Below are 113410 nucleotides of genomic sequence, written 5' to 3' on the forward strand. Positions count from 1 at the left end.
CGGCCCGGTCCCCGGGGTCAACGACCTCGACCAGGCCCTCACCGTCGCCGAGCAGCTCCGCGAGGGGGCCATGCTCCAGCGGCGCTACGAAGCCCCGCTCCGGGCCCTGCTGCGCCCGCGCGGCGACCGCCGCGCCACCGCCCGGACCCGGATCGACGAGGCCCTGGCCGCCGTCGGACTGGACCTCGCCGCCCTGCCCAAGGGGGAGCGGACCTCCGTACGCGACCTGGAGCGGCTGGAGGCCGTACGGCTGTCCCTCGCCATCGCCCTGATGGGCGGCCCCCGGCTGCTGGCCCTCGACGACCTCGACCTCAAGCTGTCGGACGCCGAACGCGCCGAGGCCTGGGCCCTGCTCCGCTCGCTCGCCGACCGCGGGACGACCGTCCTCGCGGTGTGCAGCGAGGCCCCGGAGGGCGTGACGGTGCTCCGCACCGGTGCGGAGCCCGGCCCCGCCGCGGCCGCGCCCGCGGAGCGGCGGACCGGGAAGCACACGGGCGGAACCGCGCCCGCGCGGCCCGCCGCGGCGGGCACCGGCGGCCCGAAGATCACCTGGGGCCTACCCCCGGGCAACGACACGGACCCCGCCGCCCCCGCCACCGCCGACGCCGCGCAGCCCGAGCCGGAGGAGCGGGACCCGCAGGAGCCCGCCGCGCGGGCGCAGGAGCCCGCACCGCCGGCCGAGCCCGCCACCGGCACCGAAGACGACGTAGCCGATGAAGACACGAAGGGGGCGGACGATGCGCTCGCCGAAACTGGCCGCGCTTGAGCTGAAGCGGTTCGGGCGGGGGAAGCTGCCCCGGGCCGCCCTCGTCGCGCTGCTCCTGCTGCCCCTGCTCTACGGGGCCCTCTACCTCTGGTCGTTCTGGGACCCGTACAGCCGCCTCGACAAGGTGCCCGTCGCCCTCGTCAACGCCGACAAGGGCGCCGACGTCGGCGGCGAGCACCTCGACGTCGGCGGCGAGATCACCCGGAACCTGCGCGACCGCAAGACCTTCGACTGGCGCGAGGTCAGCGCGGAGGAGGCGGCGAAGGGCCTGGAGGACGGGACGTACTTCCTCTCCCTGACCATGCCCGCCGACTTCAGCGAGAAGATCGCCTCCAGCGGCGGCGCCGACCCCACCACCGGGGCCCTCCAGGTCCGCACGAACGACGCCAACAACTACATCGTCGGGTCGATCTCGCGCACCGTCTTCTCCGAGGTCCGCTCGGCCGCCTCCACCAAGGCCTCCCGCAAGTTCCTCGACAAGATCTTCGTCAACTTCTCCGACCTGCACGACAAGACCGCCGAGGCCGCCGACGGCGCCGACAAGCTCAAGGACGGCGCGGGCAAGGCCCAGCAGGGCGCCAAGGACCTCGCCGACGGCCTCGACACGGCCCGGGAGAAGTCCGGGGAGCTCACCGGCGGACTGAAGAAGCTCAACGAGGCCGCCGGAAAGCTGGAGACCGGCTCCCGGCAGGTCGCGGACGGCACCCAGAAGGTCGCCGACAAGGTCAACGGCATCACCGACAAGGCCCGCCCCTTCGTCAAGGACCCCAAGAACCTCGCGGACACCGCCAAGCTCGTCGGGGACACCGCCGCCGTCGTCAGGAACCACCTCGACAAGGCCGTGGAGAAGGCCCCCGCCGCCGCCTCCATCTCCAAGCGGGCGGCCACCCGCGCCGACACCTTCTACACGAAGTACTGCACGGCCGCCGCCCAGCCCGCCCCGGCCTACTGCGCCGACGCGAAGGTGGTCAGGGACGACACGGCCGAGGCCGCCCTGCTCGCCGGCGACGCGAGCACCGTCCTCGGCAACTCCAACGGCGACATCACCAAGCTGAAGAACCAGCTGACCGACCTGGAGAACAAGGCCCGCGAACTCGCCCTCAAGGCCCCCGCCCTGGCGGGCGACCTCGACGCGGCCGTCACCCAGGCCAACGCCCTCAACGACGGCGCCCACAAGGTCGCCGCGGGCATGACCGAGCTGCACAAGGGCATCGGCACCGCCGCGGGCGGCTCCGGCAAGCTGGGCGAGGGCGTCGGCAAGCTCGGCGACGGCGCCCAGGAGCTGGGCGGCGGCATGGTCAAGCTCGTCGACGGCAGCGGGCAGCTCGCCGGCGGCCTGCACGACGGCGCCGGCAAGATCCCGGACTACGACCAGCAGCAGCGCGACGCCCGTACGCAGGTCATGGCCGACCCGGTGCAGCTCGCCAACCAGGCCCTGCACAAGGCGCCCAACTACGGCACCGGCTTCGCCCCGTACTTCATCCCGCTGTCCCTGTGGGTCGGCGCGATGGTCGCCTACATGCTGATCGCCCCCATGAACAAGCGGGCCCTGGCCGCCGGCGCCTCGCCCTGGCGCATCGCCCTCGCGGGCTGGCTGCCCGTGGTCGGCCTCGGCGCCGCGCAGGTGGGCGCGCTGATGTCCGTACTGCACTGGGCCCCGGGCCTCGGCCTGAAGATGGCCCATCCGGCCCTGACCATCGCCTTCCTGGTCCTGGTCACCGCCTGCTTCGCGGCGATCATCCAGTGGCTGAACGCCAAGTTCGGCGCGGCCGGACGCATCCTGGTCCTCGCGGTCCTGATGCTCCAGCTGACCTCGGCCGGCGGCACCTACCCGGTGCAGACCAGCCCCGACTTCTTCAACGGCATCCACCCGTACCTGCCGATGTCGTACATCGTCGAGAGCCTGCGCCGCCTCATCACCGGCGGCGACCTCACCCCGGTGTGGCAGGGCTGCGCGGTCCTGCTCGCCTTCACGGCCGGGGCCCTGGCCCTCACCGCGCTCGCCGCCCGCGGCAAGCAGGTGTGGACGATGGACCGGCTGCACCCCGAACTGAGCCTGTAAGGGGCTGTTGACCTGTGAGAATCAGCGCCATGGAAAGCAGCAGCACCACCGCCGGCGGGGCCCGCCGGCAGGCCACGCGGCAGAAGCTGTACGAGGCGGCCGTCACCCTCATCGCCGAACAGGGCTTCTCCGCGACCACGGTCGACGAGATCGCCGAGCGGGCCGGCGTGGCCAAGGGCACCGTCTACTACAACTTCGCCAGCAAGACCGAGCTGTTCGAGGAGCTGCTGCGGCACGGGGTCGGTCTGCTGACCGCCTCGCTGCGGGCCGCCGCGGACGAGACCGAGGCGCGCGGCGGCAGCCGGATCGAGGCCCTGGACGCGATGATCCGCGCGGGCCTGGTCTTCATCGACCGGTACCCGGCCTTCACGCAGCTGTACGTCGCCGAGCTCTGGCGGACCAACCGGGCCTGGCAGTCCACCCTGATGGTGGTGCGGGGCGAGGCGGTGGCGGTCGTCGAGTCGGTGCTGCGGGAGGGCGTGGAGCGCGGGGAGCTCAGCGCCGAGATCGACGTGCCGCTGACGGCGGCCGCGCTGGTCGGGATGGTGCTCGTGGCGGCACTGGACTGGCAGGCCTTCCAGCGCGAGCGGTCCCTGGACGACGTGCACTCCGCGCTGTCGCTGCTGCTGCGGGGACGGGTGAGCGGAAGCCGCTGATCCCCCCGGTCGGCGGTGCCGCTGACGCCGGTCGGCGGCGTAGAACTGAGTATCCGTACCTAGAAGTACAGATGAGTACGTGTACGGATGGGCTCCGACCTGCGAAGACAGCAGACTGGAGGTCATGGACAGGGCCGCTCGGCCCGCACCGCGGACACGGGGCCGCGGAGCGGACCGGGTCCCTGCACGGGGAAACGGAACGCCGGTGCGGCGGGCTCGGGGGGAACGAGCCCATGCCGCACCGGCGTTTTCCTTTGGCTGGTGCCGGTCGCTCCGGTGCCGGTCGCTCCGGTGCCGGTCGCTCCGGTGCCGGTGGGCCGTCCGCGGGTGGGTTGCCGCTGCGCGGGGCTGGTCCCCTACCCGCCCTTCAACCGTTCTCGCCCTCAATCGCCGGGCGCGGCTCAATACACGGCGCTACCGCGCCCGCGCCTCAAACGCCGGCGGGGCTGGATTTTCCAGCCCCGCCGGCGTTTGAGGCGAGAACGTGTGAAGGGCGGGTAGGGGACTGCCCCGCGCAGCGGTCGGCACCGTCGGCCGGCCAGGTCAGCCGCGGCCCCGGAGGGGGAGGCGGGCCGTCAGGGACGACAGGCGGGCCGAGCCGGCGGCGACGCGGAGCGAGAGCGCGGCGGTGACGCGCGCCCCCGAGCGGGGCAGGAACAGGGCGCGCGCCCGGGACCAGCGGTCCGCGGCGGCCAGCAGGGCCGCCCCCGCCGCCCGGACGTCGGCCGCCAGCTCCGGGTACGAGAGGTCCGTGCCGGGCGGGGCGTACAGCGCCCGCTCCACCGCGCCCGCGACCCGGTGGACCGCCTGCGCGGGCTCACCGTCCAGCTTGCCCAGGACCACGATCCGGCCCGCCGCCCGCCGCGGCGAGAGCGCCTCGTCGGGCGGGATGCCCACGTCCCAGGCACTGTCGCCGAGCTCCCGCCAGGCGGCCAGCACGTCCGGGGAGGACAGCCGCCGCTCGCGGACCCGGCGGCGCCACAGCAGCGGCAGCAGCAGGAGCGCGACGAGGACCAGCACCCCGCCGGTCCAGCCGAGGACCGCGCCCAGCGGGAAGCCGCCGGCGCCGCCGCCGGTGTTCTGCTGGGCGGCCGGCACCCCGCACTCGCCGAGCTTCTTCAGCTCCGGCGGGCACGCCTCGGCCTGCGAGGGCATGGGCGCCGGGGCCGAAGCCGACTGCGAGGGCAGTGCGGACGGCGCGGACGGCTGCGGGGCCGGGGCCTCGGTGCGGCTGTATTCGGGCAGCGAGATGCCCGAGCGGGGCGTCGGCTCGAAGCGGGTCCAGCCCACGCCCTCGAAGTACAGCTCGGGCCAGGCGTGGGCGTCGCGCATCGAGACGTTCACGCTGCCGTCGGCCTGCTTCTCGCCCGGGGTGAAACCGACCGCGACCCGTGCCGGGATGCCCAGGGAGCGGGACATGGCCGCCATCGAGAAGGCGAAGTGGACGCAGAAGCCCTCCTTGTCCGCCAGGAAGCGGGCGATGGCCTGCGAGCCGGTCCCCGAGGACACCTTGGTGTCGTAGCGGAAGCCGCCGTTCACCGCGAAGAAGTCCTGGAGCCGCACGGCCCGCGTGTAGTCGTCCTGCGCGCCCTGGGTGACCTTCCGCGCCGTCTCCGCCACCACCGGCGGCAGGTTGTCCGGGAGCTTCGTGTACTCGTCCCGCACCAGCGGGTTCGGGGCCGGCGCGGCCTGGAGCTGCGCGGCCGTGGGCCGCAGCAGCAGGCTCCGTACGGTGTACTGCGCGCCCTGCACGTTCTGGAAGCGGTCCTTGCCCAGCTGGTCGCCGACCAGGGTCCGGCCGGCCGGCTCGTACCGCCACTTGCCGGCGATGTCGATCTGCGTGGCCGGGTACGGCATCGGCAGGTAGCGCTGGGCGTACGTCTCCGCCGCCGAGACGGAGGTCCGCACCTCGGTGGCGCCCTCGCGCACCCGGTCGCCGAGCCCGGTCGGGTTCGGCAGCCGCTCGGGCACGTCCGTCAGCGGACGCCCGGAGGCCTCCCACTTGACGCCGTTGAACTCGTCCAGCGCCAGGATCCGCAGGTACTGCTCGCCGAGCTGGGGGCTGTCCGTGCGGTACTTCAGCACCACCCGGTTGTCCTGCGCGTTCAGGCTGCTCTGCAGCGAGACCAGCGGGTTCACCGCCGAGATGGTGCCGCCGCCGCGGCCCGACGCGGCCGTCTCGTCGCCCGGGTTGCCGAGCAGCCCGCCGCCGAGCGAGGGCAGCACGGCGGGCACCGCCACGGCCACGCCCAGGGCGACCACGCCGATCCGGCGTCCGAAGCGCACGGGCGCCACGGCCCGGCCGCCGCCGGCGCCGCCCCCGTACCCGGAGGCGGCCGACACCCGGCTGCTCGGGGCTCCGCCGAAGACCCGGCCCCACTGGGCCAGCCGGTCGCGGCCCTCCGACAGCAGCAGCATCAGGTAGCCCGCGCCGGCCAGCAGGAAGGCGAACCAGGAGCCGCCCTGGCCGGTGGAGAGCCCGGCGGCCACCGAGTACAGCGCCAGCAGCGGCAGCCCGGCCGCCGCGGCGGTCCGCAGCGTCACCGCGAGCACGTCCACCAGCAGCCCGATCAGCAGCACCCCGGCCAGCAGCAGCAGCCGGATGCCGTCGGTCAGCGGGGCCGGTATGGCGAACTCGCCCACGTCCCGCACGCCCTGCTGGAACAGCGCCCCGAAATCGGTGACCAGGAAGGACAGCGGCCCGCTCCCGGTGGACTCGGCCTTCCCCGCGAAGAGGAACGCGAGCAGCAGCAGCGACACCAGCAGCTGTGCCGCCACGGTCAGCGACCGGGCCAGCGGCACCCGCCGCCCGCCCGCGCCGACCGCGGCCTGTACGCCGAGCAGCGCGGCGGCCTGGAGCAGCCAGCCGGAGGACTCCACCAGCGGAGCCAGCGACCAGGAGGTCAGCAGCGTCGCCAGCATTCCGAAGAGCGTCACCCGCGTGCGCCCGCTCATCCCCGTCCTCCCAGGGTCTCCGGGCCGAGGGGAGCGTTCCCGGCCTGCCGCCACAGTTCGGCGAAGGCGGCGCCGGGCGGGACGGCCAGTGCCGTCCAGCCCGCGTCGCGCAGCCTGCGCAGTCGCTCCTCCGCCCGCGAGGGGGTCGCGGTCCAGGTCGCGGAGTCCAGTACGAACGCCACCGCGGCCGCGCTGCGCTGCCGCATCCGGGCCGCCAGTTCGGTCTGTTCGTCGTCGAGGTCGCCGAAGAAGGCGATGAGCAGGCCGTCGCCGGCGGAGGCGGCCGGGTTCGTCCCGCCGCCGCGGACGGCGTCGTAGGCGCGGCCGAGCCCGCTGCCGTCGGAGTGGCCGACGACCGCGAGGGTGTCCATCATCAGTCCGGCCGCCTCGGCGGTCTCGGTCCCGCCGGAGGAGAAGCCGCCGCCCTCGCCGGGCACCGAGTCGCCGGTGTCGGTCAGCAGCCGTACCGAGAAGCCCTGCTCCAGGACGTGCAGCAGGGTGGAGGCGGCGGCGGACACGGCCCATTCGAAGGCGGAGTCGGGGCCCGCGCCCTCGTAGGCCAGGCCGCGGGTGTCCAGCAGGACGGTGGCCCTGGTGCGCTGGGGCTGTTCCTCGCGGCGCACCATCAGTTCGCCGTAGCGGGCGGTGGAGCGCCAGTGCACCCGGCGCAGGTCGTCGCCGCGCCGGTAGGTGCGCGGGATGACGTCGTCCTCGCCGGACAGGGCGAGCGAGCGGCGGCTGCCGTCGCCGTAGCCGCCGGCCTCGCCGGTCATCCGGACGGCGGGCAGGGGCTGGGTGCGCGGGACGACGGTGAGGGTGTCGTAGGCGGTGAAGGAGCGGGTCAGCTCGACCAGACCGAAGGGGTCGGTCAGGCGCAGCTGGAGGGGGCCGAGGGGGTAGCGGCCGCGCAGGTCGGAGCGGACCCGGTACGACACCTCGCGGCGGCCGCCGGATTCGACGCGGTCCAGTACGAAGCGGGGCCGCGGGCCGAGCACGTAGGGCACCCGGTCCTGGAGCATCAGCAGTCCGGTGGGGACGCGGGAGACGTTCTCCAGCCGCAGCTGTACCCGGGCCTCCCCGCCGGCGGGCACCCGGGGCGGGGTCAGGCGCCGGACGGCGGTGACCCGGTGGCGGGTGCGGTGGAGGGCGATGACGCAGATCAGGGGCAGGACGACGAGCAGCAGTCCGACCCGCAGCAGCTGGCCCTGGCCCAGTACGTACGCGCAGACGGCGGCGGCGGCCCCGGCGGCCAGGAACGAGCGGCCCCGGGTGGTCAGCCCGGCCAGCGAGGCGCGCAGCCCGCCGGGGTCCCTGACCTGCCCGCCGGCGCCGTGCGGGGCACCGGCCGCCATCAGAAGCTCCGGGCGGCCGCGCCGGGCGGCATCTCGCCGCGGTGGTGGGCGGCGGGGACGGGGGTGCGCTGGAGGATGTCGTGGACGACCTGTTCGGCGGTGCGCCGGTTCAGCTGGGCCTGGGCGGTGGGCAGCAGCCGGTGCGCGAGGACGGGGGCGGCCAGCTGCTGGACGTCGTCGGGCAGGACGTAGTCGCGGCCGGACAGGGCGGCGGAGGCCTTGACGGCGCGCAGCAGGTGCAGGGTGGCGCGGGGCGAGGCGCCCAGGCGCAGTTCCGGGTGGCTGCGGGTCGCGGAGACCAGGTCGACCACGTAGCGGCGTACGGGTGCGGCGACGTACACCTCGCGGACGGCTTCGATCAGCTTGACCACGTCGTGGGCGTGCGCGACGGCGGTGAGGTCGTCGAGCGGGGAGGGCCCGCCGTGCACGTCGAGCATCTGGAGCTCGGCCTCGGGGCTGGGGTAGCCGACGGAGACGCGGGCCATGAAGCGGTCGCGCTGGGCCTCGGGGAGGGGGTAGGTGCCCTCCATCTCGACCGGGTTCTGGGTGGCGACGACCATGAAGGGGCTGGGCAGGGCGTAGGTGGTGCCGTCGATGGTGACCTGGCGCTCCTCCATCGACTCCAGCAGCGCCGACTGGGTCTTGGGGGAGGCGCGGTTGATCTCGTCGCCGATGACGATCTGCGCGAAGATCGCGCCGGGCTTGAACTCGAACTCGCGGCGCTGCTGGTCGTAGATGCTGACGCCGGTGATGTCGGACGGCAGCAGGTCGGGCGTGAACTGGATGCGCTGGACCGAGCAGTCGATGGACTTGGCGAGGGTCTTCGCCAGCATCGTCTTGCCGACGCCGGGGACGTCCTCGATGAGGAGGTGTCCCTCGGCGAGCAGCACGGTCAGCGCGATCCGTACGACCTCGGGCTTGCCCTCGATCACGCTCTCGACCGACCGGCGGACCCTCTCGGCCGTGCTGGTCAGATCAGCGAGGCTCGCTCGGTCGTCGTACGTGGTCACCTGGTTCTCCTCGGCCCTTTCTACGGGCCGGCGCCCTTGGCGCATGAACCGGCCCACCCCGAAACACGGACACCGTCCCGGAGGGGTTCCGGGTGACGTCTCCCCGCATTCTTGACGGCGTCCGCCGGGTCTGTCACTCAGGTGGCCGGATCGATCTCCCGCAGGAGCCCGGTGTGCACGTCGAAGACGAAGCCTCGCACATCGTCCTTGTGGAGCAGGAAGGGGTTCGTCCGGACCCGCTGCATGGACTGGCGGACGTCCTGGTCGACGTCGCGGAAGGCCTCCACGGCCCAGGCGGGGCGCTGGCCGACCTCGTCCTCCAGCTCGTGCCGGAAGTCCTCGGTCAGGCTTTCGAGGCCGCAGCCGGTGTGGTGGATGAGTATGACCGAGCGGGTGCCGAGGGCGCGCTGGCTGATGGTGAGCGAGCGGATGGTGTCGTCGGTGACCACGCCGCCGGCGTTGCGGATGGTGTGGCAGTCGCCGAGTTCCAGGCCGAGGGCCTTGTGCAGGTCGAGGCGGGCGTCCATGCAGGCCACGACGGCCACGTGCAGGACGGGGCGGGCGTCCATGCCGGGGTCGGTGAACTTGGCGGCGTAGCGCTCGTTCGCCGCGACCAGGCGGTCGGTGACGGAGGCGCCGCTCGATGCCTGGGGCGTGGGGCTGGCGGGCAGGGATGCGGAAGTCGTCATGGTTATGACGTTAGTGGTCACAGCCCGGAGAGGCATTGAGTGAGGGTGGACAAAGAAGGTCAACGAGCCTTGTTGTGAGCTAACCCACAGGAGTGAGACGGGGGCCGCTGTTCGGGTGATTCGCGGCTTTTGGGCTTTGCCCGGGGGAAGGGCGCACCGGGCGCGGGGCGGTTCGTTGACCGCGGCGACCGTTGCACTAAAGTGACGCGAACCGGCCGGAGCCCGGCCCTCACCGGCCGCCCGGCCCCCTGGTAACACTCCGCGTGCGCGGCGCGGCGTATGCCTGCCGCGCCGTTATCTGAGAGGGCGCTTTGACTAGCGAGTCCCGACATGTCCCGGTGATGCTCCAGCGGTGCCTGGACCTGTTGGCCCCGGCGCTGGAGAGGCCGGGGGCCGTCGTCGTCGACTGCACCCTCGGCCTCGGCGGCCACAGCGAGGCCCTGCTGACCCGGTTCCCCGAGGCGCGACTGATCGGCCTCGACCGCGACAAGGAGGCCCTGCGGCTCTCCGGGGAGCGGCTCGCGCCCTTCGGCGACCGGGCCACCCTCGTCCACGCGATCTACGCCGACCTCGCCGAGGTCCTCGACAGCCTGGGGCTCCCGTCCGTCCAGGGCGTCCTCTTCGACCTCGGCGTCTCCTCCATGCAGCTCGACGAGGCCGACCGCGGGTTCGCGTACGCCCAGGACGCGCCGCTGGACATGCGCATGGACCAGACGACCGGCATCAGCGCCGCCGAGGTCCTCAACACCTACGCCCCCGGCGAGCTGGTGCGGATCCTGCGCCAGTACGGCGAGGAGAAGCAGGCCAAGCGGATCGTGTCGGCGATCGTGCGGGAGCGGGAGAAGGAGCCCTTCTCCAACAGCTCGCGCCTGGTGGAGCTGATCCGCGACGCCCTGCCGCAGGCGGCCAAGCGCACCGGCGGCAACCCCGCCAAGCGGACCTTCCAGGCCCTGCGCATCGAGGTCAACGGAGAGCTCTCCGGGCTGGAGCGGGCCATCCCGGCGGCGGTCGACCGGATCGCGGTCGGCGGCCGGATCGCGGTGCTCTCGTACCACTCCCTGGAGGACCGGCTCGTGAAGCAGGTCTTCGCCGCCGGCGCCACCTCCACGGCCCCGCCGGGGCTGCCGGTCGTCCCGGAGAAGTACCAGCCGAAGCTGAAGCTGCTGACGCGCGGCGCCGAGCTGCCGACCGAGGAGGAGATCGCCGAGAACCGGCGGGCCGCCCCGGCCCGGTTCCGGGGCGTCGAGCGCATCCGCGAGGCGCGGCTGTGACCAAGGCCCGGGCGGGCGGCGCCGCCCGGCCGAGGCCGCAGGGCGGCGGCGGGGCGGCGCGGATGCCGTTCGTCCTGCTGGTGGTGGCGCTGCTCGCGGGCGGGCTGATCAGCCTGCTGCTGCTGAACTCGGCGCTGAACGAGGGCTCCTTCCAGCTGAGCCGGCTGAAGAAGGAGACCACCGCTCTGACGGACGAGCAGCAGGCGCTCCAGCGGGACGTGGACTCCTACTCGGCGCCGGACGCGCTCCAGCGGCGGGCGCGCGAGCTGGGGCTGGTGGCGGGGGGCAGCCCCGTCTTCCTGGGCCCCGACGGCAGGACGGCGGGCACGCCGGTGCCGGCGGAGGCCCCGCCGGTGGCTCCGCCGGTTCCGCAGGGTCCCGCCCCGGCCTCGCCCGCCCCCTCGGCCCCGGCCGCCGCCCCGGCCCAGCCCCCGGCCGCCGCCCCGGCCCAGCCCCCGGCCGCCGCCCCCGGCCAGACCCCGGCCCAGACCCCGGCTCCCAGCGGTACCCCGCAGCCCACCCCTACGCCAGGCAGGTGACGTCGTGACGCGGACCCCTGCGGGGCAACTCCCCGCCCCGCCCTTCCACCGTTCCCCGGGCGCCGCCCGGCCCCGCGCCTCAATCGCCGGCGGGGCTGGTCGCCCGGGCTCCGCCCGGGCCCGTGCCGCGGATGCCGGCGGGGCTGGTTGGTCGGGCTCCGCCCGGGCCTGTGCCGCGGATGCCGGCGGGGCTGGTTGGTCGGGCTCCGCCCGGGCCCGTGCCGCGTGCGCCCGCGGGGCTGCGTTCGGCTCCGCCCGGACCCGCGCCGCGCGCGTCGGCGGCTCCGGCCCCGTCCGGCCCGGCGGGGCACGCGACGGGTTCCCGGTGGGGCAGGGGATCGCGGAACGCGTGACGGGCCTGCTGGGCCACGCCGCTTCCGGTTCTCGCCCGGTCAGGGCAGGGGTCGCGGGGTGTGTGGCGGGCCCGCTCGGCCTCGCCGTCCCCGGTTCCCGCCGGGTCAGGGCAAGGGCCGTCCTCGGTTCCCGCGCGGCCCGGGCGATGGGCCCGCTCGGGCACGGCGTTCCCGGTTCCCGCCCGGCCAGGGTGAGGGGGGCGCGGTGAGCCCCAAGGCGGCGGTGCCGCGGGCCAGGGGGAACGGGCGGCCGGGGCAGCCGCACACCATCCGGCTCGGGAACCCGAAGCCCCGGCTGCGGCTGGTCGGCGTCGGGCTGACCCTGGTCATGCTCGCCTTCGTCGTACGGCTCCTCCAGGTACAGGCCGTCGACGCCTCCGCGTACTCCGCCAAGGCCAGCGAGAACCGCTTCGCCAGCCACACCCTGGCCGCCGAGCGCGGGGAGATCACCGACCGCAAGGGCGTGGCCCTGGCCACCAGCGTCGACGCGTACGACATCACCGCCGACCCGAAGATGTTCACCCCGCAGGAGAGCAAGGCCCCCGACGCCCCCCAGCAGGCCGCGGCCCTCCTCGCGCCCATCCTCGGAGCGGACGCCGGAGAGCTCGCCAAGCGCCTCCAGACCAAGAACAGCCGCTACGTGATCCTGGCCCGCCGCCAGACCCCCCAGGTCTGGAACCAGATCAAGGACCTCAAGAAGCTCTTCGCCGACAAGGCGGCCGCCGACAAGAAGAAGAACGGCCCCGGAGCCAACGTCATCGCCGGCGTCTTCAACGAGGTCAGCAGCAAGCGCGTGTACCCGGGCGGTGACCTCGCCGCCGGGATACTGGGTTACGTCAACGCCGACGGCAAGGGCGGCGGCGGCCTGGAGTCCGCCCTCGACAAGAAGCTCGCCGGCAAGGACGGCGAACTGACCTACGCCCAGTCCGGCGGCCGCCGCGTCCCCACCGCGGGATCCAGCGAGAAGCCCGCCGTACCCGGCGACGACATCGAGCTGACCATCGACCGCGACATCCAGTGGGCCGCGCAGAGCGCCATCGCCGAACAGGTCGAGAAGTCCGGCGCCGACCGCGGCTACGTCATCGTCCAGGACACCCGCACCGGCGAGGTGCTGGCCATGGCCAACGCCCCCGGCTTCGACCCCAACGACCTCACCCGGGCCCGCTCCGCCGCGATGGGCAACGCCGCGCTCCAGGACGTGTACGAGCCCGGCTCCACCGCCAAGGTGATGTCGATGGCCGCCGTCCTGGAGGAGAAGAAGGCCCGCCCCGACACCCACGTCGAGGTCCCCAACCGGCTCCACCGCGGCGACCGGCTCTTCAAGGACGACATCGACCACCCGACCTGGTACCTCACCCTCAACGGGGTCCTCGCCAAGTCCTCCAACATCGGCACCATCCTGGCCACCGGCCAGCTCGGCGCCACCCAGTCCGAGGCCAACAGGGTCCTCTACTCCTACCTGGACAAGTTCGGCATCGGACGCCCCACCGGCCTGAACTACCCCGGCGAATCCCGCGGGATCCTCGCCAAGCCCGAGGCCTGGTCCACGTCCCAGCAGTACACGATCCCCTTCGGCCAGGGCCTGTCCCTCAACGCCATGCAGGCCGCCTCCGTGTACTCCACCATCGCCAACGGCGGCGTCCGCATCACCCCGACCCTGGTGCGCGGCACCAAGGGCCCCGACGGCCGCTTCACCCCGGCCCCGGCCCCCGAACAGACCAAGGTGATCAGCGCCGAGACCGCCAAGACCCTCGCCGAGATGCTCGAATCCGTGGTCGACGACCAGGAGGGCACCGGCACCAAGGCGAAGATCCCCGGCTACCGGGTCGGCGGGAAGACCGGCACCTCCAACCGGGTGGATCCGGCCACCGGCCGGTACAAGGGCTACACCGCCTCCTTCGCCGGCTTCGCCCCCGCCGACAACCCCCGCATCACCGTCTACTGCGCCATCCAGAACCCCACCAAGGGCAGCTACTTCGGCGGCCAGATCTGCGGCCCGATCTACAAGACGGTCATGGAGTTCGCCCTGAAGACCCTCCAGGTCGCGCCCACCGGAACGGCCCCCGCCGGCCTCCCCGTGACCTACGAGGCGGCCCCGCCGCCCGCCGCCCCGAGCAGCGCCCCCACCGGTCCCCAGCCCGGACCGTGAACCGACCGTCCAGCCACCAGAGCGCGAGGCACGACCAGTGACAACGATCACCCCGGAACCGGGGAACCAGACGGCCGCCGGCGCCGAAGCGGGGCCCTCGCTTCGCGAGCGGCCCGCCGCGCCCGGTACGCTCACCGCCGTGCCCCACGCTGATCAGCCCAGAACCGCCCAGAAAGACGCCCCGGCAGCGCCGCCGGGAGCGCCCCGGCCCATGTCCGTGCGATCGGTCCCGCTGCGCGAGCTCGCCCACCTGGTCGACCTCGAAGCACCGGGCGACCCGGCCGGCCCGTCGATCACCGGCATCACGCACGACTCCCGTGCCGTGCGCCCCGGCGACCTGTACGCGGCCCTGCCGGGCGCCAAGACGCACGGCGCGGACTTCGCGGCCCAGGCGCTCGCGAACGGCGCCGCCGCCGTGCTGACCGACATCGCCGGGATGAAGCGCGCGGAGGCGACCGGCCTGCCGGTCCTGGCCGTCGCCGACCCGCGCGGCCGGATGGGCGAGCTCGCCGCCGAGATCTACGGCCGGCCCGGCGAGGCCCTGCTCCAGCTCGGCATCACCGGCACCTCCGGCAAGACCACCACCGCGTACCTCGTCGAAGGCGGACTGCGCGCGGCGGGCCGCACCACCGGACTCGTCGGCACCGTCGAGATGCGCATCGGCGACGAGCGCATCAAGTCCGAGCGGACCACCCCCGAGGCCACCGACCTCCAGGCCCTGTTCGCCGTCATGCGCGAACGCGGCGTCGAGGCCGTGGCCATGGAGGTCTCCAGCCACGCCCTGGTGCTGGGCCGGGTCGACGGCTGCGTCTTCGACGTCGCCGTCTTCAACAACCTGAGCCCGGAACACATGGAGTTCCACACCGGCATGGAGGACTACTTCCAGGCCAAGGCGCAGCTCTTCACGGAGCGCCGGGCCCGGATCGGCGTGGTCAACTTCGACGACGAGTACGGCCGCCGCCTCGCCAAGGAGGCGCCGATCCCGGTCGTCACCTTCTCCGCCGCCGGCGACCCGGCCGCCGACTGGCGCGCCGAGGACGTGGTCAGCGGCCACATGGACTCCACCCTGACCCTGGTCGGGCCCGAGGGACAGCGCGTACGGGCCAAGGCCCCGCTGCCCGGCCCGTTCAACGTCGCCAACACCGTCGCCGCGATCGTCACGCTCGCCGCCGCCGGACTCGACCCGCAGACCGCCGCCGACGGCGTCGCCGCGGTCCCCGGGGTCCCCGGCCGCCTGGAGCGGGTCGACGCGGGACAGCCGTACCTGGCCGTCGTCGACTACGCCCACAAGACGGACGCCGTCGAGTCGGTGCTGCGCGCCCTGCGCGAGGTCACCACCGGCAAGCTGCACATCGTCCTCGGCTGCGGCGGCGACCGCGACACCACCAAGCGCTCCCCGATGGGCGCCGCGGCGGCCCGGTACGCCGACACCGCCGTCCTGACCTCCGACAACCCGCGCTCCGAGGACCCCCTGAGGATCCTCGCCGCGATGTTCGAGGGCGCCGTCTCCGTGCCCGCCGAGGAGCGCGGCACCGTCCTCGTCGACGCCGACCGGGCCGCGGCCATCGCCGCCGCCGTCGCGCGCGCCGAGGCCGGCGACACCGTCCTCGTCGCGGGCAAGGGCCACGAGCAGGGCCAGGACACCGCCGGCGTCGTACGCCCCTTCGACGACCGCGCCGTGCTCCGCGCGGCCATCGAGAACCAGCAGCTCAGCGTCCGACAGGCCGAGGTGGACCAGTGATCGCCCTTTCCCTCGCCGAGATCGCCGACATCACCGGCGGGCGGCCCCACGACATACCGGATCCGTCGGTGCGGGTGGACGGACCCGTCGTCATCGACTCCCGCCAGGTGGAGCCCGGCAGCCTGTTCGCCGCCTTCGAGGGCGAGCACGTCGACGGCCACGACTACGCCGAGCGCGCCGTCGCCGCCGGCGCCGCCGCCGTCCTCGCCGCCCGGCCCGTCGGCGTACCGGCGATCGTGGTGCCCGACGTGGAGAAGGCGCTCGGCGCCCTCGCCCGCACCGTCGTCGAACGTCTCGGCACCGACGTGGTGGCCCTGACCGGCTCCGCCGGCAAGACCTCCACCAAGGACCTCATCGCCCAGGTGCTCCAGCACCACGCGCCCACGGTGTGGACGCCCGGCTCCCTCAACAACGAGATCGGCCTGCCGCTCACCGCCCTGAAGGCCACCGCGGAGACCCGCCACCTGGTCCTGGAGATGGGCGCCCGCGGCATCGGCCACATCGCCTACCTGACCGGCCTGACCCCGCCGCGCATCGGCCTCGTCCTGAACGTCGGCACCGCCCACATCGGCGAGTTCGGCGGCCGCGAGGCCATCGCCCAGGCCAAGGGGGAGCTGGTCGAGGCCCTGCCGTCCGAGGCCGAGGGCGGCGTCGCCGTACTCAACGCCGACGACCTGCTCGTGCGCGCCATGTCCGCCCGCACGAAGGCCCGTACGGTCCTCTTCGGCGAGGCCGAGGACGCCGACGTGCGCGCCACCGAGGTCCGGATGACGCCCGCGGGACAGCCCTCCTTCACACTCCACACACCGACCGGGTGCAGTGATGTGACCTTGCGGCTGTACGGTGAGCACCACGTGTCGAACGCGCTCGCCGCGGCCGCCGTCGCCCATGTCCTGGGCATGCCGGTCGAGGAGATCGCCACAGCGCTCTCCGGAGCGGGCACGCTGTCCCGGTGGCGGATGGAGGTCACCGAGCGCGAGGACGGCGTGACGATCGTCAACGACGCCTACAACGCGAACCCGGAGTCCATGCGGGCCGCCCTGCGCGCACTCGTCGCGATGGGGGAGGCCGGCAAGGCGGACGGGGGACGTACGTGGGCGGTGCTCGGCCCCATGGCCGAGCTCGGCGACGAATCGCTGGCCGAGCACGACGCGGTGGGGCGGCTTGCCGTCCGGCTCAACGTGAGCAGGCTCGTGGCAGTCGGGGGCAGGGAAGCGTCCTGGCTGCAACTGGGCGCATATAACGAGGGTTCGTGGGGTGAGGAGTCGGTGCTCGTGTCCGACGCGCAGGCGGCGGTCGACCTGTTGCGCAGTGAACTGCGCCCGGGGGACGTCGTGCTGGTGAAGGCTTCCAGGTCGATCGGCCTGGAGCGGGTCGCGCTGGCGTTGCTGGAGCGCGAGGGCGGGGTCGCCGACCGATGAGGCAGATCCTGTTCGCCGGTGTCATCGGCATGTTCCTGACCGTGATCGGCACGCCGCTGCTGATCAAGCTGCTGGCCCGCAAGGGCTACGGCCAGTTCATCCGCGACGACGGCCCCCGCGGCCACGCCGGGAAGAAGGGCACGCCCACCATGGGCGGTATCTCCTTCATCCTGGCCACGCTCATCGCGTACGCCCTGACGAAGGTCATCACCGGCGAGTCGCCGTCCTTCTCGGGCCTGCTGGTCCTGTTCCTGATGGCGGGAATGGGCCTGGTCGGCTATCTCGACGACTACATCAAGATCGTCAAGCGGCGTTCGCTCGGTCTGCGGGCCAAGGCCAAGATGGCCGGCCAGCTGATCGTCGGCATCGCCTTCGCGGTGCTCGCGCTCCAGTTCAAGGACTCGCGCGGGCTGACCCCGGCCTCCGACAAGCTGTCGTTCGTCACGGACTTCGGCTGGTCGATCGGCCCGGTGCTGTTCGTGGTCTGGGCGCTGTTCATGATCCTGGCCATGTCCAACGGCGTGAACCTCACCGACGGTCTGGACGGTCTGGCGACCGGTGCCGCCGTGATGGTCTTCGGCGCCTACACCTTCATCGGCGTCTGGCAGTTCCAGGAGTCCTGCGCCAACGCGGCCGACCTCACCAACCCGAACGCCTGCTTCGAGGTGCGCGACCCGCTGGACCTCGCGGTCGTCGCCTCCGCCCTCATGGGCGCCTGCTTCGGCTTCCTGTGGTGGAACACCTCGCCCGCCAAGATCTTCATGGGCGACACCGGTTCGCTCGCGCTGGGCGGTGCCCTCGCGGGTCTGGCCATCTGCTCCCGCACGGAGTTCCTGATGGCCCTCCTCGGCGGCCTCTTCGTGCTCATCACGATGTCGGTCGTCATCCAGGTCGGCTCCTTCAAGCTGACCGGGAAGCGCGTCTTCCGGATGGCTCCTCTCCAGCACCACTTCGAACTCAAGGGCTGGTCCGAAGTCCTTGTCGTGGTCCGCTTCTGGATCATCCAGGGCATGTGCGTGATCGTCGGTCTCGGTCTCTTCTACGCGGGATGGGCAGCAGACAAGTGACCTCCTGGCAGGACAGGAACATCACCGTCGCCGGCCTCGGCGTGAGCGGCATCAGCGCCGCCCGCGCCCTGGCCGGCCTCGGCGCCGTCGTGACGGTCGTCGACGGCGGCGACAGCGAGGGCCACCGGGCCCGGGCCGCGGAGCTGGAGGCGGAGGCGGAGGGCGTCTCCGTACGCCTCGGCGACGCCGAGACCCTCCCCGAGGGCACCGAGCTGGTCGTGACCTCCCCGGGCTGGAAGCCCGACAGCCCGCTCTTCCTGGAGGCCGCCGAGGCCGGTGTGGACGTCGTCGGCGACGTCGAGATCGCCTGGCAGCTGCGCGGCGAGGACGCGGCCCCCTGGCTCGCCATCACGGGCACCAACGGCAAGACCACCACCACCCAGATGCTGGCCTCGATCCTGCGGGCGGCCGGTCTGAAGACCGCCGCCGTCGGCAACATCGGCACCCCCATCATCGACGTGGTGACCGGCGACGAGCAGTACGACGTGCTCGCCGTCGAGCTCTCCAGCTACCAGCTGCACTGGGCCCCCTCGGTGCGCGCCCACTCCGCGGCCGTGCTCAACCTGGCCCCGGACCACCTTGACTGGCACGGCTCCATGGAGGCGTACGCCGCCGACAAGGGCCGCATCTACGAGGGCAACACCATCGCCTGCGTCTACAACGTCGCCGACCCGGCCACCGAGCACCTGGTCGAGGAGGCCGACGTCGAGGAGGGCTGCCGGGCCATCGGCTTCACCCTCGGCGCCCCCGGCCCGTCCATGCTCGGCGTGGTCGACGGGATCCTCGTCGACCGGGCGTTCGTGGAGAACCGGCAGAAGAACGCCCAGGAACTGGCGCACGTCGACGACGTCAACCCGCCCGCCCCGCACAACATCGCCAACGCCCTCGCCGCCGCCGCCCTCGCCCGCGCCTTCGGCGTCGAGCCGCGCGCGGTCCGCGACGGGCTGCGCGACTTCCGTCCCGACGCGCACCGCGTCGCGTTCGTGGACGAGGTCCACGGGGTCCGGTACGTCGACGACTCCAAGGCCACCAACACCCACGCCGCGGAGGCCTCCCTCGCGGCCTTCGAACCGGTCGTCTGGATCGCCGGGGGCCTCGCCAAGGGCGCGACCTTCGACGAGCTCGTCCAGAAGTCCGCGAAGCGGCTGCGCGGCGTCGTGCTGATGGGCGCCGACCGGGCGCTGATCGCCGAGGCGCTGGCGCGACACGCGCCCGAGGTCCCGGTGACCGACCTCGAACGGACCGACACTGGGGCGATGCTCGCAGCGGTCCGGGAAGCGGCCCGGCTCGCGGAGCCCGGGGACACGGTCCTGCTGGCGCCCGCGTGTGCGTCGATGGACATGTTCGCGAACTACAACAAGCGTGGGGACGCGTTCGCCGACGCGGTGCGCGAACTGGCCTCCGGGAGTGCCGCGGACACGGCCTAGGCCGGGGCGCCGGTACAGGTTCCCTCCGGCCGGCCGCTCGCCTCGTACGAGTGGAGGGGAAGAACACAGATGCCGGCCAAGCAGATGCTGCCGGGGCGGCGGCCCGCCGCCGTCAAGGCGCAGGGCCGCAAACGCCCGGGGGGCGGTGCCAGACGGCCCGCCGGGCGCGGGCCGCTGTCCGGGCTGCGGCGCACGCAGCGGCAGTTGAGCAAGGCCTGGGACCGCCCGCTCACGGCGTACTACCTGATCTTCGGCAGCTCGCTGCTCATCACCGTGCTCGGGCTGGTGATGGTCTACTCGGCCTCCATGATCAAGGCGCTCCAGCTGGGCCTGGGCGACGCCTACTTCTTCAAGAAGCAGTTCCTGGCCGCCCTGATCGGCGGCGTCCTGCTCTTCGCCGCCTCCCGGATGCCGGTCAAACTGCACCGGGCGCTGTCCTATCCGGTGCTCGCCGGCACCCTGTTCCTGATGGTCCTGGTCCAGGTCCCCGGGATAGGGGTCTCGATCAACGGCAACCAGAACTGGATCTCCCTGGGCGGCCCGTTCATGCTCCAGCCCAGCGAGTTCGGCAAGCTCGCGCTCATCCTGTGGGGCGCCGACCTGCTGGCCCGCAAGGGCGACAAGGGCCTGCTGACCCAGTGGAAGCACCTGCTGGTGCCGCTCGTCCCGGTGGCCTTCCTGCTGCTCGGACTCATCATGCTCGGCGGGGACATGGGCACCGCGATGATCCTCGGGGCCGTCCTCTTCGGCCTGTTGTGGCTGGCCGGGGCGCCGACCAGGCTGTTCGTGGGCGTGCTCGCCTTCGCGGGTGTGATCGTCGCACTGCTCATCAAGACCAGCCCGCACCGCATGGACCGGCTCGCCTGCCTCGGGGCGACGGAACCGGGCAAGAACGACCTCTGCTGGCAAGCCGTACACGGGATCTACGCCCTCGCATCGGGCGGATGGTTCGGTTCCGGTCTCGGGGCGAGTGTGGAAAAATGGGGCCAACTGCCGGAAGCCCACACCGACTTCATCTTTGCCATCACAGGTGAGGAACTGGGCCTGGCCGGGACGCTGTCGGTGCTCGCCCTGTTCGCGGCTCTAGGCTATGCGGGTATCCGCGTGGCCGGACGCACGGAGGACTCCTTCGTACGGTATGCCGCGGGAGGCGTGACCACCTGGATCACGGCCCAGGCCGTGATCAACATCGGTGCGGTGCTCGGCCTGCTGCCGATCGCCGGGGTCCCCCTCCCGCTGTTCTCCTACGGGGGGTCGGCCCTGCTGCCGACCATGTTCGCGGTCGGACTGCTCATCGCGTTCGCGCGGGAGGAACCGGCGGCGCGGGCGGCGCTCGCGATGCGACAGCCGAGAGCCGGCTGGAAGCGGAGCGGGCCCATATGGAAGTCGATGAGACGGCGCGTCAAGAGGCGTCCGTCCGGAGAGCGGTGAATTTCGGTGCATGTCGTACTCGCCGGTGGGGGGACCGCCGGCCACATCGAGCCGGCGCTGGCCCTCGCGGACGCACTGCGCAGGCAGGACCCGACCGTGGGCATCACCGCCCTCGGCACGGAACGGGGCCTTGAGACCCGCCTGGTACCGGAGCGCGGCTACGAGCTGGGCCTGATCCCCGCCGTGCCGCTGCCCCGCAAGCCCACCCCGGAGCTGATCACCGTCCCCGGGCGGCTGCGCGGCACCATCAAGGCCGCCGAGGAGATCCTCGTACGCACCAAGGCCGACGTGGTCGTCGGCTTCGGCGGCTACGTGGCCCTCCCCGGCTACCTGGCCGCCAAGCGCCTCGGGGTCCCGATCATCGTCCACGAGGCCAACGCCCGCCCCGGACTGGCCAACAAGATCGGCTCCCGCTACGCCCACGCCGTCGCCGTCTCCACCCCCGACAGCAAGTTGCGCGGGGCCCGCTACGTGGGCATCCCGCTGCGCCGCTCGATCTCCACCCTCGACCGGGCCGCCGTCCGCCCCGAAGCGCGCGCCGCCTTCGGCCTGGACCCCAACCTGCCGACGCTGCTGGTCTCCGGCGGCTCCCAGGGCGCCCGCCGCCTCAACGAGGTGATCCAGCAGGCCGCGCCGACCCTCCAGCGCTCCGGGATCCAGATCCTGCACGCGGTCGGCCCGAAGAACGAACTGCCGCGTGTCGACAACATGCCCGGGATGCCACCGTATGTGCCGGTACCGTACGTGGACCGGATGGATCTCGCGTACGCCGCCGCCGACATGATGCTGTGTCGCGCGGGTGCGATGACCGTCGCCGAACTCTCCGCCGTCGGACTGCCGGCCGTGTACGTACCGCTGCCCATCGGCAACGGCGAACAGCGGCTCAACGCCCAGCCGGTGGTCAAGGCCGGCGGCGGCCTGCTCGTGGACGACGCGGAACTGACGCCCGACTGGGTGCTCGGCCAGGTCCTCCCGGTGCTGTCCGATCCGCACCGCCTGTACGAGATGTCCCGCGCCGCCTCCGAGTTCGGCCGCCGGGACGCCGACGACCTGCTCGTCGGTCTGGTCTACGAGGCGATTGCGGCTGCACGCAAGTAACCGCAGACCCAGGAGGCACAGGAGTGGCCGGAGCGACGACGGCACAGCGCGGCCCTTCCGGCCGGGGCGGCAAGGGCGGCAAGGGTGCGGACGCAGCCAAAGCACCCAAAGCCCCCAAGCGTCCCAAGTCGTCGAAACCGCCCGCGAGATCCGGCCCGCGCAGGCCCGGCCGCGCACTGCCGCGCCGGGTCCGCGTGCTGGCCACCCTCGCCGCCGCCGTGCTCCTCGCGGCGGGCGTCACCTGGGCGCTGTACGGCTCCTCCTGGCTCCGCGTCGAGACGGTCACGGCCTCCGGCACCGAGGTGCTCACCCCCGAGCAGGTCCTCGGAGCCGCGGCCGTGCCCGTCGGCGCACCCCTCGTGAGCGTCGACACCGACGAGATCGCGGCCCGGGTGCGGGGCAGGCTGCCCCGCATCGATTCGGTCGACGTGGTGCGGTCCTGGCCGCACGGAATCGCCCTGAAGGTGACGGAACGCAAACCGGTCCTGCTCATCAAGAAGGACGGACAGTTCGTCGAAGTGGACGCTTCCGGTGTGCGATTCGACACGGTTCGGCAAGCACCCGCGCACGTTCCGGTCCTCGAACTGGCGGCGGAGGGCTCCCCGAGCGCCCGCCGCTTCGACGCCGAGCGGCTCCTGCGCGAGGCCGTCGCCATCGCCGGGAGCCTCCCCGAGGCCGTCTCCAAGGAGACGCTGCAGGTCACGGTGCGGTCGTACGATTCGGTAGTACTGCAACTCACCCGGGGCCGCACGGTCGTCTGGGGGAGCGGCGAACTGGGTGAGGCCAAAGCCCGGGCTCTTGCGGCCCTGCTGAAGGCCTCGCCCAAGGCTGACCACTTCGACGTGAGCGTCCCCACGGCACCTGCGGTGTCCGGGAGTTGACGTCGAGTCGAACGCCGACGCACCCTGGTTGGCCACCGATACGGGTGATCACATAGGGTGAAAAGAAAAACGGGAGGTTCGGCGTGTTCGTTGAACACGCGCTACTTGTCGACTTAGTGTCCTGTTCGGAAGTCCATGGGGATCCAGCAACATGACACACCCCTAACCCTAAACTTAAGGGTGAGGGTTCGGGTCGGCGCGTACGGACCGTCCCACTTTTCGGCATCAGTCGTCGCTACGCAGGCCCGCGAGGCGGCGACACGTAACTCGAGGCGAGAGGCCTTCGACGTGGCAGCACCGCAGAACTACCTCGCAGTCATCAAGGTCATCGGTGTCGGCGGCGGTGGTGTCAATGCCATCAACCGAATGATCGAGGTCGGTCTCAAGGGCGTCGAGTTCATCGCCATCAACACCGACGCCCAGGCGCTGTTGATGAGCGACGCCGACGTCAAGCTCGACGTCGGCCGTGAACTCACCCGGGGCCTCGGCGCCGGAGCCAACCCGGCCGTCGGCCGCAAGGCGGCAGAGGACCACCGCGAGGAGATCGAGGAGGTCCTCAAGGGGGCCGACATGGTCTTCGTCACCGCCGGCGAGGGCGGCGGCACCGGCACCGGCGGCGCACCCGTCGTCGCCAACATCGCGCGCTCGCTCGGCGCCCTGACGATCGGTGTGGTCACCCGCCCGTTCACCTTCGAGGGCCGGCGCCGCGCGAACCAGGCGGAGGACGGCATCGCCGAGCTCCGCGAAGAGGTCGACACCCTCATCGTCATCCCCAACGACCGGCTGCTGTCCATCTCGGACCGCCAGGTCAGCGTGCTCGACGCCTTCAAGTCGGCCGACCAGGTCCTGCTCTCCGGCGTCCAGGGCATCACCGACCTCATCACCACCCCCGGCCTGATCAACCTCGACTTCGCCGACGTCAAGTCCGTGATGTCCGAGGCCGGCTCGGCCCTGATGGGCATCGGCTCGGCCCGCGGCGACGACCGCGCGGTGGCCGCCGCCGAGATGGCCATCTCCTCGCCGCTGCTGGAGGCGTCCATCGACGGCGCCCGCGGCGTGCTGCTCTCCATCTCCGGTGGCTCGGACCTCGGTCTCTTCGAGATCAACGAGGCCGCGCAGCTGGTGAGCGAGGCCGCGCACCCGGAAGCGAACATCATCTTCGGCGCCGTCATCGACGACGCGCTCGGCGACGAGGTCCGGGTCACCGTCATCGCGGCCGGCTTCGACGGGGGACAGCCCCCGGCCCGCCGGGACAACGTCATCGGCGCCGCGTCCACCAAGCGCGAGGAGCCGGCCCCCGCGCCGGTCCGCGCGCCCGAGCCGGTCCGCCCGGCCTTCGGCGGACTCGGCACGGTCACCCCCCGCGAGGAGCCCCCGGCGCCGGTGGAGATCCCGGTCGAGCCCGTGGCCCCCGCGCCGCAGGTCCCGACGGCCCGGCCCTACCAGGACAGCCCGGCCGAAGAGCTGGACGTACCGGACTTCTTGAAGTGACCCTGGGGCAGCACAGCGAGAACGGCGCCCACTTCGCCTTCACCGACCGGTGGGGCGGGGTGAGCGCCGTTCCGTACGAGGAGCTCAATCTCGGCGGCGCGGTCGGAGACGACGCGGCCGCCGTTCGCGCGAACCGGGCGATCGCGGCCCAGGCCATGGGCATCGAGCCGGACCTGGTGGTCTGGATGAACCAGGTGCACGGCCGGGACGTGGCGGTGGTCGACGGCCCCTGGGCCGCCGGCGCCGACGTCCCCTCCGTGGACGCGGTGGTGACCGCACGCCGGGGGCTCGCCCTCGCGGTGCTCACGGCCGACTGCACGCCGGTCCTGCTGGCCGACCCCGTCGCCGGGGTCGCCGGCGCCGCCCACGCCGGGCGGCCCGGACTGGTCGCGGGGGTGGTGCCCGCCGCCGTCGAGGCGATGACCGCCCTCGGCGCCGACCCGGCGCGGATCGTCGCCCGTACCGGACCGGCCGTCTGCGGCCGCTGCTACGAGGTGCCGGCCGAGATGCGGGAGGCCGTCGCCGAGGTGGTGCCGGCCGCGTGGGCCGAGACCAGCTGGGGGACACCGGCCGTCGACGTGGTCGCCGGGGTGCACGCCCAGCTGGCGGAGGCGGGGGTGGCGCACGCGCACCGCTCCCCGGTCTGCACACTGGAGTCGCGGGACCACTTCTCGTACCGCCGCGACCGGGTGACCGGGCGGCTTGCCGGATATGTCTGGTTGGACTGACGAATGACGGATCGTAAGGCCGAGCTCGCGGAGAACCTCGCGCGGGTCGAGGAGCGCATCGCGACCGCCTGCGCGGCGGCCGGACGCGGGCGGGAGGAGGTGACCCTCATCGTGGTCACCAAGACCTACCCGGCGAGCGACGTACGACTGCTGGCGGACCTGGGTGTCCGTCATGTTGCGGAAAATCGGGACCAGGACGCCGCCCCCAAGGCGGCCGCCTGTGCGGATCTGCCGCTGAGCTGGCACTTCGTGGGCCAGTTGCAGACGAACAAAGTCCGTTCCGTGGCGGGATACGCGCACGTGGTGCAGTCGGTCGACCGGCCGAAGCTCGTCACCGCCCTGTCGGCGGCGGCGGAGGCGCAGGGGCGCGAGCTCGGCTGCCTCGTTCAGATCGCGCTCGACGCGGAGTCGGGCGAGCGGGGGGTCCGCGGCGGCGCGGCACCGGACCTGATGGCGGAGTTGGCGGACCTCGTCGCCGGCGCGCCGGGGCTGCGGATCGACGGCCTCATGACCGTCGCCCCCCTGGCGGGCCCCTACGCGGGACGCGAACGGGCCGCCTTCGAGCGGATGATGGAATTGTCATCCGGCCTGCGCGCGGCCCATCCGGCTGCCACGATGGTGTCGGCCGGGATGAGCGCCGACCTGGAGCAGGCCGTGCTGGCGGGTGCGACACATGTACGCGTCGGCACTGCGGTACTCGGCGCGAGACCCCGCCTCGGGTAACGTCGCGAAGAAAGTCGGACCACAGCAGAAAATATGGTCATTTCCGCAGATGAGCGGACAGACCACGTGGATCGCGGGCAGTTGGTGACTTTGGTGACACAGCTACTTTGCTGACGGACACTCGACACCTGCGACAGGGCGATCCACCACAGAGCGGAGGACTCGGAGAATGGCCGGCGCGATGCGCAAGATGGCGGTCTACCTCGGCCTCGTGGAGGACGACCGGTACGACAACCCGGGGTACGACCCCGACGACGAGTTCGAGCCCGAACCGGAACCGGAGCGGGCCCGAGACCGGGATCGTAGACAGCAGCCGGTGCACCAATCGCCCGTAACGGACGAACCGGTACGAGCTGTACAGCCGCCGGCTCCGCGCGAACCCCTCCCAATTCCGTCAGAAAACGGACGTCCCGCGCGAATTGCCCCCGTGGCATCCATCACACCTGACCGCACCAACCTGGAGAAGAACGCCCCCGTGATCATGCCCAAGGTCGTCTCCGAGCGGGAGCCGTACCGCATCACGACGCTGCACCCCCGGACCTACAACGAGGCCCGTACCATCGGGGAACACTTCCGTGAGGGCACCCCGGTGATCATGAATCTGACGGAGATGGACGACACGGACGCGAAGCGTCTCGTCGACTTCGCCGCCGGTCTCGTCTTCGGCCTGCACGGCAGTATTGAACGCGTGACACAGAAGGTGTTCCTGCTGTCTCCTGCTAACGTCGATGTCACGGCGGAGGACAAGGCCCGCATCGCGGAGGGCGGGTTCTTCAACCAAAGCTAGACCGATCCGTCAGAAACGGGACCGGGAACAGAGCGGAAGCAGGGGAGAGGGAAGCACGGGATGGGCGTCGCACTGCAGGTGGTCTACATCGCGCTGATGTGCTTCCTCATCGTGCTGATCTTCCGACTGGTCATGGACTACGTGTTCCAGTTCGCACGTTCATGGGCACCCGGCAAGGCGATGGTGGTCGTTCTGGAGGCCACCTACACTGTCACCGATCCACCGCTCAAGCTTCTTCGGCGCTTCATCCCGCCGTTGCGTCTCGGGGGCGTGGCACTCGACCTGTCCTTCTTCGTTCTGATGATCATCGTTTACATCCTCATCAGCTTCGTGAGCACCGCTGCGAGAAGCGTGTGAACGATGAGCTCCCCCGCAGGCGCGGGGACAGTCCCGATACGGTCCTGCCGACTGCCGACGACTACGTAGAGGTGAAGAAGACATGCCGCTGACTCCCGAGGACGTGCGGAACAAGCAGTTCACGACCGTCCGCCTGCGAGAAGGCTATGACGAGGACGAGGTCGACGCCTTCCTCGACGAGGTCGAGTCCGAGCTGACCCGTCTGCTGCGCGAGAACGAGGACCTGCGCGCCAAGCTGGCCGCCGCCACGCGCGCCGCCGCGCAGAACCAGCAGCAGCAGAACATGCGCAAGCCCGAGCCCCAGGACCAGCGCCCCGGCGCCCCCGTGCCGGCGGCCATATCCGGCCCGCCGCAGCAGCAGCAGCAGCAGCCGCAGATGGGCCCGCCGCAGCTCCCGCCGGGCCCCGGCGGGAACGGACCGCAGGGTCCGGGCCCGATGGGCGGCCCCATGCAGCAGCAGTCCATGGGTGGCCAGCACCCGATGGCGCCGCAGCAGCAGCAGATGGGCCAGCCCCCCATGCAGCAGCAGATGCAGCAGCAGTCCATGGGCGGCCAGAACCAGCTCGGCCAGCAGATCCAGCCGATGGGCCAGCAGATGCAGCCGATGGGGCAGCAGATGCAGCCCATGGGCCAGCAGATGCAGCCCATGCAGCAGATGCAGCAGCCGCAGCTCCCGCAGCAGGGCCCCGGCGGCGACAGCGCCGCCCGCGTCCTGTCGCTCGCGCAGCAGACCGCCGACCAGGCGATCGCGGAGGCCCGCTCCGAGGCCAACAAGATCGTCGGCGAGGCGCGCAGCCGCGCCGAGGGCCTGGAGCGGGACGCCCGCGCCAAGGCCGACGCGCTGGAGCGGGACGCCCAGGAGAAGCACCGCGTCGCGATGGGCTCCCTGGAGTCCGCCCGCGCCACGCTGGAGCGCAAGGTCGAGGACCTGCGGGGCTTCGAGCGCGAGTACCGTACGCGTCTGAAGTCCTACCTGGAGTCGCAGCTGCGCCAGCTGGAGACCCAGGCCGACGACTCCCTCGCGCCGCCGCGCACCCCGGCCGGCCCGGCCCTGCCGCCGTCGCCGTCCCCGTCGATGGCTCCGGCCGGTGCCATGGGCATGGGTGGCCCGTCCCCGATGGGCGGTCCGTCGCCCATGGGCGGCCCCTCCCCGATGGCCGGCGGCCCGTCCTACGGCGGCCAGCAGCAGATGTCCCCGGCGATGACGCAGCCGATGGCTCCGGTGCGGCCGGCTGCGCCGCAGCCGATGCAGGCGCCGTCTCCCATGCGGGGCTTCCTGATCGACGAGGACGACAACTGACGTAGCCGTCGGCAGTCACCACGGGCCGGGCCCGGTTCCCCCACGGGGGCACCGGGCCCGGCCCGTTTTGCCGTTCGGGTGGCCGGGGCCGGTGGGTCGGGTGCGGGTTGTGTGCCGCTGCGCGGGGCGAGGTCCCCTACCCTCCCCCAGACTCCGTCCGGGGGAGGGTAGGGGACCGGCCCCGCGCAGCGGCTACCAGCGGCGGGAACGGCGAAGCGGCCCGCACCCCCGGCGGGGGTGCGGGCCGCTTCGGCCTGGGGCTACGCCTTGCGGAGGCGGAACGTCAGGGAGAGGGACTCGTCCGTGAACGGGGCTCCGAAGGAGCCGTCGGCTTCGCCGGACGCGTAGTCCGTGGCGAGGACCTCGTCCGAGATCAGGGCCGCGTGGTCCGTCAGGGCCGTCACGACCTCCGGGTCCGACGAGGACCACCGCAGGGCGATGCGGTCCGCCACGTCCAGGCCGGAGTTCTTCCGGGCCTCCTGGATCAGCCGGATCGCGTCACGGGCCAGGCCCGCCAGCCGCAGCTCCGGGGTGATCTCCAGGTCGAGGGCGACCGTCGCACCGGAGTCCGAGGCCACCGACCAGCCCTCGCGCGGGGTCTCGGTGATGATGACCTCCTCCGGGGAGAGGGAGATCTCCTCGCCGTTCAGCGTGATGGTCGCCGAGCCGGACCGCAGGGCCAGCGACAGCGCGGCCGCGTCCGCCGCGGCCACGGCCTTCGCGACGTCCTGGACGCCCTTGCCGAAGCGCTTGCCCAGCGCCCGGAAGTTGGCCTTGGCCGTGGTGTCCACCAGCGAGCCGCCGACCTCGGACAGGGAGGCCAGGGAGGAGACGTTCAGCTCCTCCGTGATCTGCGCCTGGAGCTCCGGGGACAGGGCGTCGAAGCCCACCGCCCCGACCAGCGCGCGCGACAGCGGCTGGCGGGTCTTGACTCCGGACTCGGCGCGGGTGGCGCGGCCCAGCTCCACGAGCCGGCGCACCAGCAGCATCTGCTGCGAGAGGACCGGGTCGATCGCCGAGGCGTCGGCCACCGGCCAGGTGGACAGGTGCACCGACTCCGGCGCGTCCGGGGTGACCGGAACGATCATGTCCTGCCAGACCCGCTCCGTGATGAAGGGGGTCAGCGGGGCCATCAGGCGGGTCACCGTCTCGACCACGTCGTGCAGCGTGCGCAGCGCGGCCGCATCGCCCTGCCAGAACCGGCGGCGCGAGCGGCGCACGTACCAGTTGGACAGGTCGTCCACGAAGGCGGAGAGCAGCTTGCCCGCGCGCTGGGTGTCGTAGGCCTCCATCGCGTCCGTGACCTCGGAGACGAGGGTGTGGAGCTCGGAGAGCAGCCAGCGGTCCAGGACCGTGCGGTCGGCCGGCGCCGGGTCGGCGGCGGAGGGCGCCCAGTTCGACGTACGGGCGTACAGGGCCTGGAAGGCCACCGTGTTCCAGTACGTGAGGAGCGTCTTGCGGACGACCTCCTGGATCGTGCCGTGGCCGACGCGGCGCGCCGCCCACGGGGAGCCGCCGGCCGCCATGAACCAGCGCACCGCGTCGGCGCCGTGCTGGTCCATGAGCGGGATCGGCTGGAGGATGTTGCCCAGGTGCTTGGACATCTTGCGGCCGTCCTCGGCGAGGATGTGGCCCAGGCAGACCACGTTCTCGTAGGACGACTTGTCGAAGACGAGGGTGCCGACCGCCATCAGCGTGTAGAACCAGCCGCGCGTCTGGTCGATGGCCTCCGAGATGAACTGCGCCGGGTAGCGCTTCTCGAAGATCTCCTTGTTCTTGTACGGGTAGCCCCACTGCGCGAACGGCATCGAGCCCGAGTCGTACCAGGCGTCGATGACCTCCGGGACGCGGACGGCGGTCAGGGAGCAGCCCTCGGCCGTGCAGGGGAAGGTCACGTCGTCGATGTACGGGCGGTGCGGGTCCAGGGCCGAGTGGTCCTGCCCGGACAGCTCGCTCAGCTCCGCGCGGGAGCCGACGCAGGTGAGGTGGTCCTCCTCGCAGCGCCAGATCGGCAGCGGGGTGCCCCAGTAGCGGTTGCGGGAGAGAGCCCAGTCGATGTTGTTGTTCAGCCAGTCGCCGAAGCGGCCCTGCTTGACCGAGTCCGGGAACCAGTTCGTCTTCTCGTTCTCCCGCAGCATCGCGTCCTTGACGGCGGTGGTGCGGACGTACCAGGACGGCTGCGCGTAGTAGAGCAGCGCGGTGTGGCAGCGCCAGCAGTGCGGGTAGCTGTGCTCGTAGGCGATGTGCTTGAAGAGCAGGCCGCGCGCGTCCAGGTCGGCGGTCAGGCGCTCGTCGGCCTTCTTGAAGAAGACGCCGCCGACCAGCGGGACCTCCTCCTCGAAGGTGCCGTCGGCGCGGACCGGGTTCACGACCGGCATGCCGTACGCGCGGCAGACCGCGAGGTCGTCGGCGCCGAAGGCCGGAGCCTGGTGCACCAGACCGGTGCCGTCCTCGGTGGTGACGTACTCGGCGTTGACCACGTAGTGGGCCGGCTCGGGGAACTCGACCAGCTCGAAGGGGCGCTGGTAGGCCCAGCGCTCCATCTCCTTGCCGGTGAAGGACTGGCCGGTGGCCTCCCAGCCCTCGCCGAGAGCCTTCTCCAGCAGCGGCTGGGCGACGACCAGCTTCTCGTTGCCGTCCGTGGCGACCACGTACGTGACCTCGGGGTGGGCCGCGACGGCGGTGTTGGAGACCAGGGTCCAGGGGGTGGTGGTCCACACGACCAGCGCCGCCTCGCCGGCCAGCGGGCCGGAGGTCAGCGGGAAGCGGACGTAGACGGAGGGGTCGACGACCGTCTCGTAGCCCTGGGCGAGCTCGTGGTCCGACAGGCCGGTGCCGCAGCGCGGGCACCAGGGGGCCACGCGGTGGTCCTGGGTGAGCAGGCCCTTGTTGAAGATCTCCTTCAGCGACCACCAGACGGACTCGACGTACTCGGGGTCCATGGTCCGGTAGGCGTCGTCCAGGTCGACCCAGTAGCCCATGCGGGTCGTGAGCTCGGTGAACGCGTCGGTGTGGCGGGTCACGGACTCGCGGCACTTGGCGTTGAACTCGGCGATGCCGTACGCCTCGATGTCCTGCTTGCCGTTGAAGCCCAGTTCCTTCTCGACGGCCAGCTCCACGGGCAGGCCGTGGCAGTCCCAGCCGGCCTTGCGGGCCACGTGGTAGCCGCGCATGGTACGGAAGCGGGGGAAGACGTCCTTGAAGACGCGGGCCTCGATGTGGTGCGCGCCGGGCATGCCGTTCGCGGTCGGCGGGCCCTCGTAGAAGACCCACTCGGGGCGGCCCTCGGACTGCTCAAGCGTCTTGGCGAAGGTCTTGCTCTCGCGCCAGAAGTCGAGGACGGCGTGTTCCAGGGCGGGCAGGTCGACCTGGGCGGGTACCGGACGGTACTGGGGCGGTGTGGTCATGAGGCTGAACTCTTCCTCCGGCGGGGTGTCACTTCCGTCCGGAGGGACGAGAGCGTCTGCTGCTCCCGCGGTACCACCCTCCTTGGCCTCCGGACGGGTCCGGCGGCCCCCTCATTGGGGTGCGAAGCCGGTTCTACTCGCCGTACGGGGATCCGTGCGGGCTTTCTTCCGGCGGCTCCGGGGTGATCCTTCACGTCGCGCTCGCCCCCGGGCTCTCACCGTCCCCGGGTCGCTCCTGGCTGCGTCCGACGCTACTCGTCCCCATCCATGCCTTTCGCTGCGCCCAGTGTACGGGCCGGGGCGCGGGTCGGCAGACCGCTTTTGCGGGGCCCGGCGGCGCGTCGCGGGGCGGGTGGCGGCGTGACCCGGATGGGCTGACGGGCGGCTTGGGGATCCACCGGGGCGGGTGGGGCGGATTACGGGGCTCCCCGCTGGGCACAACGGATGCAGGTTGACCTCGACGGACGCGTGCCCCGTTGCCGTGGGGTCGGAGGCGATTTATCGTTCCGGCACGATCTGCGAACAAGATCACAGTATGTGAAAAGGGGCCGCGGGCATGGTGGCGAAGAAGACGGGGACACGGGAGGTGGCCGAGCCCGCGGTCGAGGAAGCGGCGGCCGAGGCGGCCCCGGCCGGGAAGACGGCTGCCAAGAAGGCCCCGGCCAAGACGGCAGCGGCCAAGAAGGCGCCGGCCAAGAAGGCGCCGGCCAAGAAGACCCCGGCCAAGAAGGCGGCGGCTGCGGAGGCTCCGGCCAAGAAGGCGGCGGCCAAGAAGGCTCCGGCCAAGAAGGCGGCGGCTGCGGAGGCTCCGGCCAAGAAGGCGGCGGCCAAGAAGGCTCCGGCCAAGAAGGCGGCGGCCGCGGCGGCTCCGGCAGAGAAGACGGCGGTGGCCGGGAAGACGGCGGCCGGGCGTACCACGAGCAAGGCCGCGGCCAAGACGGTCGCGTCCGAGGGGGCGGCCCCGGCCGCGCGGAAGACGGGAGCTCGGAAAGTGGTTGCCAAGAAGACTGCGGGTACGGCCAGGAAGACGGCCGGAACCGCCACCAGCGGGCTCCCCAGGGTGAAGGCCGCCACGGCCCCCGGCGAACTCGCCGTCCGCCAGGGGGAGGACCCCTGGACCCCCGAGGAGGTCGCGGAGGCGCGGGCCGAGCTGGAGAGCGAGGTGCTGCGGCTGCGGGCCGAGCTGGACGCCTCCGAGGTCGCCATCTCCGGCCTGATGCGGGACTCCGGCGACGGCGCGGGCGACGACCAGGCCGACACCGGCACCAAGAACATCACCCGGGAGTCCGAGCTGGCCCTCGCCGCGAACGCCACCTCGATGCTGGAACAGACCGAGCGGGCCCTGGAGCGGCTGGAGGCGGGCACGTACGGCCTCTGCGAGAACTGCGGCCGGCCCATCGGCAAGGCGCGCATGCAGGCCTTCCCTAGGGCGACGCTGTGCGTGGACTGCAAGCAGAAGCAGGAGCGCAGGCACTAGCCAGGACCTACGCGTACTGACGTACTCTCGTGTCTCGTCGGGATGAAGGTTCCCGTACCTGGTTCGAGCTAGTTCGAGGGACTCACGTGGCAGAGGCGGAGCGCATCATCGGTATGCCGGAGGTCGGGGACGACGCCGAGCCGCAGTCGGAGCCCGCCGCGCCCCGGGGGCGCAGGCGGATCGCGGCGCTGCTGGTCGTCGCGGTGCTCGCGTACCTGCTCGACCTCGGCAGCAAGATGGTCGTCGTGGCCAAGCTGGAGCACCAGCCGCCGATCGAGATCATCGGCGAGTGGCTGAAGTTCTCCGCCATCCGCAACCCCGGCGCCGCCTTCGGCTTCGGCGAGGCCTTCACGATCATCTTCACCGTGATCGCGGCGACCGTGATCGTGGTGATCGTCCGGCTGGCCCGCAAGCTGTACAGCCTGCCGTGGGCGATCGCCCTGGGCCTGTTGCTGGGCGGTGCGCTGGGCAACCTCACCGACCGGATCTTCCGTTCGCCGGGCGTTTTCCGGGGCGCGGTCGTCGACTTCATCGCGCCGGCCCACTTCGCCGTGTTCAACCTGGCGGACTCGGCGATCGTGTGCGGCGGGATCCTGATCGTCCTGCTGTCCTTCAAGGGCCTGGACCCGGACGGCACCGTCCACAAGGACTGATCGCGGAGCCCGGGCGGGCGTGCTCCTCTGCCGAGTCCTGCATACTCGACAGGTGAGTACGATTCCCGAGATCCGCACCCTGCCCGTTCCCGATGGCCTCGAAGGCGAGCGCGTCGACGCCGCCATCGCCCGTATGTTCGGTTTCTCCCGGACGAAGGCGGCCGAGCTGGCGGCGGAGGGGAAGGTCTCGGTCGACGGCAGCGTCGTCGGCAAGTCCGAGCGCGTCCACGGCGGCGCCTGGCTGGAAGTCGAGATGCCCGCCCCGCCGCGGCCCGTCGAGCTCGTGGCCGAGCCCGTGCCCGGCATGGAGATCATCCACGACGACGACGACATCGTCGTCATCATGAAGCCGGTCGGCGTCGCCGCCCACCCGAGCCCCGGCTGGACCGGCACCACCGTCATCGGCGGCCTCGCCGCCGCCGGCTACCGGATCTCCACCTCCGGCGCCTCCGAGCGCCAGGGCATCGTGCACCGCCTCGACGTCGGCACCTCCGGCCTGATGGCCGTGGCCAAGTCCGAGCGCGCCTACACCTCGCTGAAGAACCAGTTCCGCGAGCGGGTCGTCGACAAGCGCTACCACGCGCTGGTGCAGGGCCACCCGGACCCGATGAGCGGCACCATCGACGCGCCGATCGGGCGCCACCCCAGCGCCGACTACAAGTGGGCGGTGACCCAGGACGGCAAGGCGTCGGTCACCCACTACGACCTCATCGAGGCGTTCCGGGCCGCGTCGCTGCTGGACATCAAGCTGGAGACGGGCCGCACGCACCAGATCCGCGTGCACATGTCCGCGCACCGCCACCCCTGCGTCGGCGACCTGACCTACGGGGCCGACCCGACCGTCGCGAAGCGGCTGGGCCTGACCCGGCAGTGGCTGCACGCGGTGCGGCTCGGCTTCGAGCACCCCGCCGACGGGCAGTGGGTGGAGTTCGAGAGCGGCTACCCGGCGGACCTGCAGCACGCGCTGGACGTCATCCGGGCCGAGAGCCAGTGATCTCCGTCCGGCTGGCCTCCTCGGAGGCCGACCTGGCGGCCTGCTACTCCGTGCGGACCGAGGTGTTCGTGGTGGAGCAGTCCGTGCCGGAATCGATCGAGTACGACGCGTACGACGCGGTCGCGGTGCACGTGCTGGCCACCGGCCCGGACGGGGAGCCGCTGGGTACCGGCCGGCTGCTGTACGGGCCCGAGGCCCTGTCCAAGACAGGCTCCCCGGAGGTCGGCTCCCTGGGCCGGCTGGCCGTACGCAAGTCCGCGCGCGGGCTCGGCGTCGGGGTGGCGCTGGTCCGTGCGATCGAGGCGGAGGCCGGGCGGCGGGGGCTGGCGGTGGTCTCGCTGGGGGCGCAGACGCATGCGCTGGGCTTCTACGAGCGGCTGGGGTACGAGGCGTACGGGGCGGAGTTCGAGGACGCGGGTATTCCGCACCGGGCGATGCGCAAGGCTCTGCCGTAGCGGGGTAGGCCGGCCGCTGCGCGGGGCCGGTGCGGTGGCTGCGCGCGTACCGCTGCGCGCGGCCGTCCCCTACCCGCCCTTCCACCGTTCCCAGGGGATCCGCCCCTGACCCCGTTGCGCTCAAACGCCGCGCGGGCTGGATTCGCGCAGCGAATATCCAGCCCCGCAGCGGTACGCGCGCAGCCACCGCGCCTCAGGGCCGCGCAGCCGCGGATGCGGCAGGGTGGGGCCGTGGATCAGCTCGCTCTGCTCTTCGTGCTGCTGCTCGGCGCCGTCGTGACCGTACCGCTCGGGGACCGGCTCGGGCTGCCCGCGCCCGTGCTGATGACCCTCGCGGGGGTCGGCCTGGCGCTGGTGCCGGCCGTGCCCAACGTGGACGTTCCGCCCGAGTTCATCCTGCCGCTGGTGCTGCCGCCGCTGCTGTACGCCTCCGTGCAGCGCACGTCCTGGCGGCAGTTCGCCGCCAACGTGCGGCCGATCCTGCTGCTGGCCGTGGCCCTGGTGTTCGTGACCACCGCCGCCGTCGCCGGGGTCGCGCACGCCGTCGTGCCGGGACTGCCGCTGGCCGCCGCCGTCGCCCTCGGCGCGCTCGTCGCCCCGCCCGACCCCGTCGCCGCCACCGCCGTGGCCGGGGCGCTCGGGCTGCCGCGCCGGATGGTGTCGATCCTTGAGGGCGAGGGCCTGTTCAACGACGTCACCGCCATCGTGCTCTACCACGTGGCCGTCGCCGCCGCCGTGAGCGGCAGCTTCTCCTGGCCCGACGCGCTCGGGGAGTTCGTGCTGTCCGCCGTGGTGGCGGTGGCCGTCGGGCTGGGGCTCGGCTGGGCCGCGAACCGGCTGATGGGCCGGCTCGGCGACGCCACCCTCCAGATCGGGCTGACGCTGCTCGTGCCGTTCGTGGCGTACGTGGTCGCGGAGGAGCTCCAGGGCTCGGGGGTGCTGGCCGTGCTGACCACGGCCCTGTTCCTCGCCGAGTACGCGGGCGACGCCGACGACGTGCTGGGGCGGCTCGCCGGGCACACCTTCTGGGAGATCGTCGACATGCTGGTCACCGGGGTGGCGTTCGGGCTGATCGGGCTGGAGCTGCACAACGTGTTCGGGGTGGCCCGGGGCCGCGAGTGGGCCATGGCAGGCTGGGCGGCGGCGGTGATCGCGGTGGTGGTCGGCGTACGGCTGGTCTGGCTGCTGCCGGCCGCCTGGCTGGCGAAGAAGCTGCACCGGCGCCGCGACTACGACGAGGAGATCCCGCTGAGCTGGAGGGAGAGCCTCGTGATGTGGTGGGCCGGCATGCGCGGGGTGGCCTCGGTGGCACTGGCGCTGGCCCTGCCCTTCCGTACGGACTCGGGGGAGCCCTTCCCGGCGCGGGACGAGATCGTCTTCATCGCCTTCGCGGTGATCATGGCCACGCTGGTGATCCAGGGGCTGACCCTGCCGTGGCTGGTGCGCCGGCTGGGCGTGGAAGCGGACGCGGACGTGGAACGGGAGACCGAGCGTCGGCTGGCGCTGCGCGCGGCGAAGGCGGCGAAGCGGCGGCTCAAGGAGATCGAGGCGGTCGAGGACCTCCCCGAGGACCTGGTGGAGGTCCTGTACCGGCGCGCGTACGACGTCGGGGCCCGGATCAGCCCGGACCTGGTCGACGAGGAGCGGCGGGAGGCGTACGCGAAGCGGGTGGAGCGGATCCGCGACGTGCAGCGCATCCAGCGGGAGATGATGTCCGCCGCCCGGCACGAGGTCCTCGCGGCCCGCAGCGAACCGGGCTCCGACCCGGAGATCGTCGACCGGGTGCTGCGGCACCTGGACGTGAGAAGCCTGCGCAGCCCGTAGGCGGGGCGGCGGGCTAGGCGGGGTCCGGGCGGGCCGCTTCCGTCGTGGTGACGCGGGGGAGGGCGTACGGGTGCTGGGCGGCGAGCCAGGCGATCATCCGCTCGCGGACGGCGCAGCGTACGGTCCACACGTCGTCGCCGTCCTTCGCCGTGACCACCGCGCGGACCACGATGGTGTTCGGGGTGGTGTCGGTGACGGCCAGGCTGCCGGTGCGGCCGTCCCACTCGGGGACGTCCTTGAGGATCTCGGCGAGCTCGTCCCGCATGAGGGGGAGCGGGGCCGAGTGGTCCAGGTGCCAGAAGACCGTGCCGGTCATCTGCGCGCCGCCGCGCGACCAGTTCTCGTACGGCTTGCCCGTGAAGTACGAGACCGGCATCGTGATCCGGCGCTCGTCCCAGGTGCGGACCACCAGGAAGGTCAGGGTGATCTCCTCGACCCGGCCCCACTCCTTGTCCACGACCACCGTGTCCCCGATGCGCACGGTGTCCCCGAAGGCGATCTGCAGCCCGGCGAAGAGGTTGCCGAGGGAAGCCTGCGCGGCGATGCCCGCGACGATGCCGAGCACCCCGGCGGAGGCCAGCACCGAGGCGCCGACCGTGCGCATCGGCGGGAAGGTCAGCAGCATCGCGGCGGCGGCTACCACCACCGCCACGGCGGTGAGCACCCGCTGGATCAGGGTGACCTGGGTGCGGACCCGGCGGACCCGGGCGTCGTCGGGGGAGGCGGCGGCGTAGCGGGCGTACGTGGCCTCGACGACGGCCGCCGCGATGCCCACGAGCAGCCAGGCGGTCGAGGCGATCTGGACCAGGGTCAGGGCGTGCCCGACCCCGGCCGCGTGGGCGGGGAGGATGCCCGCCGGGCGGTACGCGGCCTGGAGCGCCGCGGTGCCGAGGACGAGCCGGAAGGGCGGGCCGCAGCGGCGCAGCAGGCCCCACAGCGGGGTTTCGGTGTGCCGGGCGTCGGCCTTGCGCAGCAGCAGGTCGAGCACCCAGCCGGCGACGAGGGTGAGGACCAGGGCGGCGCCGACGAACAGGGCGGGTCGCAGGACGTTCTGCATCTCCATGCCGGAGAACGTATCCACGGGGCGCCCCGGGACTCCCGCTTTTGCGGGAATGGCACGATGGGGGACATGAACATCATGCTCTTCCATTCGACGTACGGGCTGCGGCCCGCGGTCCACGCCGCGGCCGACCGGCTGCGCGAGGCCGGGCACGAGGTCCAGGTGCCGGACCTCTTCGAGGGCCGTACGTTCGCCACGTTCGAGGAGGGCGCGGCCTACCAGGAGGAGGTGGGCCGCGACGAGCTGCTCAAGCGGGCGGTGCTGGCGTCGGCCCCCTTCTCGGACCGGGGTCTGGTCTACGCGGGCTTCTCCTTCGGCGGCTCCGTCGCGCAGCACCTGGCGCTGGCCGACGACAAGGCGCGCGGGCTGCTGCTCCTGCACGGCACGGCGGACCTGGACGAGGACGCCTCGGCCGACGAGCTGCCGGTGCAGCTGCACATCGCGGACCCGGACCCGTACGAGACGCACGACTGGCTGACGGCCTGGTACCTGCGGATGCGGCGGGCCGGGGCGGACGTGGAGGTGCACGGCTACGCGGGTGCGGGGCACCTGTTCACGGACCCGGACCTGGAGGACTACGACGCGCGGGCGGCGGAGGAGACCTGGAAGGCCGCGCTGGCGTTCCTCGACACGCTGTAGGGCGCGCGGTCCGCGGCACGCAGGGCGATGCCCCCCGGCGCAGGGCGCCGGGGGGCATCGTCGTGGGTGCGGTGGAGCCTGCGGGTCAGCCGCGGTAGGCGGTCCACATGCTCTTCATGCGCGAGACCTGGCCCGCGGTGAACTGGTACATGCAGGAGTCGTACGTGTAGTCCATGAAGTTGTGGATCGGGTCGACGCCGGCCTTGCTGGTGCAGGAGTCGCGGCCGGTCGGGCACTCGAAGGCGGCGCTCTTCTCGGCCGGGGTGTCGGAGACGGAGTCGCCGCTGCCCGTGCAGCCGCCCTGGAAGGTGTGGTACAGGCCCATCCAGTGGCCGACCTCGTGGGTGGCGGTGTCGCCCTCGTTGTAGTTGGCGGCGGAGCCGCCGGGCAGCGAGGTGTTGAGCAGGACGACGCCGTCCATCTTGGGCGCGGAGCTGTAGGAGCTCGGGAAGGTCGCCCAGCCGAGCAGGCCGCCGCCGAGGTTGGCGGTGTAGATGTTGAGCGCGTTCTTGTCGCCCTTGCGCAGGGCGTTCTTCATGTCCTTCTCGGCCTGGGTGCCGTCGGAGACGTTGTACCAGGCGGCGTTGTCGGTGTAGTCGGTGCCGGCCAGGGTGAACTGGAAGCCGGAGTCGACGTTGCCGGTGCCCTTGCCGCTGTAGGCGGCGTTGAGGACGGCGATCTGGTTGCTGATGTCCGTGGCGGTCAGCTTTCCGGCGGTGCCGGAGGTGATGACGTGGACGTACACCGGGATGTTGGTGGCGGCGGCGGCGAGGGAGGTGCCGGCGCCGGAGCCGAAGACCTGCTGCGGGGACAGCTGGAGGCCCTTGAGCTTCTTCTGCAGGTCGGCGTCCATGGCCTTGACCTGGGCCTCGGTGACCTCGTTGGGCTCGGCCGCGTGGTCGTCCTTGGGCTTGGCGACGCGGGCGTTGGCAGGGGCGGAGCCCTGCTCGGCACAGGCCTCGGCACCGGTCTTGGGGGCTGCGGCGGCGACCGTGGTGGGGGCGGTCAGCGGGGCGAACGCCAGGGTGGAGGCCAGGACGGCCGTACCCATGATGCGGCGGCGGAGAAGGGGGGATATGCGGGCAACGGCGCGCACGGTGGCTCCTCGGCAAGCGTGGTGGGGGGTGAGGGATTTCCTCACGCTGGCCGGAAGTTTATGTGTGCATGTCATCAAGATGGCAAGTACCCGAAGGTTAAAGATTTGTTGCCGATGTTGCGGATGGGGCTCCTGGTCTGCACCAGAAGCCCCCTTCCGCAGCAGATTTGACGGTGGGTCAGTTAACCGGACGGTCGGCCCGTTCCACCTTCTGGCTGCCGTTCAGCGTGCGGTACGAGCGGGCCCAGGAGGAGCTCGCGTCCTGCCTCCGCTTGTCGGATACGACGTAGTAGTCCATCTGCGAGCGCTCGGCCGTCACGTCCAGCACGCCGTAGCCGTGCGAGTCCATGTCCAGCCACTTAACGTGCCAGTTCGCCGCCTTGACGGCGCCCTCGGCCACGACCGAGAGGGTGTGCGGGGCCACGTGCAGCATGTCGTCGATGTTGTCGGAGGTCACCGAGGTCACCACGAACTCGGTGGCCGCCGTGCCCGAACCCGGGTACGTCGCCATGTTCACCGGGACGTCGTTCGCCCACGCCATGTGGATGTCGCCGGTCAGGAACACCGTGTTCTTGATGTTCCGGTCCTTCAAGTGGCCCAGGAGTTCCTTGCGGTCGTCCGTGTAGCCGTCCCACTGGTCCGTGTTGACCGCGATCCCGCCCTCGGGCAGGCCCAGCAGGTGCGCGAGCGGCTTCAGCAGGTGCGCGGGCAGCGAGGCGAAGGCCACCGGTGAGATCATCACCGAGGTGCCGACCAGCTTCCAGGTCGCGTTCGACGCCGCCAGCCCGGACTTGAGCCAGTCCAGCTGGGCCCGCCCGGTGATGGAGCGCTCCGGGTCGTCCACCGAGCCGCTGCCGGTCTTGGCCTGTTCCGAGCGGAAGGAGCGCAGGTCCAGCAGGTGCAGGTCGGCGAGGGTGCCGAACTGGAGCCGCCGGTAGACGGTGCCCGCGATGGAGGGGCGTACGGGCATCCACTCGAAGTACGCCTGCTTGGCGGCGGCCGCGCGGGCCGCCCAGTCGCCCTCGGCGCCCGGGGTGTGGTTCCCGGCGCCGCCGGACCAGGAGTTGTCGGCGAACTCGTGGTCGTCCCAGATGGCCACGATCGGATGGGCCGCGTGCAGGGCCTGGAGGTCGCCGTCCGTCTTGTACTTGCCGTGCCGCGTGCGGTAGTCGGTGAGCGAGACGATCTCGTTCTTCGGCTCGTGCTGGCGTACGACGTACTTCGCCTCGGGGTAGCCGCCGGTCTGGTACTCGTAGATGTAGTCGCCCAGGTGCAGCACCGCGTGCAGGTCGGTGCGGGCGGCCAGGTGGCGGTACGCGGAGAAGTAGCCGGACTCCCAGTTGGCGCAGGAGACCACGCCGAAGCGGATGCCGGGCGTGGTCGTGCCGGCCGCAGGGGCGGTCAGGGTGCGGCCGGCCGGGGAGACGGTCCCGTCGGCGGTGAACCGGTACCAGTACGGGGTCTGCGGGCGCAGGCCGCGCACGTCCGCCTTGACCGTGTGGTCGGAGGCGGCGGTCGCGGTGACCGAACCGCTCGCGACGATCCGGGAGAAGGCCTTGTCCTCGGCCACCTCCCAGCCCACCGCGGTGGCCGGGCCCAGGCCGGAGCCGGGCACCGCTTCGGGAGTCGGGGTGACGCGGGTCCAGAGCAGGACCCCGTCGGGCAGCGGGTCGCCGGAGGCGACGCCGTGGAGGAAGGCGGGCGCGGCCCCCGCCGCGTGGGCCGCCTGACCGCCGAGGGTGATCGGCGCGAGCGCGGCCGTGGCCGCGGCGGCCAGGACGACCGTACGGCGGCGCGGGTGTGGAGGGTTGAGATGACTGGTCACGGCCGATCATATTACTGATCGGTATGTGGCTGGGAACAGGTGCGAAACGGCAACGGGCGGGCGAACTCGAAGGGTTCGCCCGCCCGTTGTGGGACGGTTCCGGAGCCATGTCCGGATCTGTCAGGCCGTCAGCCCGCGCGTCATCAGCCCGCGAGCGCCTTGTCGATCGCCGCGGTGAAGGCCTCCGGCGTCGCCGGGGTCTCGATCTTCTTGCCGTCCATCTTCAGCGTCGGGGTGCCCGTCACCCCGGACTTGTTGAAGGCGGCCGACATGTCCATCGCCCACCGGTCGTACGTGCCGTCCTGGACCGCCTTCTTGAACTCGGCGTTGCCCTTCAGCGCCGGGACGGTGTCCGCGACCTTCAGCAGGTAGTCGTCCTTGGCGAACGCGTCGTTCGTCTCCTCGGGGTGCAGCGCCTTCGAGTAGAGCGCCCCCTTGTACTCCAGGAAGGCCTCGGGGCTCACGTTCAGGGCCGCGCCCAGCGCGCTCAGGGCGTTCTTCGAACCCTCGCCCTTGACGCCGTTGTCGATGAAGGTCGCGCCGAAGTAGCGGAGCTTGTACTTGCCCGCCTCCACGTCCTTCTTGACCTGGTCGCCCACCGACTGCTCGAACGAGGCGCAGGCCGGGCAGCGCGAGTCCTCGTACAGCTCCAGGGTCTTCTTCGCCTCGGACTTGCCGATCACCACCGTCAGGCCGTCCTCGCCCGCGGTGTTCTTCGGCTTGACCAGCTCGGCCTTGGCGGCCTTGTCCCAGTAGCCGGGCTCGTTGGCCTGGACGACCGCGTAGCCGACACCGCCGGCCAGCGCGAGGACGCCGACGACCGCGCCGGCCACCACCAGCTGGCGGCGGACCCTGTCCTTCTTCGCCTGGGCCTCGCGCTCGACGCGCAGCCGCTCGCGGGCTGCGGCCTTGTTCTGCTGGTTGTTGCGTGCACTCATGATGATCTCCGTGGAACGGGAAGGGAGGGGGACTACCGCGTACGTGCTCAGGCGCTCGCGAGCGCCGCGCGTACGGGAGGGCCCCGCCGGCCCACGGAATGCGCCGGGAAGCGGGTACGGGCCACCGCGCCGCGGAACACCGGCCGCAGCGCCCGCCCGGCCCGCCCGGGGGCGGCCCCGGCCGGGGCGGTGGCCAGCAGCAGCGGCCGGAACGCGAAGGCGGCGACCGCCCGCAGCAGCCGCACCAGGGCCCGCTCGCCGTGCCGCAGCCACGCGGCGGCCACCAGCCCGACGGTGACGTGCGCGCCGAGCAGCAGCCAGGGCGTCCACGGCCCGGGCGAGGCCAGCAGCTCCGCCGGATCCCCGGCCGGCCCGGCCACCCCGGTCAGCGGGCCGCCCACCGGGGTCCCGCCGCACAGCTCGTCCAGGCCCAGGGCGCGCAGCGGCCCGGCCACCGGCCCGCCGGCGGGGCCGTAGCAGAGGTGCTGGCCGGCGGTGAACACGGTGTCGGCCGCCAGCTCCAGCGGGACCAGCAGCCCGGCGATCGGGCCGAAGCCCCGCTCCCGGCCGGCCAGCGCGTAGGCGATCGCGAAGACCCCGGCGAAGGCCCCGGCGATCATCGCGGGCGGCAGCGGGACCCGGGACATGAGCACGTGGGACCCGGCCGAGAGCAGCACGACGAGCGCGCTGAACAGCGCGGCCCGCAGCCCCCGGATCCTCACCCCTGATATGTCCATCGCCGCGAGTCTGCCATGCCTTCCTGTGAGGGGGCGGAGACGGGGGGCCTTGTCGGCCAGGGCCCGGGGCCCGGCCCGGGGCCCGGGCCCCGGCCGCGGGCCCGCCCCGCCGCCACCACGCCCCCGGAGGGCTACGGCATGATCCGGCCGTTGCGGAACAGGTCCACGAAGATCTGGTGGTCGGCGCGGGCCCGGGCCCCGTAGGCGTGGGCGAAGTCGACCAGCAGCTCGGGGAAGCCCTCCTCGTCGGCGGCGATCACCGCGTCGATGGCCCGCTCCGTGGAGAACGGCACCAGGGACTGCCCGCTCTCGGCCTCGTCCGCCGAGGCGTGCATGGTGGCCGTGGCCCGTCCCAGGTCCGCGACCACCGCCGCGATCTCCTCCGGGTCGTCCAGGTCCGACCAGTCCAGGTCCACCGCGTACGGGGACACCTCCGCGACCAGCTGCCCGGCCCCGTCCAGCTCGGTCCAGCCCAGCCACGGGTCGGCGTGCGCCTGGAGGGCGCGCTGCGAGATCACCGTGCGGTGGCCCTCGTGCTGGAAGTACTCCCGGACCGCCCGGTCGGTGATGTGCCGGGACACGGCCGGGGTCTGCGCCTGCTTGAGGTAGATCACGACGTCGTTCTCCAGGGCGTCGCTGTGCCCCTCCAGCAGGATGTTGTACGAGGGCAGGCCCGCCGAGCCGATGCCCACGCCCCGGCGGCCCACCACGTCCTTGACCCGGTAGGAGTCCGGGCGCACCAGCGACTCCTCCGGCAGGGTCTCCAGGTAGCCGTCGAAGGCGGCCAGCACCTTGTACCGGGTGGCCGCGTCCAGCTCGATCGCCCCGCCGTCCGAGGTGAAGCGGCGCTCGTGGTCGCGGATCTCCGTCATCGAGTCCAGCAGGGAGAAGCGGGTGCGCGAGCGGGCCGCCCGCAGGGCCCCCAGCAGGGCGCCGTCGGCGGTGTCCAGGGTGAAGGAGGGGACCTCCTCGTTCTTGGCGCCGGTCGCCAGCTGGTGGATCCGCTCCCGGTAGGCCGCCGCGTAGGTCCGCACGAGGGAGCCGATCTGCTCGTCGCTGAGGGCCTTGGTGTAGCCGATCAGTGCGACGGAGGCGGCGAAGCGCTTGAGGTCCCAGGTGAAGGGGCCGACGTACGCCTCGTCGAAGTCGTTCACGTTGAACACCAGCCGGCCGTTGGCGTCCATGTACGTGCCGAAGTTCTCGGCGTGCAGATCGCCGTGGATCCACACCCGGCCGGTGCGCTCGTCCAGGTAGGGGCCGCCGTGCCGGTCGCGCTCCAGGTCGGCGTAGAAGAGGCAGGCCGTGCCCCGGTAGAAGGCGAAGGCCGAGGCCGCCATCTTCCGGAACTTGACCTGGAAGGCGGCGGGGTCGGCGGCGAGCAGCTCGCCGAATGCGGTGTCGAACACATCGAGTATCTGCTCGGCGCGCTGCTCGTCGGTGGTCTCGGTGACCGCCATGGCGGATGCCTCCTGGTGCAAGGGGTGGTACGGCTTCTGTCCGACTGGACGCCGGACCGGTCTTCCCGGTTCTGCAACTTCTGCAACGGACGACCGTACCCGTCAGTGCCCCGTGTCTGTCATTCCCGCGACGTAGGATTCGTAGCTGCCGCCCCTCTCTCCTCAGGAGGCCCCCACCGTGACCAAGACGCCGTTCACGCACCTGCACGTCCACACCCAGTACTCGCTGCTGGACGGTGCCGCGCGGCTGAAGGACATGTTCGCTGCCTGCAATGAAATGGGCATGACGCACATCGCCATGTCCGACCACGGCAACCTCCACGGGGCGTACGACTTCTTCCACACCGCGCAGAAGTCCGGCATCACCCCGATCATCGGCATCGAGGCGTACGTCGCCCCCGAGTCCCGGCGCAACAAGCGCCGCATCCAGTGGGGCCAGCCCCACCAGAAGCGGGACGACGTCTCCGGTTCCGGCGGTTACACCCACAAGACGATCTGGGCGGCGAACGCCACCGGCCTGCACAACCTCTTCCGGCTGTCCTCCGACGCGTACGCCGAGGGCTGGCTCACGAAGTGGCCGCGCATGGACAAGGAGACCATCAGCAAGTGGTCGGAGGGCCTGATCGCCTCCACCGGCTGCCCCTCCGGCGAGCTCCAGACCCGACTGCGCCTCGGCCAGTTCGACGAGGCCCTGAAGTCGGCCTCCGAGTACCAGGACATCTTCGGCAAGGACCGCTACTTCCTGGAGCTGATGGACCACGGCATCGAGATCGAGCGCCGGGTCCGCGACGGCCTCCTGGAGATCGGCAAGAAGCTCGGCATCCCGCCGCTGGTCACGAACGACTCGCACTACACCTACGCCAGCGAGGCCGGCGCCCACGACGCCCTGCTGTGCATCCAGACCGGCAAGAACCTCTCGGACCCCGACCGCTTCCGCTTCGACGGCTCCGGCTACTACCTGAAGTCGACCGACGAGATGTACGCCATCGACTCCTCGGACGCCTGGCAGGAGGGCTGCGCCAACACGAAGCTGGTCGCGGACCAGATCGACACCGAGGGCATGTTCAAGTTCCGGAACCTGATGCCGAAGTTCGACATCCCGGACGGCTACACCGAGGTCACCTGGTTCCGCGAGGAGACCATGCGCGGCATGCACCGCCGCTTCCCCGGCGGGATCCCCGAGGACCGCATGAAGCAGGTCGAGTACGAGATGGACACGATCATCTCGATGGGCTTCCCCGGCTACTTCCTCGTGGTCGCCGACTTCATCATGTGGGCCAAGAACCAGGGCATCGCGGTCGGCCCCGGCCGAGGCTCCGCGGCCGGCTCGATCGTCGCCTACGCCATGGGCATCACCGACCTCGACCCCATCCCGCACGGCCTGATCTTCGAGCGCTTCCTGAACCCCGAGCGCGTCTCCATGCCCGACGTCGACATCGACTTCGACGAGCGCAGGCGCGTCGAGGTGATCAGGTACGTGACCGAGAAGTACGGCGCCGACAAGGTCGCCATGATCGGCACCTACGGCACCATCAAGGCCAAGAACGCGATCAAGGACTCCGCCCGCGTCCTCGGCTACCCGTACGCCATGGGCGACCGCCTCACCAAGGCCATGCCCGCCGACGTCCTCGGCAAGGGCATCCCGCTCTCCGGCATCCTCGACCCGCAGCACCCCCGCTACGGCGAGGCCGGCGAGATCCGCGGGATGTACGAGAACGAGCCCGACGTGAAGAAGGTCATCGACACCGCCCGCGGCGTCGAGGGCCTGGTCCGCCAGATGGGCGTGCACGCCGCCGGCGTGATCATGTCCAGCGAGACGATCACCGACCACGTACCGGTCTGGGTCCGGCACACCGACGGCGTCACCATCACCCAGTGGGACTACCCGAGCTGCGAGTCGCTCGGCCTGCTGAAGATGGACTTCCTCGGCCTGCGCAACCTCACGATCATGGACGACGCCGTCAAGATGGTGAAGGCCAACAAGGGGATCGACATCGACCTCCTGGCCCTCCCGCTCGACGACGCCAAGACCTTCGAGCTCCTCGGCCGCGGCGACACGCTCGGCGTGTTCCAGTTCGACGGCGGGCCCATGCGCTCCCTGCTGCGCCTGATGAAGCCCGACAACTTCGAAGACATCTCCGCCGTGTCCGCGCTCTACCGGCCGGGCCCGATGGGCATGAACTCGCACACGAACTACGCCCTGCGCAAGAACAAGCAGCAGGAGATCACCCCGATCCACCCGGAGCTGGAGAAGCCCCTCGAAGAGGTGCTCGCGGTCACCTACGGCCTGATCGTCTACCAGGAGCAGGTGCAGAAGGCCGCGCAGATCATCGCCGGGTACTCCCTCGGCGAGGCCGACATCCTGCGCCGCGTCATGGGCAAGAAGAAGCCCGAGGAGCTGGCGAAGAACTTCGTCATCTTCGAGGAGGGCGCCCGCAAGAACGGCTTCAGCGACCAGGCGATCAAGGCCCTCTGGGACGTCCTGGTCCCCTTCGCCGGCTACGCCTTCAACAAGGCCCACTCGGCCGCGTACGGACTCGTCTCCTACTGGACCGCCTACCTCAAGGCGAACTTCCCGGCCGAGTACATGGCCGGCCTGCTCACCTCGGTCAAGGACGACAAGGACAAGTCCGCGATCTACCTCAACGAGTGCCGGCGCATGGGCATCAAGGTGCTCCCGCCGAACGTGAACGAGTCGGAGTCCAACTTCGCCGCCCAGGGCGACGACGTGATCCTCTTCGGCCTCACCGCCGTGCGCAACGTCGGACAGAACGTCGTCGACTCGATCATCAAGACCAGGAAGTCCAAGGGGAAGTACTCCTCCTTCCCCGACTTCCTCGACAAGGTCGAGGCCGTCGTCTGCAACAAGCGCACCGTCGAGTCGCTGATCAAGGCCGGCGCCTACGACGAGATGGGCCACACCCGCAAGGGCCTCGTCGCCCACCACGAATCGATGATCGACAACGTGGTCGCGGTCAAGCGCAAGGAGGCCGAGGGACAGTTCGACCTGTTCGGCGGAATGGGTGAAGAGGACGGCGGCGACGAGCCCGGCTTCGGCCTCGACGTCGAGTTCTCCGACGTCGAGTGGGAGAAGTCCTACCTGCTCGCCCAGGAGCGCGAGATGCTCGGCCTCTACGTCTCCGACCACCCGCTCTTCGGCCTGGAGCACGTCCTGTCCGACAAGACGGACGCGGGGATCTCCCAGCTCACCGGCGGGGAGCACTCCGACGGCGCCGTCGTCACCATCGGCGGCATCATCTCGGGCCTCCAGCGCAAGATGACCAAGCAGGGCAACGCCTGGGCCATCGCCACCGTCGAGGACCTGGCCGGCTCCATCGAGTGCATGTTCTTCCCCGCGACCTACCAGCTCGTCTCCACCCAGCTGGTCGAGGACACCGTCGTCTTCGTCAAGGGCCGCCTCGACAAGCGCGAGGACGTCCCCCGCCTGGTCGCCATGGAGATGATGGTCCCCGACCTCTCCTCCGCCGGCACCAACGCCCCCGTCGTCCTCACCATCCCGACCGTCAAGGTCACCCCGCCGATGGTGACCCGTCTGGGCGAGATCCTGCGCCACCACAAGGGCAACACCGAAGTGCGGATCAAGCTCCAGGGCCCCCGCACCACCACCGTGCTGCGCCTGGACCGGCACCGGGTCCAGCCCGACCCCGCCCTCTTCGGCGACCTCAAGGTGCTGCTCGGCCCCTCCTGCCTGGCCGGGTAGCCGGCCGGGGGCGTACGGACGCACCCGCGTACGGACGTACCCGCGCACCCGCGTACGGAAGGGCCCCGCCGGCGACGCTGCCGGTGGGGCCCTTCCGTCGTCCGCGCGCGGCGTCAGTTGTGGCCGAAGCGCTTCTGCTTGCTCTTGTGGGCCATGTCCAGCGGGCTCGGCGACTGCGAGGTGCGCTCCTCCGGCGTGACCTCGGCCGAACTGCGCTCCTGGCCGCCCGAACGCGGCTGCTGCTTGGCGGGCTGCTTCTGGTTCTTGTTCTTGGCCATGGAATGCCTCCGTGGGGGGTGTAGGGGCCAGGGCCGCCTTCACACTCACACACCCCCACAAAGCCCGCATTTTGGATCATTGGCATGCGCGGCGGGGGCCGCTTTCGAGGCCCCCCGGGAGATACGCCACGCCGATGATCGAGTTCCGGCCGTCAACACCCTTGCGGTCGGGCAGACTCGGGGAAAACCTGTCGAGGACCCCCACGGAAGAGGGTGGAACGCGTGGACCGATGCGTCGTCCTGGTGGACGCCGGATACCTGCTGGGGGCCGCCGCGAGCCTCCTCGCCGGGGAACCCTCCCGCTCCCGCATCACCGTCGACCACTCCGCCCTCATCCAGGGCCTGCGCGAACGCGCCGAGGCCGACACCCAGCAGCCCCTCCTGCGGATCTACTGGTTCGACGGAGCCCCCGACCGGGTCCCCCAGCCCGAGCACCGCCGGCTGCGCGTCATGAGCCGCGTCACCGTCCGGCTCGGCGCCCTGACCCGCAGCGACGGCCGCTGGGCGCAGAAGGGCGTCGACGCCGCCATGCACGCCGAACTCACCGAACTCGCCCGCAACCGGGCCTGCTCCGACGTGGTCCTCGTCACCGGCGACGGCGACCTCCTCCCCGGACTGATGTCCGCCAAGGAACACGGCGTCGCCGTCCACCTCTGGGCCGTACAGGCCGCCGACGGGGACTACAACCAGTCCGAGGACCTCGTCGCCGAGGCCGACGAACGCCGCGTGCTCGACCGCGCCTGGATCACCCGCGCCGTCCGCGCCCGCGACCTCGCCGGACTCTGCGCCCCGCCGCCCGCCCCCCGCCCCGAGATCGCCGCGATCCTCTCCGCGCCCCTGCCCGAGGCCGCCCTCGCCGAAGCCGCCCGCAACGGCGCCCCCGCCACCCCCGAGGCCCGCCCGAACGGAGCACCCGTACCGGCACCCGCCACCGAGGGGGCCAAGCCCGTCCCCACCCCCAAGGACCTCGCCGCGCTCCGCGCCCCCGCCCCGGTCCCCGCCGCCGCACCGGCCGCCCACGGCGCCGCCGGCCCGGCCGGCAGCGCCCTGCGCTGGTCCTCCGACAAGGGCTGGATCGACCGCCCCGGCCCGCTCGGCGAACCCGCCGAGACCGCCTCGCTGCCCACCCTCGCCCAGCTCACCAGCGCCGAGCAGCGCTGGGCCGACCGCGAGGAGGACATCACCACCGTCGGCGGCGACCCCTTCGAGGTCGGCCAGGTCTTCGCCCGCCGCTGGATGGAACGCCTCCCCGAAGCCGCCCACCTGCAGAAACTCGCCACCATGTACCCCCGCGTCCCGCACCGCATCGACGGGGAGCTGCTGCGCTACGCCGCCCGGTTCGGACTCCTCGCCCACAAGGACGACCAGATCGACGAGCACGACCGCTACGCCATCCGCGCCGGGTTCTGGAGGGAGATCGACGTCCGGGCCGCCGCCGAGCACGTCGGCGGTCCGGCCGCCCCCGTGGCCGGGGCCCCGATGACCCCGGCGGCCGAGTAGGGCCGGAAGCCGCGTAGGCTGCTCCCTCGTGAGTACGGGCACAGCACAGGCAGGAACGACCACGGCGGCGGCCACCGGAGCCGCCCCGGACGTGGTCTGCGCCGTGCGTGACCTGGTCAAGACGTACCCCGCCGTACGCGGCCGGCGCGGGGCCCCGGCCCTGCCCGAGACCCGCGCCAACGACGGGATCTCCCTGGACGTCCGGCGCGGCGAGGTCTTCGGCCTGCTCGGCCCCAACGGCGCCGGCAAGTCCACCCTGGTCCGCCAGCTCACCGGCCTGATGCGGCCCGACTCCGGCAGCGTCACCCTCCTCGGCCACGACCTCGTGCGCCACCCCGAGCGGGCCTCCCGGCTGCTGGCCTACCTCGGCCAGGAGTCCACCGCCCTCGACGAGCTCACCGTCGCCCTGGCCGCCGAGACCACCGGCCGGCTGCGCGGCCTCGGCGCGCGCGGGGCACGGGCCGAGCGGGACGACGTACTGGAGGAGCTCGGTCTCACCGAGATCGCCGCGCGCCCCCTCAAGAAGCTCTCCGGCGGACAGCGCCGGCTGGCCTGCTTCGCCGCCGCGCTCGTCGGGGAGCGGCCCGTCCTCGTCCTCGACGAGCCCACCACCGGCATGGACCCGGTGGCCCGGCGCGCCGTCTGGGAGGCCGTGGACCGCCGCCGGCTCGCCCGGGGCGCCACCGTCCTGCTCGTCACCCACAACGTCATCGAGGCCGAGACCGTCCTCGACCGGGTCGCCGTCGTCGACCAGGGCAAGGTCATCGCCTGCGACACCCCGGCCGGCCTCAAGACCCAGGTCTCCGACGAGGTCCGGCTGGAGCTGGTCTGGCGCACCGCCGCACCGCTGGACGTGCCCGAGGTCGCCGTGCTCGCCCCCAAGGCCGCCGAGTCCGGCCGCCGCTGGGTGCTGCGGCTGCCGCAGGACGAGGCCCGAGCGGCCGTCGCCGCCGTCACCGGAGGCCCGGCCTTCGCCGCCCTCGACGATTTCACGTTGGCCACGCCGAGCCTGGAGGACGTGTACCTCGCGCTGGGCGGCCGGATGAAGGGTCTGGTCAAGTCGTGACCACCGCTGCTGCCACTGCCGCTGCCACCGCTGCTGCCACTGCCACCGCTGCCGCCCCCGCCGCCGTCCTGGCTCCGAAGGCGCGGCTGTTCCCCGCCCTCGCCGCCGTCTACCGGGCCCAGCTGTCCCGGGCCCGCGTGGCCCGCATACCGCTGCTGTTCGTCGCCACCTTCCAGTCCGTCGGGATCATGGTCCTGATGCGGGGCGTGGTCGACGGGGGCGGCGGCTCGGAGGCCCGCGCCGTCGTCGCCGGCTCCTCCGTCCTCGTCGTCGCCTTCGTCGCGCTGAACCTGCTCGCGCAGTACTTCGGGCAGCTGCGGGCCGGCGGCGGCCTCGACCACTACGCCACCCTGCCCGTGCCGCCCGCCTCGGTGGTGCTCGGCGCGGCCGCCGCGTACGCCTCCTTCACCCTGCCCGGCACCCTGGTGACGGCCGTCTTCGGCTGCGTGCTGTTCGGCCTGCCGATGGGCGGGCTGTGGATCCTCGCCGCCGTCGTCCCCCTGGCCGGAGCAGCCCTCGCCGGACTCGGCGCCGCGCTGGGGCTGCTCGCCCCGCGCCAGGAGCTGGCCACCCTCGCCGGACAGCTCGGCATGTCGGCGGCGCTGCTGCTGGGCGTGCTCCCGGCCGAGCGGATGCCGCAGCCGATCGTGTGGGCGCGGGACCTGCTGCCGTCCACGTACGGGGTCGAGGCCTTCGCGGAGACCTTCGCCCCGCACCCCGACTGGACGGCCGTCCTCCTCGACCTCGGCGTGTGCGCGGCCGTCGGGGTGCTGTCCCTGGCCGTCGCCACCTGGGCCTACCGGCGGGCCGCGGTCCGCTGACGCCGGTCGCCGACGCCGGCCGCCGCCGCACCTGGCACGATGTGGGGGTGACCGAAGCCGTGACCCCGCAACAGCAGCCGACCGTGCCCCCGCTCCCCGAGCCGGAGGCCGCCGTCACCCCGGCGGACGTCCGCGACGCGGCCGCCGTCACCCTGGCGGTGGGCGCCTGCGGGCTGCTCCTCGGGCTGCTGTGGACGTGGCTCGCGCCGCGCGTCCAGTACGTCTCCAACGGCGAGGCCGTCTTCCTGCGCAACACCGAGAGCGAGGCGCGGATCGGCGCCGACGGGACCTTCTTCCTGCTGGCCCTCGGACTCGGCGTGCTCAGCGCGGTCGCCGTGTTCCTGTGGCGCCGGCGCGGGGGCGTCCCGCTGGTGCTCGGGCTGGCCGTCGGGGCCTGCTTCGCCGCGCTGGTCGGGTGGCGGTTCGGGCTCTGGCTGAGCCCCGGCACGGACGTCCCGGCCGCCGCCGCGAAGGCGGGCAAGGGGGTGCCGTTCGACGCGCCGCTGCAGTTGCTCGCGTACGGGGTGCTGCTGGTGTGGCCGATGGCGGCCGTCGCCGTCCACCTGGCCCTGACGGCCGTCTGGGGTCCCCGGGACCCCGCCGCGGAGGTCTGGGAGGGCACGTACCCGCCGCCGCACGTCCACGCCGAGGGCGCGCCCCCGCAGTCCTGACCCCCGGGTGGGTGAGGGGGCGGGTGCGGTGGGCTGGCGCCGCTGCGCGGGGCGAGGTCCCCTACCCTCCCTTCGCCCGTTCCCCGGGGCTACGCCCCGGACCCCGTCGCCTCGAACGCCGGCGGGGCTATGAACAGCCCCGCCGGCGTTTGAGGCGACGGGCGCGCAGCGCCCGTACCGGGTCAGGGGCGGAGCCCCTGGGAACGGTGGAAGTGGGGGTCCCCCCGGACGGAGTCTGGGGGAGGGTAGGGGACCCTCGCCCCGCGCAGCGGGGCCAGCCACCCGCACCCGACCACCGGGCCCAGCCGCGTCAGGCAGGCCGGGCGACCGGGGCGATCACGGCCCCCGTGAGGGCCGCCAGGTCGGCGGGGGCCAGTTCGACCTCCAGCCCCCGGCGGCCCGCCGAGACGCAGATCGTGGCGTGCCCGGAGGCAGAGGCGTCCAGGACCGTCCGCAGCCGCCGCCGCTGCCCCAGCGGGGAGATGCCGCCCCTCACGTAGCCCGTGGTGCGTTCCGCCAGCGCCGGGTCGGCCATCGCCGCCCGCTTCCCGCCCACCGCGCCCGCCAGGGCCTTCAGGTCCAGCGAGCCCGACACCGGGACCACCGCCACCGTCAGGGCCCCGTCCACGTCGGCGACCAGGGTCTTGAACACCTGCTCGGGGGAGACCCCCAGCGCCTCGGCGGCCTCCTCGCCGTACGAGGGGTGCGCCGGGTCGTGCTCGTACGCGTGGGTGGTGAACTCCACGCCCGCTCCGGTGAGGGCGGTGATGGCCGGGGTGCCGGCCGGCTGGGGCTTCTTCTTGGTCATGGCCTCAGTTCGGGCTCGTCGGGGTACGGGTCAGGTCCACCGCCGGCAGCGACGGGAGGTGGCGGATGACCGCCGTTTCCGTACGCAGCAGCTTCAGCTCCTCCGCCAGGCGCGTCGCGGTGTCCGGGGCCTGGAGCAGGCGCTGCTTCGACGGGGTGTCCAGCACGGCCGCGGCCGCCACCAGGTACGACACCACCGACGGCTCGTCCGGCAGGTCCGGCGCCGAGGTCAGGGACCGCTCCCGGGCCCCCGCCAGCCGCTTCTGGTAGCTGCGGAAGGCCCGCAGCACCCCCTCGGACAGGGCGCCCGCGCCCTCGCCCGCGTCCTCCGCGAGCTCCTCCAGCTCGGCGACGAGGAACGGCCCCGACGCGTCCACCGACAGCAGCCTCACCCGCGTCGTGCCGGTGGCGAGGACCTCGAAGCTGCCGTCCTCCCGCTCCCGGATCGTCGCCGCGTCCGCGACGCAGCCCACCCGGTGGAACGCCTGGATCGGGTCGGAGCCGAAGCCCGCCGCCGGGCCCTTCTCGGGCAGGGCCGTCTGGTCCGGCAGGCCGGGAGCGGTCGGGGCGACCTCCCGGCCGTCACGGATCGCGACGACCGCGAACCGGCGCGGCTCGTCCACACCGCTCTTGAGCAGCTCGCGCATCATGGCGCGATACCGCTCCTCGAAGACGTTCAGCGGCAGCACGAGGCCCGGGAACAGCACCGAGTTCAGTGGGAAGAGGGGCAGGCGAACGGTGGTCACGAGGCACAGGGTAGTGGCCGGACGCCCCGGGCCGTCACCCGTTAACCCCGCCTCAGCAGCCGCGACGCGCCCGCCGCGACCGTCGTGGCCAGGATCCAGCCCAGCAGCACCAGCGCCGCCGAACCCCACTGCCAGCCGCCCTCCAGCTTCCACTGCCCCTGCTGGCCGAGATCGATCACCGGCAGCAGCAGGTCCAGCGCGTACAGCGCCGCGTCCCACTGCGGATGCTCGTCCGCCTTGATCGGCGCCGGTTCGTGCCGCAGGAACAGCAGGGTGCCCGCCGCCCACAGCACCGCCATCCACAGCGCCGCCCGCCCCGGCCGGTACCCGTACACCACCGTCCAGTCCTGGAGGTACCCCCAGGCCCGCGCCGCCGGCGACAGCGTCGCCCGCCGGCACCGCTGCTTCGCCACCAGCACCTCGCGGGCCCCGGCGTCCTCCCCGCCCGCCCGCAGCACCGCCGCGAGCCGCTCGTACGGCTCCGGCGAGTACTCGGGGGTGGCCGCCTCCAGCCACTCCAGCCGACGGGACAGCGGGAAGTGGCCCCGGGGCGCGAGCTCCTCGTAGACGAAGCCCTCCATCGACACCCGGCCGCGCCCCGGCCAGCTCGTCGACCGGTCCACGAGCTTGACCACCTTCGCCCCCGAGACCACCACCCGGCCCAGCTCCGGGGCCTCGCCCACGAACCGCAGCTCCGGCGTCTGCACCCGCCGCAGCGACACCTCCTGGTCCGCGCGCAGCTCGAACCGGGCACCGTAGAAGTCGGCCGAGTCGCCGAACCGGCCGTCGTCCAGCCGCAGCCCGCCCCGGCACTCGAAGCGCTGCGCCGGCCCGCCCGTCGTCGGGGTCTGCCCCCAGTCGTACGGGCGCTCCGGATCGGTCGTCGGCGAGCCCAGGCCGATCGACGTCAGGTACAGGGTCCGCTCGACGGTCAGCGTCGGGGCGTTCAGCGCCCGCCTGCCGGCGCGGTTGCTCAGCCGGGCCCCGCGCAGGCTCATCGAGGCACCCACCTTCGCCCCGCGCAGGCTCACCTCGCCGTGCGTCTCCAGCATGTCCGCCTGGAGGTCCTGCGCCACCGCCAGCCCGTCCGCGGCGATGGCCCGGCCCCGGTTGTCCCGGCGCACCACCGCGTGGCTGAGCAACAGGTCGGTGCCGATCTGCGCGTCGGTCAGCCGGATCCCGCGGGCCACCCGGCAGCGCGCCAGGTGGAGGTCGCCCTCGGTGTGCAGGCGGGCCCCCTCCAGCCGGGGCAGCGCGCAGTTGTCCAGCCGCAGCGTGCCGAACCGGGTCTCGGACACCTGGACCTCGCCGTCGAAGCGGCACCCGCGGATCTCCACGTACGGGGCCACCGAGGCACCCGAAAGGTCCAGCCGGCCGGTGATCTGCGCACCGCGCAGCTTCAGCCGCCCCACCCGCCCGGGCAGCGGCGCGGGCCCGGCCAGCAGCAGGTGCGCCACCACCTCCGCCCGGACCCGGCGCCCGGGCCCCCAGGCCCGCCCCGAGTGCGGATCGTCCGGGCCCGCGTCACGGGCCCCGAGGTCGCAGACGGCGCCCGCGCGGAAGGCCTCCCACATCAGCCGTTCGGGCTCCGTGAGGTCCTCCGGACGTCCGTCCCCGTCTGCTCCGGCCATGGCAGCCCCCCGCTGTCATCCACGTGTACGAGAACGCTAAGGGGCGGCGGTGACGTCCGGGGCGTGTATCAGCCAGTGATACGGGCGGACGGCGGTGGGAGGCGGTCTGAGAGAATTGGCAGGTGATCTCTCGTATCGACCTGCGCGGTGACGCCCTCCCCGAGGGCGGCGCCCTGCGCGACCTGCTGCCCCGTGCCGAGTTCGACGTGGAAGCCGCCCTGGAGAAGGTGCGGCCCATCTGCGAGGACGTCCATCATCGTGGCACGGCGGCGCTGATCGAGTACGCGCAGAAGTTCGACGGGGTCGAACTGACCCGGGCCCGGGTGCCCGCGGAGGCCCTCACGGCCGCCCTGGAGCAGCTCGACCCCGCCGTCCGCGCCGCCCTTGAGGAGTCCATCCGGCGCGCCCGGATCGTGCACCGGGGCCAGCGCCGTTCCGAGCACACCACCCAGGTGGTCCCCGGCGGCACCGTGACCGAGAAGTGGGTTTCGGTCGAGCGCGTGGGCCTGTACGCCCCCGGCGGCCGCTCCGTGTACCCGTCCTCCGTCGTCATGAACGTGGTCCCGGCCCAGGAGGCGGGCGTAGAGTCGATCGCGCTCGCGTCCCCGCCGCAGAAGGAGTTCGGCGGGCTGCCGCACCCCACCATCCTGGCGGCGTGCGCGCTGCTCGGCGTGGACGAGGTGTACGCGGCCGGCGGCGCCGTCGCCGTCGCGATGTTCGCGTACGGCACCGAGGAATGCCTGCCGGTCAACATGGTGACCGGTCCCGGCAACATCTGGGTCGCCGCCGCCAAGCGCTACTTCACCGGGAAGATCGGCATCGACACCGAGGCCGGCCCCACCGAGATCGCGGTCCTCGCGGACTCCACGGCCGACCCGGTCCACGTCGCCGCCGACCTGATCAGCCAGGCCGAGCACGACCCGCTCGCCGCCGCCGTCCTCGTCACGGACTCCGCGGAGCTCGCGGAGGCCGTCGAGAAGGAGCTGGAGCCGCAGGTCGCCGCGACCAAGCACGTCGAGGACCGGATCAAGCCCGCCCTCGCCGGCAAGCAGTCCGCGATCGTGCTGGTCGACAGCCTGGAGGACGGCCTCAAGGTCGTCGACGCGTACGGTGCCGAGCACCTGGAGATCCAGACCGCCGACGCCGCCGCCTGGGCCGCCCGGGTCCGCAACGCCGGCGCGGTCTTCGTCGGCCCCTGGGCGCCCGTCTCCCTCGGCGACTACTGCGCCGGCTCCAACCACGTCCTGCCCACCGGCGGCTGCGCCTGCCACTCCTCGGGCCTGTCCGTGCAGTCCTTCCTGCGCGGGATCCACATCGTCGACTACACGCGCGACGCCCTCGCCGAGGTCACCCACCACGTGGTGACGCTGGCCGAGGCGGAGGACCTGCCCGCGCACGGCGCGGCCCTCAAGGCCCGCTTCGGATGGAAGGTGCCCGGACAGTGACCACCATCGGGATCGACGACCTGCCCATCCGGGACGAGCTCCGCGGCAAGACCCCGTACGGCGCCCCGCAGCTCGACGTGCCCGTCCAGCTGAACACCAACGAGAACCCGTACGAGCTGCCCGAGGCGCTCGTACGGCGCATCGCCGAGCGCGTCGCCGACGCCGCCCGCACCCTCAACCGCTACCCCGACCGGGACGCGGTGGAGCTGCGCACCCAGCTGGCCGCCTACCTCACCCGCACGGGCAAGCACCCCGTCGCCAAGGAGAACGTCTGGGCCGCCAACGGCTCCAACGAGGTCCTCCAGCAGCTGCTGCAGACCTTCGGCGGCCCCGGGCGCACGGCCATCGGCTTCGAGCCCTCGTACTCGATGCACGCCCTCATCGCGCGCGGCACCGGCACCGGCTGGATCTCCGGCCCGCGCCGCGAGGACTTCACCATCGACGTGGCGGCGGCCGAGCGGGCCATCGCCGAGCACGCCCCCGACGTCGTCTTCATCACCTCGCCGAACAACCCCACGGGCACCGCGGTCGAGGCGGAGACGGTCCTCGCCCTCTACGAGGCCGCGCAGGCCGCCAAGCCGTCTTTGGTCGTCGTCGACGAGGCCTACGTGGAGTTCTCCCACCGGGACTCCCTCCTCCCGCTGATCGAGGGCCGCCCCAACCTGGTGGTCTCCCGGACCATGTCCAAGGCGTTCGGCGCCGCGGGCCTGCGCCTGGGCTACCTGGCCGCGCACCCGGCCGTCGTCGACGCCGTGCAGCTCGTACGCCTGCCGTACCACCTGTCCGCCGTCACCCAGGCGACCGCACTGGCCGCTCTGGAGCACACCGACACCCTGCTCGGCTACGTCGAGCAGCTCAAGGCCGAGCGGGACCGCCTCGTCACCGAGCTGCGTGCCATCGGCTACGAGGTCACCGAGTCCGACGCGAACTTCATCCAGTTCGGGAAGTTCGAGGACTCCCACACCGCCTGGCAGAAGATCCTCGACCAGGGCGTCCTGGTCCGGGACAACGGCGTACCGGGTCGGCTGCGGGTCACCGCCGGCACGCCGGCCGAGAACGACGCGTTCCTGGAAGCGGTTCGCGCACTGAAGAAGGAGCAGCAGGCATGAGCCGCATCGGACGGGTCGAGCGCACCACGAAGGAGACCACGGTCCTCGTCGAGATAGACCTCGACGGCACCGGCAAGGTCGACGTCTCGACGGGTGTCGGCTTCTACGACCACATGCTCGACCAGCTCGGCCGCCACGGCCTCTTCGACCTCACGGTCAAGACGGACGGCGACCTGCACATCGACAGCCACCACACCATCGAGGACACCGCCCTCGCGCTGGGCGCCGCCTTCAAGCAGGCCCTCGGCGACAAGGTGGGCATCTACCGCTTCGGCAACTGCACCGTCCCGCTGGACGAGTCCCTCGCCCAGGTGACCGTGGACCTCTCCGGCCGCCCCTACCTCGTGCACACCGAGCCCGAGAACATGGCGCCGATGATCGGCGAGTACGACACGACGATGACCCGGCACATCTTCGAGTCCTTCGTCGCGCAGGCCCAGATCGCCCTGCACATCCACGTCCCGTACGGCCGCAACGCCCACCACATCGTGGAGTGCCAGTTCAAGGCCCTCGCCCGGGCCCTGCGCTACGCCGCCGAGTTCGACCCGCGCGCCGCCGGCATCCTGCCCTCCACGAAGGGCGCCCTCTAGCCGTGAACGGCCTGAACACCATCCTGATCGTCCTCGGCCTGTTCCTGGCCGGGGGCGTGTACTCCTTCCAGAAGCAGAAGATGCCGAAATCGGTGATCATTCTGCTCGCCCTCGGCTCCGTGATGTGTCTGGCCGCGGGAGTCCTGCGAATCCAAGGAATCTGGGAATGAGCGCCAAGAAGAACGTCGTCGTCTTCGACTACGGCTTCGGCAACATCCGTTCCGCCGAGCGCGCCCTCGCGCGCGTCGGCGCGGACGTCGAGATCACCCGCGACTACGACAAGGCCATGGACGCCGACGGGCTCCTCGTGCCCGGTGTCGGCGCCTTCTCCGCCTGCATGAAGGGGCTCAAGGACGCGCGCGGCGACTGGATCATCGGCCGCCGGCTGTCCGGCGGGCGGCCCGTCATGGGCATCTGCGTCGGCATGCAGATCCTCTTCGAGCGCGGCATCGAGCACGGGGTGGAGACCGAGGGCCTCGACGAGTGGCCCGGCACGGTCGGCCCGCTGAAGGCCCCCGTCGTCCCGCACATGGGCTGGAACACCGTCGAGGCCCCGGCCGACAGCCAGGCCTTCGCCGGGCTCGACGCCGACGCCCGCTTCTACTTCGTGCACTCCTACGCGGCCCACGACTGGACGCTGGAGGTCACCAACCCCAGGATCAAGGGCCCCAAGGTCACCTGGGCCACGCACGGCGAGCGGTTCGTCGCGGCGGTGGAGAACGGCGCCCTGTGGGCCACCCAGTTCCACCCCGAGAAGTCCGGCGACGCCGGAGCCCAGCTCCTCACCAACTGGATCGAGACCCTCTGATGCCGAACACGCTTGAACTGCTCCCCGCGGTCGACGTCCGCGACGGCCAGGCCGTGCGCCTGGTGCACGGCGTGTCGGGCAGCGAGACCTCGTACGGCTCCCCGCTGGAGGCGGCCCTCGCCTGGCAGGCCTCCGGCGCCGAGTGGCTGCACCTCGTCGACCTGGACGCCGCCTTCGGCACCGGCGACAACCGCGCCCTGGTCGCCGAGATCACCCGTGCGATGGACATCAAGGTCGAGCTGTCCGGCGGCATCCGCGACGACGCCACGCTCGCCGCGGCCCTCGCCACCGGCTGCACCCGCGTCAACCTCGGCACCGCCGCCCTGGAGACCCCCGAGTGGGCCGCCAAGGCCATCGCCGAGCACGGCGACAGGATCGCCATCGGCCTCGACGTGCGCGGCACCACCCTCAAGGGCCGCGGCTGGACCAGCGAGGGCGGCGACCTCTACGAGACCCTCGCCCGCCTGGACTCCGAGGGCTGCGCCCGCTACGTCGTCACCGACATCGGCAAGGACGGCACGCTGACCGGCCCCAACCTGGAGCTGCTGCGGAACGTCTGCGCCGCCACCGACCGGCCCGTCGTCGCCTCCGGCGGCGTGTCCTCCCTGGACGACCTGCGCGCCCTGTCCGAGCTGGTTCCGGCGGGCGTCGAGGGCGCCATCGTCGGCAAGGCCCTGTACGCCAAGGCCTTCACCCTCGAAGAGGCCCTGGAGGCGGTGCGCGCATGAGCTCCGCGGAAGTGCGCCGGATCTCCTCCGGCGGCCCCTACGAGGACGTGATCGGCTACTCGCGCGCCGTCGCGCTGCCCAACGGCCTGGTGCTGGTCTCCGGCTGCACCGCGGCCGACGCGGGCGGCCCGTACGACCAGACGGTCAAGGCCTTCGAGGTCGCCTTCAAGGCCCTCGCCGAGGCCGGCCTGGGCGCCGGGGACGTGGTCCGCACCCGGATGTACCTCACGCACGCCCGGGACGTGGAGGAGGTGGGCCGTGCGCACAAGGCCCTCTTCGACGCGGTCCGCCCCGCCGCCTCGATGATCATCGTCTCCGGCTTCGTCGACCCGGGCATGGTCGTCGAGGTGGAGGTAGAGGCGTACAAGGAGACCGAGCGATGACCCTCGCCGTACGAGTGATCCCCTGCCTGGACGTGGACAACGGCCGGGTCGTCAAGGGCGTCAACTTCCAGAACCTGCGCGACGCCGGCGACCCGGTGGAGATGGCCAAGCTGTACGACGCCGAGGGCGCCGACGAGCTGACCTTCCTCGACATCACCGCCTCCTCCGGCAACCGCGAGACCACCTACGACGTGGTGCGGCGCACCGCCGAGCAGGTGTTCATCCCGCTCACGGTCGGCGGCGGCGTCCGCACGGCCGACGATGTCGACAAGCTGCTGCGGGCCGGCGCCGACAAGGTCGGCGTCAACACCGCCGCCATCGCCCGGCCCGAGCTGATCCAGGAGATCGCCGAGCGCTTCGGCCGGCAGGTCCTCGTCCTGTCGGTCGACGCCCGCCGGACCGAGAACGGCTCCTTCGAGGTCACCACCCACGGCGGCCGCCGGGGCACCGGCATCGACGCCGTCGAGTGGGCGCACCGGGCGGCCGAACTGGGCGCCGGGGAGATCCTGCTGAACTCCATGGACGCCGACGGCACCAAGGACGGCTACGACACCGAGATGATCGCGGCCGTGCGCCGGCACGTCACCGTCCCGGTGATCGCCTCCGGCGGCGCCGGCAAGCTGGAGCACTTCGCGCCCGCCATCGGCGCGGGCGCCGACGCGGTCCTCGCCGCCTCGGTGTTCCACTTCGGCGACCTGCGGATCTCCGAGGTCAAGGGAGCCCTGCGCGAAGCCGGCCACCCGGTCCGGTGAGCCGCCACGCCTGCGGGGCCCGGCCGGGCCCCGCAGGCGGACGTGCCTCAAATGCCCAGCTGGGCCACCGTCAGCTTCGCGACGGCCTCCTTCTCGCCGTCCAGCTCCACCGCCGCCGAGTTCTGCCGGCCGAAGCAGAACAGCGTCAGCTCGCCCGGCTCCCCGGTCACCGTCACCACCGGCACGCCCTTGTGCGCCACCGCCGTACGCCCGTCCGGGCGGCGCAGCACCAGGCCCACCGGCGAGCGGCGGCCCGTCAGCCGGGCCAGCTTCTCCAGCCGGGCCCACAGCGCGTCCGAGAACACCGGGTCCAGCGTCCGCGGCGACCAGTCGGGCTGCGCGCGCCGCACGTCCTCCGCGTGGACGTAGAACTCCACCGCGTTCGCGGCCTCGTCGATCTGCTTCAGCGCGTACACGGACAGCTTCGGCGGGCCGGTGCGGATCAGCTGGATGAGCTCCTCGTACGGCTTGGCCGTGTACTCGGCCATCGCCCGGTCGAGGCGGTCCTTCAGCACGTTCAGCAGCAGTCCGCCCGCCGCGTCCGGGCGGCGCTCGCGCACCACCACGTGCGCCGCCAGGTCCCGGCAGGTCCAGCCGTCGCACAGCGTCGGCGCCTCCGGCCCCGCCGCCTCCAAGAGGTCCGCCAGCAGCAGTCGTTCACGCTTCGCATGGGTAGACATGCGGGCCAGCCTACGGCCGTGCCCCGCCGCGCGGCTGCCCATCAGGCGGACGGTGATCCGTAACGGGTCGTTCCGCCCGGCACAATGGGGCCCATGAGTACGTCCTCCCTCGACCCCGCCGTCGCCGCCCGCCTCAAGCGCTCCCCGGACGGCCTGGTCCCGGCCATCGCCCAGCAGTACGACACCGGCGAGGTGCTCATGCTCGGCTGGATGGACGACGAGGCCCTGCACCGCACCCTCACCACCGGCCGCTGCACCTACTGGTCGCGCAGCCGCCAGGAGTACTGGGTCAAGGGGGACACCTCCGGCCACTTCCAGTACGTGAAGTCCGTCGCCCTCGACTGCGACGCGGACACCGTGCTCGTCAAGGTCGACCAGGTCGGCGCCGCCTGCCACACCGGCGCGCGCACCTGCTTCGACGACGATGTCCTTTTCAGCGACGCCAGCTAGGGGGTGTCCGGCCGATCATGGCCGGGCCCGGCTTGCCCGGCACCGCGGCTTGCCGCGTTGTCGTCAGTCGCCAATGTCCCCCAGCTACCGCTGGGAGGGCCCCCACCGCAGTGGCTCCTTCCTCCGCCTTGCAATCCACGGCACCAGACAACCCGGGCTGATCCGCCCCTGATCGGCCGGACACCCCCTCGCCAGTTAGGGTCCCACCCCATGGATCTCGAGACGTTCCGCAAGCTCGCGGCCGACCGCCGCGTCATCCCCGTGAGCCGGCGGCTGCTCGCCGACGGGGACACCCCCGTCGGGCTCTACCGGAAGCTGGCCGCCGAACGCCCCGGCACCTTCCTGCTGGAATCCGCCGAGAACGGCCGCTCCTGGTCCCGGTACTCCTTCGTCGGCGTGCGCAGCGACTCCACCCTCACCGTCAAGGACGGCCAGGCGCACTGGATCGGCACCCCGCCCGTCGGCGTCCCCACGGACGGCGACCCCCTCGACGCGCTGCGCGCCACCGTCGAGGCCCTGCACACGCCCCGGGACCTGGTGGGCGGCATGCCGCCCTTCACCGGCGGCATGGTCGGCTACCTGGGCTACGACATCGTCCGCCGCCTGGAGCGGATCGGCGAGCACGCCGAGGACGACCTGGAGCTCCCCGAGCTGACCATGCTCCTCACCTCCGACCTGGCGGTCCTGGACCACTGGGACGGCACCGTGCAGCTGATCGCCAACGCGATCAACCACAACGACCTGGACTCCGGGGTCGACGAGGCCTACGCCGACGCCGTCGCCCGGCTCGACGCCATGGAGGCCGACCTCGCGCGGCCCGCGCCGTACGCCCCGGCCCCGCTGCCCGCCTCCGAGGTGCCGAGTTTTGAAGACGGCACAGTCTCCGCGCTGTGGGGCGGCGAGAAGTACCAGGCCGCCGTGGAGGACGTGAAGGAGCGGATCCGGGCCGGCGAGGCCTTCCAGGTGGTGCCCTCGCAGCGGTTCGAGACCCCCTGCGAGGCCTCCGCGCTGGACGTCTACCGGGTGCTGCGGGCCACCAACCCGTCCCCGTACATGTACCTCTTCCGCTTCGAGAACGGCTTCGACGTGGTCGGGTCCAGCCCCGAGGCGCTGGTCAAGGTCGAGGACGGGCGGGCCATGGTCCACCCGATCGCGGGCACCCGGCACCGGGGCGCGACCCCGCAGGAGGACAACGACCTCGCCGAGGAGCTGCTGGCCGACCCCAAGGAGCGCGCCGAGCACCTCATGCTCGTCGACCTGGGCCGCAACGACCTGGGCCGGGTGTGCGAGCCGGGCTCCGTCGAGGTCGTCGACTTCATGAGCATCGAGCGGTACTCGCACGTCATGCACATCGTCTCCACCGTCACCGGCCGGGTCGCCGAGGGCAGGACCGCCTTCGACGTGCTCACCGCCTGCTTCCCCGCCGGGACCCTCTCCGGCGCGCCCAAGCCGCGCGCCATGCAGATCATCGAGGAGCTGGAGCCCTCCCGGCGCGGCCTGTACGGCGGCTGCGTGGGCTACCTCGACTTCGCGGGGGACTCCGACACGGCCATCGCCATCCGCACCGCGCTGCTGCGCGACGGCACCGCGTACGTGCAGGCCGGGGCCGGCGTGGTGGCGGACTCGGTGCCCGAGCTGGAGGACCGCGAGTGCCGCAACAAGGCGGCCGCCGTGCTCCGAGCCGTCGGAGCGGCGAACCGCCTCCACCGCGCCTGAGGCCGTAAGGGATAGTGGGGTACGTGAGTGCCGTACCCCACCCCCCCACCGAGGCCGAGGCCCCCGGGAGCAGCGCCGGCCGCCGCACCGTGGCCGTCGCCCTGCTGCTCGGCGCGCTCGGCGCCACCGTCGTCCTGCTCGCCTCCGGCCGCACCTGGGCCCGGGGCAGCGCCTCCATCGGCGGCGGGACCCTGCCCCTGACCGCTGACGGGCGGGCCGTCACGGGCCTTCCGGCGGCCCTGGCGATCGTCGGCCTCGCGGCCCTGGTCGCGGTGTTCGCCGTACGGGGCCGGGGCCGGCTGCTGGTCTCCGGGCTGCTGGCGCTGAGCGGTCTGGGCGCCGCCCTGGCCGCCGTGGCCGCCGCCGACGACCGGGCCGCGCTCGACGAGCGGGCCGCCACCGCGACGGCCGACACGGCCGCCCGGGTGGTGGAGCTGACCCATACGGCGTGGCCGTACGTCACCGCCTCCGGCGCTGCCCTGATCCTGCTCGCGGGACTGCTCGCGCTGCGCTTCGGCAGCGCCTGGCCCGCGATGGGAGGCCGCTACGAGCGCGACGGGAGCCCCCGCGGGCGCACCCCGGCCCCGGTGGACCCGGACCGGCCGGAGGACCTGTGGAAGGCACTGGACCGCGGCGAGGACCCCACCCGCTAGAAGGGGCCGCCGGAGATCGCCACCCACTGGAGAAACCGGCGGCGCCGTGCGGGACAATGACAGCGAGCGTGCGGCACCGCACGCGAGACAGAGCAACGAGGAGCAACTCATGGCGGGCACGAGCCACGGACACACCCCGGCCGCCTGGACCGGTGTCGTCATCGCCTTCATCGGTTTCTGCGTATCCGGCGCCTTCATGGTGCTGGCGAACCCGCTGGGGTTCTGGGCGGGCCTGGTCGTCGTCGCGCTCGGCGGTGTGGTCGGCCTCGCGATGCGGGCCGCCGGCATGGGTGCGCCGAAGGCCACCCACCGCGACCTCGCCGAGGTCATCGCCGCGAACCGGGTCGCCGCCAAGGTCTGAGCGGGACCGCGCGGGTCTGCCGGTCCGCTGTTCGAAAGGCGCGGCCCCGTCGGGCTGCGCCTTTTGTCATGAGCGGAGAGAATCAGCGGGTGGACGCCTCTCGTACCGACGCCCCGTACGCGGGCCCCTGGGAGCCCCTGCCGTCCGGGCGGCCGCCAGTACCGGCCTCCCGGGCACGGCGGCTCGCCGCCCCCGTGCTGACGCTGGCCGGGGCCGTGGCGGCGTTCGCGTACGTGGGCGCCGTGGACCCCAACGAACCGGGGCACTATCCGGTCTGCCCGCTGTTCCGGCTGACCGGGGTGCTGTGCCCCGGCTGCGGCGGGCTGCGCAGCGCGCACGCCTTCGCCACCGGCGACCTGCCGGCGGCGCTGGGTGCCAATGCGGTGGCGGTGGCCGGCTACCTCGTCTTCGCCGCCTTCACGGCCCTGTGGCTGCTGCGGGCCTTCCGCGGGGGTCCGGTGCCCCGGATCGCCCTGCGGCCGGCCTGGTGGTGGGGCGTCGGGGGTCTGGTGCTGGCGTTCTCGATTGTCCGGAACCTCCCGTTCGGTTCCGCACTGGCTCCCTGACCCCGGCGGAGGCCTTGCGGGAACTACGGGAAGGCCATATTCCGAGTGTCCAGTCCCTGGGAAACCGAGAAGTCCGTGCGGAGGCCTCGGCGACCTGCGGATACCATTTGAGTGCCGACCTTGCAGTGGAACGTGTCTGCAAGGCGGCCGACCGTCATCAACCCGGAAGGGGGCCGCTCGCGTGAGTGTGCTCGACGAGATCATCGAAGGGGTCCGCGAAGACCTTGCCGAACGGCAGGCCCGCGTGAGCCTCGACGAGCTCAAGGAGCGTGCCGCCAAGGCGCCCCAGGCCAAGGACGGCGTCGCCGCCCTGCGTGGCGACGGCGTCAAGGTGATCTGCGAGGTCAAGCGCTCCAGCCCCTCCAAGGGCGCGCTGGCCGCGATCGCGGATCCGGCCGGGCTCGCCGCCGATTACGAGGCGGGCGGTGCGGCGGTCATCTCCGTCCTCACCGAGCAGCGCCGCTTCGGCGGCTCGCTCGCGGACCTGGAGGCCGTCCGCGCACGCGTGGACATCCCGATCCTGCGCAAGGACTTCATCGTCACGGCGTACCAGCTGTGGGAGGCCCGCGCCTACGGCGCCGACCTCGTGCTGCTGATCGTCGCGGCCCTGGAGCAGGAGGCCCTGGTCTCCCTCATCGAGCGGGCCGAGTCCATCGGCCTCACCCCGCTCGTCGAGGTGCACGACGAGGAGGAGATCGAGCGTGCCGTCGCCGCCGGCGCCAAGATCATCGGCGTCAACGCGCGCAACCTGAAGGACCTCAAGGTCGACCGCTCCACCTTCGAGCGGGTCGTCGGAGAGATCCCGCCCCACATCGTGAAGGTCGCCGAGTCCGGCATCCGCGGACCGCACGACCTGATCGCCTACGCCAACGAGGGCGCCGACGCGGTCCTCGTCGGCGAGTCCCTGGTCACCGGACGCGACCCGAAGGCGGCCGTGGCCGACCTGGTCGCCGCCGGCGCCCACCCCGCCCTGCGTCACGGGCGGAGCTGACCACTCCCGTGCCCCCCGCCTCCTCCTCCGTCCGCACCCGCCCGGGCCACGGCCCGGCCGGCGTGCCGACGGCGCACGCGCCGCTGGCGCGCGGCTGCCGCCCCCGCGGCTGCCGCGCCCCGGCCCGCCGCGTGCACGGCCGGCGGGTGCGCTACGTGATCGGGTCCGAGCCCGGACAGGTCAACGGCATGCGATGGCGCGGCACGACCGCGTCGTAACGGCGGCCCCTCCGGCCCGGTACCCCTGACGTACCGGCCGGGGCCCTCGTGCGGCCCCGCCCCCCTCGTGGGCGCGGGCCGTCCCGTCCGTACCCCTCCCACCCCCTCAGCGGGGTGCGCGGGCGGCGGACCGGCGGCGCAATACGGTGCATCCAGCCCGCGTCGAGCGAAGCCTCGCATTCCGTACCCGTAGGAGTAGTGGCACATGTCCACCAGCTCGTTCTTCATCCCGGACCCGGAGGGTCACGTCCCCAACACCGAGGGCTACTTCGGTGACTTCGGCGGCAAGTTCATCCCGGAGGCCCTCGTCGCCGCCGTGGACGAGGTCGCCGTCGAGTACGAGAAGGCCAAGGGCGACCCGGCCTTCGCCGCCGAGCTCAACGACCTCATGGTCAACTACACCGGCCGGCCCAGCGCCCTGACCGAGGTGCCCCGGTTCGCCGAGCACGCCGGCGGCGCCCGGATCTTCCTCAAGCGCGAGGACCTCAACCACACCGGCTCGCACAAGATCAACAACGTGCTGGGCCAGGCGCTGCTCACCAAGCGCATGGGCAAGACCCGCGTCATCGCCGAGACCGGCGCCGGCCAGCACGGCGTGGCCACCGCCACCGCCTGCGCCCTCTTCGGCCTCGACTGCACCATCTACATGGGCGAGATCGACACCCAGCGCCAGGCCCTCAACGTGGCCCGCATGCGCATGCTCGGCGCCGAGGTCATCGCCGTGAAGTCCGGCTCCCGGACCCTCAAGGACGCCATCAACGAGGCGTTCCGCGACTGGGTCGCCAACGTGGACCAGACCCACTACCTCTTCGGCACCGTCGCCGGCCCGCACCCCTTCCCGGCCATGGTCCGCGACTTCCACCGCGTCATCGGCGTCGAGGCCCGCCGCCAGATCATCGAGCGCGCCGGCCGGCTCCCCGACGCCGTCGCCGCCTGCGTCGGCGGCGGCTCCAACGCCATCGGCCTCTTCCACGCCTTCATCCCCGACGCGGACGTCCGCCTGGTCGGCTTCGAGCCCGCCGGACACGGCGTGGAGACCGGCGAGCACGCCGCCACCCTCACCGCGGGCGAGCCCGGCATCCTGCACGGCTCCCGCAGCTACGTCCTCCAGGACGAGGAGGGCCAGATCACCGAGCCCTACTCCATCTCCGCCGGCCTGGACTACCCCGGCATCGGCCCCGAGCACTCCTACCTCAAGGACACCGGCCGCGGCGAGTACCGCGCCGTCACCGACGACGCCGCCATGCAGGCCCTGCGCCTGCTCTCGCGCACCGAGGGCATCATCCCGGCCATCGAGTCGGCGCACGCCCTCGCGGGCGCCCTCGACCTGGGCAAGGAGCTGGGCAAGGACGGCCTGATCGTCGTCAACCTGTCCGGCCGCGGCGACAAGGACATGGACACGGCCGCCCGCTACTTCGGGCTGTACGACGGTGCGGAGACCGAGGGGGAGAACAAGTGAGCAACCAGGGCAACATCGAACTGCTGAGCGCGACCCTCGCCAAGGCCAAGTCCGAGGACCGCGCGGCCCTCGTCGCCTACCTCCCGGCCGGCTTCCCGACCGTCGACGGCGGCATCGAGGCCGTCAAGGCCGTCATCGCGGGCGGCGCCGACGTCGTCGAGATCGGGCTGCCGCACAGCGACCCGGTCCTGGACGGCGCCGTCATCCAGACCGCCGACGACATCGCCCTGCGCGGCGGCGTCAAGATCGCCGACGTGCTGCGCACCGTCCGCGAGGCCTTCGAGGCCACCGGCGTCCCGATCCTGGTCATGACGTACTGGAACCCCATCGACCGCTACGGCGTCGAGCGGTTCACCGCCGAGCTGGCCGCCGCCGGCGGCGCCGGCTGCATCCTGCCCGACCTGCCGGTCCAGGAGTCCGCGCTGTGGCGGGAGCACGCCGCCGAGCACGGTCTGGCGACCGTCTTCGTCGTGGCCCCCAGCAGCAAGGACGAGCGGCTCGCGACCATCACCGCCGCCGGCTCCGGCTTCGTCTACGCCGCCTCCCTCATGGGCGTCACCGGCACCCGCGAGTCCGTCGGCAACGAGGCCCAGGAACTGGTGCGCCGCACCCGCGCCACCACCGACCTCCCGGTCTGCGTGGGCCTGGGCGTCTCCAACGCCGTACAGGCCAAGCAGGTCGCCGGCTTCGCCGACGGTGTGATCGTCGGCTCGGCCTTCGTGAAGCTGCTCCTGGACGCCCCCGACCTGCCGGCCGGCCTCGCGGCCGTGCGGGCACTGGCGGGCGAGCTTGCGGAAGGCGTACGCAGGTCCTGACCCCGGACGGGCCCGGGACGAGGTTCTGTAGCCCGATCGGGTGGATTCGGCAGCGGGGAGGCACGCGAGTGCCTCCCCGCTTCGTTTGGCCGAACGTGAGCGAGAAGAACGACGGTGCGAACCGCGATGCGACGAAACGATCGGCCCGGGAGCGACTCCAGGAGGAGCGCGAGCGGCAGAAGAGCCGGGACAAGCGCCGGCGGACCTTCCTGGTCGCCGGGGCGGTCGTCGGCGTGCTCGGCCTGGCCGCCGTCGTCGGCGTGATCGCGGCCAACGCCGGCAAGGGCGACAAGTCCGCCAAGGCCGGCCCGGTGGCCGCGCCCTCCGGAGCCACCGGCAAGGACGCGCTCGCCATCCAGACGGGCAAGGACGGGGCCAAGTCCACCCTCACGGTGTGGGAGGACTTCCGCTGCCCCGCCTGCAAGGCCTTCGAGGACAACTACCGCACCACCATCCACGACCTGGAGGCAAAGGGGCTCCTCAAGGTCGAGTACCACCTGGTCACCCTGATCGACGGGAACATGGGCGGCACCGGCTCCCTGAAGGGGGCGAACGCCGCCGCCTGCGCCCAGGACGCCGGCAAGTTCTCCGCCTACCACGACGTCCTCTTCCAGAACCAGCCGCCGGAGACCGACGACGCCTTCGGCAAGAACGCCAAGCTGCTGGAGCTGGCGGGCAAGGTCGACGGGCTGGACACCCCCGCCTTCCGCTCCTGCGTGGAGGACGGCACCCACAACAGCTGGGTGGGCAAGTCGCACGAGGCGTTCAGCGACGGGAAGTTCCGGGGCACGCCGACGGTGCTGCTCGACGGGAAGGACATCTTCTCCGACCAGGCGAACCCGCTGACCCCGCAGAAGCTGAAGGAGAAGGTCGAGGGCACCGGCGGCAAGACCGCCCCGTCGCCGTCGGCGTCCCCCTCCGCGTCCGCCTCGGGGAACGGCGCGCCGAAGAGCGGATCCAAGGGTTCCACGGCCTCCGGATCCGGTTCCGCTTCCGGTGCCCGCGCCGGGGCCGGGACGGGGTCGGGAGGCTGACACGGGCGGCCCCGCCATGTGTGGTTTTGGTTTCAGCTTGCCGGGCGGGTTGCGGTGCGCACCGCCCGGCAGGGTAGCGTCAGGTCTGCCATGGACCTTGCTTACATCCCCAGCCCGTCGACCGGCGTGATCCATCTCGGACCGGTCCCGCTGCGCGGCTACGCGTTCTGCATCATCATCGGCGTCTTCGCCGCCGTCTGGCTCGGCAACAAGCGGTGGATCGCGCGCGGCGGAAAGCCGGGCACGGTCGCGGACATCGCCGTGTGGGCGGTGCCGTTCGGCCTGGTCGGCGGTCGCCTCTACCACGTGATCACCGACTACCAGCTCTACTTCGGCGAAGGCCGGGACTGGGTCGACGCCTTCAAGATCTGGGAGGGCGGCCTCGGCATCTGGGGCGCGATCGCGCTCGGCGCGGTCGGCGCCTGGATCGGCTGCCGCCTGCGCGGCATCCCGCTGCCCGCCTGGGCCGACGCGCTCGCGCCGGGCATCGCGATCGCCCAGGCCTTCGGCCGCTGGGGCAACTGGTTCAACCAGGAGCTGTACGGCCGCGCGACCGACCTGCCGTGGGCGCTGAAGATCAGCGAGGGCCCGAACCGGGTCGCCGGCACCTACCACCCGACCTTCCTCTACGAGTCCCTGTGGTGCCTGGGCGTCGCCGCCCTGGTCATCTGGGCCGACCGGCGCTTCAAGCTGGGACACGGGCGGGCGTTCGCGCTGTACGTGGCGGCCTACTGCTCCGGGCGCGTGTGGATCGAGTACATGCGCGTCGACGAGGCGCACCACATCCTGGGCCTGCGGCTGAACGTGTGGACCGCGATCGTGGTCTTCGTGCTCGCGGTGGTGTACTTCGTGCTCTCGGCGAAGCTGCGGCCGGGCCGGGAAGAGGTCGTCGAGCCGAACGCCTCCGGCGGTTCGGGTGAGGGCGCGGCTGCCGTGCCGGCCCCGGACGCCAAGGCCGTCCCGGCGGATGCGAAGGCCGACGCGAAGGCCGTCCCGGCCGAGCCGAAGGACGCCGAGGCCGAGGCCGTCCCGGCCGGTGCGGAGGCCAAGGCCGATGCCGAACCCGTCGGGGGCGCCGGGGCGAAGAAGCCGACCAGCCTCACGAAGGCGGCGGAGGCCGACAAGAGCTGAACGGGTCGTACCGGAGGGGGCGCCGCGCGTGCTGCGGCGCCCCCTCCGTCGTACCCGGCCGGTGCCGGGGCGTCGCCGCTGCGCGGGGCGAGGTCCCCTACCCTCCCCCAGACTCCGTCCGGGGGGACCCCCACTTCGCCCGTTCCCCGGGGCTGCGCCCCGGACCCCTTGCGGGGGCTCCGCCCCCGCCCCCCCGCCCCCCCCGCGCCTCAAACGCCGGCGGGGCTGGAGTGTGCCGGCGGGGCTGGATTTCGCGCAGCGAAATTCCAGCCCGCGCTGGGGGCACCTCCCAGCGGTAGCTGGGGGAGTTTGAGCGCACCGGGCGCGGAGCGCACGGTACCGGGGTCAGGGGCAACGCCCCTGGGAACGGTGGAAGGGCGGGTAGGGGACCTCGCCCGCGCAGCGGCCCACCACCCGCACCCGATTCACCGGCCCCGGCCATCTGCACCGGCCCCGCCCCGGGCCCGACGGCCGGAGGCCGTCGCAGCGGGCCGAAGCCCGGGAAGCGCCCCCGGCGCTGAAAGGTGCGAGGACCGCGTCAGGGAGGGGACGGCCGGAGGCCGTCGCAGCGCCGCGAAGCCGGGGGGCCCGCCAGGGCCGAGCCGTGCGAGCGGCGCGTCAAGAAGGAGCAGGGCGGCGCCGCGAGAGGGACAGGGTGCGGTGGGCGGCCGCGACGACGGCGGGGTCGACGAAGCGGCCGTCCGGGAGGGCCAGGGCTCCCGGGGTGGCGCGGGCGGCGGTGACGATCTCCTCCGCCGCGGTGACCTCCTCCGGCCCCGGGAGGAAGGCCCGCTCGATCACCGGGAGCTGCCGCGGGTGGATCGCCGCACGGCCGAGGAAGCCCAGGGCCCGGCCCCGCGCGCAGGAGGCGGCCAGCGCCTCCAGGTCCCGGATGTCCGGGAAGACGGACTGCGCCGGCGGTGCCAGTCCGGCGGCCCGGGCGGCCACGACGACCCTGGAACGCGGCCAGTCCAGCCCGCTCTCCGCGCAGACGCCGAGGTCCGCGCAGAGGTCCGCCTCGCCCAGCGTCAGCCCCTGCAGGGAAGGGTGGGCACGGGCGATCTCGTACGCCCTCTCGACCCCCAGCGCGGACTCCAGCAGCGCGTACAGCGCCACCCCTCCGGTGCGGTCCGCGACCCGGGTGATCTGTTCCGGCGCGTCGACCTTGGGCAGCCGCAGGCCCGCGAGCCCGTGCAGCTTGGCGAGAGCGGCGAGGTCGGGGCCCGACCAGGGGGAGCCGAGGGCGTTGACGCGGACGTGGACGGGGACCGGCGGGCGCTCGGTCAGCAGTTCGGCGGTGGCGGCGCGGGCGTACTCCTTGCGCGAGGCCGACACCGAGTCCTCCAGGTCGACGATGACGGCGTCGGCCCCGCTGCGCAGGGCCTTCGCCACCACCTCCGGGCGGTCCCCGGGTGCGTAGAGCCAGGTCAGGATCACAGGGCACCTTCGGTACGGAGAGCGGCGATCTCGGGCCCGGTCAGGCCGAGTTCGGTCAGGACGGATTCGGTGTCCGCGCCGTGCGGGCGGCCGGCCCAGCGGATCCCGCCGGGGGTCCCGGACAGCCGGAAGAGGACGTTCTGCATGCGGATCGGGCCGAGCTCGGGGTCCTCGACCTCGGTGACGGTGTCGAGGGCCGCGAACTGCGGATCGGCCATCACGTCCCGCACGTCGTAGACCAGGGCGACGGCGGCCTCGGCCTCCTCGAAGGCCGCGACCACCTCCTCGGCCTTGTGCCGGGCGATCCAGCCGCCGACCGCCCCGTCGAGGAGCTCCGCGTGCGCCGCCCGCCCGGAACCGGTCGCGAACCAGGGCTCGGCGGTCAGCTCCGGCCGGCCGACCAGCCGCAGCACCCGTTCCGCGATCGACTGGGCCGAGGCGGACACCGCCAGCCAGCGGCCGTCCGCGCTGCGGTAGGTGTTGCGGGGGGCGTTGTTCGCGGAACGGTTGCCTGTGCGGGGCTGGACGTAGCCGAGCTGGTCGTACCAGAGCGGGTGCGGGCCCAGCACGGTCAGGATCGGCTCGATGATCGCCAGGTCGACCACCTGGCCCCGTCCGGTCCGGTCCCGCCCGGCGAGCGCGGTCATCACCGCGTACGCACAGGTCAGCGCGGCGATGGAGTCGGCGAGGCCGAAGGGCGGCAGGGTCGGCGGGCCGTCCGGCTCCCCGGTGATCGCGGCGAAGCCGCTCATCGCCTCCGCGAGGGTGCCGAAGCCCGGCCGGTGGGCGTACGGGCCCTGCTGGCCGAAGGCCGTGACGCGGGCCAGGACCAGGCGGGGGTTGGCCGCCGAGAGCTCGGGCCAGCCCAGGCCCCACTTCTCCAGGGTGCCGGGGCGGAAGTTCTCGACGACCACGTCGGCGGTGGCGGCCAGCCGCAGCAGGGTGTCCCGGCCGCCGGGCGTGGACAGGTCCAGGGTCATCGTCCGCTTGTTCCGCCCGAGCAGCTTCCACCACAGTCCGATCCCGTCCTTGGCCGGCCCGTGCCCCCGGGAGGGGTCGGGCCGGTGCGGGTGCTCGACCTTGACCACCTCGGCGCCGAAGTCCCCGAGCAGGGTGGCGGCCAGCGGCCCGGCGAACAGGGTGGCCAGGTCGAGCACGCGCAGCCCGGACAGGGGGCCGGACGACGGCGTCATGACTCCGCCCGGCCCGTCGCCCCCGCCGCCCGGTCCACCTCGGCGCGGGTCGGCATCGAGTCCTGCGCCCCCGGCCGCTGGACGGACAGCGCCGCCGCCACCGAGGCCCAGGACAGCGCCCCGGGCATCGGGCGCCCCTCCCCGAGCGCCACCGCGAGCGCCCCGACGAAGGTGTCCCCGGCGGCGGTGGTGTCCACGGCCCGCACCCGGGGGGCCGCCACCGTCAGCGGCTCGCGCCCCCGCGCCGCGTACAGGCAGCCGGCCGCGCCCAGGGTGACCACCACCTCCGGCACCTCCCGCAGCAGCGCCTCCGCGGCCCGGTGCGGGTCGGTGAGCCCGGTGAGGGCGGCGGCCTCGTGCTCGTTCGGGACCAGCAGGTCGGTGGCGGCGAGCAGTCCGGCCGGCAGCGGCTGCGCGGGGGCCGGGGTGAGGACGGTGCGGACGCCGTGCGCGCGGGCGGCCTCCGCCCCGGCGAGGACGGCCTCCAGGGGGAGTTCCAGCTGGAGCAGCAGGCAGTCGGCGGCGCCGATCCGCGAGGCGTCGCCCGCCTCCAGGCCGGTGACGCGGGCGTTGGCGCCGGGGATGACGACGATGCTGTTGCCGCCCTCGTCGTCGACGGTGATGTGCGCGGTGCCGCTGGCGCCCTCGACGGTGCGCAGAGCGGCGGTCTCGACCCCGGCCGCCGCCAGCCCGGCCCGCAGCCGTACGCCGAACTCGTCCGCCCCGACGGCGCCGATCATCACCACCTCCCCGCCGAGGCGGGCGGCGGCCACCGCCTGGTTGGCGCCCTTGCCGCCGGGGGCCGTGCGGAACTCCCGGCCGGTGACGGTCTCCCCGAGGCGGGGGGCCTTGGGCACGTAGGCGACGAGGTCCATGTTGGTACTGCCGAGCACGGCGATGGCCGTCATGAGCGGGTTGCCTCCTGGGTGGCGGGCTTGGTGGCGGGCTGGGCGGCGAGCCGGGCGGTGAGCCGGGCGAGGGTGTCGAAGCCGGTGCCGTCGAAGCCGGCGACGGTGGTGGCGAGGCGGTTCTTCAGCGGTGCGGTCCAGCGCTCCGGGATCCGGTCGGGGGACCCGGCCAGGAGTCCGGCGACCGAGCCGGCGGTGGCGCCGTTGGAGTCGGTGTCCCAGCCGCCGGACACCGCGAGGCAGACGGAGCGGGTGAAGTCCCCGTCGGCGTGGGTGAGGGCGGCGGCGATCAGGGCCGTGTTGGGGACGGCGTGCACCCAGTGGTAGTGGCCGTAGCGGGCGTGCAGCCGGTCCACGACCCGGTCGAAGCAGGCCTCCTCGCGGGCTGCGCCGATCCCGTGCCGGACGGCCTCGGCGAGGCGCGAGCCGGGCGGTACGACGGCGAGCCCGGCCCGCAGCGCGCCGTGCACGTCGGCCGCGCCGCCGGCGGCCTCGGCGATGGCGGCGGCGGCGAACAGGGCGGCGTGGACCCCGCCCGCGGTGTGCGTCAGGGTGGCGTCCCGCCAGGCCTGTTCGGCGGCGGCGGCCGGGTCGCCGGGGTTGGTCCAGCCGTGGACGTCGGCGCGGATGAGGGCGCCGATCCACTCCCGGAAGGGGTTGTGGCGGGTGGCCGTGTGCGGGGGCTCCAGGCCCTGGAGGAGGTTGCGGTAGGCGACCCGCTCGGCGGTGAAGGCGCGGCCGGCGGGCAGCTCGTCGAGCCAGAGCCGGGCCAGGTCGGCGGTGGTGAAGCCCTTGCCGTGCCGCTGGAGCAGCAGCAGGCCGAGGAGGGGGTGGTTCAGGTCGTCGTCCTCGGGCGCGCCGTCGATGTTCTCGGCGAGGGAGGTGGGTGCGGAGCGGCGGTTCCACGGGTACGCGGCCAGCAGCCCGGCGGGGACGCCGCGTGCGGTGAACCAGTCGTCCAGCGGCCAGTTCCCGGCGGCGCGGGCGAGGGCTCGGATGCCGTCCAGGGGGAGCTTCTCGACGGGCTTGCCGAGCACGCAGCCGACGGCCCGTCCGACCCAGGCGGCCTCCAGCCTGCGGCGCAGCGCGGGGGCCGGCGGGTGCGCGGCCGGGGGCGGGGGCGGGGGCGCGGGCCAGGTGGCCCGGACGGCCCGCCAGTCGGTGGGCTCCGCGGCCGCCGTGGGGACGGGGAGCTCCGCGAGGCCGTCCAGCAGGCGGGCGGCGAGCGCGCGCAGCTCCGGGGCGGCGGGGGAGGGGGAGGCCCCGGCCCGGACGGGTGCCGGGCGGCCGCCCGCCGCGAGCCAGGCGGCGAGGGCCGGTCCGGGGTCGCGTCCGTCCTCCGCGGCCTGTCGCAGCTCGTGGCCGAGCAGGTCCTCGGGCTGGACCCAGGTCAGCCGAACCCGGTCCGGAGCGGCGGGGGGCGCTTCAGCGGGGCGCAGGGCCTGGGCGGTCGGGGCCTGGAGGTCGTCGGGGGTCGTGTATGGCTGGTCCGGGCCGGGCGGTGCCTGGGTGCCGGCGAAGGGGGCGGACGCGGGTGCCCCGCCTGTGGGGGGCTTCCCGGCGTGGTGCCGGGCCGGGGCGGTTGGTGCCTGGAGGGCGGCGGGGCCAGGGGCGGTGGAGGTGGGCGTCCCGGCTGCCGGGGGCGCCTCAGCGGGGCGCAGGGCCGGGGCGGTTGGTGCCTGGAGGGCGGCGGGGGTGGGTGCCGCGGTGGGCGGTCGGTTCGGGCCGGGGGGTGTCTGGGCGGCGGCGGGGGGCGGGGCGCCTTCGGCGCAGGGGGGAGTCACCGGGGGGCGGCGATGGCGTCGAAGGCGGCTTCGTGGGCGCGTCGGCGGGACCGGTCCCGGTCGAAGACCTCCCGGGCCACGGCCGCCAGTGCCGCCGCCGGGGCGTGCAGGTCGAGCCGGCTGGCCTCGGCGACCCGCTTGGCCCAGGCGGCCGGTACGGCGGACTCCCCGCCGAGGGCGCCGGCGAGCGCCCCGGCCATGGTGGCGATGGAGTCGCAGTCGCGGCCGTAGTTGACGGCGCCGAGCACCGCGGCCTCGTACCGGCCGTCGGCGACCAGCAGCATGCCGAGGGCGACGGGGAGTTCCTCGATGGAGTGCAGGCGCGAGGGGCGGCGGGCGCCGAGGGAGGGCGCGCGGTAGTCCGGCCCGACCGAGTCGTACGGGGCCACGGCCGCCCGCAGCGGCGCGAGAGCCGTCTCGAAGTCCCGGTGCCGCGGCGCGACTTCGCGTACCGCGGCGATGGCCTCGCGGGTGCCGTCCTTGGCCAGGGCCAGCGCGGTGTCCACCACCGTCGCGGCCGTCGCCCCCGGGGCGCAGGCGGCCGCCACCGCCGCCGCGAACACGCCCGCGGCCTCGCGCCCGTACGAGGACTGGTGCGCGCCCGCGACGTCGAGCGCCTCGGCGTAGGCGGCGGCCGGGTTGCCCGCGTTGACCAGGCCGACCGGCGCCATGTACATCGCCGCACCGCAGTTGACGATGTTGCCGGTGCCGGCCTCGCGGGGGTCCGCGTGCGCGTAGTGCAGCCGGGTCACGATCCACTTCTCGGCGAGGAAGACCCGCTGGAGGGGCAGGGCCTCGGCCTCCAGCTCGGGGATCCAGCGCGGGGTGCCCATCAGGTCGGGGACGAGGTGCTCGGCGACCGCGTAGGCGTCCAGGTGGTCGCGTACGGCCGTGTAGACGCGGACCAGCGCGTGCGTCATGAGGGTGTCGTCGGTGACGTGGCCGTCGCCCTTGTGGTACGGCGCGATGGGCCGGGCGGTGCGCCAGTCCTCGTACCAGGGGCCGACGATGCCGTGCACGCGGCCGCCGTGCCGTTCGGCGATCTGCTCCGGGGACCAGCCCTCCACCGGCCCGCCGAGTGCGTCGCCGACGGCGGCGCCGACGAGGGCGCCCGAGAACCGGTCCTCCAGTGTGAGGGTCATGCCCGAATCATCCCTTCAGAGTGGTGAGTTCCGTACGCGAGAGCAGCGCGGCGAGTTCGACGAGGTCGGTTCCGGCCAGCCGGGGCAGGGCGCAGCCGGAGAGGGTGCGGCAGGCCTCGCGCCAGGCGGCGGGGAGGGAGTCGCCGCCGCCGAGGGCGCCGGTGAGGGCGCCCGCGAGGGCGGGGGCGGAGTCGGCGACGCGGGAGAGGCAGGCGGCGGCGGGGACGGCCCCGCAGGCCTGTCCGCGGGCGGCGGTGGCGAGGGCGAGGGCGACGGGGACGGTCTCGGCGGCGGCGATGCCGTAGCTGTAGACGTGGTCGACGATCTGGTGTTCCAGGAGGGGGACGAGGGCGAAGGCGCCGCCGGTCTCCGCGCGGGCGAGCTTGACGGCGTGCCGGGCGTTGCGGCCGATCTCGGTGGGGGCGGGCAGCTGGGCGAGCGCGGCGTCGACGGCGGTGTCGGTGTCCGCGCCGGCGAGGGCGGCGGCTACGGCGGCGGCCATGGCGCGGGCGCCGTGGACGCCGTCGCCGTCCTGGGTGTAGCGGGCGTCGAACTCGGCGAGGTCGGCGGCCGCTCCGGGGTTGCCGGGGTGCACGACGGCGAGCACGCAGGCGCGGACGCAGGCGGCGTCGTCGAAGTAGTGCGGGTTGTCGTGGCCGGTGGCGGGCGGGCGCAGGCCGGCGGCGAGGTTGCCGAGCCCGGCACGTACGGAGATCCGGGCGCGCATCGGCAGCACGGCGGACTCGACCTCGGGGGCCCGTTCCGCGGCGGCGGCGACTTCGCTGGCCAGGGCGTTCCAGGCGAGGTCGATGGCGGCGCGCATGCGGCGGGACCGGGAGAGGTCGCTGAGCAGCACCCCGGCGGCGGTGAGTACGGATTCGGCGGCGAAGGCGGCCCATTCGGCGTCGTCGGAGGGGCCGAGGCGGAGCGGTTCGGGGGGCTGGTTGAGGGCGATCGGGACGGGGAGGGTGGTGGTGGCGTTCTGCTCGGCGAAGGTGTCGAGCTCGCGGGTGAGGCGGCGGGTCCACTCGGGCATCCGGCTGGCCCGGTGCCGGGCGGCGGGCCACCCGGCGGCGTCGCCGGCGGCGAGCCCGAGCAGCAGCCCCTCGATCCGCCGGACCGCCTCCGGCGGGGCGGCGCCGGGCGTACGGCTCGCCTCCGGCGGCGGGACGGGTGCGGGGGCCCGCGGCGGTGGTGCGGGAGTACGCCGGGCGGGCCCGGGGGCCTGCGGGGCGGGGGGTCGGGCCGCGACGGTGCCGGGCCCGGTCCCGGCGGCCGGTGCGGGGGTGGCGGCGGCCGCCGGGGCCGGGGCCGTGAAGGGTTCGGCGGCCGGTGCAGGGGTGGGTGCGGGCGGCCCGGGCCGGTCCGTGGGGGACTCCGCTTCCGGGGCCGGGTCGGTGAGGGTGGTGTGGTGGGTCATCGGGCGGGCTCGGTTTCCGGGGTGAGGAGGTCCGCGATGTCCAGGACGTGGTAGCCGCGCATCGAGGGGAGGCAGCTGCCCCGGACCGGGCCGATGGCGGAGGCCCAGGCGGCGGGGATGGCGGCGGCGCCGGCCAGGGCGCCGGCCAGGGCGCCCGCCACCGCCGCGGTGGTGTCGGCGTCCCGGCCCATGTTCACCGCGGTGAGGACCGAGGCGGGGAAGTCGCCCGCGCAGGCGGCGAACGCGCCGAAGGCCAGCCCCACCGCCTCCGGGGCCAGGTCCGTCCACGGGTAGCCGCCGATGACCACCGCCGAGCGCACCGCCCGCTCCCCGCGCGGGGCCGCGGTCACCGCGCGGCGCAGCGAGCGGGCCGTCCAGGAGTCGGACGGGATGACCGACAGGGCCGCCGAGACCACCGAGGCGGGGGAGCCGCCCGCCATCGCGGCCGCGACGCCGGCGGCGACGGCCTGGCCGCCGTAGATGCCCTCGCCGTCGTGGCTGACCGTGCCGTCGATCGCGACCAGCCGGGCCGCCTCCGCCGGGCGGCCCGCCGCGAACACCCCGAAGGGGGCCGCCCGCATCGCCAGGCCGTCCGACCAGGCGTGCCGGTGCTGGGCCGAGATCGGCGCGGCCAGGCCCCGGCGGAGGTTCTCCAGGGTGCCGCGCTCGGAGAAGCCCGCGCCGCGGAAGGGGCCCTCGTCGAGGTCGGCGATCCAGTGGTGCCAGGCCCGTTCGACGTGCGCGACGGTCAGGGCGGAGCCGTGCCGGGCCAGCAGCAGGCCCGAGAAGATCGCGTACTCGGTGTCGTCCGTGCCCGCCGGGTCGTCCGAGACGAAGCCCTCGATCCGGCCCCACTTCGCCCGGATCTCCGACGGCTTCATGTTCTCCGCGGGGGCGCCCAGCGCGTCGCCCACCGCGAGGCCGAGAAGCGCTCCCCTGGCCCGTTCGAGGAGGACCTGCGGATTGCATGCAATCAGCTCCATGGCGCGCCTCTCCACTTGGTGGGGGACTCATCATGAGCCCTTGGGGGATTTGTGCCACGGCATGAGGTTTGTCGGTCGCCGCGAAACGCCCCCCGCCCGCCCCCGTCACCCGGTCGCCGACCCGCGAAACCCCAGGTAAGTACGGCCTTCCTTGCTGGCGGGAGCCGGAAATCGTGCGTACTTTCGAGGTGTTCAGGGGGAGTGCCCCGCGCCAGGGCACAGCTGCGCGTTGCTTTCGCGTACCCGCTCGTACCCGCTCGTACAAAAGGGGAGATACGCCGTGTCCATCATCGACATCGAAGCGCCGCTGCACACCGCCCACCGCGACAACCACACCCACCGCGACGTCAACGGCGGATGGCTGCGCCCGGCGGTCTTCGGCGCGATGGACGGCCTCGTCTCCAACATCGCCCTGATGACCGGCGTGGCCGGCGGCGCGGTCGCCCCGGCGACGATCGTCATCACCGGCCTCGCCGGTCTCGCGGCCGGCGCGTTCTCGATGGCGGCCGGCGAGTACACCTCCGTCGCCTCGCAGCGCGAGCTGGTCCTCGCCGAGCTGGACGTGGAGCGCCAGCAGCTGCGCAAGCACCCGGTCGACGAGATGGAGGAGCTGGCCGAGCTCTACGTCTCGCGCGGCGTCGAGCCCGCCCTCGCCCGCGAGGTCGCGATGCAGCTCTCCCGCGACCCGGACCAGGCGCTGGAGATCCACGCCCGCGAGGAGCTCGGGATCGACCCCGACGACCTGCCCTCGCCGCTGGTCGCCGCCGTGTCGTCCTTCGGCTCCTTCGCGCTGGGCGCGCTGCTCCCCGTGCTGCCCTACCTGCTCGGGGCGACCGCCCTGTGGCCGGCCGTGCTGCTGGCGCTGCTCGGGCTCTTCGTCTGCGGCGCGGTGGTCTCGCGGGTCACGGCCCGGTCGTGGTGGTACAGCGGCATGCGCCAGCTCGTCCTGGGTGGCGCCGCCGCGGGTGTGACGTACATCCTGGGAACCTGGATCGGCGGCGCCATAGGCTAACGGCCGCGGGAGTGAGACACTATGCAGCACGCAACATAAGTAGTCCGTTACCCGGTGGTTTCGATTCTGTGACCGCTGGGCATCAGACCAGGGCGCCGGGCAATGATGCCCGTCTCGCGCCGGGACCTTCACCCCGTGCAGTGCCCAGCAGGCCTCTTCAGGGGCGTCTGCGACTCGAGAATTCCTTGAAGGTCCCTTCTTTCTGCCTCGCGCAGTGTCCGCATGCTGGAATGTGATATCCGGTTCTCGGAATTACCGTCATCATGTAACCTGCACGAACTTTCGCAGAGGGCCAACGTCGTCCCTCGGCTAGCACATTGCCACGACGACGACGGGAGAGCCGATGCGTTCCGCATCCACGCACTCCGCGACCGGCCCCAGCAACACCGCCTGGTCGCCCATGGACGGTCGCCCCGCCCAGCAGGGCATGTACGACCCGCGCAACGAGAAGGACGCCTGCGGCGTCGGATTCGTGGCGAACCTCACCGGCGAGGCCACCCACACGCTCGTTGAGCAGGCCCTGACCGTCCTGCGGAACCTCGAGCACCGCGGCGCCACCGGCTCCGAGCCGGACTCCGGCGACGGCGCGGGCATCCTGTCCCAGGTGCCGGACGCCTTCCTCCGCGAGGTGGCGGGCTTCGAGCTCCCCGAGGCCGGCGCGTACGCCGTCGGCATCGCCTTCCTCCCCGCCGACGGCACCGCACAGGCCGTCGCCGTGGAGCGGATCGAGGCCATCGCCGCCGAGGAGAACCTCACGGTCCTCGGCTGGCGCGAGGTCCCGGTCACCCCGGACCTGCTCGGCAACGGCGCGCGCACCACGATGCCCGCCTTCTCGCAGCTGTTCGTCAGCAACGGCAGCACCGGCATCGAGCTGGACCGCAAGGCCTTCGTGCTGCGCAAGCGCGCCGAGCGCGAGGCCGGCGTGTACTTCCCGTCGCTCTCCGCCCGCACCATCGTCTACAAGGGCATGCTGACCACCGGCCAGCTGGAGCCCTTCTTCCCGGACCTCTCCGACCGCCGCTTCGCCTCGGCGCTCGCCCTGGTCCACTCCCGGTTCTCGACGAACACCTTCCCGTCCTGGCCGCTCGCCCACCCGTACCGCTTCGTCGCGCACAACGGCGAGATCAACACGGTCAAGGGCAACCGGAACTGGATGAAGGCCCGCGAGTCCCAGCTGGCCACCGCCGCCTTCGGCGAGGGCGCCCTGGACCGCATCTTCCCGATCTGCACCCCGGACGCCTCCGACTCGGCCTCCTTCGACGAGGTCCTGGAGCTGCTCCACCTCGGCGGCCGGTCGCTGCCGCACAGCGTGCTGATGATGATCCCGGAGGCCTGGGAGAACCACGCCTCCATGGACCCGGCCCGCCGCGCGTTCTACCAGTACCACTCCACGATGATGGAGCCCTGGGACGGCCCGGCCTGCGTCACCTTCACCGACGGCACCCAGGTCGGAGCGGTCCTCGACCGCAACGGTCTGCGCCCCGGCCGCTACTGGGTCACCGACGACGGCCTCGTCGTCCTCGGCTCCGAGGTCGGCGTCCTCGACATCGACCCGTCCAAGGTCGTCCGCAAGGGCCGCCTGCAGCCCGGCAAGATGTTCCTCGTCGACACCGCGCAGAAGCGCATCGTCGAGGACGACGAGATCAAGGACGAGCTGGCCGCCGCCGCCCCCTACGCGGAGTGGCTGGAGACCGGCGAGATCGAGCTGACGGACCTGCCCGAGCGCGAGCACATCGTGCACACCCACGCCTCGGTCACCCGCCGCCAGCAGACCTTCGGCTACACCGAGGAAGAGCTGCGCGTCATCATCGCGCCCATGGCCCGCACGGCCGGCGAAGCCCTCGGCTCCATGGGCACGGACTCGCCCATCGCGGCCCTGTCCGAGCGCCCCCGGCTGCTCTTCGACTACTTCACGCAGCTCTTCGCGCAGGTCACCAACCCGCCGCTGGACGCCATCCGCGAGGAGCTCGTCACCTCGCTGCTGTCCTCGATCGGTCCGCAGTCCAACCTGCTGGAGCCGACCGCCGCGTCCTGCCGCAGCGTCACCCTGCCCTTCCCGGTGATCGACAACGACGAGCTCGCCAAGCTCATCCACATCAACGCCGACGGCGACATGGCGGGCATGAAGGCCGCCACCCTGTCGGGCCTCTACCGGGTCTCCGGCGGCGGCGAGGCCCTCGCCGCCCGGATCGAGGAGATCCGTGCCGAGGCCGACGCCGCCATCGCGGCCGGCGCCCGCCTGATCGTCCTGTCGGACCGCCACTCGGACGCCGAGCACGCGCCGATCCCGTCGCTGCTGCTCACCTCCGCCGTGCACCACCACCTCATCGCCACCAAGCAGCGCACCCAGGTGGGCCTGCTGGTCGAGGCCGGCGACGTCCGCGAGGTCCACCACGTCGCCCTGCTCATCGGCTACGGCGCCGCGGCCGTCAACCCGTACCTCGCCATGGAGTCCGTCGAGGACCTGCTGCGCGCCGGTACCTTCCTGTCCGGCCTGGAGCCGGAGCAGGCCATCAAGAACCTGATCTACGCCCTCGGCAAGGGCGTCCTCAAGGTCATGTCGAAGATGGGCATCTCCACCGTCGCCTCCTACCGCGGCGCCCAGGTCTTCGAGGCCGTCGGCCTGAACGAGGAGTTCGTCGGCACGTACTTCTCCGGCACCGCCACCAAGATCGGCGGCGCCGGCCTGGACGTCATCGCCAAGGAGGTGGCCGCCCGCCACGCCAAGGCGTACCCGGCCTCCGGAATCCCGGCCTCGCACCGCGCGCTGGAGATCGGCGGCGAGTACCAGTGGCGCCGCGAGGGCGAGCCGCACCTGTTCGACCCGGAGACGGTCTTCCGCCTCCAGCACGCGACCCGCAACCGCCGGTACGACATCTTCCGCAAGTACACGGACCGCGTGAACGAGCAGTCCGAGCGCCTGATGACGCTCCGCGGCCTGTTCGGCTTCAAGTCCGACCGCCCCTCGATCTCCATCGACGAGGTCGAGCCGGTCTCCGAGATCGTCAAGCGCTTCTCCACCGGCGCCATGTCGTACGGCTCCATCTCCAAGGAGGCGCACGAGACCCTCGCCATCGCCATGAACCAGCTGGGCGCCAAGTCCAACACCGGTGAGGGCGGCGAGGACCCGGACCGCCTGTACGACCCGGCGCGCCGCTCCTCCATCAAGCAGGTCGCCTCCGGCCGCTTCGGTGTCACGAGCGAGTACCTGGTCAACGCGGACGACATCCAGATCAAGATGGCGCAGGGCGCCAAGCCCGGCGAGGGCGGCCAGCTGCCCGGCCACAAGGTCTACCCGTGGGTCGCCAAGACCCGTCACTCCACCCCGGGCGTCGGCCTGATCTCCCCGCCGCCGCACCACGACATCTACTCCATCGAGGACCTGGCCCAGCTGATCCACGACCTCAAGAACGCCAACCCGGTCGCGCGCATCCACGTGAAGCTCGTGTCCGAGGTCGGCGTCGGTACGGTCGCGGCCGGTGTGTCCAAGGCCCACGCGGACGTCGTCCTGATCTCCGGCCACGACGGCGGAACGGGCGCCTCCCCGCTCACCTCGCTCAAGCACGCGGGCGGCCCCTGGGAGCTCGGCCTCGCCGAGACCCAGCAGACCCTGCTGCTCAACGGGCTGCGCGACCGCATCGTGGTCCAGACGGACGGCCAGCTCAAGACCGGCCGCGACGTGGTCATCGCCGCGCTGCTCGGCGCCGAGGAGTTCGGTTTCGCGACCGCGCCGCTCGTCGTCTCCGGCTGCGTCATGATGCGCGTCTGCCACCTGGACACCTGCCCCGTCGGCATCGCCACGCAGAACCCGGTCCTGCGCGACCGCTTCTCCGGCAAGCCCGAGTTCGTCGTCAACTTCTTCGAGTTCATCGCGGAGGAGGTGCGCGAGCTCCTCGCCGAGCTGGGCTTCCGCACGATCGAGGAGGCCGTCGGCCACGCCGAGCTCCTCGACACCAGCAAGGCCGTCACGCACTGGAAGGCCCAGGGCCTCGACCTGGAGCCCCTCTTCTACGTGCCCGAGCTGCCCGAGGGCGCGGTCCGCCACGCCCTGATCGAGCAGGACCACGGTCTGGAGAAGGCCCTCGACAACGAGCTCGTCGAGCTCGCCGCCGACGCGCTGAACGCCGACTCCGCCGAGACGGCCCAGCCGGTCCGCGCCCAGGTCGCGATCCGCAACATCAACCGGACCGTCGGCACCATGCTCGGCCACCACGTCACCAAGAAGTTCGGCGGTGCGGGCCTGCCCGACAACACCATCGACCTGACCTTCACCGGTTCGGCCGGCCAGTCCTTCGGCGCCTTCCTGCCGAGCGGTGTCACCCTGCGCCTGGAGGGCGACGCCAACGACTACGTCGGCAAGGGCCTCTCCGGCGGCCGCATCGTGGTCCGCCCGGACCGCGCCGCCGACCACCTCGCCGAGTACTCCACCATCGCCGGCAACACCATCGGCTACGGAGCCACCGGCGGCGAGATGTTCCTGCGCGGCCGCACCGGCGAGCGCTTCTGCGTCCGCAACTCCGGCGCCCTGGTCGTCTCGGAGGGCGTGGGCGACCACGGCTGCGAGTACATGACCGGCGGTACGGCCGTCGTCCTCGGCGAGACGGGCCGCAACTTCGCGGCCGGCATGTCGGGCGGCGTCGCGTACGTCATCGACCTCGACCCCCGCCAGGTCAACGTCGGCAACGCGGAGGCCGTCGAGGCCCCCTCCGACGCCGACAAGCAGTGGCTGCACGATGTGGTGCGCCGCCACGAGGAGGAGACCGGCTCGACCGTGGCCGCGAAGCTCCTGGCTGACTGGGACGCCGCCGCGGCCCGCTTCAGCAAGATCATCCCGACCACGTACAAGGCAGTGCTCGCCGCCAAGGACGCCGCTGAGCTGGCCGGACTCTCCGAGTCCGAGACCACCGAGAAGATGATGGAGGCGGCGACCAATGGCTGACCCGAAGGGCTTCCTCACCACCCCGCGCGAGACCGCCTGCACCCGTCCCGTCGCCGACCGCGTCAAGGACTGGAACGAGGTCTACGTCCCGGGCTCGCTGCTCCCGATCATCAGCAAGCAGGCCGGCCGCTGCATGGACTGCGGCATCCCGTTCTGCCACAACGGCTGCCCGCTCGGGAACCTGATCCCCGAGTGGAACGACTTCGCGTACCGCGAGGACTGGTCGGCGGCGGCGGAGCGCCTGCACGCCACGAACAACTTCCCGGAGTTCACGGGCCGCCTGTGCCCCGCTCCCTGTGAGTCGGCGTGCGTGCTCGGCATCAACCAGCCGGCCGTCACCATCAAGAACGTCGAAGTTTCGATCATCGACCAGGCCTGGGACAACGGCGACGTCACCCCGCAGGCGCCGGAGCGCCTGTCCGGCAAGACCGTGGCCGTCATCGGCTCCGGCCCGGCCGGCCTGGCCGCCGCCCAGCAGCTGACGCGGGCCGGCCACACCGTGGTCGTGTACGAGCGCGCCGACCGCATCGGCGGGCTGCTGCGCTACGGCATCCCCGAGTTCAAGATGGAGAAGGTGCACATCAACCGCCGCATCGAGCAGATGCGCGCGGAGGGCACCAAGTTCCGCACCGGCATCGAGGTCGGCCGCGACATCACCGCCACGGACCTGCGCAAGCGGTTCGACGCGGTCGTCGTGGCGGCCGGCGCCACGGTCTCCCGCGACCTCCCGGTCCCGGGCCGCGACCTCAAGGGCGTCCACTTCGCGATGGAGTACCTCCCGCTCGCGAACAAGGTCCAGGAGGGCGACTTCCTGGCCCCGCCGATCACCGCCGAGGGCAAGCACGTCGTCGTCATCGGCGGCGGCGACACCGGCGCGGACTGCGTGGGCACCGCCCACCGCCAGGGTGCCCTCTCGGTCACCCAGCTGGAGATCATGCCGCGTCCGTCGGAGGACCGCCCGGAGTCCATGCCGTGGCCGACCTTCCCGATGCTGTACAAGGTCACCTCGGCCCACGAGGAGGGCGGCGAGCGGATCTACTCCGTCTCCACCACCCACTTCGAGGGCGACGAGGACGGCAACGTCCAGTCCCTGCACCTGACCGAGGTCGAGTTCGTCGACGGCAAGCTCGTCCAGAAGCCCGGCACCGAGCGGGTCCTCCCGGCCCAGCTGGTCACCCTGGCGATGGGCTTCACCGGCACCGACCAGGCCAACGGTCTGGTCGAGCAGTTCGGCGTCGGCCTGGACGAGCGGGGCAACATCGCCCGCGACGCCTCGTACGCCACCAACGCCGACGGCGTCTTCGTCGCCGGCGACGCGGGCCGCGGCCAGTCGCTCATCGTGTGGGCCATCGCGGAAGGCCGCTCGGCCGCCCGCGGCGTGGACCGCTACCTGACCGGCACCAGCACCCTCCCGTACCCGGTCAAGCCGACGGACCGCTCCCTGATGGTGTGACCCTTTCCTGACGCCGTGCTCGCACCGCTCGGCCGCAGGCGGCCTCCCGGGCTTCGCCCGGCTGCGCCGGCCTCCGGCCGCCGGTACGGGGCCCGGGTCGCTGGTAACGCCCCCGCCGCGCGAACGGCGGGACCCCTCATACGGTCCGTACAACGGCGTACGGAACTCCGACCCGCGCCCGCCATGGCTCCTTCTGGATGCCGTGCTCGCACCGCTCGGCCGCAGGCGGCCTCCCGGGCTTCGCCCGGCTGCGCCGGCCTCCGGCCGTCGGTACGGGGCCCGGGTACTGGCAGCGCCCCGCCCCGACGGGGACTGCCGGAGAGCGCCCCCGCCGCGCGAACGGCGGGACCCCTCATACGGTCCGTACAACGGCGTACGGAACTCCGACCCGCGCCCGCCATGTCCCCGACCAGGGTTGGCGGGCGCGGTGGCGTTTCCGGGAGCTAGCCGAGGGCGATCTCGTAACGCAGCTGCTGGCGGCCCGCGGGCATCGCCATCACGTCGGCCTGGATCGGGCGGTCCGCCGAGTCGTAGGTGGTGCGGGCCGGCTGGAGCACCGGCTCGTCCCGCCCGAGGCGCAGCTGCCGGTGCTCCTCGGGGCTCGGTATGCGGGCCGTCACGTTCTCGACGACCCGGACGCCGACGTGCCCCAGGGATGCGAGCAGCGTCACGGCGCCGCCGCGGATCTTCGCGGTGCCGGCCAGGGCGGTCCCCGCGGCGATGTCCGCGGGCCAGTAGCTGTCCGTCAGCTCCACGGGCTCGCCGTCGAGTTCGATGATCCTGCGCCGTACGACGGCCGTGCTCCCCGCCGTGAGGCCGAGCATGCGGGCGACGCCGTGCGGTACGGCGGCCTCTCCGGCGTGGACGATGCGCTGGCCGCCGGACCGGCCCGCCCGCCGGGCCTGCTCGGTCCACGCGTCGGCGGTCCCCGTGCCGCGCGGGGTCAGGTACGGCAACGAAGCGCTCGTCCACCGGTCACCGCTCACACTGCCTCCGTCCGTCCCGTCCGTCGACGCCACGGTAGCCGTGCCGGACTCAGGGGGTGCCCCGGGCCGTGAGGGCGGCCAGGGCGGCTCGGGTGGTGATGCCCGTCTTGCGGTAGATGTGGGAGAGGTGGGTGTCCACCGTTCGGGGGCTCAGGTAGAGGCGGGCCGCGATGGCCGGGGTGGTCAGGCCCTCCGCCACCAGTTCCGCGATCTCGCGTTCGCGGGGGGTGAGGTGGGGGAGCGGGGGGCGGGCGGGGGCCGGCGGGAAGAGGTCCGCCAGGCCCGTGAGGAGGCGGGAGCCGCCCGCTTCGGCGAGGCCGCGGCCGCGCCGCCACTGGTCCGCCGCCGTGCGCGCGTCGCCCGCCCGGCCCGTCAGGGTCGCGCCGACCAGCAGGGCCTGCGCCTCCCAGAGCGTCGCACCGCCGCTCGACGCCTCCCGCGCGGCCCGCGCGTACCGCTCGGCCGCCGCAGCCGGCTCGTCCCGCGCCGCGAGCACCGCGCCCTCGCTGCGCAGCGCCGACGCCCGCTGGTTCGCCAGCCCCAGCCGTTCGGCGTCGGCCGTGGCCCTGGCCGCCCAGGACTCCGCCTCCGCCAGGTCACCCGTCCCCACGGCCGCGTTGACCAGCGCCTCCAGGAACAGCGGCCGCAGCGTCGGCTGGAGGCCGGCCAGCTCCGGCCCGCGCCCCGCCCGCAGCATCGCGGAACGCGCCCGCCGCGGGTCCCCGGCGTACAGGGCCGCGTAACTCAGCACGCACCACGCGAGCGAGGTCCACCAGCTGCTGCGCGAGCCGGCCAGCGCCACCGCCTCCTCCGCCACGGACAGCGGCAAGGGGTCTCCCGGCGGCATCGCCGCGATCAGGATCTGCGCCTTGTTGCCCAGCACCAGCCCGAGGAGTTCGTCGCTGCCGACGCCCCGGGCGATGCCCTCGGCCTCCTCGCACAGCTCCAGCGCCGACCCCAGCCGGCAGGAGTTCATGTGCACGACGGCCTTGCACGTCAGCAGGTGCGGCAGCAGGTGCAGCGGGCCGACGCGCCGGCCGAGGGCCAGCCCCCGGTCGGCGTGCCGCTCCGCCTCCGGATAGCGGTCCAGGTAGAACTCGGTCCACGCGATGCGCGCCAGCGGCTCGCACAGGTCGGCCGGTTCGGCGTCGGCCAGGGCGTCGAGCCGGGCGGCGGCCCGGCCGGCCAGCCGGCGGGCCTTCGCCAGGTCCCCCTCGTACGTCTCCCCGAGGGCGGCCGTCGTCAGAGCCCCGGCCGCCGCCGGAGCGTTGCCCAGCCGCAGCGCCGCCCCGTAGGCCCGCAGCACGTCCTCCCGGACCTCGGGGTACGACAGGGCGTGCGGCGCGGACGACCCCAGCTCCAGCCCGAGTGCCAGCGCGTCGGCGGGCCTCGGCGCGGGCCGCCGGGCCAGCTCGCGGCGCAGCAGCGCGACCCCGGCGGCGTACCGGCCGAGGTGGCGTTCCACCGACGCGCACAGGGTGACGGCGCTCGCGCGCAGCCCGTCGTCGGCGTGGGCTCCGCCGGACCCTGCGAGCAGCTGGTGGAGCAGGTCCCGGCTGGTGCCCAGCTCGCCGCACAGGCTCAGCGCCCGTGCCCGCCGCAGCAGCAGCTCCGCGCGCCGGGCGGCGTGCTCCGGGGAGTGCGGCAGGACGCCGAGGACCACGCCCAGCCAGTGCGCGCAGCTCGCCGGCGCGGTGGTCCGGGCCTCGTCGGCCGCTTCGAGCAGCACCGCCGCGGCCCGGGGGTCCCAGCCGGTCAGCGCCCGCTCCACGTGGTGGGCGCGCACGGCGGCGGTCGCGCCCGTCCCGGCCTGGGCGGCGGCCGCCCGCCGGTGCATGGCCGTACGCCGCCGGTGGTCGGTGTGCTGGTAGACGACGGTCCGCAGGACGGGGTGGCGCAGTGACCAGCCGCCGGCCGGGCCGGCCCGCAGCAGGTCGCGGTCCGACAGGACGCCGAGGTCAGCGTCGAGCCGGCCGGTGTCCGGCAGTCCGGCGGTGAGCGCCAGCAGCGGGGCCGTGGCCTGGTCGCCGAGGACCGCGACGGCCTCGGCGGTACGGCGCTGCGTGCCGGTCAGCGGGGTCAGCTCGTCCAGCAGCAGTGCGGTCAGGCCGCCCGCCGGGACGGCGGGGCCGGCACCCTGGCCCTGGAGGAGGGCCAGGAAGTAGAGGGGGTTGCCGCCGCTGGAGTCGTACAGCCGTTCCGCGAGGCCGGGCGGCAGGCCGGGCGCCAGGTGCTCCACGCAGGTGCGCCGGTCCAGGGGGCCGAGGTCCACGCGCAGGACGGCTCCGGTGTCGACGCCGCGGGCGAGGGCGGCGGCCGGCGACGGCGCGGTCTGGCGGTCGCGCCGGGCCACGACGAGGGCGACCGCGCCGGGCGGTGGGTGGCGTACGAGGTGGTCGAGGAGTTCCAGGGAGGCGGGGTCGGCCCAGTGCAGGTCGTCGAGGGCGATCAGCAGGCCCCGGCCCCGCCTCCGCTCGGCCAGGGCCGTGAGCAGCGAGGCCGTCGCGCGGTGCACGGCGAACCGGTCGGCCGGGGCGTCCGCCCCCTCGTACGGGTTCGCGCGCCCGCCGGGGTCCGCGCCCGCCGCGGTCCCGTGCAGCACGGGCGCCGCCGCGGGGTCGGGCAGTGGTGCGGGCAGCAGCCGCGGGTCCAGGTCGGCGAAGGCGTCGGTGAACAGCCGGAACGGGATGTGCCGTTCGAACTCGGTGGCGCGGCCGCGCAGCACCGTCAGCCCCCGGGCGCGCGCCCGGCGGCAGACCTCGGTGAGCAGCCGGCTCTTGCCCATGCCCGCGGGGCCCGTCAGGTCCACGACGCCGGGCGGCCCGTCGCCGTTGCCGGGCGGCCCCTCCCCGCCGCCGGGCGATCCGCCCGACCGGGCGAGCACCGCGCCGATCACCGCGTCCAGCCGGTCGAGTTCGGCCCCCCGCCCGACCAGTGGAGTCCTGTCCGTCATCGCCCCTCCCCGCATCACGGATACCCGGTACCGGCGCGGCGGATACGTACGCGGTTCTACGGATGCCGCTGCCGCCGCCGCGCTGCCAGCATCGGAAGTGACCCCGACGCGCCCTCCTGGAGGCCCGATGCGTTCCTTACGCGCGCTCACCGCCCCGCTGCTGACCCTGCCGCTGCTGGCCCTCGCGGGCTGCTCGGCCGCGGGTTCGGGTGCGGACATCGGGGCGGGCGGGCCCCGGTCCGCGTCGTCCGCCCCGGCGTCCCCGACGCCCTCGTCCAGCGCTTCCCCCGTCGCCCCGCCGGTCTCGCCGACCCCGCCCCCCGAACCCGCCCGGACCTCCGCGTGCACGGCCACGGCGGGTCTGGACACGACGGCCCTGGGCACCTACCTCAAGGGGCTCAAGGCCAGTGACAGCAAGGACGTGCCGTCCCTGTTCGTCGTCGACGACGGGGTGTACTTCCGGCTGAAGGACACCCAGCCGCCCTGCGAGGCGCTGGCGGTGAAGCTCGGCCACTTCCGGGTGGACATGGTCCGCTCGACCGATTCGGCCGGCTACGACTTCACGTACGGGCCGATCCGTACGCGCACCCTCGCCGTCGGGCCGCACGAGGGCAAGGTCGACGGCAGCGAGCCCCCGGCGACCGCGCGCTGCGCCGGGGTCCTGTCCGTCATCTACCTGGGCCGGGACCTCGTCGTGGGCGACCTCCCGCACGACCTGCGGCTGCCGGCGAAGGACGCCGTGCTGGACTGGTCCCTGGTCGACGTGCGGCGCGACGGCGTCCTCGGCGCCGTGTTCAAGCCCCCGGCCGGGGCGAGGGACTGCTGACCGGGCGGGGCGGGCTGACGGGGCCGGGCGGGCCGGCGGGGTGACGGGGCGGGATGGTGCGCCGTGGGGGTGCGCACTATCCCGCCCCGGCCCCGCGGCACCTCAGCCTGCCGGGACATCGCGCGGGGGTTCGTCGTCGTTGCCGCGGCGCAGGGTGCGTACGCCGTGGGCCGGGGTCCAGGAGCGGACGACCAGTTCCTCGCCGTCCACCGCGATGTGGACCACCTCGGTCAGGTCGGCGTGGAAGAGGTGGAAGGGGTGCGGGGAGTCGGTCTCCTCCGCGTACCGGTGCAGTTCGGGCGGGTCCACGATCTCCACCGCCCGCCCGGAGATCCGGACGTCCCCGTCGGGCATCGCCATGCCCTCGCCCGGGTTGGTGTGCAGGGCGAAGCGCGGGTCGCGCTGGAGGTCGCGGGCCTTCATCGAGCCGGCCATCATGCCGAGCCACAGCTCCCCGCCGCGGAAGTCGACGTTGAGCCCGGCGACCCGGGGCGAGCCGTCCTTGCGCAGGGTGGCCAGGACGTGGTGCGGGTACCGCGCGAAGCGGGCCCGCACGGCCGCCGCGAACTCCGGCTCCGCCTTCTCGAACGCTGCCCAGTTGTTCGTCGTCATGGCGTTATGTAAGCACCGGAATGGGTGTATCAGGTGCGTACTACGCCTGCCGCGCGTGCCGCCGTCAGCCAGGCGGGGAATTCCGAGACGAGCCGGTCGTACAGCTCGGAGTCCGGGACCGCGCCCGGGTCCGGGCCGGCGTGGAAGTAGCCCGCGTTGTCCACGACCCGCTTGCCGGGCACGGGGAGTTCGTCGAGGCGGCGCAGGAAGTCGAACTGGGTGCTGCGGGTGTTGCCGAAGCCGACGAACTGCCAGAAGAGGGGGAGGCGGGCCGCCTTGCAGAGGTACCGCTCCGCGGCGAGCTTGTTGACCGGGCCGCCGTCCGTCTGGAAGACGACGAGGGCCGGATCGGCGGAGCCCGAGTCGAGGTAGTGGTCGATGACCGCGTCCATGGCCAGGTGGTAGGAGGTCCTGCCCATGTGGCCGAGCCGGGCCGCCATGGCCGTGACCCGGCCCTCGTGCCCGGCGAGGGTGACCTCCTCGACCGCGTCGACGTCGGTGGAGAAGAACACCACCGGGACCCGGCCGCCGCAGTCGAGGTGCGCCGAGAGGCCGAGGATCCGGTCGGCGAACGCCTGCACGCTGCCGTCGTCGTAGTACGGGCGCATGGACCCGGAGTAGTCCAGGACCAGGTAGACGCAGGCGCGTCTCCCCTCCATGCCGTTCTTGCGGAGGGAGACCCCGGCGCTCTTGTACAGGTTCACGAGCGCCGGGGCCGTCTCCTCGACCTTGCGGAGGTCGATCGCGCTGCCCGTCATGCAGCCGAGGGTACGTCAGGAAGCGGACACCCAGCCCAGGTGCGAGGCGAGGCGCCGGCGGTGTGCGGCGGGTCCGCCGAGGAGTTGCGCCGAGCCGTGGGCCCGCTTGAAGAAGGTGTGCGCCTCGTGCTCCCAGGTGATGCCGATGCCGCCGTGGAGCTGGATCATCTCGCCCGCGGCGTAGGCGTACGCCTCCCCGCAGGCGGACGCGGCGGCGGCCGCCAGGTCCGGCGGGGCGTCGGCGGCGGCCGCCGCGAGGGCGAGGCCCCGGGCGGCCTCGACGGCGGTGTACAGGTCGGCGAGCCGGTGCTTGACGGCCTGGAAGGAGCCGATGGGCCGCCCGAACTGGGTGCGTTCCTTCGCGTACCGGACCGTCGCCTCCAGGGCCCGGCCCGCCGCCCCCGCCTGTTCGGCGGCCAGGGCGGTGCAGGCCAGGTCCCGGACCCGGGCGAGGACCCCGGTCCCGTCGGCGGAGAGCAGCCGGGCCGGGGTGCGGTCCAGGGTCAGCTCCGCGAGGGGGCGGGAGGGGTCCAGGGTGGCCCGTACGGTGAAGGACGCGGGCGGGGCGGTGAGTTCGAAGAGGCCGAGCCCGCCGTCCCCGGTCCGGGCGAAGGCCAGCAGCAGGGCGGGTTCCGCCGGGCCGGCCAGGACGTACCGCTTGGCGCCCGTGAGCAGCAGGCCGGTGCCGGTGCCGGTGCCGGTGTCCGCGGCGGCCTCGGCCCGGGTCTCCAGGTCGGCCGGCTCCCAGCTGCCGCGCCCGCCCGGCCCGGACTCCGCCCAGGCGAGCGCCCCGACCACGCTCCCGTCGGCCAGTCCCGGCAGGTGCTCCGCGCAGGCCGCCCGGTGCCCGGACGCGAGCAGGGCCTGCACGGTCAGCACCGCCGAGCCCAGGTACGGTACGGGGCTCAGCGCGCGGCCCAGCTCCGCCATGACCACCCCGGTCTCGGCGGCTCCGCAGCCCAGCCCGCCGTACTCCTCCGGCACCGCGAGCGCGGCCGCGCCCACCTGCGCCGTCAGCGGGGCCCAGGCCGCGTGGCCGGGGTGCCGGGCGAGGACCGCCCGTACGGCGTCGCGGAGTTCCTCCTGCTCGGGGGTGGGGGCCAGGCCGCCCGGCGGGGCGGGGTGCGGGGCGTTCACGCCGGCTCCCCTCGGGCCGTGCGGCGCAGCTCGGTCTTGAGCAGCTTGCCGCCCGCGTTGCGCGGGAGCTCGTCCAGCACCGTGAACCGCCGGGGCACCTTGAAGTTGGCCAGCCGCTCCCGGGCCCAGGCGGTGAGCTCCCCGGCGGTGACGGGGGCGGTGGTGACGAGGTAGGCGGCGCCGACCTCGCCGAGCCGTTCGTCGGGGATCCCGATCACGGCCGCGTCCACGACGGCGGGGTGGGTGAGCAGCACGCTCTCCACTTCGGCCGGGTAGGCGTTGAACCCGCCGACCACGTACATGTCCTTGAGCCGGTCGGTGATGGCGAGGTAGCCGCGCCCGTCCAGCACCCCGATGTCGCCGGTGCGGAGCCAGCCGCCGGCCAGGACGGCCTCGGCGGTGGCCGCGGGGTCGTCCAGGTAGCCGGGGGTCACGTGGTAGCCGCGGACCTGGACCTCGCCGGGCTCTCCGGCGGGCAGCACCTGTCCGAGCGGGCCGGTGACGCGCACCTCGGTGCCGGGGAGGGGAGGGCCGACGGTGCGGGCGACGGTGTCGGCGTCGGCGTCGGTGGGGCAGACGGAGACGACCCCGCCGGACTCGGTCAGTCCGTACGCGGTGAACACGTCCGGGGCGCCGAGCGCGGTGCGGATCTCGTCGACGAGGGAGGCGGGGACGCGGGCCGCGCCGGTGCCGGCCAGCCGCAGGGCGGAGAGGTCGTGGGCGGTGCGCCGGGGGTGGTGGACCAGGCCGTGGAAGACGGTCGGCGGGCCCATGAGGCAGGTGACCCGCTCGGCGGCCATGCGCGCGAGGACGCGGTCGGTGTCGTAGCGGGCCTCGGGGAGCATCGTCACCCCGCGCAGCAGGCAGGCGAGCACCCCGGCCTTGTAGCCGAAGGCGTGGAAGAAGGGGTTGACCAGCAGGTACCGGTCGCCGGGGCGCAGGGTGACGAGCTCGGACCAGGAGGTGTAGAGCCGCAGGGTCTGGCCGTGGGTGGCGGTGACGCCCTTCGAGCGGCCGGTGGTGCCGGAGGTGTAGAGGACGTCGCAGACGTCCTCGGGGCGCACCCGGGCGGCGCGGGCGGCGCGTTCGGCGTCGGGGACGGCCCGGCCGGCGGCGAGGTACGCCTCCCAGGAGTCGGGTCCCCGCCCGCCGCGGAGGACGACGGTCGTGGCGAGCTCCCCGAGGTCCTCGCCCGAGGCGTGCAGGTCGCGGGCGTAGTCGGTGCCGAGGAAGCCGCGTTCGGTGAACAGGACGCGGGCGCCGCTGCGCCGGATGACGTCGGCGGCCTCGGCGGGCTTGTAGCGGGTGTTGACGGGGACGAGGACGGCGCCGACGCCGACCGCGCCGAGGGCGGCGGCGATCCACTGGCGGCTGTTGGGGGCCCAGACGGCGATCCGGTCGCCGGGGCGGATGCCGTGGGCGACGGCGGCGCGGCCGGCGGCGGAGATCTCCTCGGCGAGCCGGGCGAAGGTCCAGCGGACCTCGCCGTCGGTGAGGGCTTCCAGGTCCCCGTACGCGGCGGCGGCGTGGCCGGGGAGCTGGGCGAGGGTGGTGGGCGGTGGTGGTGGCAACGGACCCTCCCTGCTTGTCGTGACGTGAGCACTTGACGAGCGAGCGTGGGCGGTATCCAATCACAGCTGTTTCGGTTAGGCATATACCTAGTAGGAACAACTCTGCTCCGGGAGGTCACCGTGTCGACCCTCACCACCCCCGTCCCCGCTCCCAGCCCCGCCCCCGTTCCCGGCCCCGCCCCGACTCCCACCCCCGCCGGCATGAAGGCGGTCCTGGCCGGCTTCTGCACCGGCGTCGCCGTCATCACGGCGTGCGGGGACGACGGCCGTCCCGCCGGAATGGCCGTGCAGTCCTTCTCGTCCGTCTCCCTCGACCCGCCGCTGGTCTGCTTCTGCCCCGCCCGCACCTCGACGACCTGGCCGCTGATCCGGGCCGCCGGGGCCTTCGCCGTCAACGTCCTGGCGGCGGACCAGGAGGAGCTGTGCCGCCGCTTCGCCGTCACCGGCGGGGACAGGTTCGCCGGGGTGGCCTGGCGGCCGGGCGCGGGCGGCGCGCCCCTGCTCGACGGGGCGCTCGCCACCGTGGAGTGCGTACTGGAGGACGTGCTGGACGGCGGCGACCACGCGATCGCCCTCGGCCGGGTCACCGTCCTCGCGGCGCACCGCGAGGGGGCGCCGCTGCTCTACTTCCGGCGCTCCTACGGGCGGTTGGCCCCGGTGGAGCCCTCGACGGCGGCTCGGGCCGCCTCCAGCGCGTCGATGTCCTCCAGCATGGCGGCCGCGAGGTCGCGCTCGGAGGTGTAGTACCGCTCGGCCCACTTGAGGGTCAGGGTGGGGTACGCCCAGGCCGCCTCGTCCTTGGCGCCCTCGACGTCGGCCTCCGCGCGCCGGCGCATGTTCTCCGCGAACTCCTGGTGCCGGAGCAGTACTTCGCGCATCTGCTCCGGCTCCAGCAGGTGGCCCAGCCACAGCCGCAGCATCGGCCCGTGCTTGAGCACCGGCGGGTCGACCGGTGCCTCGCGCGCCCAGGTCCGTACGGCCGCCATGCCCGCGCCGGTGATCCGGTACACGCGCTTGTCGCGGGTGCCGATGTCCTGGGCGACCATCCGCGAGGAGGCGTAGCCGGCCTTCTCCAGCCGCTTGAGCTCGCTGTAGATCTGGCTGAAGGACGGGCTCCAGTAGAAGAACCGCAGCGACCAGTCCGACCACTTCTTCAGGTCGTAGCCGGAGAGTTCCTCGCCGAAGGAGAGCAGCCCGAGGACCGCCCAGCTGGTCGCGGGGAGGGAGCGCGGGTTCGTCCCCGCCGAGGTCTCGTCTGCCGTCTCGGCCGTCTCGTCTGCCACGCAGCGCAGTCTACGACCGGTCCCGCGGCACCCTTCCCCCCGTGGGGTATGCCTGCTAGAAGTATTTCTATTAGAAATAACCATGGTTGGAGGGACCCCACGTGAAGTTCTCGATGATCTTCGAGGCCCAGCTCGTCGACCCCACCCCCGAACGCGAACGCCAGGTCATCCACGACTGCGTCGAACAGGCCGTCCTCGCCGAGGAGATGGGCTTCGACCGGATCTGGGCCGTGGAGCACCACTCCCTGTCCCAGTACGCCCACATGAGCGCCTCCGAGATCTTCCTGACCTGGGTCGCCGCCCGCACCAGCACCATCCGCATCGGCCACGGCGTGGTCACCATGCCCTTCGGCTACCAGCACCCCGTCCGCGTCGCCGAACGCGCCGCCATGCTCGACGTGCTCAGCGGCGGCCGCGTCGACATCGGCGCCGGACGCGGCGCCACCCGGCAGGAGATGTCCATGTTCGGGGTGCGCCCCGAGGACACCTACCCGCAGATGGAGGAGGCCCTGCGGATCTTCGCCTCCGCCTGGAAGGAGCCCGTCCTCGAATGGCACGGCTCCATCGACATCGGCCCCGGGGCGGTCCTGCCCCGCCCCGTCCAGGACCCGCACCCGCCGCTGTTCATGGCCTGCTCCAAGCACGACACCCTCAAGCTCGCCGCCGAACTCGGCATCGGAGCACTCGTGATGGGCTTCGCCGGCGCCGACGACGTCCGCACCATGCGCAAGGTCTACGACGAGGCCATCGCCACCCGCAGCGGCGAACGCCTCGTCTCCACCGCCCCCAACGACCACCTCTCCGCCCTCTGCCCCACCATCGTCCTCGATGACGCCGACCGCGCCCTCCGGCTCGGCACCCGGGGCCAGCGCTTCTTCGCCGAGTCCATCGCCCACTGGTACGGCAACGGCCCCGCGCCGACCGCCCACGCCGAGGACGAGGACCACACCGCCGCCCTCGAACGCGGTCGCGCCGACCTCGTCGCCAAGCTCCACGGGGCGGACATCCCCGCCCGCCCCGTCGACACCGGCACCTACAACGCGGACCACGCGTACGGCAGCGCCGGGACGGCCGTCGCGTACGTGGAACAGCTCCGCGAGATCGGCGTCGACGAGGTGATGTGCCTGATCCAGATGGGCACCGTCCCGCAGGAGGCCTGCCTGGAGACCATCCGGCAGTGGGGCGAGAAGGTCATCCCGCACTTCCGCGCGACGGAGGCCTGAGATGGTCTCGCTGGAGGGCAAGGTCGTCCTCGTCACCGGCGCCGCACGCGGCCAGGGCGCCGCCGAGGCCCGGCTGTGCGCCGAAGCCGGGGCGCGGGTCGTCGTCACCGACCTCCGCGAGGAGGAGGGGCGGGCGGTCGCCGCCGGACTGGGCGGCCAGGGCCTGTACGTACGCCACGACGTGGCCGACGCCGACAGCTGGGCCGGGGTGGTGCGCGAGGCGGTGGCCGCCTTCGGGACGGTCTCCGCGCTGGTCAACAACGCCGCCCTGTGGCGCACCGCGCACGTCGAGGAGCAGAGCCCGGAGGGCTTCGAGGAACTGCTGCGGGTCAACCTGCTCGGCCCCTTCCTCGGGATCCGGGCCGTCGCCCCCGTGCTGCGCGCCGCAGGGGGAGGCTCCGTCGTCAACATCTCCTCCACCGCCGGACTGGTCGGCATACCCGGCCACGCGGCCTACGGCTCCACCAAGTTCGGGCTGCGCGGGCTGACCCGCTCGGCGGCCCTGGACCTGGCCCCGGACGGGATCCGGGTCAACTCGGTGCACCCCGGGGCCGTCGACACGCCGATGGTGGCCGACGCCGTCGCGGGACGGGACTGGTCGCACGTGCCGCTGGGGCGGATGGGCCGGCCCGGGGAAGTCGCGGAACTGGTGCTGTTCCTGTGCTCGGACGCGTCCTCGTACGTCACGGGCGCGGAGTTCGCGGTCGACGGGGGGATGACGGCGCGATGACCCGGGACGAGCTGTCGGAGGCCGCGCGGCGGCTCTGCGACGCGATGAGCGCCGGCTTCCCCGGCCCCGGGGACGTGACCGCCCTGCGGGCCGCGGTCGCCGCCGGGGCCCCGGCGCGCCCGGCGGGACCGGAGGTGGCCTCGGTGTACGACACCACCGCGGGCGGGGTGCCGGTACGGGTCTACGACCCCGCGCCCGGGGCGGCGGGGCGGCCGCTGGCCGTGTACCTCCACGGCGGCGGCTGGGTGATGTGCGGCCCGGACACCCACGACGCCCTGTGCCGCGCCCTGGCCTCGGCCTCCGGGGCGGTGGTCGTCTCCGCCGACTACCGGCTCGCCCCGGAACACCCCTGGCCGGCGGCGGCCGACGACGCGCTGGCGGTGCTGCTGTGGGCGCGGGCCGAGGCGGAGCGGCTGGGCTGCGACCCGGGCCGGGTGGTGGTGGCGGGGGACTCCAGCGGGGGCAACCTGGCGGCCGTCACCGCGCTGCGGGCGCCCGGACTGGTCGCCGGGCAGCTGCTGGCGTACCCGCCGCTGGACGCCTCCATGGGCTCCGAGTCGGTGGCGGCGTACGGGCGGGGGTACTTCCACACCGCCGCGCACATGGCCTGGTACTGGGACCAGTACGGCGGCGACCCCGCCCACCCGCACGTCTCGCCGCTGCGGGCCGCCGACCTGTCGGGGCTGCCGCGCACGCTGATCGTCCTCGCGGACTGCGACCTGCTGCGGGACGAGGGGCTGGCGTACGCGCGCCGGCTGGCGGGAGCGGGCGTGGACTGCGAGGTCCGGCTCCACCCGGGGGTCTTCCACGGCTTCCTGGGCCTGCCCCTGCCGGCCGCCCGCGCGGCGGTGGCGGGAGCGGCGGCCTGGCTGGCGGCGACGCCCTGAGGAAGTGGGGGACGGGACGGCCGGATTCGAACCGGCGTCCTCCTCCTGAGCAGGGAGGCGCAACGACCTCTGTGCTACGACCCCGTCCTTGCGGCCGATCATAAGGCGCCGCGACGGGAGGGGGGAGGGGGGATGAGGGGCGGGGCGGCCGGATTCGAACCGGCGTCCTCCTCCATGTTGTGTAGGCGCACTACCTCTGTGCTACGACCCCGCTTGGACCGGATCCTAGACGACCTCCGACGGGGCCCGCACCGGGATATCCCCGGCATGATGTGTCCATGCCCGCCTTCCTGCTGCGCACCCTCCTGCTCCTGGCCGTGGAAGCCGGGGCCGCCGCGCTGCTGCGCGACCCCGGTACGCCGTGGATCCCCGTGCTGCTGGCGGTGTTCGTGGCCGGCTCGGCCGTACCGCACGGCACCGGGGCGGAGCTCGCCGGCCGCTTCCTGGTCGCCCTCACCGCCGTTGCCGCCGCCCGGCTGGGCGCCACGGCCTGGGAGGGGCACGGCCTGTCGGCCGAGGTGGGGCTCGCGGCGCTGCTGCTGTTCCAGACGGCGGTCCTGATGCGGCTCTCCCTGCGCCGACGCCGGCGCAGGCGGCCGGGACGCCGCCGGGGCTAGGGGGATGCTGCTCGTCGACCGGGTGACCGAGCTGGTCCCCGGCGAGCGGCTGACCGCCCTCAAGGCGGTCACCTGCGACGAGCCCCGGTACGCGGACCTCGCCCCGGACGCCGACGAGGCCGGCCACGGCTACCCGCGGACCCTGCTCATCGAGTCCTGGTGCCAGGCGGCGGGCGTCCTCGCCGCCTGGCACCGCCCCAACCCCGACGTGCTCTCGGGCCAGGTGATGCTCTTCGGCAGCATCTCCGACGCCGTCCTGCACCGGCCGGGGCGACCCGGCGAGCAGGCGCTGAAGGGCATCCCGCTGCGCCGCCTGGGCCGCGCCGAGGAGGTGGCCGACGCGGTCGCGCACCTGGTCGGCGCCGAGTACGTGACGGGAGCCGTGCTCCAGATCGACGGAGGACTCGTTGTCTGAGGAGGGTCACGCGCCGCCCGGCCCGGACGTAGGGGCGATTTGGAAGACCCCGCCGGACCGGGTAAATTTCCTCCCGAGGCGCCGCTAGCTCAGTTGGTTAGAGCAGCTGACTCTTAATCAGCGGGTCCGGGGTTCGAGTCCCTGGCGGCGCACCTCTCCTTCGGGCGGTTTCCGGTTCACACCGGGAGCCGCCCGAAGTCGTTTCCGTCGGGGCGGCCGCCTCGTCTAGGGTCGCGGGCATGTCCACCACCACCCTCTGGCGTCCCACCGGCCCCGTCGAACTCGAACTGGTGCGCGCCCTCGACTGGCGTGCCTGGCCGCCGCGGCTTCGGGAGCAGCCGATCTTCTACCCCGTGCTCAACGAGGACTACGCGGTGCGGATCGCCCGCGACTGGAACGTCAAGCACGACGGAGCCGGCTTCGTGACCCGCTTCGAGGTCGACTCGGCCTTCCTGGAGCGGTATCCCGTCCAGCGGGCGGGCGGCGAGACGATCCTGGAACTCTGGGTCCCGGCCGAGGAACTCTCCGAGTTCAACGCGCACATCGTGGGGCGCATCGAGGTGGTCCGGGAGTTCCACTGACCCCCTCCGGGTCCGGTCCCGGTGCCGGCACCGGCACCGGCACCTCGGCTGTAATGCCGTCGCCCGTCGGCCCCCGCTTCGAAAGAATGGCGGGATGACCACCACCCGCGCCCGGTCCTTCGACGCCGCCGCCTCCCGGTACCACGCCAGCCGCCCCGGCTACCCCGACGCCCTGTTCGACGCAGTCGAGGAGCTCGCCGGGCGGTCCCTGCGCGGGGCGCGGGTGGCCGACGCCGGGGCCGGCACCGGCATCGCCAGCGCGCTGCTGCACGCCCGCGGCGCCCGCGTCGTCGCCGTGGAGCCCGGCGACGGAATGGCGGCCGAGTTCCGCCGCGCGCACCCCGCGATCCCCGTCGTGCGCGGCGACGGCAACGCACTGCCGCTCGCCTCCGGGAGCCTCGACCTCCTCACGTACGCCCAGGCCTGGCACTGGACCGACCCCGAGCGCTCCGTCCCGGAGGCCCGCCGCGTGCTGCGCCCCGGCGGGGCCCTCGCCGTGTGGTGGAACGACATGGACGTCCGGGTGCCGTGGATCGCCGAGCAGGACCGGCGGCTCCGGGAGTTCTTCGGGGTGGCCGGGCTGCCGGTCCGGGTGTCCCCGGAGGGGCTCGACCACGTCACCCGCGAGGTCCGCTGGTCGCGCCGGATCCCGCTGGAGGCGCACCTCGCCAACCACGCCACCCACTCCGCCTTCCTCGTCCTCGGGGAGACCCGCACCCGGGAGTTCATCGACGCCGAGCGGGCCCGGCTGCTGGAGCTGTTCCCCGACGGCGCCGTCGAGGAGGCCTACACCGTCACCCTCCGGGTGGCCTTCCCCTAGGCCGTCTCTTCCGGGTCCTGGCTCACCCGCGCCGCCCGGCACCGCACCTCGCCGCCTTGGCGGGGCACCTGGGGGCCCCTCCCAGCGGTAGCCGGGGGAGACGTGGGCTTGGCCGCCGAGATCCGGAAGAGGCGGCCTAGCCCACCACCTCCGCCCGGCACCGGGCCGGCCCGCCCCACGCGTCGCGCAGCGGGCGGGCCTTGCGCAGCCACAGGGAGAGGTCCAGTTCCTCCGTGTAGCCGACCGCGCCGTGCAGCTGGAGGGCGGTGAGCGCGGCCGCGTACGCCGCCTCGCCGGCGGTCAGCTTCGCCGCCGCCACGTCCCGGCGGGACAGGGACAGCGCCGCCGCCCACAGCAGCGGCCGGGCGAACTCCAGCGCCAGCAGGGTGTCCGCCAGCCGGTGCTTGACCGCCTGGAAGCCGCCGATCGGCGTGCCGAACTGGGTGCGCTGCTTCGCGTACTCCACCGTCCGCGCCAGCAGGGCCTCGCCCACGCCCAGGCACTGCGCCGCCGTCAGCAGCCGCGCCCAGCGCAGGGCCGTCCCCGCGGCGGCCGTCACCGCCGGGCCCGCCGCGAGCGGCTCCCCGCCCTCCGGGGCCGGCCGGTAAAGCCGCCGCGCCGGGTCGGTGGAGGCCAGCGGACCGCCGGGGCCGGCGGCCAGCCGCAGCTCGCCGGCCTCCGTCACCGTGAAGCGGTGCGTGACCGCGTCCGCGTCCAGGGCGTACGGGGAGCCGCCCGGCAGCGTCAGCGTCGCCGAGGCCCCGCCCGAGGCGAGCCCCGGCAGGAAGCGCTTCGACAGTGCCTCGTCGCCCAGTTCGGCGAGGAGCACCGCGGCCGCGGCCGTCTCCACCACCGGGCCCGGTACCCCCGCCCGCCCGAGCTCCACGAAGCCGAGCGCCAGTTCCACCGGCAGCGGGCCCACCCCGTCGTACGCCTCCGGCACGGCCAGCGCGAACAGGCCGGTCCCGGCGAGCGCGGACCACAGCCGCCGCCCGGGCCCGTGCTCCCCGGCCGCCCAGGCCCGTGCGGTGGCCGGGACCCCGGCCGCGCCCAGCAGGGAGTGCAGCGTACGGGCGTAGTCGGACTGTTCCTCGGTCGGCAGGAAGCGCATCAGCGGCGGCCCTTCGGGAGGCCGAGCAGCCGCTCGGCGATGATGTCGCGCTGGATCTCGTTCGTGCCCGCGTAGATCGGCCCGGCGAGGGAGAAGAGCCACGGCTCGGCCCACTCGCCGTCGGCGAGCTCCGCGTCCGCGCCCAGCAGGTCCAGGGCCGTCTCGTGCAGGGCGATGTCGTACTGGGACCAGAACACCTTGTTCAGGCTGGACTCGGCGCCGATCCGCTCGCCCGCCGCGAACCGGGAGGCGCCCGTCCAGGTGAACAGCTCGTAGGCGCGGGCCCCGACCACCGCGTCCGCGACCCGGTCGCGCAGCGCCGTGTCGGCGGGGTCGCCCTGCGCGTGCCACAGCCGGGTCAGCCGGTCGGCGGCGGCCAGGAAGCGGCCGGGGGAGCGCAGGGTCAGGCCCCGCTCGTTGCCGGTGGTCGACATCGCGATCCGCCAGCCCTGCCCCGGCTCGCCGATGACGTCCTCGTCGGGGACGAACACCCCGTCCAGGAAGAGCTCGGCGAAGGCGGGCTTGCCGTCGAGGCGTCCGATGGGCCGTACGGTCACCCCGGGGGCCCGCAGGTCGAACATCAGGTAGGTCAGCCCCTGGTGCGGCTTCGGCGCCCCGGGGACGGTGCGGAAGATGCCGAAGGCCCGGTCGGCGAAGGCGGCCCGCGAGGACCAGGTCTTCTGCCCGTGCAGCAGCCAGCCGCCGTCCGTGCGCACCGCCCGGGAGCCGAGCGAGGCCAGGTCGGAGCCGGACTCGGGTTCCGACCAGGCCTGCGCCCAGATCACCTCGCCGCTCGCCATGGGCGGCAGTACGCGCGCCCGCTGTTCGGGGGTGGCGTGGTCGAACAGGGTGGGGGCGAGGAGGCTGATGCCGTTCTGGGAGACGCGGCCGGGGGCGCCCGCCGCCCAGTACTCCTCCTCGAAGACGAGCCACCGTTCGATGTCCGCGCCCCGGCCCCCGTACTCCTCGGGCCAGGACACCGCCGACCAGCGGTCCGCGTGCAGCAGGGCCTCCCACTCGCGGTGCGCGGCGAAGCCCTCCCGGGTCTCCAGGGAGGGCAGGGGGCGGGCCGGGACGTGGGCGCGGAGCCAGTCGCGGGCCTCGGCCCGGAAGGCCTCCGCCTCGGGGGAGTGGTCGAGGTTCACCTTGCTTCTCCCAGGATGCCCCGGCCTTCCGGCCGGGGTGGGGGCATCTCCCGCTTGCGGGGGAGCATCGATCCTCGGACCGGAGGCGCGGAGCGCCGGAGTTCTGTACGCATCTGTTCTGACCTGCGCTCTCTTCCGTTGTCAGTGGGGGCTGTTGGGTTCCGGAGCGTGATGGCGACAGCGATGGCCGAGCAGGGGTCCGGGCATGCCCGGTACACCTTCCGGCTGCGTGTGTCGTCCACGGCGCTGGCCCGGCTGCATGCCGAGTGGGCGCGGTGCCGGTGGGTGTGGAACGAGTGCGTGGCGATGTCCCGCAAGGTCCACGGCCTGAACAAGACCACCGGGCAGAAGATCACCATGGACTGTGCGCAGTGCGGAGCGAGAGCCAAGCACGCACTACCTCTTTCCGAGAGAACGTATACGTGCACCGTGTGCGGAGCCGTGTCCCCCGGGGACAAGGACTCCGCCCGCGTGATGCTCGTCCGGGCTGGTCTCAACCCGGCTGGTGCCGATCTTGTAAGACCTGCCACCTGCTGGGTGCCAGGCGAAGTGAGCCAGGAATCCCCTCCCTCCAGGGAGGGGAGGTTTCAAGGGGTGCTCGCCTCCTTCATGGCGGCCACGTTCATGCCGCCGAGGGAATCCGCCGCCGTTTCGGCGTTGTGGGCGTGTGCCAGGTGGTGCAGTCCGAAGACGGAGTCCATGCCGGTGTGCAGGCCCTGGAGGTCCTCGGCCTGGTTGAGGGCCCGCTTGGTCAGGGCCAGGCCGAAGCCGGGCATCTCGGCGATCCGCCGCGCCAGCCGGTCCGTCTCCTTCGCGAGGTCCGCCCGCGGCACGACCCGGTTGACCATGCCGACCTCGTACGCCCGGCGGGCCGGCATCCGGTCGCCGGTGTAGAGGAACTCCCGGGCGATGCGCGGGGGCATGGCCCACGGGTGCGCGAAGTACTCGACGCCGGGGATGCCCATCCGCACCACCGGGTCCGCGAAGAAGGCGTCCTCGCCCGCCACGATCAGGTCGCACACCCACGCCAGCATCAGCCCGCCCGCGACGCAGGCCCCCTGGACGGAGGCGATCACCGGTTTGGGCAGCTCCCGCCAGCGCCGGCACATCCCCAGGTACACCTCGGACTCCCGGGCGAAGCGGGACTCGGCGCCGGGCCGCTCCGTGTGGTCCCACCACAGTCCGGCGCGCCGCTCGAAGGGCAGGTGGGCGTCGCGTCCGGGGGTGCCGATGTCGTGGCCGGCGGAGAAGTGCTCGCCCGCCCCGGCGAGGACGACCACCTTCACGGCGGGGTCGCCGGCGGCCCGGTAGAAGGCGTCGTCCAGGGCGTAGGTCATCGCGCTGTTCTGGGCGTTGCGGTAGCGGGGGCGGTTCATGGTCACGTACGCGACGGGGCCGCGCACCGCGTACAGCACGGGCGGGTCGGAGGGAGCGGGGGAGTCTGAGGGGGAGTCTTCGGCAAAGGCGTCGGCGGCGGGCATCGGCACATCCTTCCCTAACAAGTGTTTGGTAGGTTAACGTACGGCCATGAGCAGCGTCGAGAGCGTCGAGGAGTTCCGCGCCGAGTTCCGCGGCTGGCTCCGCGCCCACCTCACCGGCGGGTTCGCGGACCTCAGGGGACGCGGCGGACCGGGCCGGGAACACGAGGCCTTCGCCGGCCGCCTCGCCTGGGAACGGCACATGGCGGAACACGGCTGGACCTGCGTCGGCTGGCCCGTCGAGTACGGCGGCCGCGGCGCGAGCACCGCCCAGCAGATCGCCTTCCACGAGGAGTACGCCCTCGCCGACGCCCCCGCCCGCGTCAACCACATCGGCGAACAGCTCCTCGGCCCCACCCTCATCGCCCACGGCACCGACGAACAGAAACGCCGCTTCCTGCCGCCGGTCAGGGCCGTGGAGGAACTGTGGTGCCAGGGCTACAGCGAGCCCGACGCCGGCTCCGACCTCGCCGGCGTCCGCACCCGCGCCGCCCTCCGCGACGGGCGGTGGACGGTCGACGGCCAGAAGACCTGGACCTCCCTCGCCCACGAGGCCCAGTGGTGCTTCGTCCTCGCCCGCACCACCCCGGGCTCGCGCCGCCACGCGGGCCTGTCCTACCTCCTCGTCCCCATGGACCAGCCCGGCGTGCAGGTCCGGCCCATCACCCAGCTCACCGGCACCTCCGAGTTCAACGAGGTCTTCTTCGACGGCGCCCGCACCGACGCCGCCCACGTCGTCGGCGCCCCCGGCGACGGCTGGGCCGTCGCCATGGCCACCCTCGGCTACGAACGCGGCGTCTCCACCCTCGGCCAGCAGGTCGGCTTCCGCCGCGAACTCGAAGCCCTCGCCGCCCTCGCCCGCGCCAACGGCGCCCTCGCCGACCCGCTGATCGCCGACCGCCTCACCCGCGCCTGGACAGGCCTCCAGGCCATGCGCGCGGCCGCCCTGCGCCCCGGCACCGCCCCCTCCACGGCCAAGCTGTACTGGGCCCGCTGGCACCGCGACCTCGGCGAACTCGCCATGGACGTGTGCGGCGCCGCCTCCCTCACCGCGGCCGGCGTGCACGGGGACCCGTACGAACCCGACGACTGGCAAAGGCTCTTCCTCTTCTCCCGCGCGGACACCCTCTACGCGGGCTCCGACGAGATCCAGCGCAACATCGTCGCCGAGCGGATCCTCGGCCTTCCCAAGGAGGTACGGGCATGACCGCCCCCGCGTACGTCCCGGCCCACGGGCTGCTCAAGGACCGCACCGCCGTCGTCACCGCCGCCGCCGGAGCCGGCATCGGCGGCGCCACCGCCCGCCGCTTCCTGGAGGAGGGCGCCACCGTCCTGATCAGCGACGCCCACGCCCGGCGGCTGAAGGAGACCGAGGAGGCCCTCGCCGCCGAGTTCGGGCCCGGCCGCATCGCCTCGCTGCCCTGCGACGTCACCGCCGAGGAACAGGTCCAGGCACTGTTCGCGCACGCCGGGGAACTCCACGGCGGCCTCGACGTCGTCGTCAACAACGCCGGGCTCGGCGGCACCGCCGACCTCGTCGACATGACCGACGAACAGTGGGGCCGGGTCCTCGACGTCACCCTGAACGGCACCTTCCGCTGCACCCGCGCCGCACTGCGCTCCCTGAAGGCCTCCGGACGCGGCGGGGTCCTCGTCAACAACGCCTCCGTCGTCGGCTGGCGCGCCCAGACCGGCCAGGCCCACTACGCCGCCGCCAAGGCCGGGGTGATGGCCCTGACCCGCTGCGCCGCCCTGGAGGCCGCCGGGTTCGGCGTACGCGTCAACGCGGTCGCCCCCAGCCTGGCCATGCACCCGCACCTGGTGAAGGTCACCAGCGCGGAGCTGCTGGACGAACTGACGGCCCGCGAGGCCTTCGGCCGGTACGCCGAACCCTGGGAGATCGCCAACGTCATCGTCTTCCTGGCCAGCGGCTACTCGTCGTACATGACGGGCGAGACGGTGTCGGTCAGCAGCCAGCGCGCCTAGAGAATGGGCGCGTGCCAACGAACAAGCCGAAGAAGACACAGGTGACCGCCTCGCCGGAGCGCCGCCGGGAACTCCTCGACACCGCCGCCGAGGTCTTCGCCGCCCAGGGCTACAACGCCACCACCGTCCGCAAGATCGCCGACGCCGCCGGGATGCTCGCCGGCAGCCTCTACTACCACTTCGATTCCAAGGAATCGATGCTCGACGAGATCCTCTCGGCCTTCCTGAACGAGCTGTGGGCGGGGTACGACACCGTCCTCGCCGCCGGCCTCGGCCCCAGGGAGACCATCGAGGCCCTCGTCACCGAGTCCTTCCGGGAGATCGACCGGCACCGCGCCGCCGTCGCCATCTACCAGAAGGAGGCCCGCACCCTCTCCGCGCAGCCCCGCTTCCACTACCTCTCCGACTCGCAGGTCAAGTTCGAGAAGGCCTGGCTGGGGACGCTGGAGCGGGGCGTCGCCGCCCGGGTCTTCCGCGCCGACCTCGACATCCGCCTCACCTACCGCTTCGTCCGCGACACGGTGTGGGTCGCGGCGTCCTGGTACCGGCCGGGCGGCCAGCACAGCCCCGAGGAGATCGCCCGCCAGTACCTGTCGATGGTGCTGGACGGGATCGCCGTACGCCCCTGACCCCGTTGAGGAGCCCGTCATGCCCGAGGCCTACATAGTCGACGCCGTACGCACCCCCGTGGGGCGGCGCGGCGGCGGCCTGTCCGCCGTCCACCCCGCCGACCTGGGCGCGCACGTCCTGAAGGCGCTGGTCGAGCGGTCCGGGGTGGACCCGGCCGCGGTGGAGGACGTGGTGTTCGGCTGTCTGGACACCGTCGGGCCGCAGGCGGGCGACATCGCCCGGACGGGGTGGCTGGCCGCCGGCCTGCCCGAGGAGGTCCCCGGCGTCACCGTCGACCGGCAGTGCGGCTCCTCGCAGCAGGCCGTGCACTTCGCGGCGCAGGGCGTCCTGTCCGGGACCCAGGACCTGGTGGTCGCGGGCGGCACCCAGAACATGTCGATGATCCCCATCGCCTTCGCCTCCCGGCAGGCCGCCGAGCCGCTGGGGCTCACCGAGGGCCCCTACGCGGGATCGCGCGGCTGGCGGGCCCGGTACGGGGACGCACCCGTCAACCAGTTCCACGGGGCGCAGCTGATCGCCGAGAAGTGGGGCATCTCGCGGCGGGACATGGAGGAGTTCGCCCTGCGCTCCCACCTGCGGGCGGTGCGCGCCATCGACGAGGGCCGCTTCGCGCGGGAGACCGTCGCCCACGGGGACGTGACGGTGGACGAGGGCCCGCGCCGGGACACGACCCTGGAGAAGATGGCCGGCCTGAAGCCGGTCGTCGAGGGCGGCACCATCACGGCGGCCGTCTCCTCCCAGGTCTCCGACGGCGCGGCGGCCATGCTGATCGCCTCCGAGCGGGCGGTCGCCGAGCACGGCCTGACCCCCCGGGCCCGCATCCACCACCTGTCGGTGCGCGGCGAGGACCCCATCCGCATGCTGTCCGCCCCGATCCCGGCGACCGCGCACGCCCTGAAGAAGACCGGGCTGACCCTGGACGAGATCGACCTCGTCGAGATCAACGAGGCCTTCGCGCCGGTGGTCCTGGCCTGGCTGAAGGAGACGGGCGCCGACCCGGACCGGGTCAACGTCAACGGCGGCGCCATCGCCCTGGGCCACCCGCTGGGCGCCACGGGCGTGAAGCTGATGACCACCCTGCTCCACGAGCTGGAACGCACCGGCGGCCGCTACGGCCTCCAGACCATGTGCGAGGGCGGCGGGCAGGCCAACGTGACGATCATCGAGCGGCTGTAGGCGCGGCGGGAACCGGGTCCTCGTCGGCCGGAGGCCGGCGCAGGACGCCGGGTCCGTCCGGCGGGGTTGGGGCCGAGTGAAGTGGGTCGCAGCGCCGCCGGGCCGGGGTGTGCTAGCTTAGGGGCGTTGCAGTTGTGGTACCCATGAACTTTATGTGCGCCTGACGGGATTGCTCCGCAGGCGCTTTTATTGTTTTTCCCGGAATCTCCGGATGGGGCCCTTGCCGCCTATTCAGGAGATTCAAATGGCTAACGGTACCGTGAAGTGGTTCAACTCGGAAAAGGGCTTCGGCTTCATCGAGCAGGACGGTGGCGGCCCGGACGTCTTCGCCCACTACTCGAACATCGCCACCCAGGGCTTCCGTGAGCTCACCGAGGGTCAGCGCGTCACGTTCGACGTCACCCAGGGCCAGAAGGGCCCCCAGGCGGAGAACATCCTCCCCGCCTAAGTTCTTCAGCATGCCGGGGTCCGCACCGCGAGGTGCGGGCCCCGGCTTGTCTGCTGTTTCGACCTTTGTTTTACCTGCCGGTTTCAGGAGGGCTTTCTCGCATGACCAGCTCCAGCTCCGCACGCCCCAGCCGCCGCCCCACCCGGGGTCGAGGTGCGGCCCAGGGACGTCCGAAGGCTGGCGCGGGACGGCAGAAGTCCGCCCCCGCTCCCCGGCCCCAGGAATTCACCATGCCCGAGCCGCAGGTCCCGGCCCTCCCGCCGGTCCCCGCGTTCGAGGACATGGACATGCCCGAGGCGCTGCTGAAGACCCTCGCCGCCCAGGGCGTCACCGAGCCGTTCCCCATCCAGGCCGCCACCCTGCCGAACTCGCTCGCAGGCCGCGACCTGCTCGGCCGCGGCCGCACCGGCTCCGGCAAGACCCTCGCCTTCGGCCTGGCCGTGCTCTCCCGCACCGCCGGCCGCCGCGCCCAGCCCAAGGCGCCGCTCGCGATGGTCCTCGTACCGACCCGCGAGCTGGCCCAGCAGGTCACCGACTCCCTGGCGCCCTACGCCACGGCCGTCAACCTGCGCATCGCGACCGTCGTCGGCGGCATGTCGATCAACCGGCAGGCGGGCGCGCTGCGCCGCGGCGCCGAGCTGCTCGTCGCCACCCCCGGCCGCCTCAAGGACCTCATCGACCGCGGCGACGCGGACCTCTCGCAGGTCTCGATCACCGTCCTCGACGAGGCCGACCAGATGACCGACATGGGCTTCATGCCGCAGGTCACCGCCCTGCTGAACCAGGTCGAGCCCGGCGGCCAGACCATGCTGTTCTCGGCGACCCTCGACAAGAACATCGACAAGCTCGTCAAGATGTTCCTGAACGACCCGGTCGCCTTCTCGGTCGACCCGTCCGCCGGCGCGGTCAGCACCATGGAGCACCACGTCCTGTACGTCATGGACGAGACCGACAAGAAGGCCGTGGCGACCCGCATAGCCGCCCGCGACGGTCGGGTCATCATGTTCGTGGACACCAAGCGGGGCGTCGACCGCATGGTCAAGCGGCTGCTCGCCGACGGCGTCCGCGCCTCCGGCCTGCACGGCGGCCGCTCCCAGCCGCAGCGCAACCGCACCCTCGACTGGTTCAAGACCGGCGAGGTCACCGCGCTGATCGCCACCAACGTGGCCGCCCGCGGCATCCACATCGACGACCTCGACCTCGTCGTCAACGTGGACCCGCCCACCGACCACAAGGACTACCTGCACCGCGGCGGCCGCACCGCCCGCGCCGGCGAGTCCGGCAGCGTGGTCACCCTGGTCCTGCCCGACCAGAAGCGCGACATGTCCCGCCTGATGTCGGACGCCGGGATCACCCCGCGCACGGCGCAGGTCAAGTCCTCCGACGAGGAGCTGTCCCGCCTCACCGGCGCCCGCGAACCCTCCGGCGTCCCCGTCGTGCTGGAGGTCCCGCAGGCCCCGCAGCCCAAGCCGCGCACCGGCTCGGGCTCCGGCTCCGGTTCCTCGCGACGCCGCTCGGGCGGCTCCCGCGGCGGCTCCGGGACCGGCTCGGCCCCCGCGGCCGGCGGTCGCGGACGGCGCACCGGCGGCTCGGCCTCCGGGCAGGCCCCCGCCGCCGGCGCGGGCCAGGCCCGCCGCGGCCAGGGCGGTGCCCAGGGCGCGGGCGGTGCCCAGGGCCGGCGCTCTGGCGGCTCGGGCTCCGGCGGCGGTGCCGCCGCGGCCTCCGCGCGCAGCCGCGTCGGCACGGGCGGCCAGGGCCGCCGCCGGGCGGTCTGACCCCGCGGCACCCGCAGCACCCGCAGGACACACCCGGACGCCGGG

The 113410-nt window shown here is 73.3% G+C and carries 100 protein-coding genes, 3 tRNA genes and 1 pseudogene (1 of these 104 cut by a window edge); 69 read left to right on the forward strand and 35 right to left on the reverse strand.

Annotated features, from left to right (window positions below; all coding sequences use genetic code 11):
- The 3 genes in view from OG553_RS24680 to OG553_RS24690 are tightly spaced (at most 29 nt apart) and all read left to right on the forward strand, a layout consistent with a single transcriptional unit that may run on beyond the window.
- Positions 1 to 766: the 3' portion of an ATP-binding cassette domain-containing protein gene (locus tag OG553_RS24680; RefSeq protein ID WP_405981073.1), read on the forward strand. 254 nt of this gene lie to the left of the window's left edge; only the last 766 of its 1020 coding nucleotides appear in the window; the start codon falls outside the window, past its left edge; the stop codon is at positions 764 to 766.
- Positions 738 to 2828 carry a YhgE/Pip family protein gene (locus tag OG553_RS24685; protein ID WP_405981074.1) on the forward strand — a complete coding sequence of 697 codons (2091 nt, stop codon included), beginning with the start codon at positions 738 to 740 and terminating at the stop codon, positions 2826 to 2828. Before OG553_RS24680 ends, OG553_RS24685 begins: the two co-directional genes overlap by 29 nt.
- 29 nt (positions 2829 to 2857) lie before the next feature.
- Entirely contained in the window at positions 2858 to 3484 is a 627-nt protein-coding gene (locus OG553_RS24690) for a TetR/AcrR family transcriptional regulator (protein ID WP_405981075.1), read from the forward strand.
- Positions 3485 to 4027: 543 nt separating this feature from the next.
- On the opposite strand, the gene OG553_RS24695 is transcribed toward OG553_RS24690, so the two are convergent.
- The 4 genes from OG553_RS24695 to OG553_RS24710 form a co-directional block, all read right to left on the reverse strand.
- Entirely contained in the window at positions 4028 to 6439 is a 2412-nt protein-coding gene (locus OG553_RS24695; RefSeq protein WP_405981076.1) for a transglutaminaseTgpA domain-containing protein, read from the reverse strand.
- Positions 6436 to 7791: a DUF58 domain-containing protein gene (locus OG553_RS24700; protein WP_405981077.1), complete on the reverse strand. Its 1356-nt coding sequence runs from the start codon at positions 7789 to 7791 to the stop codon at positions 6436 to 6438. Before OG553_RS24700 ends, OG553_RS24695 begins: the two co-directional genes overlap by 4 nt.
- Positions 7791 to 8801: an AAA family ATPase gene (locus tag OG553_RS24705; protein ID WP_405981078.1), complete on the reverse strand. Its 1011-nt coding sequence runs from the start codon at positions 8799 to 8801 to the stop codon at positions 7791 to 7793. Before OG553_RS24705 ends, OG553_RS24700 begins: the two co-directional genes overlap by 1 nt.
- 137 nt (positions 8802 to 8938) lie before the next feature.
- The gene (locus OG553_RS24710; RefSeq protein WP_405981079.1) at positions 8939 to 9526 is read right to left on the reverse strand and encodes a beta-class carbonic anhydrase; all 588 of its coding nucleotides are present in this window, start codon (positions 9524 to 9526) and stop codon (positions 8939 to 8941) included.
- 305 nt (positions 9527 to 9831) lie between these two features.
- Between OG553_RS24710 and rsmH the strand changes: the two genes are divergently transcribed.
- From rsmH to OG553_RS24790, 16 genes are all read left to right on the forward strand, one after another.
- Positions 9832 to 10761: a 16S rRNA (cytosine(1402)-N(4))-methyltransferase RsmH gene (gene rsmH, locus OG553_RS24715; protein ID WP_405983125.1), complete on the forward strand. Its 930-nt coding sequence runs from the start codon at positions 9832 to 9834 to the stop codon at positions 10759 to 10761.
- The gene (locus OG553_RS24720) at positions 10758 to 11300 is read left to right on the forward strand and encodes a hypothetical protein (protein ID WP_405981080.1); all 543 of its coding nucleotides are present in this window, start codon (positions 10758 to 10760) and stop codon (positions 11298 to 11300) included. Before rsmH ends, OG553_RS24720 begins: the two co-directional genes overlap by 4 nt.
- A gap of 411 nt (positions 11301 to 11711) precedes the next feature.
- Entirely contained in the window at positions 11712 to 13802 is a 2091-nt protein-coding gene (locus OG553_RS24725; protein ID WP_405981081.1) for a peptidoglycan D,D-transpeptidase FtsI family protein, read from the forward strand.
- A gap of 37 nt (positions 13803 to 13839) precedes the next feature.
- Positions 13840 to 15543 (forward strand): UDP-N-acetylmuramoyl-L-alanyl-D-glutamate--2,6-diaminopimelate ligase, encoded by a 1704-nt coding sequence (locus tag OG553_RS24730; protein WP_405981082.1) that lies wholly within the window; start codon positions 13840 to 13842, stop codon positions 15541 to 15543.
- Positions 15540 to 16964, forward strand: coding sequence for a UDP-N-acetylmuramoyl-tripeptide--D-alanyl-D-alanine ligase (gene murF, locus OG553_RS24735; protein ID WP_405981083.1), 1425 nt, complete (start codon positions 15540 to 15542; stop codon positions 16962 to 16964). The genes OG553_RS24730 and murF overlap by 4 nt, the downstream gene beginning before the upstream one ends.
- Positions 16961 to 18031 (forward strand): phospho-N-acetylmuramoyl-pentapeptide-transferase, encoded by a 1071-nt coding sequence (gene mraY, locus OG553_RS24740; RefSeq protein WP_405981084.1) that lies wholly within the window; start codon positions 16961 to 16963, stop codon positions 18029 to 18031. Before murF ends, mraY begins: the two co-directional genes overlap by 4 nt.
- A complete protein-coding gene (murD, locus tag OG553_RS24745; RefSeq protein ID WP_405981085.1) occupies positions 18013 to 19458 on the forward strand; it encodes a UDP-N-acetylmuramoyl-L-alanine--D-glutamate ligase in 1446 nt (481 codons plus the stop codon). The genes mraY and murD overlap by 19 nt, the downstream gene beginning before the upstream one ends.
- 69 nt (positions 19459 to 19527) lie before the next feature.
- Positions 19528 to 20889, forward strand: coding sequence for a putative lipid II flippase FtsW (gene ftsW / locus OG553_RS24750; RefSeq protein WP_405981086.1), 1362 nt, complete (start codon positions 19528 to 19530; stop codon positions 20887 to 20889).
- 6 nt (positions 20890 to 20895) lie between these two features.
- On the forward strand, positions 20896 to 21987 hold the full coding sequence (murG, locus tag OG553_RS24755; protein ID WP_405981087.1) for an undecaprenyldiphospho-muramoylpentapeptide beta-N-acetylglucosaminyltransferase: 1092 nt from the start codon (positions 20896 to 20898) through the stop codon (positions 21985 to 21987).
- A gap of 23 nt (positions 21988 to 22010) precedes the next feature.
- Positions 22011 to 22868 (forward strand): cell division protein FtsQ/DivIB, encoded by an 858-nt coding sequence (locus OG553_RS24760; RefSeq protein ID WP_405981088.1) that lies wholly within the window; start codon positions 22011 to 22013, stop codon positions 22866 to 22868.
- 288 nt (positions 22869 to 23156) lie between these two features.
- The gene (gene ftsZ, locus OG553_RS24765; RefSeq protein ID WP_388935446.1) at positions 23157 to 24359 is read left to right on the forward strand and encodes a cell division protein FtsZ; all 1203 of its coding nucleotides are present in this window, start codon (positions 23157 to 23159) and stop codon (positions 24357 to 24359) included.
- Entirely contained in the window at positions 24356 to 25087 is a 732-nt protein-coding gene (pgeF, locus tag OG553_RS24770; protein ID WP_405981089.1) for a peptidoglycan editing factor PgeF, read from the forward strand. The genes ftsZ and pgeF overlap by 4 nt, the downstream gene beginning before the upstream one ends.
- Positions 25088 to 25090: 3 nt before the next feature.
- Entirely contained in the window at positions 25091 to 25810 is a 720-nt protein-coding gene (locus tag OG553_RS24775; protein WP_405981090.1) for a YggS family pyridoxal phosphate-dependent enzyme, read from the forward strand.
- A gap of 169 nt (positions 25811 to 25979) precedes the next feature.
- The gene (locus OG553_RS24780; RefSeq protein WP_266577714.1) at positions 25980 to 26597 is read left to right on the forward strand and encodes a cell division protein SepF; all 618 of its coding nucleotides are present in this window, start codon (positions 25980 to 25982) and stop codon (positions 26595 to 26597) included.
- Between the two features lie 60 nt (positions 26598 to 26657).
- Positions 26658 to 26954: a YggT family protein gene (locus OG553_RS24785; protein ID WP_007263603.1), complete on the forward strand. Its 297-nt coding sequence runs from the start codon at positions 26658 to 26660 to the stop codon at positions 26952 to 26954.
- Positions 26955 to 27036: 82 nt separating this feature from the next.
- Entirely contained in the window at positions 27037 to 28254 is a 1218-nt protein-coding gene (locus OG553_RS24790; RefSeq protein WP_405981091.1) for a DivIVA domain-containing protein, read from the forward strand.
- Positions 28255 to 28514: 260 nt separating this feature from the next.
- Here OG553_RS24790 and ileS read toward each other — a convergent pair whose 3' ends face one another.
- Entirely contained in the window at positions 28515 to 31661 is a 3147-nt protein-coding gene (ileS, locus tag OG553_RS24795) for an isoleucine--tRNA ligase (protein WP_405981092.1), read from the reverse strand.
- Positions 31662 to 32217: 556 nt separating this feature from the next.
- On the opposite strand from ileS, the gene OG553_RS24800 reads away from it, so the two are divergent.
- The 5 genes from OG553_RS24800 to OG553_RS24820 all read left to right on the forward strand — a co-directional run bounded on the left by OG553_RS24800 (position 32218) and on the right by OG553_RS24820 (position 37064).
- Positions 32218 to 33138 (forward strand): TraR/DksA family transcriptional regulator, encoded by a 921-nt coding sequence (locus tag OG553_RS24800; protein WP_405981093.1) that lies wholly within the window; start codon positions 32218 to 32220, stop codon positions 33136 to 33138.
- Between the two features lie 86 nt (positions 33139 to 33224).
- Positions 33225 to 33791 (forward strand): signal peptidase II, encoded by a 567-nt coding sequence (lspA, locus tag OG553_RS24805; RefSeq protein ID WP_401252788.1) that lies wholly within the window; start codon positions 33225 to 33227, stop codon positions 33789 to 33791.
- Positions 33792 to 33843: 52 nt separating this feature from the next.
- Positions 33844 to 34785, forward strand: a complete 942-nt coding sequence (locus tag OG553_RS24810) for an RluA family pseudouridine synthase (protein ID WP_405981094.1) — start codon at positions 33844 to 33846, stop codon at positions 34783 to 34785.
- The gene (locus tag OG553_RS24815) at positions 34782 to 35240 is read left to right on the forward strand and encodes a GNAT family N-acetyltransferase (protein WP_405981095.1); all 459 of its coding nucleotides are present in this window, start codon (positions 34782 to 34784) and stop codon (positions 35238 to 35240) included. Before OG553_RS24810 ends, OG553_RS24815 begins: the two co-directional genes overlap by 4 nt.
- A gap of 231 nt (positions 35241 to 35471) precedes the next feature.
- A complete protein-coding gene (locus OG553_RS24820; RefSeq protein ID WP_405981096.1) occupies positions 35472 to 37064 on the forward strand; it encodes a Na+/H+ antiporter in 1593 nt (530 codons plus the stop codon).
- A 13-nt stretch (positions 37065 to 37077) separates the two neighbouring features.
- Here the strand turns inward: OG553_RS24820 and OG553_RS24825 are convergent, their stop codons facing one another.
- On the reverse strand, positions 37078 to 38121 hold the full coding sequence (locus tag OG553_RS24825) for a mechanosensitive ion channel family protein (RefSeq protein WP_405983126.1): 1044 nt from the start codon (positions 38119 to 38121) through the stop codon (positions 37078 to 37080).
- A gap of 63 nt (positions 38122 to 38184) precedes the next feature.
- On the opposite strand from OG553_RS24825, the gene OG553_RS24830 reads away from it, so the two are divergent.
- Positions 38185 to 38763: a dienelactone hydrolase family protein gene (locus OG553_RS24830; protein WP_405981097.1), complete on the forward strand. Its 579-nt coding sequence runs from the start codon at positions 38185 to 38187 to the stop codon at positions 38761 to 38763.
- 85 nt (positions 38764 to 38848) lie between these two features.
- On the opposite strand, the gene OG553_RS24835 is transcribed toward OG553_RS24830, so the two are convergent.
- From OG553_RS24835 to OG553_RS24855, 5 genes are all read right to left on the reverse strand, one after another.
- Positions 38849 to 39814, reverse strand: a complete 966-nt coding sequence (locus tag OG553_RS24835) for a zinc metalloprotease (RefSeq protein ID WP_405983127.1) — start codon at positions 39812 to 39814, stop codon at positions 38849 to 38851.
- Positions 39815 to 40037: 223 nt separating this feature from the next.
- Complete coding sequence (locus tag OG553_RS24840; RefSeq protein ID WP_405981098.1) at positions 40038 to 41684, reverse strand: alkaline phosphatase D family protein; 1647 nt, start codon at positions 41682 to 41684, stop codon at positions 40038 to 40040.
- A 143-nt stretch (positions 41685 to 41827) separates the two neighbouring features.
- Entirely contained in the window at positions 41828 to 42622 is a 795-nt protein-coding gene (locus OG553_RS24845; protein WP_405981099.1) for a DsbA family protein, read from the reverse strand.
- Between the two features lie 47 nt (positions 42623 to 42669).
- Positions 42670 to 43359, reverse strand: a complete 690-nt coding sequence (locus OG553_RS24850) for a hypothetical protein (protein WP_405981100.1) — start codon at positions 43357 to 43359, stop codon at positions 42670 to 42672.
- A gap of 131 nt (positions 43360 to 43490) precedes the next feature.
- Positions 43491 to 44816, reverse strand: a complete 1326-nt coding sequence (locus OG553_RS24855; RefSeq protein ID WP_405981101.1) for a DUF2252 domain-containing protein — start codon at positions 44814 to 44816, stop codon at positions 43491 to 43493.
- A 178-nt stretch (positions 44817 to 44994) separates the two neighbouring features.
- On the opposite strand from OG553_RS24855, the gene dnaE reads away from it, so the two are divergent.
- Complete coding sequence (gene dnaE, locus OG553_RS24860) at positions 44995 to 48537, forward strand: DNA polymerase III subunit alpha (protein WP_405981102.1); 3543 nt, start codon at positions 44995 to 44997, stop codon at positions 48535 to 48537.
- A 113-nt stretch (positions 48538 to 48650) separates the two neighbouring features.
- Here dnaE and OG553_RS24865 read toward each other — a convergent pair whose 3' ends face one another.
- The gene (locus OG553_RS24865) at positions 48651 to 48815 is read right to left on the reverse strand and encodes a hypothetical protein (RefSeq protein WP_405981103.1); all 165 of its coding nucleotides are present in this window, start codon (positions 48813 to 48815) and stop codon (positions 48651 to 48653) included.
- 213 nt (positions 48816 to 49028) lie between these two features.
- Here OG553_RS24865 and OG553_RS24870 point away from each other — a divergent pair, with 213 nt between their 5' ends.
- From OG553_RS24870 to OG553_RS24885, 4 genes are read left to right on the forward strand one after another with little or no spacing between them, the layout of a single operon-like run.
- Positions 49029 to 50315, forward strand: coding sequence for an NYN domain-containing protein (locus OG553_RS24870; RefSeq protein WP_405981104.1), 1287 nt, complete (start codon positions 49029 to 49031; stop codon positions 50313 to 50315).
- Between the two features lie 28 nt (positions 50316 to 50343).
- Positions 50344 to 51381, forward strand: a complete 1038-nt coding sequence (locus OG553_RS24875) for an ABC transporter ATP-binding protein (protein ID WP_405981105.1) — start codon at positions 50344 to 50346, stop codon at positions 51379 to 51381.
- The gene (locus OG553_RS24880) at positions 51378 to 52202 is read left to right on the forward strand and encodes an ABC transporter permease (protein ID WP_405981106.1); all 825 of its coding nucleotides are present in this window, start codon (positions 51378 to 51380) and stop codon (positions 52200 to 52202) included. Before OG553_RS24875 ends, OG553_RS24880 begins: the two co-directional genes overlap by 4 nt.
- Positions 52203 to 52249: 47 nt before the next feature.
- On the forward strand, positions 52250 to 52873 hold the full coding sequence (locus OG553_RS24885) for a hypothetical protein (protein WP_405981107.1): 624 nt from the start codon (positions 52250 to 52252) through the stop codon (positions 52871 to 52873).
- A 310-nt stretch (positions 52874 to 53183) separates the two neighbouring features.
- Here the strand turns inward: OG553_RS24885 and ybaK are convergent, their stop codons facing one another.
- Genes ybaK through OG553_RS24900 form a run of 3 tightly spaced genes read right to left on the reverse strand, consistent with a single transcriptional unit; the run spans position 53184 to position 56057 of the window.
- Entirely contained in the window at positions 53184 to 53681 is a 498-nt protein-coding gene (ybaK, locus tag OG553_RS24890) for a Cys-tRNA(Pro) deacylase (protein WP_405981108.1), read from the reverse strand.
- A 4-nt stretch (positions 53682 to 53685) separates the two neighbouring features.
- A complete protein-coding gene (locus OG553_RS24895) occupies positions 53686 to 54426 on the reverse strand; it encodes an LON peptidase substrate-binding domain-containing protein (RefSeq protein ID WP_405981109.1) in 741 nt (246 codons plus the stop codon).
- 41 nt (positions 54427 to 54467) lie between these two features.
- On the reverse strand, positions 54468 to 56057 hold the full coding sequence (locus OG553_RS24900) for an oxidoreductase (protein WP_405981110.1): 1590 nt from the start codon (positions 56055 to 56057) through the stop codon (positions 54468 to 54470).
- A gap of 122 nt (positions 56058 to 56179) precedes the next feature.
- On the opposite strand from OG553_RS24900, the gene hisD reads away from it, so the two are divergent.
- The 8 genes from hisD to hisF are packed head-to-tail and all read left to right on the forward strand — an operon-like array spanning position 56180 to position 61872.
- Positions 56180 to 57502, forward strand: a complete 1323-nt coding sequence (gene hisD, locus OG553_RS24905; RefSeq protein ID WP_405981111.1) for a histidinol dehydrogenase — start codon at positions 56180 to 56182, stop codon at positions 57500 to 57502.
- Entirely contained in the window at positions 57499 to 58611 is a 1113-nt protein-coding gene (locus OG553_RS24910) for a histidinol-phosphate transaminase (protein WP_405981112.1), read from the forward strand. The genes hisD and OG553_RS24910 overlap by 4 nt, the downstream gene beginning before the upstream one ends.
- Positions 58608 to 59201 (forward strand): imidazoleglycerol-phosphate dehydratase HisB, encoded by a 594-nt coding sequence (hisB, locus tag OG553_RS24915; RefSeq protein ID WP_007263577.1) that lies wholly within the window; start codon positions 58608 to 58610, stop codon positions 59199 to 59201. The genes OG553_RS24910 and hisB overlap by 4 nt, the downstream gene beginning before the upstream one ends.
- A 2-nt stretch (positions 59202 to 59203) precedes the next feature.
- Positions 59204 to 59371, forward strand: a complete 168-nt coding sequence (locus tag OG553_RS24920; RefSeq protein ID WP_266838544.1) for a hypothetical protein — start codon at positions 59204 to 59206, stop codon at positions 59369 to 59371.
- A complete protein-coding gene (hisH, locus tag OG553_RS24925; protein WP_405981113.1) occupies positions 59368 to 60009 on the forward strand; it encodes an imidazole glycerol phosphate synthase subunit HisH in 642 nt (213 codons plus the stop codon). Before OG553_RS24920 ends, hisH begins: the two co-directional genes overlap by 4 nt.
- Positions 60009 to 60737: a bifunctional 1-(5-phosphoribosyl)-5-((5-phosphoribosylamino)methylideneamino)imidazole-4-carboxamide isomerase/phosphoribosylanthranilate isomerase PriA gene (gene priA / locus OG553_RS24930; protein ID WP_405981114.1), complete on the forward strand. Its 729-nt coding sequence runs from the start codon at positions 60009 to 60011 to the stop codon at positions 60735 to 60737. Before hisH ends, priA begins: the two co-directional genes overlap by 1 nt.
- A complete protein-coding gene (locus tag OG553_RS24935; RefSeq protein ID WP_405981115.1) occupies positions 60734 to 61120 on the forward strand; it encodes a RidA family protein in 387 nt (128 codons plus the stop codon). The genes priA and OG553_RS24935 overlap by 4 nt, the downstream gene beginning before the upstream one ends.
- Positions 61117 to 61872, forward strand: coding sequence for an imidazole glycerol phosphate synthase subunit HisF (gene hisF / locus OG553_RS24940; RefSeq protein ID WP_405981116.1), 756 nt, complete (start codon positions 61117 to 61119; stop codon positions 61870 to 61872). The genes OG553_RS24935 and hisF overlap by 4 nt, the downstream gene beginning before the upstream one ends.
- Positions 61873 to 61919: 47 nt before the next feature.
- Here the strand turns inward: hisF and OG553_RS24945 are convergent, their stop codons facing one another.
- Positions 61920 to 62552, reverse strand: coding sequence for a TIGR03085 family metal-binding protein (locus OG553_RS24945; protein WP_405981117.1), 633 nt, complete (start codon positions 62550 to 62552; stop codon positions 61920 to 61922).
- An 84-nt stretch (positions 62553 to 62636) separates the two neighbouring features.
- Here OG553_RS24945 and hisI point away from each other — a divergent pair, with 84 nt between their 5' ends.
- From hisI to lgt, 11 genes are all read left to right on the forward strand, one after another.
- Positions 62637 to 63002: a phosphoribosyl-AMP cyclohydrolase gene (gene hisI / locus OG553_RS24950; protein ID WP_405981118.1), complete on the forward strand. Its 366-nt coding sequence runs from the start codon at positions 62637 to 62639 to the stop codon at positions 63000 to 63002.
- Positions 63003 to 63212: 210 nt separating this feature from the next.
- On the forward strand, positions 63213 to 64718 hold the full coding sequence (locus tag OG553_RS24955) for an anthranilate synthase component I (RefSeq protein WP_405981119.1): 1506 nt from the start codon (positions 63213 to 63215) through the stop codon (positions 64716 to 64718).
- Between the two features lie 14 nt (positions 64719 to 64732).
- Positions 64733 to 65371, forward strand: coding sequence for a TIGR02234 family membrane protein (locus OG553_RS24960; protein ID WP_405981120.1), 639 nt, complete (start codon positions 64733 to 64735; stop codon positions 65369 to 65371).
- A 109-nt stretch (positions 65372 to 65480) separates the two neighbouring features.
- Positions 65481 to 65732: an HGxxPAAW family protein gene (locus tag OG553_RS24965; RefSeq protein ID WP_405981121.1), complete on the forward strand. Its 252-nt coding sequence runs from the start codon at positions 65481 to 65483 to the stop codon at positions 65730 to 65732.
- Between the two features lie 68 nt (positions 65733 to 65800).
- The gene (locus OG553_RS24970; protein ID WP_405981122.1) at positions 65801 to 66298 is read left to right on the forward strand and encodes a DUF2752 domain-containing protein; all 498 of its coding nucleotides are present in this window, start codon (positions 65801 to 65803) and stop codon (positions 66296 to 66298) included.
- A 181-nt stretch (positions 66299 to 66479) separates the two neighbouring features.
- Complete coding sequence (trpC, locus tag OG553_RS24975) at positions 66480 to 67289, forward strand: indole-3-glycerol phosphate synthase TrpC (protein ID WP_007263565.1); 810 nt, start codon at positions 66480 to 66482, stop codon at positions 67287 to 67289.
- A gap of 8 nt (positions 67290 to 67297) precedes the next feature.
- A complete protein-coding gene (gene trpM, locus OG553_RS24980) occupies positions 67298 to 67507 on the forward strand; it encodes a tryptophan biosynthesis modulator TrpM (RefSeq protein ID WP_405981123.1) in 210 nt (69 codons plus the stop codon).
- A 205-nt stretch (positions 67508 to 67712) separates the two neighbouring features.
- Entirely contained in the window at positions 67713 to 68966 is a 1254-nt protein-coding gene (gene trpB, locus OG553_RS24985; RefSeq protein ID WP_405981124.1) for a tryptophan synthase subunit beta, read from the forward strand.
- Positions 68963 to 69781, forward strand: a complete 819-nt coding sequence (trpA, locus tag OG553_RS24990; protein ID WP_405981125.1) for a tryptophan synthase subunit alpha — start codon at positions 68963 to 68965, stop codon at positions 69779 to 69781. The genes trpB and trpA overlap by 4 nt, the downstream gene beginning before the upstream one ends.
- Positions 69782 to 69876: 95 nt before the next feature.
- The gene (locus tag OG553_RS24995; protein ID WP_405981126.1) at positions 69877 to 70815 is read left to right on the forward strand and encodes a thioredoxin domain-containing protein; all 939 of its coding nucleotides are present in this window, start codon (positions 69877 to 69879) and stop codon (positions 70813 to 70815) included.
- Positions 70816 to 70905: 90 nt separating this feature from the next.
- On the forward strand, positions 70906 to 71946 hold the full coding sequence (lgt, locus tag OG553_RS25000; RefSeq protein WP_405981127.1) for a prolipoprotein diacylglyceryl transferase: 1041 nt from the start codon (positions 70906 to 70908) through the stop codon (positions 71944 to 71946).
- A gap of 618 nt (positions 71947 to 72564) precedes the next feature.
- Here the strand turns inward: lgt and OG553_RS25005 are convergent.
- The 7 genes from OG553_RS25005 to OG553_RS25035 form a co-directional block, all read right to left on the reverse strand.
- Positions 72565 to 73383 carry an HpcH/HpaI aldolase/citrate lyase family protein gene (locus OG553_RS25005; RefSeq protein WP_405981128.1) on the reverse strand — a complete coding sequence of 273 codons (819 nt, stop codon included), beginning with the start codon at positions 73381 to 73383 and terminating at the stop codon, positions 72565 to 72567.
- The gene (locus OG553_RS25010) at positions 73380 to 74576 is read right to left on the reverse strand and encodes a CaiB/BaiF CoA transferase family protein (protein ID WP_405981129.1); all 1197 of its coding nucleotides are present in this window, start codon (positions 74574 to 74576) and stop codon (positions 73380 to 73382) included. Before OG553_RS25010 ends, OG553_RS25005 begins: the two co-directional genes overlap by 4 nt.
- Positions 74573 to 75484, reverse strand: coding sequence for a ribokinase (rbsK, locus tag OG553_RS25015; RefSeq protein WP_405981130.1), 912 nt, complete (start codon positions 75482 to 75484; stop codon positions 74573 to 74575). The genes OG553_RS25010 and rbsK overlap by 4 nt, the downstream gene beginning before the upstream one ends.
- Positions 75481 to 76923, reverse strand: a complete 1443-nt coding sequence (locus OG553_RS25020) for an ADP-ribosylglycohydrolase family protein (protein WP_405983128.1) — start codon at positions 76921 to 76923, stop codon at positions 75481 to 75483. Before OG553_RS25020 ends, rbsK begins: the two co-directional genes overlap by 4 nt.
- 341 nt (positions 76924 to 77264) lie before the next feature.
- Positions 77265 to 78410 carry an ADP-ribosylglycohydrolase family protein gene (locus OG553_RS25025; protein ID WP_405981131.1) on the reverse strand — a complete coding sequence of 382 codons (1146 nt, stop codon included), beginning with the start codon at positions 78408 to 78410 and terminating at the stop codon, positions 77265 to 77267.
- A 7-nt stretch (positions 78411 to 78417) separates the two neighbouring features.
- Complete coding sequence (locus tag OG553_RS25030) at positions 78418 to 79830, reverse strand: ADP-ribosylglycohydrolase family protein (protein WP_405981132.1); 1413 nt, start codon at positions 79828 to 79830, stop codon at positions 78418 to 78420.
- The gene (locus OG553_RS25035; RefSeq protein ID WP_405981133.1) at positions 79827 to 80813 is read right to left on the reverse strand and encodes an ADP-ribosylglycohydrolase family protein; all 987 of its coding nucleotides are present in this window, start codon (positions 80811 to 80813) and stop codon (positions 79827 to 79829) included. Before OG553_RS25035 ends, OG553_RS25030 begins: the two co-directional genes overlap by 4 nt.
- A gap of 280 nt (positions 80814 to 81093) precedes the next feature.
- Between OG553_RS25035 and OG553_RS25040 the strand changes: the two genes are divergently transcribed.
- The 3 genes from OG553_RS25040 to OG553_RS25050 all read left to right on the forward strand — a co-directional run bounded on the left by OG553_RS25040 (position 81094) and on the right by OG553_RS25050 (position 88217).
- Positions 81094 to 81825, forward strand: coding sequence for a VIT1/CCC1 transporter family protein (locus OG553_RS25040; RefSeq protein WP_405981134.1), 732 nt, complete (start codon positions 81094 to 81096; stop codon positions 81823 to 81825).
- A gap of 400 nt (positions 81826 to 82225) precedes the next feature.
- Positions 82226 to 86764, forward strand: a complete 4539-nt coding sequence (gltB, locus tag OG553_RS25045; RefSeq protein ID WP_405983129.1) for a glutamate synthase large subunit — start codon at positions 82226 to 82228, stop codon at positions 86762 to 86764.
- The gene (locus OG553_RS25050; protein WP_405981135.1) at positions 86757 to 88217 is read left to right on the forward strand and encodes a glutamate synthase subunit beta; all 1461 of its coding nucleotides are present in this window, start codon (positions 86757 to 86759) and stop codon (positions 88215 to 88217) included. Before gltB ends, OG553_RS25050 begins: the two co-directional genes overlap by 8 nt.
- Positions 88218 to 88660: 443 nt before the next feature.
- On the opposite strand, the gene OG553_RS25055 is transcribed toward OG553_RS25050, so the two are convergent.
- Together OG553_RS25055 and OG553_RS25060 are read right to left on the reverse strand one after the other, a co-directional pair.
- Complete coding sequence (locus OG553_RS25055) at positions 88661 to 89203, reverse strand: UTRA domain-containing protein (RefSeq protein ID WP_405981136.1); 543 nt, start codon at positions 89201 to 89203, stop codon at positions 88661 to 88663.
- Between the two features lie 49 nt (positions 89204 to 89252).
- Positions 89253 to 92156 carry an ATP-binding protein gene (locus OG553_RS25060; protein WP_405981137.1) on the reverse strand — a complete coding sequence of 968 codons (2904 nt, stop codon included), beginning with the start codon at positions 92154 to 92156 and terminating at the stop codon, positions 89253 to 89255.
- A 127-nt stretch (positions 92157 to 92283) separates the two neighbouring features.
- Between OG553_RS25060 and OG553_RS25065 the strand changes: the two genes are divergently transcribed.
- A complete protein-coding gene (locus OG553_RS25065) occupies positions 92284 to 92982 on the forward strand; it encodes a hypothetical protein (RefSeq protein ID WP_405981138.1) in 699 nt (232 codons plus the stop codon).
- Between the two features lie 102 nt (positions 92983 to 93084).
- Here the strand turns inward: OG553_RS25065 and OG553_RS25070 are convergent, their stop codons facing one another.
- The 4 genes from OG553_RS25070 to OG553_RS25085 are packed head-to-tail and all read right to left on the reverse strand — an operon-like array spanning position 93085 to position 97060.
- A complete protein-coding gene (locus OG553_RS25070; RefSeq protein ID WP_405981139.1) occupies positions 93085 to 93594 on the reverse strand; it encodes a pyridoxamine 5'-phosphate oxidase family protein in 510 nt (169 codons plus the stop codon).
- 29 nt (positions 93595 to 93623) lie between these two features.
- The gene (locus tag OG553_RS25075) at positions 93624 to 94352 is read right to left on the reverse strand and encodes a VWA domain-containing protein (protein ID WP_405981140.1); all 729 of its coding nucleotides are present in this window, start codon (positions 94350 to 94352) and stop codon (positions 93624 to 93626) included.
- Between the two features lie 15 nt (positions 94353 to 94367).
- Positions 94368 to 95489: an acyl-CoA dehydrogenase family protein gene (locus OG553_RS25080; RefSeq protein WP_405981141.1), complete on the reverse strand. Its 1122-nt coding sequence runs from the start codon at positions 95487 to 95489 to the stop codon at positions 94368 to 94370.
- Positions 95486 to 97060 (reverse strand): FadD3 family acyl-CoA ligase, encoded by a 1575-nt coding sequence (locus tag OG553_RS25085; protein WP_405981142.1) that lies wholly within the window; start codon positions 97058 to 97060, stop codon positions 95486 to 95488. The genes OG553_RS25080 and OG553_RS25085 overlap by 4 nt, the downstream gene beginning before the upstream one ends.
- A gap of 120 nt (positions 97061 to 97180) precedes the next feature.
- Here OG553_RS25085 and OG553_RS25090 point away from each other — a divergent pair, with 120 nt between their 5' ends.
- Positions 97181 to 97804, forward strand: a complete 624-nt coding sequence (locus OG553_RS25090) for a flavin reductase family protein (RefSeq protein ID WP_405981143.1) — start codon at positions 97181 to 97183, stop codon at positions 97802 to 97804.
- Here OG553_RS25090 and OG553_RS25095 read toward each other — a convergent pair.
- Positions 97699 to 98343: a helix-turn-helix transcriptional regulator gene (locus OG553_RS25095; RefSeq protein ID WP_405981144.1), complete on the reverse strand. Its 645-nt coding sequence runs from the start codon at positions 98341 to 98343 to the stop codon at positions 97699 to 97701. The two genes, OG553_RS25090 and OG553_RS25095, sit on opposite strands and share 106 nt — an antisense overlap.
- 101 nt (positions 98344 to 98444) lie before the next feature.
- Between OG553_RS25095 and OG553_RS25100 the strand changes: the two genes are divergently transcribed.
- The 3 genes from OG553_RS25100 to OG553_RS25110 are packed head-to-tail and all read left to right on the forward strand — an operon-like array spanning position 98445 to position 101183.
- Entirely contained in the window at positions 98445 to 99566 is a 1122-nt protein-coding gene (locus tag OG553_RS25100) for an LLM class flavin-dependent oxidoreductase (protein ID WP_405981145.1), read from the forward strand.
- A 1-nt stretch (position 99567) separates the two neighbouring features.
- Positions 99568 to 100296, forward strand: a complete 729-nt coding sequence (locus OG553_RS25105) for an SDR family NAD(P)-dependent oxidoreductase (RefSeq protein ID WP_405981146.1) — start codon at positions 99568 to 99570, stop codon at positions 100294 to 100296.
- The gene (locus OG553_RS25110; protein ID WP_405981147.1) at positions 100293 to 101183 is read left to right on the forward strand and encodes an alpha/beta hydrolase; all 891 of its coding nucleotides are present in this window, start codon (positions 100293 to 100295) and stop codon (positions 101181 to 101183) included. The genes OG553_RS25105 and OG553_RS25110 overlap by 4 nt, the downstream gene beginning before the upstream one ends.
- Before the next feature lie 5 nt (positions 101184 to 101188).
- Here the strand turns inward: OG553_RS25110 and OG553_RS25115 are convergent.
- Together OG553_RS25115 and OG553_RS25120 are read right to left on the reverse strand one after the other, a co-directional pair.
- A tRNA-Ser gene (locus tag OG553_RS25115) sits at positions 101189 to 101271 on the reverse strand.
- Between the two features lie 50 nt (positions 101272 to 101321).
- A tRNA-OTHER gene (locus OG553_RS25120) sits at positions 101322 to 101396 on the reverse strand.
- Positions 101397 to 101461: 65 nt separating this feature from the next.
- On the opposite strand from OG553_RS25120, the gene OG553_RS25125 reads away from it, so the two are divergent.
- The 5 genes from OG553_RS25125 (at position 101462) to OG553_RS25145 (ending at position 103616) form a co-directional block, all read left to right on the forward strand.
- A complete protein-coding gene (locus tag OG553_RS25125; protein WP_405981148.1) occupies positions 101462 to 101800 on the forward strand; it encodes a hypothetical protein in 339 nt (112 codons plus the stop codon).
- A 4-nt stretch (positions 101801 to 101804) separates the two neighbouring features.
- The gene (locus OG553_RS25130) at positions 101805 to 102215 is read left to right on the forward strand and encodes an SDR family oxidoreductase (RefSeq protein ID WP_405981149.1); all 411 of its coding nucleotides are present in this window, start codon (positions 101805 to 101807) and stop codon (positions 102213 to 102215) included.
- 78 nt (positions 102216 to 102293) lie between these two features.
- Positions 102294 to 102367, forward strand: a tRNA-Lys gene (locus tag OG553_RS25135).
- Positions 102368 to 102454: 87 nt separating this feature from the next.
- The gene (locus OG553_RS25140; RefSeq protein WP_405981150.1) at positions 102455 to 102796 is read left to right on the forward strand and encodes a hypothetical protein; all 342 of its coding nucleotides are present in this window, start codon (positions 102455 to 102457) and stop codon (positions 102794 to 102796) included.
- Positions 102797 to 102890: 94 nt separating this feature from the next.
- Complete coding sequence (locus OG553_RS25145) at positions 102891 to 103616, forward strand: class I SAM-dependent methyltransferase (RefSeq protein ID WP_405981151.1); 726 nt, start codon at positions 102891 to 102893, stop codon at positions 103614 to 103616.
- 136 nt (positions 103617 to 103752) lie between these two features.
- Here OG553_RS25145 and OG553_RS25150 read toward each other — a convergent pair whose 3' ends face one another.
- Together OG553_RS25150 and OG553_RS25155 are read right to left on the reverse strand one after the other, a co-directional pair.
- The gene (locus OG553_RS25150) at positions 103753 to 104727 is read right to left on the reverse strand and encodes an acyl-CoA dehydrogenase family protein (RefSeq protein WP_405981152.1); all 975 of its coding nucleotides are present in this window, start codon (positions 104725 to 104727) and stop codon (positions 103753 to 103755) included.
- Positions 104727 to 105872, reverse strand: a complete 1146-nt coding sequence (locus tag OG553_RS25155) for an acyl-CoA dehydrogenase family protein (RefSeq protein WP_405981153.1) — start codon at positions 105870 to 105872, stop codon at positions 104727 to 104729. The genes OG553_RS25150 and OG553_RS25155 overlap by 1 nt, the downstream gene beginning before the upstream one ends.
- A gap of 354 nt (positions 105873 to 106226) precedes the next feature.
- Here OG553_RS25155 and OG553_RS25160 point away from each other — a divergent pair.
- A pseudogene (locus OG553_RS25160) lies at positions 106227 to 106406 on the forward strand (RNA-guided endonuclease TnpB family protein); the annotation flags it as partial.
- Positions 106407 to 106459: 53 nt separating this feature from the next.
- On the opposite strand, the gene OG553_RS25165 reads toward OG553_RS25160, so the two are convergent.
- Positions 106460 to 107353, reverse strand: a complete 894-nt coding sequence (locus OG553_RS25165) for an enoyl-CoA hydratase (RefSeq protein WP_405981154.1) — start codon at positions 107351 to 107353, stop codon at positions 106460 to 106462.
- A gap of 46 nt (positions 107354 to 107399) precedes the next feature.
- Here OG553_RS25165 and OG553_RS25170 point away from each other — a divergent pair, with 46 nt between their 5' ends.
- The 6 genes from OG553_RS25170 (at position 107400) to OG553_RS25195 (ending at position 113365) form a co-directional block, all read left to right on the forward strand.
- Entirely contained in the window at positions 107400 to 108557 is a 1158-nt protein-coding gene (locus OG553_RS25170; protein WP_405981155.1) for an acyl-CoA dehydrogenase family protein, read from the forward strand.
- Positions 108554 to 109336, forward strand: a complete 783-nt coding sequence (locus OG553_RS25175; protein ID WP_405981156.1) for an SDR family oxidoreductase — start codon at positions 108554 to 108556, stop codon at positions 109334 to 109336. The genes OG553_RS25170 and OG553_RS25175 overlap by 4 nt, the downstream gene beginning before the upstream one ends.
- Before the next feature lie 11 nt (positions 109337 to 109347).
- Entirely contained in the window at positions 109348 to 109965 is a 618-nt protein-coding gene (locus OG553_RS25180) for a TetR/AcrR family transcriptional regulator (RefSeq protein ID WP_405981157.1), read from the forward strand.
- A 19-nt stretch (positions 109966 to 109984) separates the two neighbouring features.
- Positions 109985 to 111142, forward strand: coding sequence for an acetyl-CoA C-acetyltransferase (locus tag OG553_RS25185; protein WP_405981158.1), 1158 nt, complete (start codon positions 109985 to 109987; stop codon positions 111140 to 111142).
- Positions 111143 to 111386: 244 nt separating this feature from the next.
- Positions 111387 to 111590, forward strand: coding sequence for a cold-shock protein (locus tag OG553_RS25190; RefSeq protein ID WP_007263537.1), 204 nt, complete (start codon positions 111387 to 111389; stop codon positions 111588 to 111590).
- A gap of 101 nt (positions 111591 to 111691) precedes the next feature.
- The gene (locus OG553_RS25195; protein ID WP_405981159.1) at positions 111692 to 113365 is read left to right on the forward strand and encodes a DEAD/DEAH box helicase; all 1674 of its coding nucleotides are present in this window, start codon (positions 111692 to 111694) and stop codon (positions 113363 to 113365) included.
- Positions 113366 to 113410 lie beyond the last annotated feature (45 nt).

The sequence above is a fragment of the Streptomyces sp. NBC_00158 genome, from assembly GCF_045160885.1.
Lineage (GTDB): Bacteria > Actinomycetota > Actinomycetes > Streptomycetales > Streptomycetaceae > Streptomyces.

Excerpts from the sequence above, each read along its gene's own strand:
- OG553_RS24685 (WP_405981074.1), top strand. The coding sequence starts at position 738 with ATGCGCTCGCCGAAACTGGCCGCGCTTGAGCTGAAGCGGTTCGGGCGG.
- OG553_RS24690 (WP_405981075.1), top strand. The coding sequence starts at position 2,858 with ATGGAAAGCAGCAGCACCACCGCCGGCGGGGCCCGCCGGCAGGCCACG.
- OG553_RS24695 (WP_405981076.1), bottom strand. The coding sequence starts at position 6,439 with ATGAGCGGGCGCACGCGGGTGACGCTCTTCGGAATGCTGGCGACGCTG.
- OG553_RS24700 (WP_405981077.1), bottom strand. The coding sequence starts at position 7,791 with ATGGCGGCCGGTGCCCCGCACGGCGCCGGCGGGCAGGTCAGGGACCCC.
- OG553_RS24710 (WP_405981079.1), bottom strand. The coding sequence starts at position 9,526 with ATGCCTCTCCGGGCTGTGACCACTAACGTCATAACCATGACGACTTCC.
- rsmH (WP_405983125.1), top strand. The coding sequence starts at position 9,832 with ATGCTCCAGCGGTGCCTGGACCTGTTGGCCCCGGCGCTGGAGAGGCCG.
- mraY (WP_405981084.1), top strand. The coding sequence starts at position 16,961 with ATGAGGCAGATCCTGTTCGCCGGTGTCATCGGCATGTTCCTGACCGTG.
- murD (WP_405981085.1), top strand. The coding sequence starts at position 18,013 with ATGGGCAGCAGACAAGTGACCTCCTGGCAGGACAGGAACATCACCGTC.
- ftsW (WP_405981086.1), top strand. The coding sequence starts at position 19,528 with ATGCCGGCCAAGCAGATGCTGCCGGGGCGGCGGCCCGCCGCCGTCAAG.
- OG553_RS24775 (WP_405981090.1), top strand. The coding sequence starts at position 25,091 with ATGACGGATCGTAAGGCCGAGCTCGCGGAGAACCTCGCGCGGGTCGAG.
- OG553_RS24780 (WP_266577714.1), top strand. The coding sequence starts at position 25,980 with ATGGCCGGCGCGATGCGCAAGATGGCGGTCTACCTCGGCCTCGTGGAG.
- OG553_RS24785 (WP_007263603.1), top strand. The coding sequence starts at position 26,658 with ATGGGCGTCGCACTGCAGGTGGTCTACATCGCGCTGATGTGCTTCCTC.
- OG553_RS24790 (WP_405981091.1), top strand. The coding sequence starts at position 27,037 with ATGCCGCTGACTCCCGAGGACGTGCGGAACAAGCAGTTCACGACCGTC.
- ileS (WP_405981092.1), bottom strand. The coding sequence starts at position 31,661 with ATGACCACACCGCCCCAGTACCGTCCGGTACCCGCCCAGGTCGACCTG.
- OG553_RS24800 (WP_405981093.1), top strand. The coding sequence starts at position 32,218 with ATGGTGGCGAAGAAGACGGGGACACGGGAGGTGGCCGAGCCCGCGGTC.
- OG553_RS24825 (WP_405983126.1), bottom strand. The coding sequence starts at position 38,121 with ATGCAGAACGTCCTGCGACCCGCCCTGTTCGTCGGCGCCGCCCTGGTC.
- OG553_RS24830 (WP_405981097.1), top strand. The coding sequence starts at position 38,185 with ATGGGGGACATGAACATCATGCTCTTCCATTCGACGTACGGGCTGCGG.
- OG553_RS24835 (WP_405983127.1), bottom strand. The coding sequence starts at position 39,814 with ATGGGTACGGCCGTCCTGGCCTCCACCCTGGCGTTCGCCCCGCTGACC.
- OG553_RS24845 (WP_405981099.1), bottom strand. The coding sequence starts at position 42,622 with ATGAGTGCACGCAACAACCAGCAGAACAAGGCCGCAGCCCGCGAGCGG.
- OG553_RS24850 (WP_405981100.1), bottom strand. The coding sequence starts at position 43,359 with ATGGACATATCAGGGGTGAGGATCCGGGGGCTGCGGGCCGCGCTGTTC.
- OG553_RS24855 (WP_405981101.1), bottom strand. The coding sequence starts at position 44,816 with ATGGCGGTCACCGAGACCACCGACGAGCAGCGCGCCGAGCAGATACTC.
- OG553_RS24865 (WP_405981103.1), bottom strand. The coding sequence starts at position 48,815 with ATGGCCAAGAACAAGAACCAGAAGCAGCCCGCCAAGCAGCAGCCGCGT.
- ybaK (WP_405981108.1), bottom strand. The coding sequence starts at position 53,681 with ATGACCAAGAAGAAGCCCCAGCCGGCCGGCACCCCGGCCATCACCGCC.
- OG553_RS24900 (WP_405981110.1), bottom strand. The coding sequence starts at position 56,057 with ATGGCCGGAGCAGACGGGGACGGACGTCCGGAGGACCTCACGGAGCCC.
- hisB (WP_007263577.1), top strand. The coding sequence starts at position 58,608 with ATGAGCCGCATCGGACGGGTCGAGCGCACCACGAAGGAGACCACGGTC.
- hisH (WP_405981113.1), top strand. The coding sequence starts at position 59,368 with ATGAGCGCCAAGAAGAACGTCGTCGTCTTCGACTACGGCTTCGGCAAC.
- priA (WP_405981114.1), top strand. The coding sequence starts at position 60,009 with ATGCCGAACACGCTTGAACTGCTCCCCGCGGTCGACGTCCGCGACGGC.
- OG553_RS24935 (WP_405981115.1), top strand. The coding sequence starts at position 60,734 with ATGAGCTCCGCGGAAGTGCGCCGGATCTCCTCCGGCGGCCCCTACGAG.
- hisF (WP_405981116.1), top strand. The coding sequence starts at position 61,117 with ATGACCCTCGCCGTACGAGTGATCCCCTGCCTGGACGTGGACAACGGC.
- OG553_RS24945 (WP_405981117.1), bottom strand. The coding sequence starts at position 62,552 with ATGTCTACCCATGCGAAGCGTGAACGACTGCTGCTGGCGGACCTCTTG.
- hisI (WP_405981118.1), top strand. The coding sequence starts at position 62,637 with ATGGGGCCCATGAGTACGTCCTCCCTCGACCCCGCCGTCGCCGCCCGC.
- OG553_RS24955 (WP_405981119.1), top strand. The coding sequence starts at position 63,213 with ATGGATCTCGAGACGTTCCGCAAGCTCGCGGCCGACCGCCGCGTCATC.
- OG553_RS24965 (WP_405981121.1), top strand. The coding sequence starts at position 65,481 with ATGGCGGGCACGAGCCACGGACACACCCCGGCCGCCTGGACCGGTGTC.
- OG553_RS24970 (WP_405981122.1), top strand. The coding sequence starts at position 65,801 with ATGAGCGGAGAGAATCAGCGGGTGGACGCCTCTCGTACCGACGCCCCG.
- trpB (WP_405981124.1), top strand. The coding sequence starts at position 67,713 with ATGTCCACCAGCTCGTTCTTCATCCCGGACCCGGAGGGTCACGTCCCC.
- lgt (WP_405981127.1), top strand. The coding sequence starts at position 70,906 with ATGGACCTTGCTTACATCCCCAGCCCGTCGACCGGCGTGATCCATCTC.
- OG553_RS25010 (WP_405981129.1), bottom strand. The coding sequence starts at position 74,576 with ATGACGCCGTCGTCCGGCCCCCTGTCCGGGCTGCGCGTGCTCGACCTG.
- rbsK (WP_405981130.1), bottom strand. The coding sequence starts at position 75,484 with ATGACGGCCATCGCCGTGCTCGGCAGTACCAACATGGACCTCGTCGCC.
- OG553_RS25025 (WP_405981131.1), bottom strand. The coding sequence starts at position 78,410 with ATGACCCTCACACTGGAGGACCGGTTCTCGGGCGCCCTCGTCGGCGCC.
- OG553_RS25030 (WP_405981132.1), bottom strand. The coding sequence starts at position 79,830 with ATGACCCACCACACCACCCTCACCGACCCGGCCCCGGAAGCGGAGTCC.
- OG553_RS25035 (WP_405981133.1), bottom strand. The coding sequence starts at position 80,813 with ATGGAGCTGATTGCATGCAATCCGCAGGTCCTCCTCGAACGGGCCAGG.
- gltB (WP_405983129.1), top strand. The coding sequence starts at position 82,226 with ATGGACGGTCGCCCCGCCCAGCAGGGCATGTACGACCCGCGCAACGAG.
- OG553_RS25050 (WP_405981135.1), top strand. The coding sequence starts at position 86,757 with ATGGCTGACCCGAAGGGCTTCCTCACCACCCCGCGCGAGACCGCCTGC.
- OG553_RS25060 (WP_405981137.1), bottom strand. The coding sequence starts at position 92,156 with ATGACGGACAGGACTCCACTGGTCGGGCGGGGGGCCGAACTCGACCGG.
- OG553_RS25065 (WP_405981138.1), top strand. The coding sequence starts at position 92,284 with ATGCGTTCCTTACGCGCGCTCACCGCCCCGCTGCTGACCCTGCCGCTG.
- OG553_RS25070 (WP_405981139.1), bottom strand. The coding sequence starts at position 93,594 with ATGACGACGAACAACTGGGCAGCGTTCGAGAAGGCGGAGCCGGAGTTC.
- OG553_RS25075 (WP_405981140.1), bottom strand. The coding sequence starts at position 94,352 with ATGACGGGCAGCGCGATCGACCTCCGCAAGGTCGAGGAGACGGCCCCG.
- OG553_RS25105 (WP_405981146.1), top strand. The coding sequence starts at position 99,568 with ATGGTCTCGCTGGAGGGCAAGGTCGTCCTCGTCACCGGCGCCGCACGC.
- OG553_RS25110 (WP_405981147.1), top strand. The coding sequence starts at position 100,293 with ATGACCCGGGACGAGCTGTCGGAGGCCGCGCGGCGGCTCTGCGACGCG.
- OG553_RS25125 (WP_405981148.1), top strand. The coding sequence starts at position 101,462 with ATGCCCGCCTTCCTGCTGCGCACCCTCCTGCTCCTGGCCGTGGAAGCC.
- OG553_RS25130 (WP_405981149.1), top strand. The coding sequence starts at position 101,805 with ATGCTGCTCGTCGACCGGGTGACCGAGCTGGTCCCCGGCGAGCGGCTG.
- OG553_RS25140 (WP_405981150.1), top strand. The coding sequence starts at position 102,455 with ATGTCCACCACCACCCTCTGGCGTCCCACCGGCCCCGTCGAACTCGAA.
- OG553_RS25145 (WP_405981151.1), top strand. The coding sequence starts at position 102,891 with ATGACCACCACCCGCGCCCGGTCCTTCGACGCCGCCGCCTCCCGGTAC.
- OG553_RS25150 (WP_405981152.1), bottom strand. The coding sequence starts at position 104,727 with ATGCGCTTCCTGCCGACCGAGGAACAGTCCGACTACGCCCGTACGCTG.
- OG553_RS25165 (WP_405981154.1), bottom strand. The coding sequence starts at position 107,353 with ATGCCCGCCGCCGACGCCTTTGCCGAAGACTCCCCCTCAGACTCCCCC.
- OG553_RS25170 (WP_405981155.1), top strand. The coding sequence starts at position 107,400 with ATGAGCAGCGTCGAGAGCGTCGAGGAGTTCCGCGCCGAGTTCCGCGGC.
- OG553_RS25175 (WP_405981156.1), top strand. The coding sequence starts at position 108,554 with ATGACCGCCCCCGCGTACGTCCCGGCCCACGGGCTGCTCAAGGACCGC.
- OG553_RS25185 (WP_405981158.1), top strand. The coding sequence starts at position 109,985 with ATGCCCGAGGCCTACATAGTCGACGCCGTACGCACCCCCGTGGGGCGG.
- OG553_RS25190 (WP_007263537.1), top strand. The coding sequence starts at position 111,387 with ATGGCTAACGGTACCGTGAAGTGGTTCAACTCGGAAAAGGGCTTCGGC.
- OG553_RS25195 (WP_405981159.1), top strand. The coding sequence starts at position 111,692 with ATGACCAGCTCCAGCTCCGCACGCCCCAGCCGCCGCCCCACCCGGGGT.